This is a genomic window from Streptomyces sp. NPDC051104, from assembly GCF_040682835.1.
GTDB classification, from domain to species: domain Bacteria; phylum Actinomycetota; class Actinomycetes; order Streptomycetales; family Streptomycetaceae; genus Streptomyces; species Streptomyces cynarae.
In genome coordinates this window covers 1-114,048 of the sequence record NZ_JBFBBS010000012.1, presented here as the reverse complement: position 1 = coordinate 114,048, position 114,048 = coordinate 1, and the positions used below count along the sequence as shown (strand labels likewise).

The following is a 114,048-nucleotide window of genomic DNA, read 5'->3' as shown; positions in this document are numbered from 1 at the left end:
ATCCGGGCCAGCTCGTCACGGATGACGGCGAGGGTCAGCTTGCCCTGCGCCACCTCCGCCGGGTCCCCGGCGGCCCGGAAGCGGAGTCGTCCGGTGGCGAGGGCGGTGAAGTCCGGGGCGCTGGGGCCGGGGGTGTCCTCGTGGATGGGGCACAGCAGGGGCGAGACGACCAGCAGCGGTGTGGTGGGGTGGCCTTCGCGGATGGTGTCGAGGAAGCCGTGCACGGCGGGGGTGAAGGCACGCAGACGCATCAGGTCGGTGTTGACCAGATTGATGCCGATCTTGATGCTGATCAGGTCGGCGGGGGTGTCGCGCAGGGTGCGGGCGGTGAACGGGTCGAGCAGGGCGCTGCCGCCCAGGCCCAGGTTGATCAGTTCCACGCCGGCGAGGGCGGCGGCGAGCGCGGGCCAGGTGGTGGTGGGGCTCGCGGCGTCGGAGCCGTGGCTGATCGAACTGCCGTGGTGCAGCCACACCTTGCGGCCCCGGTCCGGTACGGGCTCCACGGGCGCGTCGGTGCGCAGGGCGACGAGCTCGGTGGTCTCGGTGTGCGGGAGCCAGATCTCCACGTCCTTGAGCCGGTCGGGCAGGTCGGTGAAGCGGAGGGTGACGGCCTGTCCGGGCCGGTGTTCGGCGGTCCCGGTGGCCATGTCGATGGTGAGGGTGTGGCCGCCCGGCACACTGGCCCGGCCCGCCAGGTGGCCGTCGACGAGCAGGTCGTAGACACCGTCCGGGCGGGGCGGGGCGCCCCCGTAGACTCGCTTGGTCGGCAGGGCGTCCAGTTCCACGGCGGTGGCCCGGGTGCGGAAGGCCAGGCGGACACCGGAGGGCTGGGACTCGGCCAGGGCGAGTTGCGGGTCGGCGCACTGGGCGCGGGCCCGGGCGGGCAGCCGGTGCGGCAGGACGCCGTGCGCGGTGCGCTCCAGGTCGAGGGCGCCGCGCAGGAGGTCCGCGGTGACGGGTGTGGTGATCCAGTGGGTGTTCATCGCTTCAACCTGTTGATCAAGATGCCCAAGTGTCCGCGTTCGTGGGCCAGTTGCGCAGCAGGGCGTCGAGGCGGTCCAGGATCCATGTCCAGGACTCCTGTGAGTCGGGAGCGCTGTGACTGAAGCCTCCGGCCGCCTCCAGGCTGACGTAGCCGTGGAAGACGCTGCCCAGCAGCCGGACCGCGTGCGTCTGGTCCGGTTCCGTCAGGTCGTACCCGCGCAGGATCGCGCGCGTCATCTGTACGTGCCTGCCCCCGGCGCTGGCGGCCGCCGTCTCCGGGTCGAGCCGGAACCGCGCCGCCGCGTAGCGGCCGGGGTGCTCGCGGGCGTAGTCACGGTAGGCGTTCGCGAAGGCCGTCAGGGCGTCCCTGCCGGCCCGCCCGGCCAGCGCCTCGGCGGCCCGGTCGGCGAGTTCCTCCAGGGCCAGCAGGGCGATCCGGGTCTTGAGGTCATGGGAGCTCTTCAGGTGCGAGTACAGACTCGCGACCTTGACATCGAACCGCCTGGCGAGCGCGGAGACGGTGACCTGGTCGAAGCCGACCTCGTCGGCCAGTTCCGCCCCTGCCCGGACCAGGCGTTCGGTGGTCAGCCCTGCGCGCGCCATCGCCTGCTCCTTCGTGAACCTGAAGTGATTATGCACTTGCCTAAACTCATTAGGCAAATGACATACGCGCATGGGCGGCGCTCGGCGCGTCAGTCGCGCACGGTGCAGGGCCGCTTGGCGTCGAACGTCCAGTCCTCGGCGAGGTACCGCATGCCGGCGGCGTCGTCGCGGTCCGACAGGGCCTTGCTCAGGTAGAGCTCGTGGGCGGCGAGGAGCCGGTCGCGGTCGAGCCGGACGCCGAGGCCGGGGGTGTCCGGTACGGCGACCTCCCCGCCGGTGATCCGCGGCGGCTCGACGGCCAGGCGCTCCAGTCCCTCCTGCCAGATCCAGTGGGTGTCCAGCGCGTTGTACTCGCCGGGTGCGGCGGCTCCGCAGTGGGCCATCATGGCCAGGGAGATGTCGAAGTGATTGTTGGAGTGGCAGCCCCAGGTCAGCCCCATGGCGTGGCACAACTGGGCGACACGGACCGACCCCTGCATGGTCCAGAAGTGCGGGTCGGCGAGCGGGATGGAGACGGACTGCAGCGCCAGCGCGTGGGTGAGCTGGCGCCAGTCGGTGGCGATCATGTTGGTCGCGGTGGGCAGCCCGGTGGCCCGGCGGAACTCGGCGAGGATCTCCCGCCCTGAGTAGCCGCCCTCGGGTCCGCAGGGGTCCTCGGCGTAGGCGAGGGTGCCGACGAGGGGCCGGCACAGTTCGACGGCTTCGCGCAGCGACCAGCAGCCGTTCGGGTCGAGCGTGATACGGGCGTCCGGGAAGCGCTCCTTCAGGGCGCGCACCGCCGCGACTTCCTCAGGGCCCGGCAGCACACCGCCCTTGAGCTTGAAGTCGCGGAAGCCGTAGAGCTCGTGCGTGGCCTCGGCCTGCCGGACGATCGCCTCGGGGGTGAGGGCCTCCTCGTGGCGGATGCGGTACCAGTCGGAGCCCGCGCCGCGTTCGCGGACGTAGTCCAGATCGGTCCGGTCGGGGTCGCCGACGTAGAAGAGGTAGCCGAGGAAGCGGACGGAGTCGCGCTGTTTGCCGTCGCCCAGCAGAGCGGCGACGGGCACCTCGAGATGCTGCCCGAGCAGGTCCAGGAGCGCCGATTCGACGGCGGTGACCGCGTGCACGGTGGTGCGGAGGTCGAAGGTCTGCTCGCCGCGTCCGCCCGCGTCCCGGTCCGCGAACCGGTCGCCCATCGCGCGCAGGACACGCTTGTAGTCGCCGACGCGTGCGCCGACCACGAGCGGCTCGGCCTCGCGCAGGGTCCGTGTGATTCGCTCCCCGCCTGGCACCTCACCGAGCCCGGTGCGCCCCTCGGAGTCCTCGATGACGACCACGTTGCGGGTGAAGTAGGGGCCGTGCGCGCCGGAGAGGTTGAGCGCCATGGAGTCCCGGCCGGCAACCGGGTACACGGAGTAGGAGGTGACGGTGGGCTGGCCCATGACAGGACTCCTCGGTCAGGTGCGGAGGTGGTGGGGCGAGAGGGGGACGCGGGTCACACGCCGATGGCGTCCAGGATCGACTCCATGGCCAGGACGCCGCCGAGGCCGAGCATCGCGAGGACCGTCGTGTACGTGGTGCGCGCCTTGATCGCGTCGAGGACGGAGAGGTTGAAGTACTCCTTGAACATCCAGAAACCCGGGTCGTTCACGTGGGAGAACGCGATCGAACCGCAGGAGACGGCGAGGACCATGATCTCCGGGTGCACGCCGCTGCCCGCCAGCAGCGGGAGGGCCACGCCCGACGCGGTGACGACGGCGACGGTCGCCGAGCCCAGGGCCACGCGGAGGATGGCCGCGATGAGCCAGGCGAGGATGAGCGGCGACAGGGACCAGCCGTCGGTGGCGTTCTTGATGTAGTCGGAGATCCCGCCGTCGACGAGGACCTGCTTGAACGCCCCGCCCGCGCCGATCACCAGCAGGATCATCGCCATCGCCTGGGCGGCCGACCGGCACGAGGCGCTGACCTCCTCCAGGCTGCGGCCGATCCGCGGTCCGAACGCCCAGATCGCGACGCACAGGGTGAGCAGCAGGGCGGTGGGCGCGGAGCCGATGAAGGCCACGAAGTGCAGGACGGGGCCGGAGGCGGAGGTGGCCAGGTCGGTCACCGCCGCGCCGGCGATCAGCACCACGGGCAGGAGGGCGACCGACAGCGACCAGCCCATGCCGGGCATCTCCTCCTCGGTGAAGACACGGTCGCTGACCAGGCCGGTGGGTATGGACGGGTTCATCCTCCGGACGAACGGAAGGCGTGGCCACACCAGGGCGGTCAGGGCACCGGCCGGAACGGCGATGAACAGGCCGTAGAACAGGGTCAGTCCGACCGAGGCGTGGAAGGTCGCGGCGACGGCGGTGGGGCCGGGGTGCGGCGGCAGGAAGCTGTGCATGGTGGACAGGGCGATCGACATCGGCAGGCCGACCCACAGCAGGTTGGCCCTCGTGACCCGTACCAGCGTGAACGCGATGGGCACGATGATGACGAACGCGACCTCGTAGAACATGGTGACGCCGATCAGCATGGCGGTCAGCACCATGGCGACCTGGACCCAGCGCGGGCCGCAGACGTCGAGCAGCTTTCCGGCGATCCGCTGGGCGGCGCCGGAGTCCCCCATCACCCGGCCGACCATGGCGCCGAGCCCGATGGTGAGCATGGTGTCGCCGATCTGCCCCCCGATGCCGTCGGAGAGGACGTCGGGGATCTTCTCCAGCGGGATGCCCCGGACGAGGGCGACGCCGACGGCCACCAGCAACAGGGCGGCGAAGCCGTTGAGTCTGAGCTTCGTCATCAAGAAGAGCAGGATCAGCACGCTGATCGCTACGACAACAAGTGGCATGGGTCAGTTCCCCTTTGAACCGCGCGGTCGCCTACTTGAACGACGTCTGTATATAAGGACGCCATCTACACATGAGGATGGAGGCTAGGGTTGTGGACGCCGCAGGTCAATGGGTAGGGGTGGATGGAATCTGATGAGGCGACGGAATCCGACTCAGCGTCCGCTCGCCTGGCGCCAGAGGGAGAAGGCCAGGCCGAGGCCCGCCAGGGCGATGGCGATCCGCAGCGGGGTCTCGGGCAGGCGCCGTACGATCACCGGGCCCACCCGGCTGCCGACGAGGCACCCGAGACCGAGCGCGGTCGCGGCCGTCCAGTCGACCGGGGCCAGGAAGGCGTAGGCGACGGCCGCGGTGACGTTGGCGGCGCCCGTGGCGATGTTCTTCACGGCATTGGTCACGGGCAGGGGCTCGCTCGCGGACAGCGACAGCACGGCCAGCATCAGCACGCCCGCCGCGGCGCCGAAGTAGCCGCCGTAGAGCCCCACCACCAGGACCGCGCAGGCCGGCGGCAGTTTGGCGCGGACGCCGTCGCCCCTCGACGGATGTTTCGCCACCAGCCGGCGCAACGGCTCGCGGGCCAGGATGAGTACGGACCCCAGGGCGATCAGCCACGGCACGACACGCTCGAACGCCGAGGACGGGGTGCCCAGAAGCAGGGCCGCACCGGCCGAGCCTCCCGCGGCCGCGAGCAGGGCGAGCCGCACGAGACGTCGGCGCTGGCCACGCAGTTCCTCGCGGGAGCCGACGGCGGTGCCCACCGTGTTGGAGAACAGCGCCACGGTGTTGGTCACATTGGCGGCCACCGGCGGAAGCCCGGCGGCCAGCAGCGCGGGGTAGCTGAACAGAGAGGCCAGACCGGCGATCGAACCGGCGAGCCCGGAGGCGACCCCCGCACCGGCGAGCAGCACAACGGCGCCGACGTCCACACGGCCTCCCTCTCGAAATCGACGCGGCCCATACTCCCTTCATCCCGTCCCATATCCAAGATGATGTCTACATAGGGAGACAGCTCTGGCATGACGGCAGCCAGGCGAAGCATGCTTCGGATACCGGCGCGCCTGGCCGTCGCCCTGCTCACGGGGGCGTTACCCGTGCCGGCCGGGCCGGGAGCGGCCCCCGCCACGACCACCGCGGAGATTCCCGCGTCCGCCGGCCGTTCTATGCCTGAGCCGGCGTCACCCGGATGCCGACCGTGCCCTTCTCGCCGCGCCGCAGCCGGCTGCCGAGAAGGGTGAGGCGGCCGACGAGGCCGTACTTGCGGGCGATCAGTTGCCGGTAGCGTGCGGTGGTGGCCGCGTCGCAGATCTCGGCGGTGGCGGGGATCTGCTCGCCGGTCGGGTTGCCGCGCAGGTCGCAGGGGCCGACGAGCACGTCGGAGCGGGCCCGGATCCGCTTCACCTTCCAGGAGTCCGCGGCGGTCCACACACCGAGCGCGTCACCGTCCCGCACCACCCAGACCGGGGTGGCCACCGGGGTGCCGTTCCGGCGGTAGCTGGTGACCAACAGGTACTTGCCCGTTCCGAGCTGATCCAGGAGCGCGTGCATGAGCGCAGTGTAGGTGCCTCACGTGAGAGGGCGCCGGTACGGCCGTACCGGCGCCCTCTCACGCGGAAAGGACCGTCAGGACAACGTGCCGTCGTAGTCGGGCAGCTTGAACGTGCGCTCGGCGTGGCCGCCGACCAGGTCGGAGTCGTTGTTGCCGACATTGGCGATGATCGTGTAGCCCTGCGCCTCGATCTCCGCGCGCTTGCTCGTCTTGTACGCGCTCACCTCGTCGAACAGGTCCGGCAGATCCCGCACGGAGAGGCCGTCGACCGGGTAGCCCACCGTCTTGAGGTTCCATTTGGTCTCGGCCTCGATGATGCCGGGGCGCGCGGTGACGAAGAAGACGGAGACTCCTCGGGACTTGGCGTACTTCGCGAGCTCCAGGGACGGCTGGACCGCCGGGGTGGGCACCTGGTACCAGGGGTGGAAGTACGTCTCGAGGGTGGTGTTGTCGATGTCGAAGACGATCGCGAGCTTCTGCCCGGTCGCGGTGCGCTGCCGGAGGTACGGCAGCGCCTGGTCGATGACCGCCTTCACATCCGCCTGCCAGGTGGCGTAGTCGACGCCGGCGGCCTGTGCCGCCGCCACGCTCACGGTGGTTGCCGCGGGAGCAGCGGAGGCGGTTCCCGCGGCGGTCACCGAGCCGCCGATGCCCAGCGCCACGACCGCCGATACCGCGCCGATGCGGCGCACCGCACCACGTCTTGTCATGCCCGTCCCTTCCCTCTCGTCCACATCGCGTCCGTGCGGCGACGGCGTCTCCGCCACGGCCGCGCCGGACATGTTCACGTCCAATGATGGACACCAGACCACGCGAGAGTTACTGACGCGTAGACAGTTACTTCCGAGTAGCCGGGGATTGGCGGGAGTCCACCGGCGGCGTGGGACGGTTCGCCGTGCACCGTGTGCGGGATGATCCTCATGCGGTACGAGGGCAGGGGGCGAGAGGGTGAGCCGGCATCGTGAGAGTACGGTCCGCGCGCGGACCGCGGGCCGACTGCTGGAGGTGGCCTGCGACGAGTCGGGATCGGACGGCGAGAACCTCACCAGCGGGAACACCGACGTGTTCGCGCACGCCAGTGTGCATCTGCCTCTCCCCTCGGCGACCGCGCACGTCCAGGAGATCCGGGACCGCATCCGCTCGCCCGCGGAGGAGTACAAGGCCACCCATCTGCTGCGTGAGAAGCACCGCGCGGTGCTGGAATGGTTTCTCGGCGCCTCGGGGCCGCTGCACGGGCACGCCCATGTCCTGCTCGTGGAGAAGTCGTTCTTCGTGGTCGATCGTGTGGTGGACCTGCTGCTCGGCGATCCGGCGCCCGCCCTCGCCCTCTTCCGCACCGGGCGTGAGCGCTTCGGAGACGAGCGGTGGCAGCGCTTCCTGGAGGCGTCCAACGACCTGATGCGGGCCAGGAGCAACGGGCAGCCGGAGGCTCCCGTCGACTCCTTCTTCCGCGTCGTCGAAGACCTGCTCCGGGCAGGTCCGCGGGGCGACGCGGGCGTCGAGACCCTCGCGCTGCTGGCCGGGGCGCGGGAGAGGGCGCGGGCGTACCGGGCGCGGATCGCCGACGGGCCGGCGGTCGTCCCGGCCCTCAACCCCCTGTTGCCGGCCCTTGTGCGCACCGCGGCGTACTGGGGAGCGGGCGGGCACCGGGTCGCGCTCGTGCACGACGAGCAGAACGTGCTCACCGCGCAGCGCATCGCCTGGCTGAAGGAGACCACCGGGCTCTTCGGGTTCCGGCTCGTCGACTCCCGGCTCGATCCGCGGGTGCAGCTCGCCGACTTCCTCGCGGGGATCGCCCGCAAGATCGCCTCCGACGAGCTGAACGGGCGCGGCGACACGGCGCTGACCGCGCTGCTGCGCCCGTACGTGAACGGGGACTCCTTGTGGGGGGACGAGCACAGCGGCGTCTCGCTGCGGCGCTCGTAGGTCCTTTCATCCACTCGCGCCTGACCGGCGACGCCCGGCCGACGGCGTGACTTCCGCGGCGCGTCGGTGAACACCCGGGCACGTGCGCACGTATGGAGTGAGGGCGCGCGACGACCGGAGTGCCCCGCGGTGGTGACGCCGTGCTGTTCGGGTTCGGGAGCCATGGATGAGGCATGCACGACGACGGATCGTCCGGCGGGGGGCTCGCATCGCGGCCGTCGGCGGACTGCTCCTGGGCGGTCTGATGGTCACCCAGGCCCTGGCGAGCGAACCGTCCGGCGCGCAGACCCCCTTCAGCACGGGCACGTCGGCCGTGACCGCCTCACAGACGGGCTCCCAACTGGTGTCCCGGCTCGGCACCTCCCGGACGGCGGGCAGCTGGCTCGCCTCCGACGGGAAGCCCGTGGTCGCCGTGACGGACAGGGCCGCGGCGGACGCTGTGACAGCGGCCGGGGCCCGGGCCAAGATGGTGCGGCACAGCATGGACCAGCTGAAGTCGGCCACGAAGACGTTGAGTTCCGCCCCCAGGGTGGCGGGCACCGCCTGGTCCGTGGACTACCGGACCAACCAGGTCGTGGTGCAGGCCGACCGCACGGTCTCCGCGTCCGACTGGTCCCGTATGACGGAACTCGCCCACGGCATCGGGGACTTCGTCCGGATGGGGCGCACCCAGGGACGGTTCACGACCCGCGCGGCCGGCGCCCAGCCGATCTTCTCGACCAGCGGCCGCTGTTCCGCGGGCTTCAACGTGACCAACGGGCAGGGCCAGTTCATCCTCACCGCCGGGCACTGCGGCCCGGGCGGCACGCTCTGGTTCTCCGACAACACGGGCCGGACGCAACTGGGCCGGACCGTCACCTCGGAGTTCCCCGGGGACGGCGACTTCTCCCTCATCCGGTACGAGAACGGGCAGGCGACGCCCGGGGAGAACGTCGTGGCCATCGGGGGCGGGCGCGGGGTGCGCATCACGGCGGCCGGGGACCCGGTGGTGGGTGAGAAGGTGTTCCGCAGCGGCAGCACCAGCGGTCTGCACGACGGCGAGGTCACCGCGCTGAACGCGACGGTGAACTACCCGGAGGGCTCGGTCACCGGTCTCATCCAGACCACGGTGTGCGCCGAACCGGGCGACAGTGGCGGCCCGTTGTTCTCCGAGGGCATCGCGCTCGGGGTGACCTCGGGCGGCAGTGGGGACTGCCAGGCGGGCGGTACGACGTTCTTCCAGCCGGTGACGAGGGCGATGGCCGCGCTCGGGGTCCAGCTGACGGAGCAGGGGCAGGCGCCGGGCGGTGCGAGCGCCGGGGCCTCCACCGCTCCCGCGCCGTCCGTCTCGGCGTCTCAGGGTGCGGCGATCGCGCCCGGGTCGGCGGCACCGGGCGCGGTCCAGGAGGTCGGTGCCACCGGAACGGCGGACGGACTCCTGTCGCGGCTCACCGACCCGCGGAACGTCGGGCCCGGTCTGCTGGTGATCGCCGGCAGCCTGGTCGCGCTGGTGGCCACGCGCTACATCCGGTCGGAGCAGGAACGGAACGCCTATCGCCGGGCGTACTCGGGGACCTGGGGCTGAGCGGCCGGGTCGCGGTCCTCTCGGGGGTGCCGCGGGTGCCGGAGGTAACCGGGCCTGCCGCGGGTATGCCGAGCCGGCCGCCGTCGGGTGGTCGCAACGCGGGAGGTGGCCGAGCGGGCGGTCAGGCCGCCTTCGTCCGACGCGGCGAGGAGGCCGCGGCCCATTCCAGGACGAGCCGCTGGTACTCCCGCCGCTCCTCGAGGCTCAGGATCCCGCCGCTGCGGAACCACAGTGCCCGGATCTCCTCGTTGACCTCGTCGGCGGACCGCTCCGCTACGGGTTCAGGAGTGGTGGACATGCCGTGAAGCATACGGGCCCCAGCGTGATGGCGATGTGAGCAATCAGGCACCTCCCGGCATTCCGGACCGTGAAGCTGATCACGTCATCTCCGGCCGGCCGGACACCTCATCCGTCCACGACACCCAGCACGAGCACCTGGATCGCCAGCACCGCCGCACCGCGCGCCCAGTCGTGGAAGTCGGAGACCTTGGTCTCCAGGCCGACCGGGACGGCCAGCGGGTGACGATGGGCGCGGATGGTCTCCTCCACCGTCTTCCCGGCCACGTCCATCAACCCCACCCCCTCCCCGGCCAGCAGGATCTTCTGCGGCATCGCGAAGTTGGAGATCTGGGCGACCAGCGTGCCCAGGGCCCGCGCGGCCTCGTCGACGACGCGGGAGCACATCGGCTCGCCGGCGGCGGCGAGCCCGAGGATCTCCTCGTACGTCTTGTCGCTGCCGGTGGCGGCCAGGATCTGGTAGCGGATGCTGGGGATGGTCAGCAGTGAGACCGCGCTGCCGCGCTCGCCGGACGGGGTGAGCGGCCCGTTGGCGTTGATGATCCAGTGCCGCCCGAAGCCGCCGTCCTCCTCGGCGCAGGGCACCCGCTTGCCGCCCAGGACGAGGCCGTAGCCGATGCCGGCGCCGATGGTGAGGACGACGAAGCGTTCCAGACCGCGGCCGGCCCCGAACCAGGTCTCGGCCTCGACGAGCGCGGCGACGTCGTTCTCGACGACCACCGGAAGCCCGGTGCGCTCCTCCACCAGCCGGGCCAGCGGTACCTCGCGCCAGTGCAGGAAGGCGGACTCGCCGACCACGGCGCGGTCCTGGACGAGTCCGCCGACGCCGATGCCGATGCCCGCCGCCGTCGGGAACTCGGCCGTGAGCGCGCCGGTCATCTCCGCCAGCAGCGCGGCCACATGGAAGGGATCGTGGCTGGTGAGCGGGCGGTCCAGGCGGGCGACGACGTCACTTCTGAGCGTGGTGACCACGCCGTAGACCATCTCTTCGGTGATCTTGAAGCCGAGGAACGTCCGGGACTCGGCGACGACGTCGAGGGGCTGCGAGGGTCGCCCCTGGCGGCCCTCGGCCGGACCGCCCCCGTCGGCGACCTCGATCAGCAGACCCGACTCGATCAGCGGCTTGGTGAGCCGGGTGAGGCTGCCGGCCGAGAGGTCGAGCCGTCGCGCGAGGTCGGCGCGCGAGAGCGGCCCGTGGACGAGCACCTCGATCGCCACGGCACGCTCGCCGGGACTCAGGGGCAGCCAGCTGGCGGCGCGTGCGGTCATGCGACCCGACTCCCACAAGATTTCTTTGCGGTGGAATTAATCACAGGCACCGCCAGCTATCCCCCACTGCTCTACCCGACCCACTCGGTGGGCGGTGTGCTCGGCGCCTGGCAGACGCACGCGGTGAGCGTGTCCGCGATCGGCGTGCGCGACGAACGCGGGGACGGGGTCTTCGACACGGAGATCAGCCAGTTCGACAACGACTTCTCCAACGCCACCGCGCTGTTCGAGGTGGCGGGCGGCGGCTCGTTCCGTACGAACGAGTTCCGTCGGGTCGGCTACCCGTCGCACATCCGGGAGTCGCGTTTCAGGTTCTTCGGCACCGAGGCGAGCATGGAGCAGCTCGCCACGGTGGCCCTGTGGCAGGACAAGAAGGGGGTCAAGGACATCACGGAGCTCCTTGAGCCCAAGCCGACCATGGCCCCCGACGACCCCTCGCTCCAGCACATCGCGCCGGAGCTGCGGGCCGCCTTCACCTCCGGGTCGGCACCGGTGCACGACCGCTCGCGGCTGCCGCGGGAGTTCGACAACCTGCACAACGGCCACGAGGGCAGCCACCACTTCCTGGTGGACGACTTCGTGACGGCCGTCAACTCCCGCACCCTGCCTTCCGTGAACGCCTGGGTCGCGGCCCGCTACACCCTGCCCGGGATCATCGCGCACCAGTCGGCGCTGAAGGGCGGTGTCCGCCTGGAGATCCCGGGCTTCGGGGACGCTCCGGCGGTGTGACGCTCCGCTGCGGCCGAGCCGGGTGCCTGTCTCACGTGCCCGGCTTGCGGCCGTAGACGAACACGTCGTCGCCGACCTTCAGCAGCGACCAGTACTTCTTGGCGTCGGCCGTGGTCATGTTGACGCAGCCGTGGGAGCCCGGCGGGTTCCACATGCTCAGGTTGACCGAGTGGAAGGCCTGCCCGCCGTCGAAGAACTGGCTGTAGGGCATGGGGACGTTGTAGATGGTCGAGACGTGGTGCAGGTCCCGCCAGTAGATCTTCTTCAGGCCGGTGCGGGTCGCATAGCCCTTGCGCCCCGTGCGCACCGGCACCGGTCCGTAGACGAGGCGGCTGCCGTCCTGGATCCAGCTGAGCTGGAGCGTCAGGTTGACGCAGGCGATGCGGCCCTTGTTGACCGGGCACTTGCCGTCCTTGTTGGGGTTCTTGCCGACGGCCTTCTGCTTGTTCATCAGGTCCATCACGCCCCAGGTGACGGGCCCGGCGTAGCCGATGGCGGGTGTGATGCCGTGCTTGTTCTGGAAGGCCTGGACGGCCTTGCAGTCGGCGGGCGACTGCCTGCCGTCGACCGGGCGGCCGAGGAACTTCTCCACCTGCTTCTGGTACGGACCGGTCTGCGTGGTGCAGCTCGCCGCCTCGGCGGGAGCGCTGGTGAGCGCGAGGGTGAGCGGCGCCACCAGCCCCGTGATCCCGAGCGCGACGGCCCCCCGTCTGCGTATGTCCCCCATGCCGGGCCTTCCTTTCCAAGTTTCTGCGGTCCTTTGCACGCTAGACCGGCATGGGGGCCGGTCGGTTGTGACGATGCTCACACTGTGACGAAACGGTGAAGTATCAGGAGCGCAGCGGCGGTACGGCGGGCACCTCGATGGCGTTCTCGATGTCCGCCTCGGTCATCCGGAACCGCTCGGGGTAGGCGTCACGGCTGGTGCGGCGTGCGGGTTCGGGACCTGGCTGACGTAGCCGAGGCCGTGCGGGGTGGTCATGGCGTCCGTACGCCCCGCTGCGCCCCGTCTTCCACCAGGTGATCGCGGTGGCGGACGGCCCCTGCGCCTGGCGGTGGACTTCGTCGACCACGATCTGGGCCCAAGCTCCTGGCTGTGGATCCGTCCCGGGCAGGTGCAGCGGTTCGGGCCCGGCCTGCCCGAGGCCGACGGGAGGCGGCTCCTCCAGCACAGCGGTCTGCCGGCGAGGGCGGTCGCCGGGCGGCCGGGCTTCGCGGATCCGAGCGACTTCACCAAGTTCTTCCGGCTGCGCACGGGCACCACGCCGGGTGTGTTCCGGGCGCGGGCCCTGGGCCGGGACACGGGCGCCTGAGGCCGGGGACCAGCCGACCGGTCAGGCGTCGGTCGCCGGGATGCGGACCACGATGCGGGCTCCGGGGTCGTTGTCCTCGATGCCGATGTGGCCGTGGTGGGCGACGACGAGGTCGCGGACGATCGCGAGGCCGAGGCCGCTTCCCCCGGTGTCCCGGGCGCGGGCCCCGTCCAGGCGGGTGAAGCGGTCGAAGACACGGCGGCGGTCGGCCACCGGGATGCCGGGACCGTCGTCGGCGACCACCAGGAGCGCGGCGCGGTCGCGGACGCCCAGGCTGACCTCGATCCGTCGGACGGCGTACCGGAGGGCGTTGTCGAGCAGATTGCGCACGACCCGGGCCAGGGCGTCCCCGTCGCCGTACACCCGGGCCGCGCTGACGGCGCGCTGGTCGATGACCACAGAGGTGTGCCGGCGGGCGTGGCGGACCTCGTGGAAGACGATCTCGTCCAGGTCCACGGGGCGCATGCGCAGCCGGGGCCGGGCGTCCAGGCGGGCCAGCCGTACCAGGTCGTCGACGAGCCGGGACAGCCGCTCGCTCTCCTCGACGAGGGCGGGTCCGCGGGCGGCCCAGTCGGCCGAGCCGGGGTGCCGGACGGCCACCTCCAGTTGGGTGTGCAGACTGCTCAGCGGGGAGCGCAGCTCGTGCGCGGCGTCCGCGATGAACTGCCGTTGCCGCCGGGTGGCGACGTCCAGCCGGGCCAGCAGGTCGTTGAGGGTCCGCGCGAGCCGGCCCAGGGCGTCGTCGGCCGGGGGCGGGTCGAGGCGGCGGCCCAGGTCGCAGGCGGTGATCTCGGCGGTCTGGGCGCGCAGGGCCTCCACGGGGCGCAGCGCCCGGCCGGTGAGCAGCCAGCAGACGCCGGTGAGCAGGGCGACGGCCGGCGGCACGGCGATGGCGAGGCCCACGGTGAGCTGGGCCAGGTTGTGGTCGATGGCCGCGGTGGGCACCGCGACGTACACGGTTACCGGGTCGTCCTTGTCCCCGGCGGCGAGAGCCACCGCACGCCAGGTTCCGTCTCCGCTCAGGGGCAGTCCGTGCACGCTGTGGGCCGTGCCCGAGACGGTCGGCGGGAAGCCGAACAGCGCGGGCCGGCCCTCCAGGTTCGCGGAGCTCGAGCGCACCACGTGCCGGGTGTCGACGACCTGGACGACGGTGTCGCCGCTGCCGGAGGCCGGCAGGACGCGGGCGAGGCTGTCGGTGTCGACGCTGGCGGCGATGACCTGGGCCCGCTGGAGCGCGGTCTGGTCGAGGCCGGTGATGAGGCTCATGCGCAGCCAGACGACCAGCAGACAGGCCGCCCCGACCAGGGCCGCCGCAATCATCAGGGCGGCCGCGGCGGTCAGCCTCAGGCGCAGGGAGCGCCGGGCCCACCACGCGGGGACGGGGAGGCGCACGGTCACCTCCCGGTGGCGTGCAGCCGGTAGCCGGCCCCGCGGACGGTCTCGATGGTCCGGCGGCCGAAGGGGGCGTCGATCTTGCGCCGCAGATAGCTGATGTAGACCTCGACGATGTTGGTGTCGCCGTCGAAGTTCTCGTCCCAGACGTGGTCGAGGATGTCCGTCTTGCTGATCACTTCGTCGGGGTGCCGGAGCAGGAACTCCAGCAGCGTGAACTCGCGTGCGGTCAGGGTGATCTCGCGCCCCGCGCGGCGGCAGTGGCGGCGCGCGGGGTCCAGGGCGAGGTCGCCGGCCGCCAGCACGGCCGGCCGGGCGGGCGCCCCGCGCCGCAGCAGGGCCCGCAGCCGGGCGACCAGCACGACGTACGAGAACGGCTTGCTCAGGTAGTCGTCGGCGCCGAGGTCGAGGGCGTCCGCCTCGTCGTACTCGCCGTCCTTCGCAGTCAGGACGAGGACGGGCGTCCACACCCTGGCGGCCCGCAGCCGCTTCAGCACCTCGTATCCGGAGATGCCGGGCAGCATGAGGTCGAGCAGGATCACGTCGTACGGCTCGTGGACGGCCCGCCACAGGCCCTCGAAGCCGTCGTGGACGACACGGGTGACGAAGCCCTCCTCGGCGAGCCCGTGAGCAATCGCCGCGGCGAGTCCCCGTACGTCCTCGATCACCAGCACTCGCATGGCCGACCTCTCCCTCTCACCCTACGGAGGCAGGGGCGCGACCGCGCGTCGAACTGCTCTCAGCCTCTTCTCAGGGGGCCCGCCGCAGGCTGGAACAAACTAGGACGAAAGAGGGCCTCCGTGCCTGTGAGCAAGGAGAGACGCGATGACGAACGTCCGACGCAGGGTCGCACTGGTCGCCGGCACGATGCTGCTGGCCGGTGCGGCAGGCAGCGGTGTCGCGATGGCGAGCACCCCGCCAGTGGTGCACCCCTCGGTCCAGACGAACTACTGCGACGACGACTGGGGCTGCGGCGACTGGGGTTACGGCCATGGAGACCACGGCGACCACGGCTACTGGGACTACGACAGCTACCACTTCGGTGGTGGCGGCGGTGACCACGGCGGCGGCCACGGCGGCGGCCACGGCAGGTACTGACGGCTTACCAACCCCCAACGACGACCACGTGCCGGTTCGCTCCTGGGCGGACCGGCACCGGCATACCTCCGGTTCAGCGCTCCAGGAAGTCGAAGAGCTCCTCCCACCGGCGGGTGATCACGTCCGGGGCGAAACGCCGGACGTTCTCCCGCGCCCTCGTCCCCAGAGTGTCGCGCAGCTTCTCGTCGGACATCAAACGCACGAGGTGGCGGGCCAGTTCGGAGGTGTTGCCGTGCCGGGCCAGCAGACCGTCCTCGCCGTCGCGGACGATCTCCCGCACGCCGGGTGAGCAGTCGAACGCCACGCACGGCACCCCGCACGCCATCGCCTCCAGCAGGACGAGCGGAAAGCCCTCCCTGCGGGAGGACTGCACGCACACCGAGGACCGTCGCAGCGCCTCGGTCACGTCGTCGGTCTGCCCCGCCCACTCCACCGAGTCGTCCAGGCCCAGCTCCGCGCACTGCCGCCGCAGCTCGGTCTCCTTCTCGCCGGCTCCGTGGATGCGCAGGATCCAGCCGGGCTGCCTGGGCGCGGCCTGATCCCACACGTCCAGCAGCAGGTCGACACCCTTGTCGTGGCTGAGCCGGCCGATGCAGGATACCGCCTTCTCCGTGCGCGGTGAGGGGGTGCCCGGTGTCAGCGGCAGCGGGTTCGGCATGAAGCCGACGTTGTTCAGGCCCTCGCCCACCCACAGGTCGGCGTCCTCCTGGGTGAGGACCAGCAGCCGGTCCACGTTCCGGTAGTACGTCAGCACCCGTTCGAAGCGCGAGGACGCGCGGGAGGCTTCGAAGGACTCGTGGCTCATGCCGATCACCGGGTGCCCGGCGGTGTCGGCGAGCGCCACCCACTCCATCGCCCAGACCTGGGTCACGACGATGACGGCGCCGGGGCGGGCGGCGCGGAAGACACGGGACAGCCGCTCGGCGGCGGCGCGCCCGTCCGCCTCCTGCCCCCGGACCGCCGGGTCGAACCGGCCCAGCAGCGGGCGCGGCCGGTGATGGGCCGGGGGACGCCGCTCGTACAGGGTGCGTGTCTCGAAGGGCGGGTTCTCGCCGAGGTTCATCGGCACCTCTGGCGGGGAGACACCGATGATCGTCACCCGGTGACCCCGCTCCGCGAGCAGCCGGGCCATCTGGGTCTGCCAACGGCCCACGCCCCCCAGTTCGTTGACCTCATTGGCGACGAAGAAAATCTGACGACCCGTCATCGGCCCTCTCCGGCCGGTGCGAAGAAGCGGTCCACGATGCGGGCCGCGGCGTCCCCGCGGTCGTACTCGCCGTACTTGTCCACGAACTCCTTGAGCCGTGCCTCGTACCGGGTGCTCAGGGCGCGCAGGTCCGACAGCGCCGAGAACAGCGCGTCCTCGGTGCGCACCACCGGGCCCGGGGCCTCCTCGAACAGGTCGAAGTAGGTGCCGCGTACGTCCTGGGAGTACTCCTCCCAGTCATGGGCGAGGAAGACGAGCGGCCGGTGGAGCAGCGCATAGTCGAACATCACCGACGAGTAGTCGGTGATCAGGGCGTCGGAAAGAAGCAGCAGCGGAGTGATGTCCGGCTCCCGCGCCACGTCGATCACCCGGCCGGCCACCGACGGCGGCAGGGTGACCCGGTTCAGATAGTGGGGGCGTACCAGGAGCGTGTACCGGTCCCCGAAGCGGTCGGCGAAGCGTTCCACGTCGAAGGGCGGTCGGAGGTCGCGTACGCCGCCGTCGGGGCGGGCGCGGAACGTGGGCGCGTACAGCACCACGCGACTGTCCGGACGGATGCCGAGGCGTTCGGCGGTCCGGCGTACCGCCGGGTCGGCCGTCTGCGGGTGCCGGGCCGCCCGGACGAGTGCGTCGTTGCGCGGGTAGCCGGTGCGCAGCAGTTTCCCTTCCGGGATGCGGTAGGCGCGGGCGAGGGTGCGCACGTCGTGCTCGCTGCGCACCAGGAAGTGGTCGAAGCGGTCCAGTGCCTGCTGGAAGGCGCGCTGTTCGTGCTCGGACATCACCCGGTAGGAGGGCTCGTCGAAGCCCATCCGCTTCAGGGCCGAGCCGTGCCAGGTCTGGATGTAGGTGGTCTCCGGGCGTTTGCGGAGCATGAGCGGGAAGCCCTGGTTGTCGATCCAGAACTCGGCCTGGGCGAGGGCCCTGATGTACCGCCAGGACCAGCGGCGGACGAGTTCGGCGTCCTCGGGGAACCCCTCGGGCCGCTCCCCCGCGTACGACCAGACGGCATTGACGGGCACCCGGCGGCGCCGCAGTTCCTCGTGGATGGCTCGCGGGCTGTCGCTGTACTGCTTGCCGAGGTGGCTCTCGAAGACGACGGTGCCCTTGCGGACCGGCAGGAGCCGGAGCATGTGGTGGTAGGCCTGCGCCTTGCGCGAGTGGGAGGACAGGTCCCTGCGCATGGCCCGCAGGGCGCGGTAGGTGCCCTTGACGGTCCGGGCCGCGGGGCCGTGCAGATTGCGGTCCACGAGCGCGCGGCCGCGCCGGGCGGCCGGACCGTGCTGGGTGAGCCGGAAGGCCAGATGCCCCTTGGCGGAGACCTGCGGTGCGAGCCGGTCGGCGACGAACCGGCCGAGCCGGGGGCGTACGGGCACGGACGCGGAGTTCTCCAGATCGACGTCGCCGGCGGTGATCCGGGTCGTGGTGCGCCTGCCGTCCGCGGTCAGGTGCAGCCGGACGTCCCACACCTCGTCGACCACGCCGACCGGCCGGAAGCGGCCGGTCAGCGGTACGGCGGCGCGCCAGGTGAGGGTGTCGCCGGCGTGACGCACCGTCGCCACCGGGAACCGGAAGGTCCGCAGACTGCGGCGGCGGGCCCGGAACTCCAGCTCGGCGGTGAGGCGGGCGTCCGGGGAGACGGTGTGCAGGGGGTTGACCACGGCGCCCTCGAGCAGCACCAGGTCACCGCGCACGGCGTATCCGGTGAGCACGTTGCGCAGGAACATCTCGTTCAGTTCTCTGCCGTGGTGGCCGAGGGCGGTGACGTCCATGACGTCGCGCGCCTCGGGGTCATCGAGGTACCGGTCGCACCAGTAGATACGGCCGTCCCGCTCGACGAGCGGCGTGGAGATCTTGGAACGGTTGATCAGCGTGTCGACGGCCGGCATCAGGTTCTCCCAGTCCTCCCGCATCAGCAGGTGGGCGCAGATGGCGTGCACCCGGTCCAGCTCGGCGTACGCCGCCTCGGGGAAGTCCTGGATGTAGCCGCGGGCCAGTTCGGCGAACCGGTGGCGGTAGCCGTCGTCGAGGAACGGCAGGTCGCGGAGGTAGAGCGCGAGGTCGTGCTTGAGGAACTTGGTGTCCTTGCGCAGTTTGAGCTCGTCCAGGCCGCGTCGCTTCAGCACCTCGTCGATGCGGCGGTGGATCTCGAGCCGGTCGGCGAAGTTGTTGATCTCGTGGCGCCGGTTGCTGATCGACTTGGCCGTGGTCTTCTGGACGACGTGCCAGAAGTAGACGGTGTGGGGGATCAGGGTGATGCGTCCGGCGGCGAGACAGGCCTGAGCGGAGAAGAGCAGGTCCTCGTAGTGGATGCCGCGCGGGAAGGCGAGCCCGTTGTCGAGGAGGAACTCACGCCGGTAGCACTTGTTCGTCGACAGGGTGTCGAAGACGAAGAGGTCCGGCAGCTCGGCGATGGACTCGACGGTGCGCGTGGACCGGTACAGCCAGGGGTACCAGGGGATCCGCTTGTCGTGTCTGCTGTCGGTGTGCACCCGGACGCACCGTCCCGAGACCAGGTCGGCGCCGGTGCGGTCCGCCGCTTCCAGCAGGTTGCGGCATGCGTTGGCCTCGAGGGTGTCGTCGCTGTCCAGGAACATCACATAGCGGCCGCGGGCCACGGCCAGGCCCTGGTTGCGCGGCTCGCCGCAGCCGCCGCTGTTCTCGGCCAGCCGGATCGCGCGCACACGGCCGGGGTGGGCGGCGGCGAGGGAGCACGCGACGTCGTACGAACCGTCGGTGGAACAGTCGTCCGCGATGACGACTTCCACGTTGCGCAGCGTCTGGTCGAGCACGGAACGCACGGCTGTCGTCAGACGCGGGGCGTCGTTGTAGACGATGACGACGACACTGATGTCCGGTTCCGGCCCGCCTGATCCGGGGGTATCCATCGGCACGGCACCTCTCGTCTCGGATCGACGACTCTCCGGACGGCGGCCCCGTCACCGCAGCGGTTCGGCGGTGTCCACGAAGGCGTCCCGTGGACGGGGGTGCCCGGGGTCCAGCCCCGCCGCAGTAGCCCTGCCGTCTGCAGGGCCACCGCTGCCGGGGCGGCACCTTGCCGCTCCTCCCCGTCACGGGGCGGGCCGGCAGGGCTCTGGTCCGTGATCTGCTCCGCGTCAGCGGGCCGGATAGTCCGGTATCCACTGGGTCTTCTCGACCGCCTGGCGCACCTCCGCCTCGGTCGCCTTGGGGGCCACCCCGTCCTCGACGGCGGCGAGCGCGGCGGCCACCGCGATCTCCCGGGCGGCCTCCCGCATGCCGCCGAGCGGCGGCAGCAGCGGGGCGGGGCCCGGAACTCCGGCGGCCGCCTCGGCGGCCCGCGTGGCGACGGCGCGTGCCGCGGCGACCAGCATCCGGTCGGTGACCCGGGTGGCCCCGCCGGCCGCCACCGCGAGCCCCATCGCGGGAAAGATGTACACGTTGTTGGCCTGCGCCACCGGAATCCGGTGACCGTCCACCTCCAGCGGCGGGAACGGCGACCCGGCGGCGATCAGCGCCCTGCCGTCCGTCCAGCGGGCGATGTCCGCGGGATCGGCCTCGGCGTGCGAGGTCGGGTTGGACAGCGGGAAGATCACCGGCCGTTCGCAGGTGGACGCCATCTGCCGCACGATCTCCTCGGTGAACGCGCCGTGCGCCGTCGACAGCCCGATCAGCGCGGTCGGTTCGATCCGGCGCACCACCTCGGCGAGCCCGGTGTCACCCCAGCCGGCCACCTCCTCGTCCGCGCGCGCGTACACCCGCTGCTCGTCGGTCAGATCGTCGCGCGAGTCCACCAGCAGTCCGTCGACGTCGACGAACCAGAAGCGGCCCGCCGCGTCCTTCTCGGAGAGTCCCTCGTCCACGAGGGCGGCACGGATCATGTCGGCGACACCAACGGCGGCGGAGCCCGCTCCCAGGACGACCAGCCGCTGCTCGGTCAGCGGCGTGCCGACCACCTGGCAGGCCGTGGACAGGGCGCCGAGCACCACCGCCGCGGTGCCCTGGATGTCGTCGTTGAAGGTGAGCAGCCGGTCGCGGTAACGGGTGAGGATCGGCCGGGCGTGGACGGTGGCGAAGTCCTCCCACTGCAACAGCGTGCCCGGCAGCTCCGCCTCCACCGCCGAGACGAACGCCTCGATCATCTCGTCGTACTGCGCCCCGGTGAGCCGGTGCTCCCGCCGGCCCAGATAGCGCGGATCGGACAGCAGCTGCTCGTTGTCGGTGCCGACGTCGAGCAGGATCGGCAGGGTGCGCGCCGGGTGGATGCCGCCGATCGCGGTGTAGAGGCTCAGCTTGCCGATCGGGATGCCCATGCCCCCGACGCCCTGGTCGCCGAGACCGAGAATGCGCTGGCCGTCGGTGACGACGATGACGTCGACGGCGCCCTTGTGGGGTCGATTGCGCAGGATCTCCCGGAAGCGGTCGCGGTCCTCCCAGGACAGGAACAGGCCGCGGGGCCGCCGGTAGATCTCACTGAAGCGGCGGCACGCCTCCCCGACGGTCGGGGTGTAGACGATCGGCAGCAGTTCCTCGAGGTGTTCGGTGATCAGGCGGTAGAACACCACCTCGTTGGTGTCCTGCAGCTGCCGCAGGTAGATGTGCCGGTTGAGCGGCTTGTCGTAGCCGAGGAACGCCTGGTGGGCGCGGCCGACCTGCTCCTCGAGGGTCTCCACGGCGGGCGGCAGCAGTCCGTCCAGGCCGAGTTCCGCGCGTTCCTCGCGGGTGAAGGCCGTGCCCTTGTTGAGCAACGGGTCGGCGAGCAGGGCGGTGCCGCGGGCGGTCGTCTGTCCGGTGAGGTGTGTCATCGTGCGGTCCAACCTGAAGGGATCGAACATTCTCTTCCCAATGCCCTGCTTCCGTACCGCCCCCCGGCCGACAGGACGTATTCCTTCACTCCTTCACCGCAGCATCGGCGGGAGGGATTGGATAGGTTCGCCGGCATGGCGATCATCCACAACACCACGATGACCCCCACCAAGCTGGAACTCCTCACCGTCTGGCTCCCCACCCGGCCCTGGTACGTCGGCACGGGCCGCGCGCCGGAGCTGTCCAGGACCGGCGGGTTCCGGCTGGACGACCCGGAGGGCGAGGTCGGGATCGAGTTCCTGGTGGCCACCGACGAGTCCGGACCGGCGCCGGTCTCGTACCACGTACCGCTGAGTTACCGCGGCGCGCCCCTCGAAGGAGCCGAACAGGCGCTCGTCGGCACCTCCGAGCACGGTGTGCTGGGACGGCGATGGATCTACGACGGTACGCACGACCCGGTGCTCGTCGCTCAGTTGCTGGCGCTGCTCCAGGGCCGCGCCGAACCCCAGGCGCAGAGCCGGTCCGACACCCCCGACCCGTCCGTCACCGTCCGGTTCACGGGTACGCCGGCGGCGACCGGGGGCGTCACGACGACCGTGACCGACGGATCCCACGACACCCTCGTCACCATGCACGCGACCGGCTCCGCGGCCCCCTCGTCGCTGAACCTCCGCGTGACGCGCGTCCTGGAACCCGGGGAAACGGCACCGGCCGACGCCACGGGCCATGTCACCGCGGGCTGGCGCTCGCCGGACGGCGGTGAGCACCGCGGGGTGTTCGCCGCCCTTCACCGCACCGGGTCCTGACCCTACCGCCGACTCCCCTTCGGTCCACGACGTCCGGCCCGTCCGCAGCCGTCGGGCGGGCCGGAGGCCTGTTACCCCTTCCGCAATGCTCCGGTCACCGGCGCGCCATCTCCGCGTCGGGCGCCCGTCCGAAAGGAGCGGGCTCTTACCGACATCCTGTACCTCTCATGCAACACGGCCACGGAATGCCTACTTCTTCATAGTCGGATCATCCGGTCGCACGTGCCGCTCAACGGGCCGACGCGACGGTGAGAAGACAGCGGCAGTCCGGGAAGGCCACCTATGCTCAGCGCTCATTCGGAGCAGACCGCAGCGCGCGACGCGACGCCGGCGAGGGGTACGGCGACCGCGACCGCCGGGGCCGGCACGCACGGCGGAGGGCTGCCTCCCCAAAGCCCACGGCCGCCACGGCCGCGCTACGAACTCCCGGTACTGGGGGCCATAGCGGCGCTCGCGGCGGTTCTCTGCATGTGGGGCATCGACCACAGCGTCTACCACACGTTCTACGCCGCCGCCGTGCGCAGCATGACCGACAACCCAGTGGCGTTCTTCTTCGGTTCGTTCGACCCGGGCAACTCCATCACCCTCGACAAGGAGCCCGGCTTCCTGTGGCCGCAGGCGCTGTCGGCCATGGTCTTCGGCTTCCACCCCTGGGCACTGGTGCTGCCCCAGGCGATCGAGGGCGTGGCCTGCGTCCTCCTCCTGCACCTGCTGGTGCGCCGCTGGGCCGGGGTCCCGGCGGGGCTGCTGGCCGCGGCGTTCCTGACGCTCACCCCGGTGGCCGTGGGGTTGGGCCGGTCGATCGTGGAGGACGCGCCGTTCGTCCTGCTGCTGCTCCTGGCCGCCGAGGCCACCTGGCGGGCCGTCGCGCGGGCCCGGCTGCGCCCCCTGCTGGCGGCCGGCGTCTGGGTCGGGGTGGCGTTCCAGTGCAAGATGCTGGAGGCCTGGGCGGTGCTGCCGGCCCTGGCCGTCACCTATCTGGTGGCCGCCCCCACCACCCTGCGGCGCAGGATCGGCCGTGTCGCGGTGACCGGCGCGGTCGCCGTGGCGGTGTCGGCCTCCTGGGTGGCCGTGGCGACCGCCGTCCCCGCTCAGTCGCGTCCCTACATAGACGGCACCACGAACAACTCGGCCGTGGGCATGGTCGTGGGCTACAACTTTCTGACCCGGTTCACCTCGCTGGGCGTGGACGCGGCGGACACGGGCAGTGTCGTCGCCGGCGAGACGGGCCCGGACCACGCGGCCACCGACAGCGGCTCGGGCAAGGGCAGTTCAGCCAGGGAGGCCGGAGGCACCGGCCACACCGCGGGGCGAGCCCACCACAGGGGTCCGGGCATGGGCAACAGCGTGCTGAAGATGTTCAGCCCGGGTCTCGCCACCCAGACGGGCTGGCTCTACCCACTGGCCGGGTGCGGCCTTGTGTGGGGTCTCGCCGCCGCGCGGCGCCGCCTTGTCCCCCGCACCGATCCGGTGCTCGCCGGGTATCTGCTGTGGGGGGTGTGGCTGGCCACCTTCTTCGCCGCGTTCAGCTTCGGCAGCGTCACCGGCCACACGTACTACATGGGCGTCGTCGCCGTGGCCCTCGCGGCCCTGAGCGGTGCCGGGCTGGTGCGGGCCTGGGGGGCGTACCGGGCCGGCGGCCGCCATGCCTGGGTCCTTCCGGCGGTGACCGCCGCGAACGTCCTGTGGGCCGCGGCCCTGACGCTGTACTACCGCCACTTCTTCGGGTGGCTGGCTCCCGCCGCCGTCGGCCTGTGCGTCCTGTCCCTGGTGCTCACCGGCGTAGGCCGTGCTCTGGCGGCCCGCCGGCCACGGACAGCCGTGGCCGGCCTGGCGGCCGGTCTCGCCGCGGTGCTGCTGATACCGGCCGCGTGGTCGGCCTCGGCGCTGTCCCCGCGCTACAACCAGCCCGGCGGCATGGGCAGGGTCGGACCCGCCGGCCTCTCGGGGGGCGGCGGACCGAACCGGCTCACGCCGCCGCGCACACGGCTCCTGGCCTACCTGACGGCACACCGGGACGGGGCGAAGTACCTCGCGGCCATGCCGGACTGGGCGGATGCCGCCCCCTACATCATCGCAGCCAACGCGTCCGTGCTGGCCATGGGCGGCTTCACCGGACAGGTCCCCTTCCCCTCCCCCGACGGACTCGGCCGGCTCGTCGACTCCGGTGAACTGCACTACGTCGCCGTCCGGGGCACACAAGCGGCGGGGCGGCAGCGGAAGGCCGATGAGCACGGAGGAAGTGACCGGTACGAAGCGACGGCGCAGCACACCGGCACCGCCGCGTCGCCCACCACGACCGCGATCACGCGCTGGGTCACCACGCACTGCACGGCGGTGCCGCCGACGGCGTACGGCGGCACGGGCTCCGTCCAGCTCCGGCTCTACCGGTGCGGACAACGCCGATGAGGGACCGCTCAGTTCGCGGTCGCCGTGGCTGACGCGGACGCGCCCAGGAACTCCGCCCAGCCGCCGAGCGGCGACTGTCCGGGGGCGAGGGTGCGCAGCTTCCTGAGGACGGCCGGGTCCTGGGCCTCCAGCCATGCCACCAGCTGGCGGAAGGACACGAACCGCACGTCGTCGTACTGGGCCATCCGTCCGATGGCCTCCTCGACGGCGTCCATGTAGATGCCGCCGTTCCAGCGTTCGAAGTGGTTGCCGATGAAGAGGGGCGCCCGATTGGTGTCATGGGCGCGCCGGAAGCCGGCCAGGTAGGTGTCCCGGGCCTGGGCGCGCCAGGCGCCGTACCGGGAGCGGTCGCCCAGGGGGTTTCCGCCGGACTGGTTGAACATCATGTTGTAGTCCATCGACAGGACCTGGAAGGAGTGGCCGGAGAACGGTATGGACTGCAGGGGGAAGTCCCAGATCCGGCCGCCCTGCACCTTGCCGGGCCAGATCTGCAGGCCCCCGGGCGAGCTGGCGTCGTACTTCCAGCCGAGCGCCGCCGCGGTGGGCAGCAGGCGTGCCTGTCCCTCCAGGCACGGCGTGCGGCCGCCGATGAGTTCCTTGCGGTAGTCGAAGGGCAGCGGGTCCAGGTCGGTGAAGCCGGTGTTGGTCTTCCACTCGGTGACGAAGCGGACGGCCTGGTCGATCTCGCTCCGCCACTCGGCCGGCGACCAGTCGCGCACCCCGCCGGCGCCGCAGAAGTGGCCGTTGAAGTGGGTGCCGATCTCGTGGCCCTCCAGCCAGGCCCCGCGCACCTGCTGGAGCGTGGCGTGGATGTGTCGGTCGCCGAGGTAGCCGATCGCGGAGGCGCCCACCGGGTGCTGTGGCGGACGGTAGAGGTGTTTCTTGGACTCCGGCAGCGTGTAGATGCCGCTGAGGAAGAAGGTCATCGACGCGCCGTGGTCGGCGGCGACCTTGCGGAAGCGGGAGAAGAGGTTGTTGCTCAGCTCTCCCGCGCCGTCCCAGGAGAAGACCACGAACTGCGGTGGCCGCTGACCGGGCTTCAGTCGCTCCGCCCTGGGCTGCTTCGGCTGGGTGCCGGTGTCCGCGGTGGAACCGTCGCCGATGAGCTTCAGGGGCCGGTTCTCAGGGGTCCCCCTGCCGTTCGAGGGGGCCTCGCCGGTCACGGACCAGCCGCCGGCCGAGCAGGCGGACAGTGCGCCCAGCGCGCCCGCCGTCGCCCCCGCGGTCAGCAGACGCCTGCGTGAGATGCCGTTCATGTTCGTCCCCGTCTCCTCGTCGTGCGGCTCCGGGCGGAGCCGTCGTGCCGTGTGGGTCGACGGGTTCGATGGGCGGGGGCGGCGGAAAAGATCGGGGCGCAGGGGAGGTGTTGCCGTCCTGTGACAACGGCAGCGGTTCCATGACGAACCCCGCTGCCCCGGAGCGGGCAGCGGGGTTAGGGGCAGGGCGGATCAGGCGCCGGTGCCGGGCTGGAAGGGCGTCAGGAAGACCGAGGAGGAGTTGCCCGACACGGGCACCGCGCCGCCCGGCCACGTCACCTTCAGGGAGGCCTTCTCGTCGGGCGGGGTGATCAGGAGGGCTGCGGGGGTGGCTGTGCGGGCGCCGCTGACCTCCGGGTTGGAGAAGGTCAGTCCGGCCCAGGCGCTCCTGCCCGGCGCCAGCGTGACCTTCGTGGGGCTGCCAGAGCTGCGCTTGGGGTCCGGGCCCAGTTGCTTGCCGGAGGCGTCCACGAAGGCGGCGCCCGGGTAGCCGTCGATGGTGCAGGTGCGCCCGGAGCGATTGGTCAGGACCAGGGGGAAGTTCTCCTGACCGGCTCCCGGGTTGTTCGCCCCGACGGACGCGCGCAGTGCGGACGTGTGACAACGGGTGCCGCTCGTGGTGCCGCCCCCGGTGGCCGCCGCGGAGGGCGTGGTGCGGGTGCCGCCCGACGCCGCGGGGTCGGCGGAGGTGCCGCCCCTGCTGGTCGCGGTGCCGTCGCCGGTCGACTGGTCGCCGGAGGCGGGCTGGGCCGTGCCGGGCAGCTTCTGCGGAGCACCGGCGGTGCCCTGGTCGTTTCCGCAGGCGGTGAGCAGGGTCAGGGCGGCGACCGCGCCCAGCGCGGACACCACGCGTCGCGCCGTCAGGAAGGGGTCCATGGCGTCCAGTGCCCCGGCAGGCAACGTTCGCCCGTCAAGGAGCGGCGTCCGGTGCGTGCTCTCTGGGGGTACCCCCTGCTCGAAGAGCTTGGGGGAGTGCCGGCCGGAGGCCCTCGTACTGGACGTACTTGGGCTTTCGGCCGGTGCGGCGAGAGTGGGGGTACCCCCTGCTCGAAGAGCTTGGGGGAGTGCCGGGCGTCGCGACGGGGCGAACGTTGCCTGTCGGGGCACCAGGTCGGGGCCCGCTGTGCCGCGCCGGAAGGTCACCATGTCCACTGCTCCTTGAAACTCGTGCCGCCCGCGCCGGGCGCGAGCGTTCTCGACGGTGCCGAGATGCTCCGTCTTTCTGTCCGATGCCCGCTCGGGCGGAAAAGTTCGCGACGTCCGGCTCTGGCGCGAGGCGTTTGGGGGTACGGGAGGGCCCGTTCCTCAGTGGTCCGGGCGGCGCGTCCCGCGGCGGGCGGGGCGGCTGCCAGTCGCACCGCGTCGGTGGTCAGCCGGTGACACGCACCGAGTCCAGGATCCGCTCGGTCCGGTCGCCGCCGCCGTCCTGGCGCAGCTGGACGTAGACCTGGGGTCCGTCGGCGCCGTCGGCCGGGGCGAGGGCGGCCTCGGTCACGGAGCCCTTGCCGCCGTCGCAGTCGTCCCAGGTGCGTATGCGGCCCTGCCAGACCGTGCCGCGGTAGTCGCGGCTGCTCTGGTAGTGGCAGCCGGTGTGGTCGAGTGCGCGCACCTTGGCGGAGAGGTCCCCGTGCTCGCTCAGCCCGATGAACGCCCCGTTCACAGAGGTGCTCAGGTCCTGCCAGCGTGAGAGGTCGTCGGCGACGGCGAGGGCGGGCTCCCGCCCGGCCGGCAGGCCCAGTTCCTCGGGGTTCCAGCCGGCGTCGCGCAGCTGGCGGCCCCAGGCCGCGGGCACGGCGGCGTGCAGGCGCCCGGTGGAGTCCTGCACGGTCACGTCCGCCGCAGCGGGGTGCCGCAGCAGCAGGGTGGTGGCGGCTCCGGCGGCACCTGCGACGGCCACCGCGGCCAGGGCGAGGACCGCGCCGCCGCGACGGCGGCGAGGGCGACGCGGGGCCGGCGCGGACGACGCTCCAGCGAGCCGGTCGAGCTCGTCGGCGAAGGCCTCCGCGGTCGGCCAGCGCCGGTCACGGTCGGGCTCCATGGCCCGCATCAGCGCCCGCTGGACCTCGGGCGGCAGGTCGGGACGGAGCCGGTCGGGGCGCTGGACCTTGCCGGGCGGGGCGGGGACCGTGCCGGTGAGGAGGTGGTAGCCGAGGGCGCCGAGGCTGTAGACGTCGGCGCGTGCGTCGATGCCGGAGCCGGGTTCGGTCTGTTCGGGTGGGGCGTATCCGGCGGAGCCCGCGGCCGTGGTGAGCCCGGACGCCTGTGCCAGGCTCTTGGCCAGGCCGAGGTCCGCCAGCAGCAGCCGGGTGCAGCCGTCGGGCCCGGTCCGCAGCAGCACGTTGGACGGTTTGATGTCCCGGTGCACGATGCCGGCCTCGTGCAGGGCGGCCGCGGCGCGGGCGGTGAGCGCGGTCAGGCGCAGGGCCTCGGCGACGGGGAGCGGACCGGTCGTGATCCGGTCGGCGAGGGTGCCCGAGTCGGCGTACTCCATGACGAAGTACGGCCTGCCGTCGGGCAGTTCGCCGATGTCGTAGACCTGGACGACCCGGCTGGAGCCGGCTCGGCGCAGCAGGCGGGCCTCGGACAGGAAGCGCTCCCGGATGTCCAGCCGGTCGGCCCAGTTCTCGCTGAGCACTTTGACCGCGACGGGCGCTTCGAGGACGTCGTCGTGGGCGAGCCAGACGACGCCGAAGGCGCCGCCGCCCAGGCGGCGTTCGAGGCGGTAGCGGCCGATCCGCTCCAGGGGCTGCATACGACTATCATGCCTGTTCGGAGATCGACTTCGAGGGGAGCTCCCTGTGGGGGATGCCGCCGACGCAGAGGAGCTCGCCCGGCGTGCGGCCGCGGGTGACGGTGCGGCTCTGGACGCGCTGCTCCAGCGGATCCAGCCGGAGGTGGTGCGGCGCTGCGGGCGGTTCCTGCCGTGCCGGGAGGATGCCGAGGAGGCGGCGCAGGACGTGCTGTTGCAGGTGGCCCGGCGGATCACCACGTTCCAGGGCCGCAGCCGCTTCAGCACCTGGCTGTACACGGTGGTCGCCAACTGCGCCCGGCAGAAGTACCGGGAGCTGAAGCGGCGGGCCGCCGAGCAGCCGGCGACCATCGACGCGGCACAGCACGTGGATCCGCGCACCACCAGCGTGATCGCCGGGTCCCGCGTGGACCTGCTGGACGCCCTGGAGCGGCTGGAGCGCGAACACCCGCACCTGGTGGCGCCGCTGGTGTACCGGGACATCTGCCAGCTGGAGTACGCGGAGGTCGCCGAACGCGTCGGTGTCCCCCTGGGCACGCTGAAGTCCCGTCTGCATGAGGCGCGCCGGCAAGTGAGGCCATGGCTGGCCGGCTCCGCGTAGAGCCCGCCCGAGAACAGGGGGCGGCACGCGCGCCGCGTACCGCCCCTTCCGTTCGGCCAGGCGTCAGTGGCCGCTGATCGCGTGGGGCGTGTACGGCTCCTGGAGTGCCTGGATCTCCTTGTCGCTGAGGTCCACGTCGACCGCCGCGACGGCGTCGTCGATGTGCTGGGGCTTGGTGACGCCGACGATGGGTGCGGCGACGGTGTCCTGGTGCAGCAGCCAGGCGAGGGCGACCTGGGCGCGCGGGATGCCCCGTTCGGAGGCGACCGAGGCCACCGCCTCGACGATCTCCCGGTCGCCCTCCTGGTAGAGCTTCTTGCCGAACTCGTCGGTGCGGCTGCGCTCGCTGGTCTCGTCCCAGCCACGGGCGAGGCGCCCGCGGGCCAGCGGGCTCCAGGGCAGGGTGCCGACGCCCTGGTCCGCGCACAGCGGCAGCATCTCGCGCTCCTCCTCGCGATAGAGGAGGTTGTAGTGGTTCTGCATGGAGACGAAGCGTGTCCAGCCGTTCAGCCGGGCCGTGTACTGCGCCTTGGAGAACTGCCAGGCGTACATCGAACTGGCACCGATGTAGCGGGCCTTGCCCGCCTTGACCACGTCGTGCAGGGCCTCCATCGTCTCCTCCACGGGGGTCGTGGGGTCGAAGCGGTGGATCTGGTAGAGGTCGACGTAGTCGGTGCCGAGGCGGCGCAGGCTGTGGTCGATCTCCGTCAGGATCGCCTTGCGGGACAGGCCGCCGCCATTGGGGCCGGGCCGCATCCGGCCGTGCACCTTGGTCGCCAGGACGATCTCGTCGCGGCGGGCGTACTCGGCGAGCGCCCGGCCGACGATCTCCTCGCTGGTGCCGTCCGAGTAGACGTTGGCGGTGTCGAAGAAGGTGATGCCGGCGTCGAGTGCCCGGCGGATCAGCGGCCGGGAGGCCTCCTCGTCGAGGGTCCAGGTATGGGTGCCGCGGTCGGGCAGGCCGAAGCTCATACAGCCCAGGCAGATCCGGGACACCTCGAGACCCGTCGAACCGAGCTTCACGTACTGCATGCGACTCCTGCTTTCGTCGGAGCGGGGCGGGGACGGGCGCCGCGGACCGATCGGAGCCGACCGTCGTCGCCTCCGGGGGTGGCGCCGTCGCCCAGGACGACGTGTTCCCTGCCCATCCTGGGCGCCCTTCAGCCCCGCCGCACGGCGGCTGCCGGGGTCAGCGGTACCCCGTCGCGTCCGCCGGCCTGCCCGCGTCCTGCACCTCGACGAGGTAGCGCCAGGCGTCGGGGCGGCTGCCGTCCCGGTCGGTGAAGCCGTAGACCTGGGCGAGCCGCCCGCTGGAGAGCGACGCGCCGTTCCAGCGGGAGACCTCCGGGTCGGCGGCCAGCGCGGCGACGGCCCGGCCGACGTAGTACGGGCTCTCGGAGATGCAGAAGTGGGGTTCGCGCTCGAGGGCGTCGCGCCAGTCGTCCTCCGTCACCCCGTACAGCTCGAGCATGAGCTCCGAGCGCAGCCAGCCGGGGGTCAGGGCGACCGCGGTGGCGCCGCGTGGCACGAGTTCGTGGCCGAGGGCGAACGCCATGCGCAGCACGGCCGCCTTGGCGATGTCGTAGAAGAAGGAGACCCGGTAGGTGTCGCGGTTGTACTCGGCGGTTCCGTCGGTCATCTCCACGACCAGGCCGCCGGGGGTGCGCAGCAGCAGGGGCAGCGCATGGTGGCTGGTGATGGCGTGGGTGTCGAGGGCGAGCCGCAGCAGGTGCAGTCCCTTGTCGAGATCGTGTTCCCATACGGGGGTGTCCCACTCGAACAGCTTCTCGGCGCCCCAGACGTCGTTCACGAGGATGTCGAGGCGCCCTTGTTCGCGGTCGATGCGGTCCACCAGGGCGCGCACCTGGGCGGGGACGAGGTGGTCGGTGGGTACGGCGATGCCGTACCCACCGGCCGCGGTCACCAGGTCGGCGGTGTCCTCGATGGTCTCGGGCCGGTCGTACTCGGAGCGCCGCTCGCGCGTGCTGCGCCCGGTGGCGTAGACCGTGGCCCCGGCCGCGCCGAGTTCCACGGCGATGCCCCGCCCCGCGCTCCGCGTCGCCCCGGCGACGAGTGCCACCTTGCCCTGAAGTGGTCCCGGCATGTCCGACCTCCGCGTTCGTTGGACCGTTGCGCGTCAACGGTCTCGCGGAAGCCGGACATCTTCTGTCGCCTTTTCGCGTGCGGTTGGTGCCGGGGTGTTGCCGGCTCAGTGGCCGCGGGCGATCCACTCCTCGAGGTGGGGCGCCTCGTCGCCGATGGTCGTCGTCTCGCCGTGTCCCGTGCGGACCACGGTGTCGGGCGGGAGGGTCAGCAGCCGGTCACGGATCGAGTCGATGATCGTCGGGAAGTGGGAGTAGGAGCGTCCGGTCGCCCCGGGGCCGCCCTGGAAGAGGGTGTCGCCGGTGAAGACGGTGCCGAGGCCCGCGTCGTAGAGGCAGACCGCGCCGGGCGCGTGGCCGGGGGTGTGCAGGACGGTCAGGTCGGTGCCGGCCGTCTCGATGACCTGGCCGTCGGCCAGCCAGTGGTCGGGGAGGCGGTCGGGGTGGGTGAGCTTCCACAGCGGCAGGTCGTCGGGGTGCAGCCAGATCTGCGCGCCGGTCCGCTCGGCGAGGGCGGGGGCGGCGTCGATGTGGTCGTTGTGGGCGTGGGTGCACACGATGGCGCGCAGCCGCCGGTCGCCGACGGCCTCGGCGATCGCGTCGGCGTCGTGGGCGGCGTCGATGACGACCGCCTCGTGGTCGTCGCCGACGATCCACACGTTGTTGTCGACGTCCCAGGTGCCGCCGTCCAGGGAGAAGGTGCCGGAGGTGACGAGGCGGTCGATGCGGGCGGTCATCACAGCATCACCACCGAGCGCAGCACGTCGCCGTGGTGCATCCGCTCGAAGGCCTTCTCGATCTCGTCGAGGGCGATGGTCTCGGTCACGAACTTCTCCAGCGGCAGCCGTCCCTGCAGGTGCAGGTCGATCAGCATCGGGAAGTCCCGGGTGGGCAGGCAGTCGCCGTACCAGGAGGACTTCAGGGCTCCGCCGCGTCCGAAGACGTCGAGCAGCGGCAGTTCGAGCTTCATCTCGGGGGTGGGGACGCCGACGAGGACGACGGTGCCGGCCAGGTCGCGGGCGTAGAAGGCCTGCTGGTACGTCTCCGGGCGGCCGACCGCCTCGATGACGACGTCCGCGCCGAAGCCGCCGGTCAGCTCGCGGATCGCCTCGACGGGGTCGGTCTCCCTGGAGTTGACGGTGTGGGTCGCGCCCAGTTCCCTCGCGGTGGTGAGCTTGCGGTCGTCGATGTCCACGGCGATGATCTTCGCGGCCCCCGCCAGGTACGATCCGGCGATCGCCGCGTCGCCGACTCCGCCGCAGCCGATGACCGCGACCGAGTCCCCGCGGCCGACGCCTCCGGTGTTGATGGCGGCGCCGATGCCGGCCATCACCCCGCAGCCGAGTAGGCCTGCCACGGCCGGGGAGACGGACGGGTCGACCTTGGTGCACTGTCCGGCCGCGACCAGCGTCTTGTCCGCGAAGGCGCCGATGCCGAGGGCCGGGGAGAGTTCCTGCCCGGTCGAGGCGAGGGTCATCTTCTGCTCGGCGTTGTGGGTGTCGAAGCAGTACCAGGGGCGGCCGCGCAGACACGCGCGGCACTTCCCGCACACCGCCCGCCAGTTCAGGACGACGAAGTCGCCGGGGGCGACCTCGGTGACGCCGTCGCCGACCGACTCGACGATCCCGGCGGCCTCGTGGCCGAGCAGGAACGGGAAGTCGTCGCTGATGCCGCCCTGCTTGTAGTGCAGGTCGGTGTGGCACACCCCGCACGCCTGGACCTTCACCACCGCCTCACCAGGGCCCGGGTCCGGTACGACGATCGTCTCGACCCGCACCGGCTCGTCCTTGCCAGGGGCGATCACGCCGCGTACTTCCTGCGCCATGGTGCTGCTGCCTTCCGTCGGTGGTGCGGGCGCCGTGCGCGCCCGGTGCGGGCCACTGCGGCCCACACACATGATCCTTGCGCGGGGAGCACGTCCTCCGCACGTATTCCGCGCGGCGGAAGTCAGATCGACCGGGCGGCGGACCCGGGGAACGGGTGACGTCCGCGGGACACGGCCCCCGTAGGCTGAACACCCCTACGCCACAAGGAAAGCCGTGAGCATCGCTGAGACGCAAGCTCCTGCCGAGCCGGTGCCGCCCGCGTGGCGGCTGCTCCTCGGATATGTACGACCGCACCGGTGGGCGCTGCTCGCGGGCGCGCTCCTCGAGCTGGTCACCGGGGCCACCGGGCTGCTGCTGCCGCTTGTGGCCCGTGGGCTGATCGGCGACCTGTCGCACGACCGGCCCATCACCAAGGCGCTGCTCGGCATGTCCGTGCTGGTGGTCGCCAACGCCGCGGTGGGCGCCCTGGGCTCCTACGTGCTGCGGCGCACCGCCGAGTCGGTGGTGCTCGGTGCGCGGCGCGCCCTCACGTCGTATCTGCTGCGGCTGCGGATATCCGCCGTGGACCGCACCGAGCCCGGCGACCTGATGGCCCGGATCACCTCCGACACCACCCTGCTGCGGGAGGTGACCACCGGCTCGCTTGTCGGCCTCGGCGCCGGGGGGCTGACGCTGGTCGCGACGGTGGTGATGATGGGCCTGGTCGATCCGGTGCTGCTGGGTGTCACGGTCGCGGTGATCGTGGGCGCGGGTGTGGTGCTGGGGGCGATCGTGCCGCGCATCAACCGGGCCGGCCGCCGGGCGCAGGACGCGGTCGGCGCGATGGGCGCATCCCTGGAACGGGTCCTCGGCGCGCTGCGCACGGTCAAGGCGTCCGGTGCCGAGCGCCGCGAGGAGGAGGCCGTGCACGCGGCGGCCGAGGAGTCCTGGCGGCAGAGCGTGCGGGCCGCCAAGTGGTCCGCTGCGGCGGGCAACACGGCGGGGCTCGCGATGCAGATCGCCTTCATCACGGTACTGGCGGTGGGCGGTGCCCGGGTCGCGACCGGGGCCATCGGCGTGGGCACGCTGGTCGCCTTCCTGCTCTACGTCTTCTATCTGATGTCGCCGATCCAGCAGGTGGTCGGGGCGATCACCCAGTACCAGACGGGCGCCGCGGCGCTCGCCCGCATCCAGGAGGCGCTGCGGCTGCCCGCCGAGCCTCCGGCCCGGCCGGTGTCGTTGCCCTCCCCCGGTGCGCGGCCGGCCGCGGTCGCCTTCGAGGAGGTGCGCTTCCGGTACGCCGACGACCTGCCGTATGTGCACCACGGTGTGTCGTTCGCGGTGCCGGCGCGGGGCATGACCGCGTTCGTGGGCCCGTCCGGTGCGGGCAAGACGACCGTGTTCTCGCTGATCGAGCGGTTCTACGACGCAGAGTCGGGCAGCGTCGGGCTCGACGGCCGGGACGTGAGGGAGTGGGAGCTGTCCGAGCTGCGGGCCGCGATCGGCTATGTGGAGCAGGACGCCCCGGTGCTGTCCGGGTCGCTGCGCGACAACCTGCTGCTCGGCAACCCGGAGGCCGACGACGCCGACCTGGAGCGGGTGCTGAAGACGACACGGCTCGAGGCCCTGGTGGAGCGGCTTCCGCGTGGTCCGGAGACCCTGGTCGGGCACCGCGGGACCAAGCTGTCCGGCGGCGAACGCCAGCGGGTGGCGATCGCCCGGGCACTGCTGCGCCGTCCGCGCCTGCTGCTGCTCGACGAGGCGACGTCGCAGCTCGACGCGGTGAACGAGGCGGCGCTGCGGGACACGGTCGCGGACGTGGCGCGGTCCACGACGGTGCTGGTGGTGGCGCACCGGTTGTCCACGGTGACGATGGCCGACCGGATCGTGGTCATGGACGCGGGCCGGGTCCGCGCGGTCGGCACGCACCGGGAACTGGTCGCGGCGGACCCGCTCTACGCCGAACTGGCCGCGACCCAGTTCCTCGCCACCGCCGGCTGACGTGCCGGGTCAGGAGGGCTAGGGGCGCGCGGTCTCGAGGATCTCCTGAAAGGCCTCGTCGTCGACAGCGGCGGCCAGGAAGTCGTCGACCATGCGGTGGAACAGCGTGGCCAGCTGCCTCAGGTCGTCGGGCGACCACGCGGCGAGGGCCGCTTGCATGCCGCGGACGCCCGCGGCGCGGATACGGTCGATGGCCTCCTGGCCCTGGGGCGTGAGCTCGATGCGCTGGGCGCGGCGGTCGTCGGGGTCGGGCACCCGCCTGACGTGGCCGGTCTTCTCCAGGTGCTGCACCTGCCGGGTCACATGGGAGGCCTCGACTCCGAGCCGGTTTGCCAGCTCCCCCGGGCGCAGCGGCTCGGAGTCGGCGATCTGCCGCAGCAGCGCGACTGCGGCGCGGTCGAGGGGCACACCGGCCAGGGCCATCAGACGGTCGTGCTGCCGGGCGCGCGTGCTCAGATAGGTGATGCGGTTGAGCGCGCGCTCGATCTCGACCACTTCCGGGGAGGCGGGGAGGGAGGGTGGCTGCGAAGGGGGCATACCCGCGAGCTTAGCCCATTGTTGCCTAACTCAAGTAACTTCCTGAGCCGAGCCAGCCGTGCTCCCGCAGCGGGCCGACGGTGAACCCCAGCTGCTCGCAGGTGTCGAGGATGCGGGGCAGGGCACCGAGCGCCGAGCGCCACGCTCCCGGCGCCGAGGTGCAGTCGGAGTCGTGGAGCAGGATCGTACCGCCGCCGTCCAGGTCGGCCGTGACCGTCGCGTACACGGACTGGGGTGTGGCGCGGGCGGTCCAGTCCTCGCCCCAGCAGGTCCACAGCACCGGGGTCAGGCCGAGGCGGCGGGCGGCCAGATGGGCGGCGGTCGACATGACACCGTACGGCGGCCGGAAGAGCCGGGGCCGGCGTCCGGTGAGGTCCGTGACGAGGTCGCGGGCGCGGGCGAGGTCGTCGTAGGTGGCACGCGGGCCACGTATCAGCAGCGGGCGGTGCAGCCTGCCGTGGACGCCGATCTCGTGGCCCGCCGCGGCGATCTCGCGGACCAGGCCGGGTGCGCGCTCCGCCTGGCCGCCGAGCAGGAAGAAGGTGGCGTGCAGCCCGCGGTCGGCCAGCAGCCGCAGGAAGCGCGGGGTGGAGGCGGGGTCGGGTCCGTCGTCGAAGGTGAGGGCGACGTGGTCGGGGCGGCCCCGGCCCGCCAGGCGGGGCATGACGCGGTTGCGCAGCGGCCCGAAGGTCGAGACGACGGGCGCGGCGTGCAGGGCGGCGAGGGCGGGCAGGGCAGCCAGAGCCGCGGTGCGGATCGGGCGCGCGGGGGTCACGAGTGGTGGCCTTCCGATCGGGGGCCGTGGCCCGGGGGGAGGTCGTCGAGGTCCAGGCCGTGGCCGATGGCGCGCATCAGCCCCGGGCCGTCGTACGTCGTCGCGATCCCGGTCCCCACGGCGCAGGCCCACACGGCGCACGCCACGGCGGCGGTCGCGGCGAGCCGACGCGGCCGTCGGGTGACGCGGAGCGGGGTGCGGTGCCGCACTCCGAAGCGGTGGACGCGTGCTATCTCGGCCGCGGGGCCTGCGTCGAGGGCCGTGGCGAACACGGCGAGGCCCGCCGCGCTCTGCCGCCGCCCCAGCGGGCCGTCGATCAGGTCGCACAGCACGGCCTTGAGGTCGGCCGGGTCGCGGATCCAGACGGCGACGCCGGCCTCGTCCAGGGCGGCGGCGTTGGCCGGCCCGTGGCCCGGTATGCAGCGGTAGCTGGCAACGGGCAGGCCCGCGGCGAACGCCTCCAGCGAGGTGAGACCGCCGGCGTTCTGCACCAGGACGTCGGCGGCGTGCATCAGGCCGGGCATGTCGTCGACCCAGCCGTAGGCGTGTTCGATGCCGTCCGCGTGCAACTGCCGGGCCAGGGCTTCGTTGCGGCCGCAGACCACGACCGGGACGGCCGCGCCGCAGTCGCGCAGTTCCCTGGCCACCTGGCGGACCGGGCCGACGCCCCAGGACCCGGCGACGAGCAGGGCCAGCGGGGCGTGCTCCGGAAGCCCGAAGCGCGCCCGGGCCCGGCTCCGCTCCCCCGTGCCGCAGGGGCGGAACCGCGGGTCGACCACCGGTCCGCACACGCGGACGTCCCGGGCCCCGGCGGCGCGCGCCTGGGCGGCGGGTACGGCGTGCGCGGCGAGGTGGATGTCGACGCCGTCCGCCACCCACAGCGGATGCACCGAGAAGTCGGTCAGATACGTCAGCACCGGGACGCTCAGCCGGCCGTCGAGGCGGAGGCCGCCCAGGACCCGGCTGGCCCCCGGGTAGGTGGAGACGACCGCGCCGGTGCCCGGGGGCAGGGCACGCAGCACCCGGTCCTCGGCGGCACGCAGCAGCGCCCGGGCCGCGGGGCCGCCGCCTCCGGCGCGCTCGGTGCTGGAGTAGATCCGCTGGTAGGCCCAGGGAGCCCGGACGAGCATCCGGTGGTAGCCCTCCTGAACGGCGCGGCCGAGCCGGGCGGGCAGCAGGTCCAGCAGGTCGAACCGGTCGACCAGGAGCCCGTGCGCCGTGAGCCGGCGGGAGAGTTCGGTGGCGGCACCGTCGTGACCGGCGCCGACGCTCGCGGAGACGATGGCGACCCGTCCCGAGGGCTCCGTCGCCGCTCTGGGGCGCGGGACGGCGGCCGCGAGCGCGGGCGCGGGGGCGGTACGTCCGGGGTGGGGCATGGGCTTTCCTCCGCACATGAGTGGAGCGGCGGAACTCTACAACAAGTAGTAGTTCACGTTCAGAAGCCCGGAGCATACTTCCGACAGCTAGTAGTAGCTCGCCGGGTAGTCTGTAGGCCGAACAGAAGGGGGAGGTGAACCACGGTGCACGACCGGAGGAACCCGGAGTCCGGCGGGGCATCCGGCAGGCGGGCGCGTGGAGAGCTGGAGAGCGGTGTGCTGGCGGCCCTCTGGGCGGCCGACGGTCCACTGACCGCACGTGAGACCCGCGACCGGCTGCCGGGCGACCTGGCGTACACGACCGTGCTGACGATCCTGTCCCGGTTGTACGACAAGGGCATGGTCGTGCGGCACCGAGAGGGGCGCGGCTATGCGTACGCGCCGGCCCGGGACGAGGCGTCCCACACCGCCGAACGCATGCACACGCTGCTGGAGGGCGGCACCGACCGCGAGGCGGTGCTGACCCGGTTCGTCTCCGAACTGTCCGAGGAGGACGAGCAGGTGCTGCAGCGGTTGCTCGCCGGACACGACGGACACCAGCCCGAGGGGCGCTGAGCCCGTGCTGATCAGTGTCTACGTTCCGTTCCTGGTCACCGCCGCGCTCACGGTGCTCGCACCGCGGCCGGCCCGCACCCTCGCGCCGCGCCCGGCCGCGTGGGCGCTGGCGTGCGCGGCGCTGGTGACGGCGGCGGGCTGGATGGGATCGCTGGCCCTGCTGGCGTTCACCGGCCTCGCCCAGATCCCCGAGGTCGCCGCGGAGGGCCGCTGGTCGGTGTCCGCGCTGCGCGCCGAGGACCCGGTGTCGCTGGCCGTCGCGGCGGTCAGCGCGCTCGCCCTGGCCGCGGGCGTCGTGTCGCTGGCCGTCGCCGCCGTACGGCAGGCCCGCCGGGTCGCGTGGGCCCGGCGGGAGTGCGCGCGGCTGCCCGGCGACACGGAGCTGGCCGTGCTCGACGACGCCGTGCCGCAGGCCTTCGCACTGCCGGGCACGCCCGGGCGGATCGTGGTGTCCCGGGGCATGCTGCGTTGCCTCGGCGACGGCGAACGGGAGGCCCTGCTGGCGCACGAGCGGGCCCATCTGCGCGGCAGGCACCATCTGTTCCAGACCGTGTGGCGGCTCGCCGCGGCCGTGAATCCGCTGCTGCGCCCACTGGCCGACGCGGGCGGCTTCGTGCTGGAGCGGTGGGCCGACGAGGAGGCCGCGGCGCGGATCGGCAGCCGTACGGTCGTCGCGCGTGCGGTGGGACGGGCGGCCCTGGCGTCCGCCGGCGCCTCGCGCCCGGCCGTGCTCTCCGCGACCGGGGGCGCGGTACCCCAGCGCGTACGGGCGTTGCTCGCGCCGCCTCCCCCACGACGGACCCTGCCGTTCGTCGCGGGCGCCCTGTTGCTGACGGTGTGCTGTGCGAGCCTGGCCAACGCCGCGTCGGACAGCCACAGGATGGTCGAGACGGCCCAGCGGGCAGAGTGCCTGGCGCAGGCCGGAGCGGCTGACGCCCCGCAGGACGACGGGCCGTCGCACGGCCCGGGCATCTGCTGCGAGCACCACCACGACGGGGAGCGCGAGGGCCACGGCTGACACGCTGTGCGAAGCCGTCCCGGCCCGACGGCCGGGCTCCTGGTGAGCCCGGCCCATGTACTCCGGACGGGCATTGGCTGCGGACACAGCGAGCGGCGGTGGCCACCGACGGCCCAAGACGGCGGTCGGCGGCCGGGCCGGGAATCACTCATGACGAAGCCCAGGCGTACTCGAGGCGGTGAGCGGACGTCGTCACCCGTCGCGGGTCACGGGAGCCAGCCAGAGGCCGACGATCGCGTCGATCAGGCCGGTGGCGGCGTCGTGCCAGGTGGCTCGCGAGGTGGGCATGCCGTCGGCGAGGGCGCGTTCCCGTTCGGCGGGCATGTGCAGGATCAACTCGCGGGTCATCTCGCCGCGTTCGGCCCGGATCTCCGGGGGGAGGTCGGGAAGGCAGCGGTCCAGGCCGTCGAGCACCTCGCGCAGCGACGGGGAGGTCAGGGACTCCTCGATCATGATGGCGCGCATGGCCGGGTCGGTCATCACCTGGGCGCAGAACCGCGCGAACCAGGTGAGGCTGCCCAGCGTGGCGAGGTGCTCGGCTACGGGGCGCACCAGGCAGGACACCCAGTCCTGTACGTCCGTGGAGCCGCGCGTCCCGTCCAGCAGCCGCAGGCGGATCTTCTCGATGGGGTCGGCGTGCCACCGTACGATCGCGCGCACCAGATCGGCCTTGGTGCCGAAGTGGTAGCCGACCGCGGCGTTGTTGCCCTGGCCGGCGGCCTCGCTGACCTGACGGTTGGACACAGCGTGGACCCCGCGCTCGGCGAACAGCCGCTCCGCCGCGGTCAGGATCAGCGTCCGGGTAGCGCTCACCTGCTCTGCCCGCACCGCCCTGCCGGCCATGATCACCACCGTACGGGGACTTCGCTCAGCCCTCCGACGACCAGTCCCTCGAGCGGGCGGAGGTCCTCGGCCGCAACGGCGAGGTCCAGACTGGGAAGCCTACGCAACAGCACGTCGAGCACGGTCTGCAGTTCGGTGCGGGCCAGGGCCTGACCCAGGCAGGAGTGCGCGCCGACACCGAAGGCCAGATGCGGGTTGGGGCTGCGGTCGAGTGCCATCTCATCGGCGTCCTCGAAGGCGGTCTCGTCCCGGTTGGCGGCGGCCATGCTGCACATCACGGTCGTGCCGCGCGGCAGGACGGTCCCAGCGACCTCGACCTCCTCTCCGATGTAGCGCGGCATGCCGATCCCGGCGTTGGCGTCGAACCGCAGCGCCTCCTCCACCGCGGAGCGCACCAGCGAGCGGTCCCCCAGCAGCCGCTCCCAGCGGCTCCGGTCGGACAGCAGCATGGCCACCATCTTCCCGATCATGTTGGCGGTGGTCTCGTGCCCGGCGACGAGCAGGCCCCTGCCGGTGGCGACCAGTTCCCGGTCGGACATCCGGTAGCCGTCGGGTCCGGTGGCGACGATCAGTTCGCCGAGCAGGTCGTCCCCGGGCGCGGCCCGCTTGGCGGCGAGGTGCTCGGTCATGTAGGCGTTGAACTCGGCCTCCTCCTCGTCGACCTCCTCCTGTGTGTAGCGGGTGAGGTTGAGCAGGGCATCGGACCAGTACGAGAACCGGTCCCGGTCCGAGTCGGGGACGCCGAGCAGGTCGCAGATCACCCACACCGGAAGCGGGAAGGCGAGGCTCGCCTTGAGGTCCGCGGGCTGCCCACGCTCGACCATGGCGTCGACGAGCCGGTCGGCCATCGCCTCGATGCCCGGCCGCAGTGCGGCCATGCGCTTGGCGGTGAACCACTTGGTCACCATCCGGCGCCAGCGCCGGTGCGCCTCGCCGCTCTGCGGGATCGCCAGTGCCATCTCGTTGCTGAACACGCCGCCCGACTCGGTGGCCGTGATGCGGGCCGCGTCGTCGGCGTCCAGCCGGCGGGTGAACCGCTCGTCGGACAGGACCTGTTTGACGTCCTCGTAGCGGGTCAGCAGCGACGCCTCGTCGCCGCTGGGCAGCGTCACCCGGGCGATGGGGCACTCACGCCGCAGTGCGGCCCATTCGGCGGGCGGCTCCAGCGGGCTGTCGCTCGACAGCGGATAGCTCAGCGGCTCCTGGGGAAAGGTCACGGCTTCTCCTCCGATGCGGTGGCCCCCGCGCCGTCAGGCAATCCCAGTCACACAGGTCAGTCAAACGACTGCCTTAAAAGCCGCGGAGATCAAGGCCGGGATTCAGCCGTTCGCCCGAGGACATGGGCCTGCCCCGGCACGCAGGGCAGCCCGGGGGCAGGAAGCAGCGACGGTGAACGAGGTCAGAAGGGGTAGTGGGCGTGCTGGGTGGCGATGGTGACCCAGCGGGTGTTGGAGAACGCCTCTATGCCCCAGCGTCCACCGAAGCGGCCGTAACCGGAGGCCTTCATGCCGCCGAAGGGCGCGTGCGGTTCGTCGGCCACCGACTGGTCGTTGATGTGCACGATGCCGGTGCGCACCCGGCGTGCGACGGACAGCCCGTGGGTGGCGTTCTCGGTGATGATGCCGCAGGTCAGCCCGTTCTCGGTGTCGTTGGCGAGGTCGGCCGCGGTGTCGTCGTCGGCGAACGTCTGCAGCACACACACCGGGCCGAACGACTCGGCGTGGTACAGCTCCGCATCCTTCGCCACACCGGTGAGGACGGTCGCCGGGTGCACCGCGCCCTCGGGCTCCCCTCCGACGAGGACCTTGGCCCCCTTGGCCACCGCGTCCCGCACCAGGCCGGCCACCCGCTGCGCGGCCGACGGACTGACCAGCGGCCCGACCACGGTCTGCGGATGCGCCGGATCACCTGCCCGCAGCGAGGCCACCTTGGTGGTGAACTTCTCCGTGAACTCCTCGGCGAGGGACTCGTGGACGAGGATCCGGTCGCCGGACATGCAGATCTGCCCGGCGTTCATGAACACGCTGAAGGTGACCGCGTCGACGGCGTAGTCCACGTCGGCGTCGTCCAGCACGATGACCGCGTTCTTGCCGCCCAGCTCCAGGACGGCCGGCTTGAGGTGACGCGCGGCCAGTTCACCGATGATCCGGCCCACGTCCGTGGAGCCGGTGAAGTTGACCGCCCGCACCCGCTCGTCGCCGATCAGCGCCTCGGCGATCTCGGCCGCGTCCTCGCGGGCGTTGGTGACCACGTTCAGCACGCCGTCCGGCAGCCCGGCCTCACGCAGCACGTCCGCGACCAGCAGCCCGCAGGCGATCGGCGCGTCCTCGCTGGGCTTGACGACCACCGTGTTGCCCGCGGCGAGCGGCGCCGCCACAGCCCGTACGCCGAGGATGACCGGCGCGTTCCACGGGGCGAACGCGGCCACCACGCCCAGCGCTTCGCGCACCGCGAGTCCGAGCGCGCCCGCCTCCTGGGCGCTGAGGACCTCACCCCGGGGGGCGGTGATCGCGGCTGCCGCCTCGCGCAGGATGTTCGCGGCGAGGGCCACGTTGAAGTAGGCCCAGGGCCGGGTGCCGCCCGCCTCGTGCGCCATGATCTCGGCCACCTGTTCGCCACGGGCGTCCAGCAGGTCGGCCGCCTTGAGGAAGATCGCGCGACGGGCGAAGGGGGCCAGGGCCGCCCAGGCGGGGAAGGCCGCGTCCGCCGCGTCCACCGCGCGCCGGACGTCCTCCGGCCCGGCCGCCGCCACCGTGGCGTACACATCACCGGTGTAGGGGTTGACGTCGACCGTGGTGCGGCCGGACGCGGCGGGCACGTCCTCGCCGCCGATGAGCAGTTCGCGGGAGACGGGCACGACGACTTCCCTTGTTCGCGTGGTGAAATCCTATTCACTGATCATCGCGATGCTCCGGCAGACCCCGGGGAATGTCAAGGCCCCGGCCGTCGACCGGGGGCCTCGCGTCGTCGCCGCGCTACTGGACGGCCGGGAGCAGCCCTGTGACCGGTGCGACCAGATCGGTGGCCTGGTGGAGCTGGTTGACGTCGTGCAGGTGGTTCAGGCCCCCCAGTTGGCCGGACAGCCGCGGGATCTCGTTCCGGTGCTCCGCGGGGACCCCGCTGCGGGCCAGTGAGTCGAGCACGGTGACCGGGTTGACCTTGCCGGCGTCCGGGGTGCCTGCGGTCGCCGCGGTGGCCGGCGGCGCGCCGAGAGCGGCCGCACCCATGGCGAGACCGACCGCGGCGACGATACGTCGTGTTGGGATCATGCCTTCAGCAACGGCACCCGGCGGCGCGCGGTCACGGGCCCCTGGCGCCGCTCACCCGAGAGGCGCACCGGCCCCGGCGCGTTTGCCGGTGCCGCGCGCTGGGGGGAGGCACGAAGCAGAGGCCCTCAAGCGGCTCGCCGCTCGCCGGGCCGCGGCCTTCCAAGGAGGTCGAAGGAGGTCACCATGGGCACCGCGGCAGGCGCCGGCTTCGACACGGAGGCTCTGCGCCGGGGCATCGAAGGAGAAGACACGACCGCTCTGCTGTCGCTGTACTGCACGACAGCGCGGCCCAGCCGGTCGATGACCGCTCCGGTCGGCCGCGGCCCCTTCGCGCCGGCGAGGACGCGCACCGGAGTCCGGCGGGTTCGGGAACGTCACGGCGGCGGCGTGACGCTCGTCGCGTTCCTCACGGGGCACGTTTCGAGGGAGCGGTGGGTTCAGGCGTCCGGCAGCCAGCCCGGCGGGCGCAGGATGGCCAGGAGTTGGCGGACCAGTTCGTCCACGATCTCGTCCAGGGTGGCGTCCACCCAGCCGGCCCGCCAGTCGTGGAGCAGGCCGTTGACGCTGCCGATGAACGCGGTGGCCGCGAGCCGGTAGTCGCGCGGCGCCGCCTCACCGCGCGCGGCGGCCCGGGCTGCCTCCGCACAGATGAGGTCCACCCAGCGGGAGCGGCGTTCGAGCCGCTGCTCCTCAAGGCGGGGGCTGACGCCGATGATCTCGACGAAGGCGATACGGATCCGGCGCGGATCGGAGGTGACGTTCGCCGCGTACGCCCGGAACACCGCGGCGGCGCGTTCGGCGAGCGGCAGGTCGCCCGCCTCGGCGAGGGCGGCGGCCGCGGCCTGTTCCGCCCAGTCGTTGACCTGGAGGTGCAGCGCGGCCAGCACGTCCTCCAAGGTGTGGAACTCCTCGTAGAACTGCCGTGTCGACAGCCCCGCCGCCTCGCTCAGCGCGGCCACCGTGGTGGACCGGTAGCCGGGGCCGGCGCCGAACAGCCGGAGTCCGGCCTCCAGGAACCGCCGGCGTCGCTCCGCCTGCCGCTCCTCGGCCGTCCTGCCGCCGTACCGGCCCGTCGGCTGCTTGAGCCTGCCCGCCACCCGCGCCCCCTCGCCGTTCGATGATCCGTTCGCCCGTCGCTCAATTTTGTCGTGCGCGGAGTCTTGTGAAGAGGGTCGCCCCTTCCTTACTTTCCAGTAAGTCACTGTGAACCCGAGCGTGTTCAGACTTCCACCCCAAGACAGGGACCCCACCATGCCTGTTCTCAGATCCCGGCACCTCTTCTCCCTCGCCGCCGCTCTCGCCCTGACCACGGGCGGCACCGCGACGGCCGCCGCCGCGCAGGACTCCTCCGCCGCCGCGCTGCGCGAGGTGATGTTCGTGGGCAACAACTGGGACGGCACCGCCGATGTCATCAAGTCCAGCGGCGACTTCGCGAGGATCGGCCGCGTCAACGTGATCCCCGACAAAGAGGCGCGCCTGAAGGAGATCAACGCCGATCCCATCAAGTGGATCTACTTCATGGCAGTCCGCAACAGCGTCGGCGAGGGCCACGACCAGTTCGTGGACGACATGTACTCCACGCCCGACGGCAGGTCGATGGTCGTGTCCCGGCCGAGCTTCGCGGACGTCGTCTCCATCGATCTCGCCACCGGGAAGATGAACTGGCGTTTCCCCGTGGCGGGTTACCGAGCCGACCACATGGCGGTCTCCCCCGACGGCACACGGGTCGCCGTCTCCGCCTCCACCGCCAACAAGGTGCAGGTGCTGGACATCAACACCGGTAGGGAACTGGGCGAGTTCGCCACCGGTGACAAGCCGCACGAGAACATCTTCACCAAGGACGGCAAGTACATCTGGAACATGGCGATCGGCGACGTCAACACCTCGCTCGACGACCCGTCCCTGGACTGGACGAAGGGCGACCGCCACATCACGGTCGTGGACGCCGCCACCTTCAAGCAGGTGAAGATCATCGACATGCGCGACCGGCTGGACGCGATCGGGCTCAAGGACTTCTCCGACGCGGTCCGGCCCGCCGTCTTCAGCCCCGACGAGTCGAAGCTGTACTTCCAGGTGTCGTTCTTCAACGGCTTCCTGGAGTACGACGTGGCCACCGACAAGATCACCCGGGTGAAGACCCTGCCGAAGAACCCGGCGACCAGCGAGGACAGTACGACGTGGGTCAACGACTCACGCCACCACGGCATTTCGATGAACCCGGCGGGCACCAAGCTGTGCGTCGCGGGCACGATGGACGACTACGCGACCGTGGTGGACCGCGCCACCCTCCAGGAGGGCCCGCTCGTCACCGCCTCCAAGCCCTACTGGGCCACGGTGAGCGGTGACGGCAAGGACTGCATCATCTCGGAGAGCGGCGCCGACCAGGTCACCGCGATCGACTTCGCGACGGGCCAGAAGGTGGTCTCGGTCCCGGTCGGCGACCACCCGCAGCGGGTGCGCCTCGCGCACGTCCCCGCCGACTGGACCGGCCCGTCCGCTAGCTGAACTCCTTCGCCGCCCACGCCGCGAGCTCCGTCCGCGCCGCGCTCAGCAGGGACGCGGACGGAGCCGTGGCCCCGTTCGTGACCAGTGCGTAGTGCACGGCGCCCGTGTCGGGGGCGGTCAGCAGGAGCCGTTTGCTGCCCGTGCCGCCCACCTCGTTCGCCATGGCGACCGGGGTGGACCCGGTGTAGGCGGGCAGCCCCGCCGTGGTGCCGAGGTCGCAGACCACGGTGGTGGACGCGGCCGGGAAGGAGGCCGGCAGGTGCAGTTCCGTGGGTGCCGCCGATCCGTTCGAGCGCCGTCCTGCGTTCGCCGTGTTCAGGACGGCACGCCCGCCCCGCGCCCCGGCACCCTCCGCATCACTCGCAGCAGGTACTCCTCCCGGTCGAGCGGGTTGTGGTCGGTGCGCGGGCGGCTCGGCACCGCACCACCGGCCACCGGGGCGTAGTGGTCGAACGCGGACTCCAGCTCGCCCTCGCCGCGGGTCAGCCCCGGCAGCGTCTGCTCCAACTCGTGCACCTGGGCGGCCGGCACCCGGCCCTCGAGAACACAGGTACGTCCGCGCAGTGAGGTGGTCCCCGGGACCGCGCGCAACCGGGTGAGAACCGGCAGCAGCGCGCCGAGCGTGTCCGCCGGGGCCTCGATCCGGAAGCGGTGCATCGGCTCGTACACCCGGGTGCCCGCCCTCCGGAGCGCGGTCACCACGACCAGCGGGGTCAGGCCCCGGAAGTCCGCTCCCGTACTCGACATGCTCTTGTCGAAGCCCTGGTGGGCGTGGCTCTGCCGCGGGGAGTAGCCCGAGTGCGTCATGGTGACCGTGCAGTCGGTCACCTGCCAGCCGTGCAGGCCCTGTGCCAGGGTCTCGTTCACCGTGTCCTCCACCGCCTTGAAGAAGGCGTACGGCATCGAACCGAGCTCCACCTCCAGCCGGAACGTGACGCCCGAGCCGACCGGGGCGGGGTCGATACGCAGACCCACGGTGGCCAGGAAGGGGTTGGGATCCTTCTTGTTGAACTCGACCGCCGCGCCCGTGCCGACGGGCCGCTCGACACACAGCGGCGTCGTCTCGCGGAAGGTGACGGCAAGTCCGTACTCCCCGGCCAGGGTCGCCTGGATGACCTCCTTCTGGACCTCGCCGTACAGCGAGACGGAGATCTCCTGGCGGAGCTCGTCCTGCCGCAGCGCGATGAGCGGGTCCTGCTCGGCGAGCTGGGTGAGCGCGAGGTGCAGCGCTCCCCTGTCGCGCGGGCGGGCGGGGACGACGACGGTCTCCAGGGTGGGCGGCGAGAAGTGGTGCGCCGGGGGCTCCGCGCGCGGCGCCTCCCCGAAGGTGTCGCCGATGCGGACGTCGGTCAGGCCCCACAGTTTGCCGATACGGCCCGCCGTCACCGATGCCACGCGGTCCGCTCCGCCCCGGTCGAAGACGCTGATCGCGGTGACCTTGCCCTCTCGTCCGTCCCGGAACACCAGCCGGTCGCGGGTCCGCAGGGTCCCGGAGAACACCCGCGCGTATGCGATCTTCTCCCCCGCCGGTCCCCGCTCGACCTTGAAGACGGTGCCGGAGGCAGGCCCCTCGGTATCGCCCTCGGCGGCCGGCAGCAGTTCCGTGAGACCGCCGATCAGCTCCCGGACACCCGCACCCGTGATCGCCGAGCCGAAGAACACGGGGTGCACCAGGGCGCGCCGGGTCTGCTCGACGAGGGCGCGGCGCAGCCGCTCGTAGGACACCGCGTCCTCGACGTACGCGGCCAGCAGTTTCTCGTCGTGCTCGGCGAGGACGTCGAGCAGCCGTGTGGTGAACGCGGTGTCGTACGGCACCACGTGCGCGTCGCGTGTGCCGAGTCCGTACGGCCGTCCCATCGGGACAACCGACGGAGTGAGGCGCTCGGCCAGAGCGGTGAGGGTCCGGCCGTCGTGCGCGCCGCCACGGTCGATCTTGTTGACGAAGACGAGGGTGGGGATCCGCAGCCGTCGCAGGGTGCGCATCAGGATGCGTGTCTGGGCCTGGACGCCCTCCACGGCGGAGACGACGAGCACCGCGCCGTCGAGCACGCCGAGCACCCGCTCGACCTCGGCGATGAAGTCGGGGTGGCCGGGGGTGTCGATCAGGTTGACGGTGACGTCGTCTAGCGTGAACGAGACGACGGCGGACTTGATGGTGATGCCGCGCTGTCTCTCCAGCGTGAGGGTGTCGGTCTGGGTGCTGCCGTCGTCGACACTGCCGATCTCGTCGATGACTCCGGCGGCGTGCAGCAGCCGTTCGGTGAGGCTTGTCTTACCCGCGTCTACGTGCGCGAGGATTCCCAGGTTCAGCGTGGGCACAGAGCGTCATGTCCTTCGGGAGGGTGCTGGTTCCTTGCTGGGCGGACATGAACGCAGTGCGCATGAGGGCTCCTCGGTTTCGACGACTCTGTCCCGTGCAGTCCAGCAGGACCGCGGCGGTGACAGCAACGGAATTTCAGGCGCGCTCACTCCTGTGGTCGGCGATGAGTTGCTCCAGACGGTGCAGGGCGGTGCGCACCCTGGCCGGGTCCTGCTGGAAGTAGGGGTCGTCCGGCACCGGCAGGGAGCCCGCGAGGGCCCAGCCCCGGCCACGGGCCCAGGTGGCGTCATCGACGTCGAGCGCCTCCCGGAAGTCGCCGCGCACCTCGTCCGGCAGGAACTTCCAGGCGGCGAGCAGGTCGACCGCCGGGTCACCGACGGCGAGGGTGCCGAAGTCGATGACCGCGCTCAGCCGGCCGTCCACGGCGAGGAGGTTGCCGACGGCGAGGTCGCCGTGGACCCAGACGGGCGGCCGGTGCCAGGCGGGTGCGGCGAGGGCCGCCTCCCAGACCTCCGTCACCGCGTCGGCGTCGATCAGACCGGACCGCTTGAGCGCCTCGATCTTGGGCCGTACCCGTGCCTCGGAGGCGAGCGAGTCCCGCTCGTCGCCCATCGGCACGCCCCGGAAGGCGTTGCTCTGCTCGGGAGCGGGACCGCCCGTCGGGTCGATCGCCTGGAGCGCGGTCAGGAACGCTGCCAGTTCGAGCGCGGTGCGGCGGGGGTCGGCGAGGCGTTCGGGGGCGGCCGTCTCGCCGTCCAGCCAGCGGTAGACGGACCACGGGTAGGGGTAGCCCTCGCCGGGTTCTCCCTTGGCGACGGGTTCGCTGACGGGCAGCGGCAGATGGGGCGCGAGCCGGGGCAGCCAGGTCTGCTCCCGCTCGACCTGACCGGCCCAGTACGGGTAGCGCGGGAGGCGTACGGACAGCTCCTGACCGAGGCGGAACGTCGCGTTGTCCAGGCCTGAGGCCGGGACCGGGGTGATCGGGAGGTGGGCCCACCGCGGGAACTGGGCCGCCAGCAGACGGCGTACGAGGTCGGTATCGATCAGCACCGGCCCATCTCACCCGAACGGGTTGTCAGGACTCCACTGGTGTTCCGGTGCGCGGGGGCAGCCGGTGCAGCTGGACGTCCGTCAGTTCGCCGCCGGTCACGGTGGCCGTCATGTACGTGCAGTGGGGCTGGCGGCGGCGGTCGGTCGGGGAGCCGGGGTTGAGCAGGCGCAGGCCGGTGTCCGTGGTGGTGTCCCAGGGGATGTGGCTGTGGCCGAACACCAGCACGTCGAGGTCGGGGAACCGGTCGGCGCAGCGGCGTTCCCGGCCCTGGGCGGGTCCCGTCTCGTGGACGACGCCGAGGCGCAGGCCGTCGAGGTCGGCGCGGGCCACTTCCTGGAGCCGGGCGCGCAGGGCGGGGCCGTCGTTGTTGCCGTACACACCGATCAGCCGGGCGGACCGGCTCTGCAGCAGGTCGAGCGTGGCGACGTCCACCCAGTCGCCGGCGTGGATCACGACATCGGCGCGCGGGAGTTCGGCGAGCAGCGGCGCGGGCAGTTCCTTCGCGCGCTTGGGGAGGTGGGTGTCGGACATCATGAGTAGACGCACGACACCAGGGTGTCATCCGGGTCACGTCTGCGCGTCGGCCGGCGGGTGCTCCAGGACGATGTCCGCCCACACCTGCTTGCCGCCGCTGACCGGGAGTGTCCCCCAGGTGTCGGACATGGCCTCGACGAGCAGGATGCCACGGCCGCCCGTCGCCTCCCAGCCGATGCTGGTCGGCTTGACGGGCGTGCGCGGAGAGGAGTCGGCGACCGCGACGCGCAGCCGGTGGTTGGACAGGGTGAGGTCGAGCCGGACCTGGCCGTCGGTGTGGACGAGGGCGTTGGTGACGAGTTCGGAGACGACGAGGAGCACCGTGTCGGTCTCCTCCGGCACGCCCCAGGACCGCAGGGTGCGCCGGGTGAAGCGGCGGGCGTGCCGGACCGCTTCGGGAACGCGCCACACCGTCCAGCTCTCACGCAGCGGGAGCATCGCCATGCCGTCGTAGCGCACGAGGAGCAGCGCCACGTCGTCGCTGCGGTTGGCATCGGCGAGCAGCGCGTCCGCGACGAGCCCGAGGTGCGCGGGGTCGGCCGCGGACAGCTCGCCGGCGATCCGCGCGAGGCCGTCCTCGATGTCGACGTCGGCCGACTCGACCAGGCCGTCCGTGGTGAGGGCGATGACCGTGCCGGGCTGCAGCCTGAGCGGGCTCATCGGGTAGTCGGCCTGGGTGACGACCCCGAGGGGCGGACCGCCCTCCGACTCGGTGATCTCGGTGCTGCCGTCCGGGTGGCGCAGCAGGGGCGGGAGGTGTCCTGCGCGGACGTACCAGGCGGTGCCCTGCTCCATGTCGACGTCGACGTAGCAGCAGGTCGCGAAGAGGTCGGACTCCATGTCGACGAGGAGCCGGTTGGCGTGCGAGACGACGACGTCCGGGGGGTGGCCCTCGGCCGCGTACGCGCGCAGCGCCGTCCGCATCTGGCCCATCAGGGTGGCCGCGCCGGCGCTGTGGCCCTGGACGTCGCCGATGACGAGGGCGACGTGGTTGTCGGGCAGCGGTATCACGTCGTACCAGTCGCCGCCGAGCTCCAGACCGGCGGTGGTGGGCAGGTAGCGGGCGACGGCGACGGCTCCGGGCAGCGCGGGCAGGCGGCGGGGCAGGAGGGCGCGCTGGAGCATGCCGATCAGCTCGTGCTCGGCGTCGAAGGCGTGGGCGCGCATGAGCGCCTGCCCGGCGAGACCGGCGACGGCGGTGAGCAGGGCGCGTTCGTCGGGGCCGAAGTCGTGCGGGCTGTCCCAGCCGACGAGGCAGGCGCCGGCCATGCGCCCGCCGGCGGGCAGCGGCAGCACGGCGAGACCGCCGGGGCCGACCCCGGCGAGCGCGGGCTCCAGTGAGGCGCCGGCGGGCCAGATGGTGGCGCGGCCTTCCCTGAGGGCCGTGGCGAGGGTCGGCATGGCGCGGACGGGCGCGTCCGGCCATTCCGAGCGCCACTCGGTGCGCCACAGCTCCGGCCAGGCCTCCTGTTCGGGCGGGTCCAGGACGGTGACGACGAGGCGGTCGGACTCCAGCTCGGCGAGGGCGATGCGGTCCGCCCGCAGAGGGCCCCGCAGGGCGGCGACCACGGCCCTGCTGACGTCGCGGACGGTGCCGGCGGTGGCGAGGGCGGCCGCGAGCCGCTGGATGCGGGTGACGTCGCTGACCCCGGGGCGCAGTTGGGACGCGTCGGTGACCGTGCCGACGAGCCGGACCGGGTGCCCCTCCCCGGCGGGCTGCAGGCGTCCGCGCAGCCGCAGCCACCTCGGCTCGCCGGAGGGCTGGAGGATGCGGAACTCCAGTTCGCGGTCGCCGATGGACATGTGGTCGGCCTCGACGACGGACATCACCGAGGGCAGGTCCTCCGGAACGGTCCGGGCGAGCAGGGTCTCGACACGGCCGTCGAACTCGCGGGTGTCGATGCCGAACAACCCCAGCATCTCGTCGTCGACCTGCACCCGGCCGCTGTCCATGTCGAGCGTGAAGGAGCTGCCGGGCAGCCCACCGGTGTCGGCCGCGGCCGGAGACGGGCAGGTGACGGCCTCGGCGAAGAGCTCCAGACACGCGCGGTCGTCGGTGTCGAAGCCGTCCGGGCCGTCGCTGACGGCGGCCAGGCATCCCCCGCCGCGCAGCGGCAGGACGGCCAGGGAGAAGTCTCCGGTGGGCATGCGGCGCGCGTCGGCGCAGCGGCCGATGTCCTCGGGGGTGAGCCACCGGGCCTGCCCGGAGCGGTGCACCTCGGCGGCGGGGCCGGTGCCGGAGAGGGAGTAGACGTCACGCAGCCAGTACAGCGCCCGCGGCACGCCGGCCGACTCGGTGAGGGTCAGCTGGTCGCCGCCCTCTTCCGGGCTGTAGACGACGGCGAGGGTGGCTCCGGTGAACACGAGGACTTGTTCGAGCACGCGTCGCAGACGCTCGCGCGGGTCGAGGTCCGCCGCGAGCGTCTTGAGGGCAAGTTCCGCGCGCAGCGTTCTCATTCTGCGTCCCGCAGTGCCCTCACTGCCCACCCTGCAATTAGAGCGCGTCCCGGACGCTCGCGCAGCCCCTGTGAGCGCACGGACCGACGGCTCGCGGGTGCGCGGCGGAGCGGGCACGAGGAACGGCGCGCCCGCTGCGGAGGGTGACGGGCCGCCCCACCGCGGGCCTTGACACGGAGTGGTCCGGCCCTCCCGCCGGAGGGCCGGACCGCTCCACCGACCGGGGGAACCGCTGGTGCTCCCCGGTCAGTGGCTCGACACCAGTCCGGAGCCGTCGCCCACGCCGCTGCCCGACTGGTCGCCGGCGTTTCCTGACTGGTCGGCGGCCCCACCCGACTGGCCACCGGGGCTCGCCGACTGCTGACCGGCACCGCTCTGGTCACCGGCACCGGCACCCGCACCGCTCTGGTCACCGGTACCAGCGCCCGCACCGCTCTGGTCACCAGCACCACTCTGGTCGCCGGCACCCTGCTGGCCACCCGGGCTCGCCGACTGGTCGCCCGCTCCGGCACCGCTCCGGTCGCCGGCGCCGCCCGCGCCGCCGGCGCCGAGCGTCGCGCCGGTCGCCTGCAGCGCCGTGGTCACCGGCTGGAAGAAGGTCTCGCCGCCGGTGGTGCAGTCGCCGCTGCCGCCCGAGGTCAGGCCGATAGCGCTGCCGTCCTGGGTGAACAGCGAGCCTCCGCTGTCACCGGCCTCGGCGCAGACGTTCGTCTGGATGAGCCCGGTGACGGTGTCGACGCCGCCGGGGTCGGTCTCGCTCTGGAAGTTGACGGTGGCGTCGAGCCCGGTGACGGTCCCGTCGTGCAGCCCGGTGGTGCTGCCCATCCGGAAGACCTGCTGGCCCACCACCGCGTCCGCGGCCTGAGTGATCTGGACCGTCTGTCCGTTGCCGACGTTGACCTCGCTAGGGGCCTGGGTGTTCGGGTCGTCGTACTTGACGAGGGAGAAGTCGCCGTTGCCCGGGAAGGTTGCCTGGTCGACGGTGGCGATCGGTTGGCCGTTCTGGGAGTCGGACCACTGCTTCGCCGCGACTCCGCAGTGACCGGCCGTCAGGAAGGCCGGGCTGCCGTCGCCGGCGGTGACGTTGAAGCCGAGGGAGCAGCGGACGCCGCCGCCGTTCGCCTGCGCGAAGATGGCGTCGCCGCCCGACACGAAGGTCTTGAAGGTGCCCGACGACTTCTTGAGGGTCGCCACGCCCGAGCCGAGGCTCTTGACCGTCGACTGAAGCGTGTTCCACTTGGAGCCGGTGACCGTGCTGTCGGCGCTGACCCGGATCTCGTTGGTCCTGGGGTCGACGGACCACGCGGTGCCGGGGATCGTCGCCTTGGTGCGCAGCGCCTTGGCGGCGGCCTGGAGCGTGGCGGTGCTGTTGTGGACCTGGTTGGGGACCGCGCCCGCCTTTCTGACGGTGTCGGCGACCTTGCTGTCGTCGCCGACCACATTGACGACGACCTGCTGCTTTTCGGCGTTGTAGTAGGAGCCCGCGAAGGCGTCACCCAACTGCGACGCGAGCTGCTTGGCGACGAGCGAGACATCGGCCGACTTGAACGTCTTCGGCGTGTCGCCCGATGCCGAGTCCGTCTGGGACGCGTTGGCGTTGGGCAGCAGAAGGGCCGCAGCTCCGAGCGCCGCCACGCTTCCAACCGCGATAGCGGCCTTGCGCTTGGGTATGCGTTTGTGACTCAACTCTCGACCTCCTGGGGACGGGGTCCGTTGCCGCCGTCCGGCAGCTGACTGGGGCGCCTGGATGCCAGTTGATACGCGCGTGTCCGGTGGGGTGTTCAACCGACTTTGCAACTGGCCGAGTTGGCGTATGCGAAAGCGTGAAATAGGTGGCAAAGACACCTGTCGGGCGCGGCCGGGGAGAAAAATCGACTCACCCGAGGCTGCGGACACAGTGAGCTACCAGTCAGTAACCCTGTGTTCGTCACACCGGGCCGAATCCTGGCTTCGGGGAATCTGCACATCGAATGCGCAAGCGGGTCACCGCGTACAACGGATCTGCACAGAAACACACCGGGCGCCACGCCATTGAACCCGGACTGTCCCATTCCTTGTCCGGGCGGCAAGAGGCCGTGCGCGACGATGCCGCGCAGCATGTGAAGAAGTCGGCACCGAGTCGTGCGCACGCCTGCACGGATCACCGCTTCGGAACGTCAATTGCCCAGGTGAGAGCGGTGGTTGATTGGAATCCCCGCGCCCCGCCGTGCTTTGATCCGTTGCACCGCGGGGGCCACCCCAGGGGTCCCGGCAACGGGGTGCCCGGCGCTCGCGGACCGCGGCCGACCGTCTGTCCCCAGAAGGGGCCGCTCCCCCTTGTGAATATCCATACGAAGGGAAGTTCCATCATGAACTCCACCCCCCAGGTTGAGACCGCCGAGATCTCGGACGCCGAGCTCGACGCCGTGTCCGGTGGCCTGCAGATCAACGCCGTGGGCACCGCGACCGGCCTGGTGGACGGCATCGCCCCGGTTTCCGGCCTGGTCGGCACGGTCGTCGGCACCGTCGAGGGTGTCACCGGCCTGAACACCGCCCCGGTCACCAACCTGGTCGCCGGTCTCTGATCGCACCCCTGTACCGCTGAGTCCCGGAACCGCTCCCCGGTTCCGGGACTCTCGGATGCCGTGAATCTTCTGGAGTAGGTGAGGGAAGTTCCGTGCAGTTCCGCCAGCAGGCCCTCGCCAAGCTGCAGTCGCCCGAGGAGCTCGATCTCCCGGTGCGCTTCGCCCGCCCCCAGGGCTGGCTGGTCCTGACCGTGACGGTGGTCGCCATGGCCGCCGCCTCGGTGTGGGCCGTCACCGGCTCGGTGGCCTCCACGGTCAGCGCTCCCGCCATCCTCACGCACGCGGAGGGCAGTTACCTCCTGCAGAGCCCGGTGGCCGGACAGGTCACCGCGATCCTCGCCGAGCAGGGCGAGCGGCTGCCCGCGAACGCGCCCGTGATCAAGGTCCGTACGGAGCAGGGCGAGTCGGTGGTCCGCACGGTCGCCGCGGGCCGTATCACCGAACTCGCCGCCACGATCGGCCAGATCATCCGCACCGGGGCCGACGTCGCCGCGGTGGAGAAGGTCGAGCACGCCTTTGACCCGCTGTACGCGACGGTGTACGTGCCCGCCGAGAACGCCGCGTCGATCCCCGCGAACGCGCCCGTCGACCTCACCGTTCAGTCGGTGCCGGCCCAGCAGTACGGCGTGCTGCGCGGCCATGTGAGGTCCGTCGACCGCACGGCCCAGTCGGTCCAGCAGATCGCCGCGTTCCTCGGGGACGACCAGTTGGGCGAGCAGTTCACCAAGAAGGGCCGCCCGGTGGCCGTGCTGGTACGGCTCGACACGTCGTCCGGCACGAAGAGCGGCTACAAGTGGTCGTCGGCGGACGGCCCGCCGTTCCCCCTCTCCTCCATGACCCTGGCCACGGGTTCGATCCGCATGGCCGATCAGCGTCCCGTCGATTGGCTCCTGCCGTGACCGCTCCCCAGGACACCCTGCCCCCGGTGCGGGGCAGGCGGCGCGCCGCGCCGCCGAAGCGCACCGTGCCCGAGTCCCGGCGGAAGACCGTCCGCACCCCGACCGTGCTGCAGATGGAGGCCGTCGAGTGCGGCGCCGCCTCCCTGGCGATGGTGCTCGGCCACTACGGCCGGCACGTCCCGTTGGAGGAGCTGCGCATCGCCTGCGGTGTCTCCCGGGACGGCTCACGCGCCAGCAACCTGCTGAAGGCGGCCCGCAGTTACGGTCTGACGGCCAAGGGCATGCAGATGGACACGGCCGCGCTCGCCGAGGTGAACGCGCCCGCGATCCTGTTCTGGGAGTTCAACCACTACGTCGTCTACGACGGCATGGGGCGCCGTTTCGGCCGCCGGCGCGTGTACGTCAACGATCCCGGCAAGGGCCGCCGTTTCGTGCCGATGGAGGACTTCGACACGAGCTTCACCGGCGTCGTCCTGGTGATGGAACCCGGCGAGGGCTTCACCCGGGGCGGCCGCAGGCCGGGCATCCTGGGCGCGATGCCGGCCCGGCTGCGCGGCACGGCGGGAACCCTGCCCGCCGCGGTCCTGGCGAGCCTGCTCCTGGTGGTGGTCGGTGCCGCGCTGCCCGCGCTGAGCCGCACGTACATCGACATGTTCCTGATCGGCGGGCAGACCTCGCTGCTGGGCGTGCTGTTCGCGTCGATGGCGGCCTGTGTGCTGCTGACGGTGGTGCTGACCTGGTTGCAGCAGGCGAACCTGCTGCGCGGCCGGATCATCTCCTCCACGCTCTCCAGCGCCCGCTTCCTGCGGCATCTGCTGCGGCTTCCGGTGACGTTCTTCGCCCAGCGCAGCCCCGCCGACCTGGTGCAGCGGCTGCAGTCCAACGACGCGGTCGCCGAGACCCTGGCCCGCGACCTCGCGGCGGCGGGCGTCGACGCGATCGTCGTGGTGCTGTACGCGCTGCTGCTGTACACCTACGACCCGCAGCTGACGTTCGTCGGCATCGGGGTGGCGCTGCTGAACGTGGTGGCGATGAGGGTCGTCGTACGGCTGCGGGCGACCCGTACGGCGAAGCTGCGCGCGGACACGGCACGGCTGACCAACACCGCCTACACCGGCCTGCAGTTGATCGAGACGATGAAGGCGACCGGCGGCGAGGACGGCTACTTCCGCAAGTGGGCGGGCCAGCACGCCACGACCCTGGAGGAGCAGCAGCGGCTCGGTGTGCCGAGCGCCTGGCTGGGTGTGGTCGCACCGACGCTCGCCACGCTCAACAGTGCGCTGATCCTGTGGATCGGCGGCCTGCGGGCGGTGGAGGGGCACATCTCGGTGGGTCTGCTGGTCGCCTTCCAGGCCCTGGTGACCCGGTTCACCGCGCCGCTGACGCGCCTGAACGGGGTCGCGGGCCGCATCCAGGACTTCGCCGCGGACGTGGCCCGCCTGAAGGACGTGGAGAGCTTCCAGGCCGACCCGCTCTACGGCCGCTCCGGCGGCGGCGCGTCGACGCGCCGGCTGCACGGCCATGTGGAGCTGGAGAACATCACCTTCGGCTACAGCCCGCTCGACAAGCCGCTGCTGAGCGGCTTCAGCCTGACGGTGGGCCCCGGTCAACAGGTGGCACTCGTCGGTGGCTCGGGCAGCGGCAAGTCCACGGTGTCCCGTCTGATCGCCGGCCTGTACGCGCCGTGGGAGGGCGAGATCCGTATCGACGGGCAGCGTCTGGAGGACATTCCGCGCGGCTCGCTCGCCGCCTCGGTCTCCTTCGTCGACCAGGAGATCTTCCTCTTCGAGGGCACGGTCCGCGACAACGTGGCCCTGTGGGATCCGTCGATCCCGGACGACGCGGTGGTCGCCGCCCTGCGGGACGCGGCCCTGTACGACGTGGTCATGCGCCGCCCGGGCGGTATCCACAGCCGGGTGGAGCAGGACGGGCGGAACTTCTCCGGCGGGCAGCGCCAACGCCTGGAGATCGCACGGGCGTTGGTGCGCGACCCCAGCATCCTGGTTCTCGACGAGGTGACCAGCGCGCTGGACGCGGAGACCGAGCAGACCGTGATCGACAACCTGCGCAAGCGCGGCTGCGCCTGTGTGGTGATCGCGCACCGGCTGAGCACGGTGCGCGACAGTGACGAGATCGTGGTGCTCCAGCACGGCACGATCGTGGAACGCGGGCGGCACGACGCCCTGGTGGCGGCCGGCGGGGCGTACGCCGAGCTGGTCAGGGAGCGGTGAGAGATGACGGCGGTGCACGAGGGCGACGTCGTCCTGAACGCTCTGGGCGCGATGGGCGCCCCCATCGACTGCTCGGGCCTGAGCCGGCTCGACCTGGAGGGGCCGCAGGTGCTGTGGCTGGTGGCGTCCGGCGCGCTGGACCTGTTCGCCGTCGACGCGGCGGTACAGGGCCACTGGCACCACCTGGGCCGTCTCGAGCCGGGCTCCCTGCTGCTCGGCCCGGTCGCGGGACCCCAGCACACCCTGGTCGCCCGGCCGGTCCGCGACTGCGTGGTGCGCCGTATCCAGCTGCGCGAGCTGTACCAGCAGGCCGACACCCAGACCTGGTCGTACGATGAGCACGGCAACCCGCAGTACGTGCCCCCGACGACGAGCCCCCTGGAGTACGCCCTCGCCCTCGGTGTCGGCCGGAGCCTGTCGATCCTGTTCCAGGCGCCGATGGCCACCGAACGGGCCGCCGACATCACCGACGACGACGTCTTCTGGATGCAGGTGCCGCCGGGCAGCGTCCAGTACGGCTCCCTGTACGGGGCGGAGGCCGCTGCCGACCTGCTGATGGATCCCGCCGTCTGGCAGGGCATGGTCGACCAGCAGTACCGCCTCCTCGCCACCCTGGACCGGTGGATCGAGCAGCTCGAGCGCACCCACGAGACCCGTACCGCGGCCGGTATCAGGGCGGGCGAGGCGGTCCGCGCCCAGGCCGACCGGACGTTGCTGGCGTCCATCGGGAAGTCCTCGGAGCGGCGCACCACCGCCGCCGACGCCGACGCCACCTACGCGGCGTGCAAACTCGTGGCCGGCGCGGCCGGCATCACCCTCGCCGAACCCACGCGGAGCGGCGCCGAGAGCGACCGCCTGGACCCGGTGGAGCGCATCGCCGTCGCCTCCCGTGTCCGCACCCGGGCGGTACGGCTCGACGGGCGCTGGTGGCACGAGAACGTCGGCCCGCTGGTGGGCCACCGGGCCCTGTCGGGCGCGCCGGTGGCGCTGCTGTGGCGGCGCGGCGGGTATGTCGCCGTGCACCCGTTGTCGGGGCGCGAGACACCGATCGAGAAGGCGAACGCGGCGGAGTTCGCGCCGCGGGCCGTGATGTTCTACCGCCCGCTGCCCGACCAGCGCCTCAGTCCGCTCAGACTGCTGCGGTTCAGCATGCGCGGCATGAGCGGGGATCTGGTCAACCTGCTGATCAGTGGGCTGGTGACCGTCGCGATCGGCGCGCTGGTGCCGATCGCCACCGGCAAGGTGCTCGGGGAGTACGTTCCGAAGGCTCAGGAGGGGCTGATCGTCCAGGTCTGCCTCGCCCTCATGGTGACCGGCGTGGTGGCGGCCGCCTTCATGCTGCTGGAGAACCTGACCATCCTGCGCCTCGAGGGGCGGATCGAGGCGACCCTCCAGTCGGCGGTCTGGGACCGGCTGCTGAGGCTGCCGACGAAGTTCTTCACCGAGCGGTCCACCGGTGAGCTGGCGAGCGCCGCGATGGGGGTCAGTGCCATCCGGCGGCTGCTCGCCGGAGTCGGTCCCACGGTGGCCCAGTCGGTGACGGTCGGCGCGATGAACCTGGGGCTGCTGCTGTGGTACAGCGTGCCCATGGCCATGGCCGCCATCGGCATGCTCGTCGTCATCGCCGCCGTCTTCCTCGGGTTGGGGCTGTGGCAGGTGCGCTGGCAGCGGCGGCTGGTGCAGCTCAGCAACAAGCTGAACAACCAAGCGTTCCAGACCCTGCGCGGCCTGCCCAAGCTGCGGGTGGCGGCGGCCGAGAACTACGCCTACGCCGCCTGGGCACGGGAGTTCGCACACAGCCGCGAACTCCAGCAGAAGGTGGGCCGGATCAAGAACCTCACCACGGTGCTGGGCGCGGTGTATCTGCCGCTGTGTTCCCTGCTGCTGTTCATGCTGCTGGCGGGGCCCGCGAAGGGTGCCTTGTCGGCCGCCGACTTCCTCACTTTCAACACCTCGATGACCATGCTGCTCACCTCGGTCACCCAGCTGACCGGCGCGTTCGTGTCGGCGGTGGCCGCGCTGCCACTGTTCGAGGAGATCAGGCCGGTGCTGGACGCGACCCCCGAGGTGCGCACGGCGAGCACCCGGCCGGGGGTCCTGTCCGGGGCGATCGAGGCGCGCAGGCTGTCGTTCCGGTACGCCGACGACGGTCCCTTGGTCCTCGACGACGTCTCCTTCGAGGTGAAACCGGGCGAGTTCGTGGCGATCGTGGGCCCGAGCGGCTGCGGCAAGTCGACGCTGCTGCGTCTGCTGATCGGCTTCGACAAGCCGGTGTCCGGCAGTGTGCTCTACGACGGCCAGGACCTCGCGGCGCTCGACCAGTCGGCGGTGCGCCGCCAGTGCGGGGTGGTGCTCCAGCACGCGCAGCCGATGAACGGGTCCATCCTGGACGTCATCTGCGGCACCGAGCCGTACACTCCCGAGGAGGCAATGGCGGCGGCCGAGATGGCGGGCCTCGCCGAGGACATCCAGCGGATGCCGATGGGGCTGCACACCATCGTCCAGGGCAGCGGCGCGATCTCGGGCGGACAGCGGCAGCGGCTCATGATCGCTCAGGCGCTGATCCGCCGACCGCGCATCCTGTTCTTCGACGAGGCGACGAGCGCGCTGGACAACGAGACGCAGCGCAAGGTCATCGAGTCGACGCGCGCCCTGAATGCCACCCGGATCGTGATCGCCCACCGCCTGTCCACGGTGCTGGACGCGGACCGGGTCATCGTGATGGAGGACGGCAGGATCATCCAGCAGGGGCCGCCCGGCCGGCTCCTCGCCGACACGACCGGCCGACTGCACGAGCTGGTGCGGCGGCAGATGTCGTGAGGGGTCAGGCGTCGGCGCCGGGGATGGGCGCGCCCGAGGGGACCCCGGCCTCGACGTAGGCCTCGTAGTACTCCTTCCAGGGCGCGGTGGGCCCGGCATGCGGCCCCTCGGAGCGCTCACCGCGGGACTTTGCGTCCAGGGCGGCCAGGCAGACCTCCCAGCCGGCGCCGTTGCGGGCGGCGGCGTGCCGCTCGCCCAGGACGTTCGTGAGCGTGAACCGGGTGCTCCCGTCGCCCGGTTCCTCCAGGTCGAAGCGCAGTTCGTCACCGCCCCACGCGAAGGAGAGGTGCCGGGGCGCGTCGACGGCGAGGACGGTGCCGCTGGACTCGGGCAGGTTCGGGTCCCCGCTGAACCGGACGGTCCCGCCGGGGCGCAGGTCGAACTCGGCACGGGAAGGGAACCATGCGGCGAGTTCGTCCGGATCGGTGACGAACCGCCAGAGCCGGCCGATCGGGTGGTCATAGACGCGGCTGAAGCGGACGGCCGGGCGGCCGTCGTCGAGGGTGAGGTACGTACCGGTGAGGTCGGCGGCCATGGCGAATCAGTCCTTCCGTTGTGGGCGCGCCGCAACGATCGCGGCGGCCGGCTCACCCCGTCACGGAGGGCCGGCCGTCGCCCCGCGGTGGCTACTCGCCCGCGTACGCCGTCTCCAGGGCGGCGATGTCCAGCTTGCCCATCGACAGCATCGCGCGCGTGGTGCGGGCCGCCTTCTCCTGGTCCGGGTCGCCGACCATGTCGAGGAGCCCGTCGGGGATGACCTGCCAGGACACGCCGTACTTGTCCTTGAGCCAGCCGCAGGGGCCCGGCTGCCCGCCGCCCTCGGTGAGCTTGCTCCAGTAGTAGTCGATCTCCTCCTGGTTCTCGCAGTAGATCTGGAAGGAGATCGCCTCGTTGAACGTGAACTGGGGTCCGCCGTTCAGCGCGACGAACTTGTGGCCGTTGGCCGTGAAGTCGACGGCGATCACGGAACCGGCGGGGCCGGGGCCTGCCTCCGTGTGGCGGCCGACCTGCCCGATGCTGGAGTTCTTGAAGATCGACACGTAGTAGTGCGCGGCGTCCTCGGCCTGGCCGTCGAACCAGAGACAGGTGGTGAATCCCTCGGTGGCCATGTGTACCTCCTGGAGTGTCGAAGCGGTCACCTGTGCAGACCGATCCTCGCCCCTGAACTCATCGGCCGAGCCCCGGATTAATCCGTGTGGCAGTCCAGGTGCCCGGAGCTAGGGCCGCGGCAGGCAACGTTTGCCCGTCAAGGAGCGGCGTCCGGTGCGTGCTCTGGGGGTACCCCCTGCTCGAAGAGCTTGGGGGAGTGCCGGCCGGAAGTCCTCGTACTGGACGTACTTGGGCTTCCGGCCGGTGCGGCGAGTGGGGGTCCCCCCTGCTCGAAGAGCTTGGGGGTGGGGGTCCCCCCCTGCTCGAGCGAAGCCGAGAGCTTGGGGGAGTGCCGGGCGTCGCGACGGGGCGAACGTTGCCCGTTGCGGCACTAGTTCGGCCGGTCAGCGGTTCGGCCGGTTGAGCAGGGGTCGGCCGCGTCACTGGGACCGGTTGGTTCAGCGGCCGACCGCGTACCCCTGCATGCCCCGCGGATTGGCCGCGGCTGACAGCACGCCCGTCTCCGGGTCCCGGGCGACCGCGCACAGCCGCCCCTCCGACCAGGCCTCGCCGACGGTGACGTCATGGCCGCGCCGGCGCAGCTCCGCGACGACATCCGGGTCCATGCGGGACTCGACGGTGACGCTGCCGGGGCGCATGCCGCGCGGGTAGAAGGAGCCGGGGAAGCTGTCGTTGTGCCAGTTCGGGGCGTCGATGGCACCTTGCAGGTCGAGGCTGCCGCGGATGTGCGGGCGCAGGGCGGCCGCCAGGAAGAAGTGGAGCTGCCACTGGTCCTGCTGGTCGCCGCCGGGCGTGCCGAACGCCAGAACCGGCGCCCCGTCGCGCAGGGCGATCGAGGGGGTGAGGGTGGTACGGGGGCGGCGCCCGGGCGTGAGGGAGTTCGGCAGGCCCTCGTCGAGCCAGGTCATCTGCAGCCGGGTGCCGAGCGGGAAGCCCAGCTCGGGCACGACCGGGTTGGACTGGAACCAGCCGCCGCTGGGCGTGGCCGCGATCATGTTGCCCCAGCGGTCGACGACGTCGAGGTGGCAGGTGTCGCCACGGGTGGCGCCGTCGGCGGTGACGTCCGGTTCACCGGGCACGGGCGACGTCGGGCTCTTCGCCACGGTCGGTTCGCCGACGCCCATGGGGTCGAAGCCCGGATCGTCGGGAACCACCACGCGCGCGTACTCGCTCAGGCGCGGCACGCGCCCTCCGGGCGCGCCGGGGCGCAGCTCGTACGACGCCTTGTAGCCGATCAGGGCGCGCCGCTCGGCGTTGTAGGCGTCCGACAGCAGGTCACCGAGCGGGACCTCGGCCGCGTCGCCGTACCAGGCCTCGCGGTCGGCCATGGCGAGCTTGCAGCCCTCGATCAGCAGGTGGACGTAGTCCGCGCAGCCGTACCGGGGCAGCTCGGGCGGGAGCAGGGCGAGCTGCTGGAGGAGGACGGGACCCTGGCTCCAGGGGCCGGCCTTGCACACGGTCCAGCCGTTCCAGTCGTAGGTCGCCGGGGTCTCGTAGGCGGCCGACCAGGAGGCCAGGTCGTCGGCCGTCAGGGTGCCGCGGTGGCGTTCACCGCTGGTGTCCATGGTGGGCCGCCCCGCCTGCCGCACCAGGGCCTCGGCGATGAAACCGGAGCGCCACACCCGGCGGGCCTCCTCGATCTGCCCCTCCCGGTCGCCGGCCCCCGCCACCTCGGCGAGCAGCCGCTTCCAGGTGGCGGCCAGCGCGGGGTTGCGCAGCGGCTCGCCGGGGCGCGGCGGCCTCCCGCCGGGCAGGTACACCTCGGCCGAGGAGGTCCACTCGGTCTCGAACAACTCGCGCACGGTCTCGACCGTCTGGCAGACGCGCTCCACGGGCGGGTGCCCGTGCTCGGCGTAGCCGATGGCGTACTTCAGGACGTCGGCGAGGGACCTCGTGCCGTGGTCGCGCAGCAGCAGCATCCAGGCGTCGAAGGCTCCCGGGACGGCGGCGGCGAGGGGCCCGGTGCCGGGGACGAGATCCAGACCGAGTGCCCTGTAGTGGGCGATGGTGGCCCCCGCGGGCGCGACGCCCTGCCCGCACAGCACCCGCACCTCGCCGCCCGCCGGGGCGAGCAGGATCGGGACCTCGCCGGCGGGGCCGTTGAGGTGCGGTTCCACGACGTGCAGCACGAACGCGCCCGCCACGGCCGCGTCGAACGCGTTGCCGCCGTCCTCCAGCACGGCCATCGCCGACTGGGAGGCCAGCCAGTGGGTGGAGGACACCATGCCGAAGGTGCCCTGGAGGGTGGGGCGGGTGGTGAACATACGGCCTCTCACCTCGTTGTTTCCGCGCCTCGACCACACCAGTCGGCGCTCAGAATCGGTCCTGGGGAGAATCTGGGGAGTCTGGGCTCGAGCCCTCCTCCATCCGCTCCCCCAGCAGGCTATCGATCGCCTCGCGCCCCTTATTCCCCGCCTCCGGCATGAAGTCGGCGCGGTGGCCGGGCCCGAGGGGTGGCGTCGGAGACGCTGATCAGCCCGCCGAATCCGCCAAGAAAGCACCGGCGAAGAAGCCATGGCCCTGCGGGATCTCTGGCGGCACGGTACGGGCGGGCCCTGCTGAACAGGGTTGTCAGTTGGCTGTCTTGCGGGCCAGCGCGTTGCTGTCGACGGAGTTGTGGACGCTGAAGCGCACGGCGTCCGAGCGGTAGCGGTCGTCCGACCACTCCACCGGACGTCCCTCGCGTGTGGTGGTGACCCGGCGGACGCGCAGCAGGGGGCTGGTGCGGCGGACGCCGAGCAGTTCGGCGTCCTGGGAGCCGGCCGCGACCGCGTCGATCACGTGCTCGCCGTAGGCGAAGACCAGACCCGTGTCGTCGTAGAGGCGCTGGGTGACGGACGAGCAGTCGGGCTCGATGGACTCGACGGCCGGGGAGATCCAGTCGGCGTAGACCGTCCGCTCCAGCAGCACTGGTTCGCCGTCCAGTCCGCGCACCCGCAGCACGTGCAACACCGGTGTTCCTGCGCACAGTTGGAGGCGCACCGCGTCCTCCGCGGTCGCCGGGCGGTATTCCTGCGCGGCCACACGTCCCGTCGCCTCCCGGCCTATCGCCCGCGCCCACTGGGCGAAGCTGCGCAACTCGGCGAAGCTCTGGCTGCGGCGGCTGGCCAACACCACGCGCCGGGCCCCCTGCCGGGAACCGATGAGCCCCTCGGCGGTCAGGGCGGCGACGGCCTGGCGGACCGTGCCGCGCGAGACGGCGTAGTGCGCGGCGAGCTCCGCCTCCGAGGGCAGCCGGCTGCCGACCGTGTACTCGTCGCGGTCGATCGCCCGCCGCAGTTCGTCGGCGATCTCCTCGTGTCGTGCCGCCATGCTCCCCCTCTGAGTCGGTCGCTGTGCACAGCGTGACCAGCCTAATCGAGATCCGTCGGCCCTCCGCTCGATGCAGGACTACACAGGAGATGTAGGGACAACATTTTGGTGGAGTTAACCGCAAGGACACCCGAGGTGGGCCTACTGAAGGCTCAACTTGTTCAGACAAGTCATGTGCATTATGCGTCTCTTCCGCAACCCTCGTGCGTCCCTTGGAGCAGCCGTGTCCGTGTCCCTGCCGAGAACAGCCGTGCTCAGCGGCTCGCTCGCCGTCGTCGCCGCGCTCGCCCTGAGCGCCTGTGGCGCCGCTCCCGACAACGCGTCAACCACCGCCGACGGCAAGAGCGCCGCGACCACCACCTCCGCCGCGGACTTCGGCGGCATGGACAAGCTGGTCGCCGCGGCGAAGAAGGAGGGCACACTGCACGCCATCGCGCTGCCCCGCGACTGGGCCAACTACGGCGCCCTCATCGACGGATTCCAGAAGAAGTACGGCATCAAGGTCGAGGTCGAGAACCCGGACGGCTCCAGCCAGGACGAGATCAACGCCGTCACCTCCCGCAAGGGCCAGGACCGCGCCCCCGACGTCCTCGACCTCGGCAACTCCTTCACGCTCAGCGCCGCCCAGCAGGGACTGCTCGCTCCCTACAAAGTGACCTCGTTCGCGGACATCCCCGCCGGGCAGAAGGACCCGCAGGCCCGCTGGTACAACGACTACGGCGGCTACATCTCCATCGGCTGCGACGCCAAGCGGGTCAAGACCTGCCCCACCACCTTCGCCGACCTGCTGAAGTCGCAGTACAAGGGCCAGGTCGCGCTCAACGGCAATCCCACCAAGTCCGGTTCGGCCTTCGGTGGTGTCTACGCGGCGGCCCTCGCGAACCGCGGCTCCTTCGACGACATCCAGCCCGGACTCGACTTCTTCGCCAAGCTGAAGAAGAACGGCAACTACACGCCCGTGGAATCGACGCCGGCCACCGTCGAGAAGGGCGAGACGCCGATCAGCATAGACTGGGACTACCTGAACGCCGGGTACGCCGACGAGTTCAAGTCCAAGGGCCTGGACTGGAAGGTCGCCATCCCCTCCGACGGCCAGTACGCCCAGTACTACTCGCAGGCCATCAACAAGGACGCCCCGCATCCGGCGGCCGCACGCCTGTGGGAGGAGTACCTCTACAGCGCCGAGGGCCAGAATCTGTGGCTCAAGGGCTACGCCCGCCCGGCCCTGATGGCCGCCATGGAGAAGGCCGGCACCCTCGACAAGACGGCCGCGGCCAAGCTGCCGCAGGTCTCCGGCACGCCCTCCTTCCCGACCGAGGCCCAGCAGAACAAGGCCAAGACGGTCATCGCGCAGGGCTGGGGGAAGGCCGTCTCCGGATGACCGCCACCGTGATGAAGGCGGACGTGGCGCCGCCCGTCGCTTCGGTGAAGCGGCGGCGCCACGCCCCCGGCTGGCTCGCGGTGGTCCCGTTGCTCGCCTTCACCGCGATCGCCTTCGGGCTGCCGGCCGTGGCCATGCTGGACGGCGCTTTCAGCGTCAAGGACCAGGTGACGGGCGCCGGTTCGTACGGCGCCGGGAACCTGACCACCTCGCTGCACGGCGCGTATCTCACGGCCCTGTTCGGCAGCATCAAGCTGTCCGCCGTCTCGGCCGCCCTCGGCGCGCTGCTCGGGCTGCCGCTCGCGCAGGTGGTGGTGACCTCCCGGTTCCGGGCGCTGCGCGAAGCCGTGCTCACCGCATCCGGGGTCCTCGCCAACTTCGGCGGTGTCCCGCTGGCGTTCGCGTTCGTGGCCACGCTCGGCAACGCCGGCGTGCTGACCCGGCACTTGGGCCTGGAGAAAAGGGGCTGGGACCTCTACAGCTTCTGGGGCCTCGTGATCGTCTACCTGTACTTCCTGATCCCGCTCATGGTCCTCACCATCACCCCGGCGCTGGAGGGGCTGCGCACGCAGTGGCGTGAGGCCGCGCAGAACAACGGCGCCACCACCGTGCAGTACTGGCTCCACGTCGCCCTGCCGGTCCTCGCGCCCACCCTGCTCGGCGGGTTCGTCCTGTTGTTCGGCAGCGCGTTCGCCGCGTACGCCACCGCCGCGGCCATGGTGGGCAGCTCCGTGCCGCTGGTCACCCTGCAGATCGCGGACGCCCTCTCCGGCAACGTGCTGGTCGGCCAGGAGAACGTGGCGCTCGCCCTCAGCCTCGACATGGTCCTCGTCGCGGGCCTGGTGATGGCCGTGTACCTGCCCCTGCAACGACGGAGCGCGCGATGGCTCGACGCCTGAGCCCCTGGCGGTGGGCCGTGCTCGGCCTCGCCGCGCTGTACTTCCTGGTGCCGCTGGCCGCGTCCGTGGTCTTCACGGTCGACGTGCCCGGGCAGGGCGTGACCTTCGACGCCTACGCCCAGATCTTCTCCACTGCCGGTTTCGGTTCCAGCCTGCTGCTCTCATTGGAGCTGGCCGCCGCCACCATCGCCGTCGTGCTGCTGCTGATGGTGCCCGCGACGGTCGCGCTGCGGCTCGGCGCCGCGCGGCTGCGGCCGGTCGTCGAGGTGGTGTGTTCGCTTCCACTGGTGGTGCCCCCGATCGCGTTCGTCGCGGGGATCGTCACGGTCCTGAAGTGGGGGCCCGATCACCTCTCCCGCACCCCGCTGTTCCAGACCTTCGTGGCGATCCAGAATCCGAGCTTTCCCGTCGTGCTGGTCCTGGCGTACGTCGTCATGGCGCTGCCGTTCGTCTACCGGGCACTGGACGCCGGGCTGCGCGCCATCGACGTCCGCACCCTCGTCGAGGCCGCCCGCAGCTGCGGGGCCGGCTGGCCACAGGCGCTGGTCCGCGCGGTGCTGCCGAACCTGCGCGGCGCGCTGCTCAACGCCTCCTTCCTGACTCTGGCGTTGGTGCTCGGCGAGTTCACGGTCGCCCAGTTGCTCGGCTTCCAGCCGTTCGCCGTGTGGATCGTGACCGTCAGCGGCTCCAACGCCCAGCTCTCCGTCGCCGTGTCCGTACTCAGCCTGCTCGTCACGTGGGTCCTGCTCCTGGCGCTCGCCGGTGTCGGCGGGCGCTCCCGAACCACCGCCTCCCGGGGATGAACCATGACCGCCACCACACTTGAGAAGGCAGGCGTCGCCGAAAAGGCCGCCACTGTCGAATTCCGGGGCCTGCGCCGTGAGTTCGGTGCGACCGTCGCCCTGGACGGGCTCGATCTGACCGTGCGGCCCGGGGAGTTCCTCGCCCTGCTCGGCCCGTCCGGCTGCGGCAAGACCACCGCGTTGCGCATGCTCGCCGGGTTCGAACACCCCGACGCCGGCGCGGTGCTGGTGGACGGCGTGGACGTCACCCACGTCCCGGCCCACCGCCGCGACGCCGGGATGGTCTTCCAGTCCTACAGCCTCTTCCCGCACCTGAACACCCTCGACAACGTCGCCTTCGGGCTGCGGATGCGCAAGGTGCGTGCGACCGAACGGCGGGCCCGCGCCGCCGAGCTGCTGGAACTGGTCGGGCTCGCCGACAAGGGCGAGCGGTTCCCACACCAGCTCTCCGGCGGACAGCAGCAGCGCATCGCCCTCGCCCGCGCTCTCGCCCTGCGACCGCGCGTCCTCCTCCTCGACGAACCGCTGTCCGCGCTCGACGCCAAGGTCCGGCTGACCCTGCGCGAGGAGATCCGCCGCCTGCAGCAGGAGCTCGGCATCACCACCCTGTTCGTGACGCACGACCAGGAAGAGGCCCTGTCGATCGCCGACCGGGTCGCCGTGATGCGGGCCGGGCGGCTCGAACAGTGCGCCGAGCCGGCGGAGTTGTACGGGCGGCCCGCGACCGCCTTCGTCGCCGAGTTCGTCGGCACGATGAGCCGGATCCCCGGCGTCCTCAAGGGCGGTGACGTAGAGGTGCTCGGGCAGCGGCTGCCGGTCGACGGCAGGACGCCGGATGCAACGGACGTGGACGTACTGGTGCGGCCCGAGGCGGTGCACGTGGCGGCGGACGAGACGGGCAACGCACGGGTCGTCGCCACCGCGTTCCTTGGCGCCGTCGTCCGCCTCACCGTCCGGCTCGCGGACGGCACCGAGGCGAAGGCCGACCTGTCCGCACACGAGGCCGGCCGCCTCGGCGCAGGAACCGCCGTCACCGTGTCACTCCCCGAGCGGCCGGCGCTGGTGGCGGAACGCACCGCCCACTCATGAAAGAGAGAAGCGTGACCCCCCACCCCCGGCTCCCGCTCCAGGCCGTCCTGTTCGACATGGACGGCACGCTCGTCGACACCGAGCGGCTGTGGTGGGAGGCGGTGGAGCACGTCGCCGGGAGATCCCTCACCCAGGCGGACCAACCGGAGGTGCTCGGGCGTCCGGTCGAACACACCGCCGCCTGGCTCGGCGCCGGCACGGGCCGACCGGCTGCGGACCTCGCCGCCGAACTGCACCGCGAGTTCGCCGGCCGGGTCCGCACCGGCATCGAGCCACGCCCCGGCGCGCTCGGCCTCCTCGACGCCCTGGCCCGCGACGGCATCCCCGCCGCCCTGGTCACCGCCTCCCCCAGAGCCGTCGCCGACACCGTGCTGGAAGCCCTCGGCGCCCACCGCTTCGCGGTCTCGGTCACGGCCGACGACACCGAGCACACCAAGCCCGCTCCCGACCCCTACCTCACCGCCTGCCGCGCTCTCGGCGTCGACCCCACGGCCTGCGTGGCGGTCGAGGACACCGAGACCGGCGTCCGCTCGGCGGAGGCGGCCGGCTGCTCGGTACTCGCGGTGCCCTCACTCGCCCCGATCGACGCGGCACCCGGCCGAGCGGTACGCGCGAGCCTGCTGGGGATGACCCCGCAGCAGCTCGCCGCCCTGCTCCCGTACCGCCTCCGCGTCATGAGCTGGAACCTGTGGCACGGCGGTACGAAGGTCGACGACCACCGGGCCAAACAGGTCAAGGCGATCCTGGAGACGGGTGCGGACGTGGTCGGCCTGCAGGAGACCGGCGGCACCGCGGCCCGGGAACTCGCCGAGGCCCTCAGCTGGCACCACCACGCCGCCGGCGAGAACCTCGGCATCATCAGCCGCCACCCCATCACCGCCGGCCTCGGCGACCCCGACGTCGGCTTCTACGGAACCGTCGGCGTCCGGATCGCGCTCGGGAACCGGGAGATCGACATCTGGACGGCCCATCTCGACTACACCCCGTACGGGCCCTACGAGGCCACCTTCGACGGGCTCCCCGCCGCCGAGCTGATCGCCCACGAGGACGTGCGGCTCGCGCAGATGCGGGACGCCCTGCGCAGGATCACCGAGGCTGGAGACGACACCGTGCCCGTCGTCCTGGTGGGCGACTTCAACTGCCCCTCCCACCTGGACTGGCCGGACGTGGAATGGCCGGTGACCAAGGCGGCCGAGGAGGCGGGCCTGCGCGACTCCTACCGCGAGGCCCACCCGGACCCGGCCGCCGACCCCGGCCACACCTGGTCCCCGATCCACCCCGTGCACGAGGACGGCAGCGGACGCCCCGAACCTCAGGACCGCATCGACTACATCCTCCACCGCGGCCTGACCGTGCTCGACTCCCGAACGGTCGTCACCGGCACCCCACACCCCCGGCCCGATGTCGCAGGCAACGACTGGCCGTCGGACCACGCCGCCGTCGTGACCACGTTTGCCGTGGGGCTCGAGGACGGACCCGACGGGACGGCGACAAGCGGGGCCAGAGCCGCCGGAGCCCATACCCGCGCCGAGACCGCACCTGATCGGTCAACACACGGTCAAGACTGGGGCCGGCTCCCCTGACCCGGTGTTCATCCACGCAAACGTCGCTCCACCGGGGCGCCCCGGCCCGAAGAGCCATGCCGTTCAGGCGCCCGTCCTGGCGGCACATTGCTCGCCCGGCCCACGGACGGGATCCACGGTGCATTGTCACGTGGTTGGTCGCGGGTGCCGCCGCCGGCAGGATGGCGCATCGACCAGGACACGCAGGGACGCGACCAAGCTGCCGGCGGCTCCCTCACTTGCCTACCGGCAAGTCCGTCGTGGCCGTCGGGGTCTGCCGCGGCCCCACGGGCTCCGCCTGGGTCCACTCCCCCGCACCCCAAAGCCGCAGGCGAGCGGCATTCCGCTGGACCCTTCCCAGCCGCTCTCCCTGGGGAGCAGCTGGGGAGTTTCTCGTCGTTCGGGGAGGTCCTGGGGAGTTCGAGCGGCATGAGCCGGTACCCTCCGAAAGACACTGACAGACACGTTTCCGCAGGTCACAGACTCAACGGGTGTCAAAGGCCCAGGCCAGCGCCCCGCCCACGGGGCCTCTCCATGCCGAAGGTGCCCTGGAGGGGTGGGGCGTGTGGTGAACATATGGCCTCTCAGCTCGCTGCCCGGACGCGCCGGTCGATTGAAACAGCCGCGGTCATCCGTTGTCTCCTCGGCGGGCCGGGGGTGACGCGGTGATCCCTGCCCCCCTGTCGCAGCGCTCCCACCGCGTTTCCCGGTCTGACCGCCGGGGACTCGGTCGGCATGGTGTCCCTCGCGGCGGAGCAGCGCGTCCACCTGCCGGCCTTGGAGGGAGGATGGCTGACGCAGACCTTCGTGCACTGGCCCTTCCGCCCCGACGAGGTGCAGCGCCTGCTGCCGGAGGGCCTGGCCGTGGACGAGTACGAGGGCGCGGCCTGGGTCAGCTTCACGCCGTTCCTGATGGCCGACGTACGGCCTGCGGTCCTGCCCGGCGCGACGCCCGGCCTCCCCACGTTTCCGGAGACCAACCTGCGCACCTACGTCCGGGGCCCCGACGGGCGCGACGGGCTGTGGTTCCTGTCCATCGAGGTGGGCAACCCCCTCATGCTGGCGGCCCGCGCCGTGGGCGCACCGTACAACCCGGGCCGGCTGAGTCTGTCCCGCGACGGAGACGTGGTGCGCTACGCGGGTGCACGCTGGGGCGGCTCACCCTCGTACGAGGTGGTCGTCCGGCCCGGCCGACCGCTGACGCCGACGCAGCGGGACATCTGGCTGACCTCACGGTGGCGCGCGTACACACGACGGCTGGGGATGCTCTGGGCAACGCCCGTCGAGCACGAGCCCTGGCCCCTGCGCGCCGCGACCCTCGAGCGCTTCGAGGAGACCGTGACCCGGGCCGCGGGACTTCCCCCGCCCGAAGCCGAGCCAATGGTGCACTTCTCCGACGGGGTCCGGCAGGTGCGCATGGGCGCCTCCCGCCCGCTGTCGCCCTCACGCCCAGCCCACTGACCTCACGTCCAGCCCCCTGGCACCGGCCGGCTCGGCCCGCGCAGGGCAGCGGGCGCCCCGTTCGTCCCCTTGGTCCCGCGTGACGCCCGGTCGGGCGGGTACTCGGCGGCCATGAACCAGATGAACCGGGACACCGGAACAGGGGGGACGTGGAACCGTCAGTACGGTTCTTCCGACCCCGAGCCGTCGCAGACCCCGGGGGTGGAGCCGGGCGGGGTGCCTCCGGGAGAGACTCCGCCGGGCGAGAGCAGCACTTCGGAGGCCACTCACCGGGACGACTACGACCGGACGCGGGGCTGGGCGAAGGGACCGCTGATCGCCATCATCGCGCTGGTGGTGCTGGTGGCCGGGTTCTTCCTCGCGTACGCGATATCGCTGATGCGGTGAGCGCGCCCCGGGCGGCTGGGCGGCCGTTCGGAAGCGGGGACGGTGGCAGCCCGAGCCGCCCCGGGGTCCCGTCTCGAGAGGACGTCCGTCGGAAGCCGGGCCGACTCCGCCCCGGCCCCCCGCACGGGCACGGGTCCGGCACGGGTTCGGTTCGGGCATAAGGGGACACACAGTCCTGTGGGCGGTCGGCCTGCGTCATCGCGTGGGTACAGAGCGAGTTGGCCCCTTCCGCCTCACAGGCAGTCATGTGAAACTGTCGTCCCGTCCGCAGTGTGGACCACCCTCCGCACCGTCCGTCCCCCACGAGAAGTGCGCCCGTGCGTGATCTTCCCCTGCCGCTCGCCCTCACCGCGCGGCTGAGCCCGGTCCTCGTGCTCGCCTGTGCGGGCTGGGCGCTGACCTCCGGTCCGGCCGCCTCCTCGGCCACCGAGCACAAGTCGGCCCAGCGGAGCCAGGACGCCCAGAGCCCCCAGGACGCGGGGACCGCCTCCGCTCCCGGCCCGTCGGCCGCGGCGAAGACGTACACCACCGCACCCGCACCGTGCGCGGCTCTGGCCGGGAAGACGATCACGTCCCTGGTCCCGGGCGCCAAGACGGCCGGCAAGGAGATCCCCTCCACGGACCGGTCGGTCCGCCGCACGTGCTCCTGGAACGCGCTCAAGGGCTACGACTACCGCTGGCTCGACGTCACCTTCGAGATCATGGACTCGCAGGCGCAGGCGCAGAAGTCGTACACCGAGCGGACCACGGACAAGAGCGGCGGCGGCGCGGTCCCCGGTCTCGGAGACGCCGCCTACTCGGTCGTGAACCTCACCACCGAGGACAAGCAGCAGACCCGTGAGGGCCTGGTGCTGGTACGTGTGTCCAACGCGCTGGTCTCCGTCGACTACAACGGCAGCGACTTCGCGACGAAGAAGGCACCCGGTACGGACGAGATCAACAAGGGTGCCATCAAGGCCGCCAGGGAGGCGGTGGCCGCGCTGGAGGACGGCCGGCAGAAGGGCTGACCGCCCTCTGCCGACCGTCCTCCGGGCCCCGGCGGAGGTCAGGACGTGGCGTCGTCCCGGCCTCGCGCGAGCATCAGCAGCAGGTACAGCACCATCGACGTGCCGAGGCCGACCGCCCAGCCGTAGTCGGCGAGCGGCTTCAGGGCCGGGACGGGGCGGCCGTCGATCAGCGGATGGAAGTCCGCGCCGCCGATCGCCAGCACCCCGCCGACGACGAAGGCCAGCACGGCCCGCCAGTTCCAGCCGCCCCCGTACCAGTAGCGGCCACCGGAGCGGTACAGGTCGGTGAGGTCGAGACGGGTGCGGCGCAGGATCCAGTAGTCGGCGATGAGGATGCCGGCCACCGTGCCGAGCAGGCCGCCGACCAGGCCGAGCCAGGTGAAGATGTAGCCCTGCGGGTCGGAGTAGAGCTTCCACGGGAAGATCAGCACCGCGAGGACCGAGGTGATCAGGGCGCCGGTGCGGAAACTCACCTTCCTCGGCGCGACGTTGGAGAAGTCGAACGCCGGGGAGACCAGGTTGGCCGCGATGTTCACCGACAGGGTCGCCACCAGCACGGTCACCAGGGCGTAGAGCAGCCCGACCACGTTGTCCGTCTTCGCCGCCAGCTGCACCGGGTCCCAGACCGGCTTGCCGTACACAGCCTGCGAACCCGAGGTCACCAGCACGGACAGGAACGCGAACAGCGTCATGGTGGTCGGCAGGCCGAGCGCCTGGCCCCACGTCTGGGCCTTCTGGCTGCGGCCGTACCGGGTGAAGTCCGGGATGTTCAGCGACAGCGTGGACCAGAAGCCGATCATGCCCATGAGGGAGGGCGCGAACAGCTTCCAGAAGTCCGCTCCCCAGCCCAGCTTGGAGGGCTGGTCGAACAGTGGGCCGAAGCCGCCCGCCTTGCCGCTCATCCACCACAGCATCACCAGGGCGCCGACGATCACGAAGGGCGCCGCCCAGTTCTCGAAGCGGCGGATGGTCTCCATGCCCCGGTAGATGATGGCGACCTGGAGCACCCAGAAGATCGCGAACGACAGCCACATGGTCCACGCGTAGCCGCCGACGTGGGAGGCGTCGGACCAACTGTCGCCGATGAGCTTCCCGGCGAGGAAGTAGATCGCCTCGCCGCCGATCCAGGTCTGGATGCCGAACCAGCCGCACGCCACCAACGCCCGTACGACCGCGGGGAGGTTGGCGCCGCGCACGCCGAAGGAGGCCCGGGCGAAGACCGGGAAGGGGATGCCGTACTTGGGTCCCGCGTGCCCGGTGAGCAGCATCGGGACCAGCACGATCACATTGGCCAGGGCGATGGTGAACACCGCCTGCTTCCAGTCCATGCCGACCGCGATCAGGCCGGAGGCCAGGGTCCAGGACGCCGTGTTGTGGGCCATGCCGACCCACAGCGCGGAGAAGTTGTACGTGGTCCAGGTGCGCTTGGCGACGGGGACCGGCAGCAGGTCCTCGTTGGCGTACGCACCGCTCGGCTGCGGGGAGCCCGGGGCGATCTCCACGCGCCCGTCGGGGAGGGTGACTTGGGCGGACGGCGGTATGGCCGTGGGAGCGGTGTCGGTCATGGGGCAGGCCAATCAGGAGGTGGGACGGGAGAGGCCGTGCGGGTGCGGCGCCGATGGGGGGTGCGCCCGGTGGACGGATCGACCGGAGGCGTCCTGGGCCCCCTTCCCGGGAGAGCGGGAAGGGGACGAGCGGGGAGAGGAAGGGTCCGGGGACCCGGTGGGAATCAGCCGTTGACGGCCGGGATGACCTGGCTCCCGTACGCGTCGATGACGGCTTCCTGTGCGTCGTGCATGTCGTAGACGGCGAACTGGTCGACGCCCAGCTCGCGCAGTGCCTTCAGCTTCTCGATCTGCTTCTCGACCGGGCCGATGAGGCAGAACCGGTCGACGATCTCGTCGGGTACGAACTGGGTGTCCGGGTTTCCGCTGCGCCCGTGGTGGGCGTAGTCGTAGCTCTGGCGGGCCTTGATGTAGTCGGTGAGCTCCTCGGGGACGGCGGAGGAGTGCTCGCCGTACTTGGCGACGAGGTCGGCGACGTGGTTGCCGACCATGCCGCCGAACCAGCGGCACTGCTCACGGGCGTGCGCCAGCGCCTGGGGCGAGTCGTCCTCGGTGACGTAGGCCGGGGCGGCGACGCAGATCTTCACCTCGGACGGGTCGCGCCCGGCGGCCGCGGCCGCGTCCTTCACCGCCTTGACCATGTACTCGGTCAGATACAGGTCGGCGAGCTGGAGAATGAACCCGTCGGCCTCCTCTCCGGTCATCTTGAGCGCCTTGGGGCCGTACGCCGCCATCCACACCGGAAGCCTGGCGCCCGGTTTGATCCAGGGGAACTTGACGACCGCGCCGCCGCCGAGGTCGGCCTCCTGGCCGCTGCCCAGCGCCCGGATGACCTTCATGGCCTCGCTGATGCGGGCCAGGGTGTTGGGCTTTCGGCCGGCGACGCGCATCGCGGAGTCGCCGCGGCCGATGCCGCAGATCGTGCGGTTGCCGAACATGTCGTTGAGGGTGGCGAACGTGGAGGCCGTGACCTCCCACGTGCGGGTGCCCGGGTTCGTCACCATGGGGCCGACCGTCAGCTTCTGGGTGTTGGCCAGGATCTGGCTGTAGATGACGAACGGTTCCTGCCACAGCACGGCGGAGTCGAAGGTCCAGCCGTAGCGGAAGCCGTTGCGCTCGGCTCTCTTCATCAGGCTGACGACCCGCGAGGCCGGCGGGTCGGTCTGCAGGACGAGTCCGAAGTCCATGGGCACCACTCCTAGTTGAGGTACTGACAGGTGGAGCGGGGGGTGTAGACGCCGTGTCCCGCGCGTCCGGTGAACTCCCGTTCGGTGATGACGGGTTCGCCGCGCGAGAGGACGGTCTCGACCCGGCCGGTGGTGCGCTTGCCCTCGTACGCCGAGTAGTCGACGCTCATGTGGTGGGTCTCGGCGGACATGACCTGCTCGGCGTGCGGGTCGTAGATGACGACGTCGGCGTCGGCGCCGGGGGCGATGGTGCCCTTCTTCGGGTAGAGCCCGAACATCCGGGCGGGGGTGGCGCAGGCGATCTCGATCCAGCGGCGGCGTGAGATGTGCCCGTCGACGACGGCCTGGTGCAGCAGGTCCATACGGTTCTCGACGCCCGGGAGGCCGTTGGGGATCTTCGAGAAGTCGCCCCGGCCCAGCTCCTTCTGACCCACGAAGCAGAAGGGGCAGTGGTCGGTGGAGACCACCTGGAGGTCGTTGGTGCGCAGGCCCTTCCACAGGGCCGCCTGGTGCTCCTTGGGCCGCAGCGGGGTCGAGCACACGTACTTCGCACCCTCGAAGTCGGGCTCGGCGAGGTTGTCGGTGGACAGGAACAGGTACTGCGGGCAGGTCTCGCCGAAGACGTTCAGCCCCTCGTCACGGGCGCGGGCCAGCTCGGCGACCGCCTCCTGCGCCGAGACGTGCACCACGTACAGCGGGGCCCCGGCGACCTGGGCGAGCTTGATGGCGCGGTGGGTGGCCTCCGCCTCCAGCAGGGCCTTGCGGACCTCGCCGTGATACCTCGGATCCGTCTCGCCGCGGGCCAGCGCCTGCTCCACCAGCACGTCGATCGCGATGCCGTTCTCGGCGTGCATCATGATCAGCCCGCCGTTCTCGGCGGAGCGCTGCATGGCGCGCAGGATCTGGCCGTCGTCCGAGTAGAACACTCCTGGATAGGCCATGAACTGCTTGAACGAGGTCACGCCTTCCTCGACCAGGAGATCCATCTCCTTGAGCGTCTCCTGGTTCACATCGGAGACGATCATGTGGAAGCCGTAGTCGACGGCGCAGTTGCCCTCGGCCTTGGCGTGCCAGGCGTCCAGGCCCTCGCGCAGCGAGTGGCCCACGCTCTGCACCGCGAAGTCGATGATCGTGGTCGTTCCGCCCCAGGCGGCGGCCCGGGTGCCGGTCTCGAAGGTGTCGGAGGCGAAGGTGCCGCCGAACGGCAGCTCCATGTGGGTGTGGGCGTCGACACCGCCCGGGATCACGTACTTGCCGGTGGCGTCGATGGTCCTCCCCCACCCTTCGGGCGGGGGCGCCCCCATCTCGCTGCGCTCGGCCGTGAAGGCCTCGGCGGCCGGGGTGCCGGACGCGGCGAGGGCGGCGATGCGGCCGTCCTCGATCAGGACGTCGGCGTGGATCTCGTCGGACGCGGTGATGACGAGGCCACCGCGGATGACGGTACGGCTGCTCATGCTCCCTCTTCTCCGTAAGTGCCCCGCTGGGTGCGATCGGACGGTGCGGGATGTGTGTGGCTGGTCGCTCCCCCAAGTTCCCGGCTGCGCTCGAACAGGGGGGACCCCCGTCGCGGCGGTAGCCGCATGTCGAGCACAGCCCCGCGCCCCTTGAGGGGCGCGGGTACTTCCCGTGCCTTACGGAGCCGTCAGCGGGCCGTACGCCTCTGGACGGCGGTCCCGGTAGAACTGCCAGCGGTCGCGCACCTCGCGCAGCTTGGCCAGGTCCAGGTCGCGGACGACCAGTTCGGTCTCCTTGTCGCCGGCCACCTCGCCGACGAACTGCGCCTCCGGGTCCACGAAGTACGAGGTCCCGTAGAAGTCGTTGTCGCCGAGCTCCTCGGTACCGACCCGGTTGATCGCGCCGACGAAGTACTCGTTGGCGACGGCCGCCGCCGGCTGCTCCAGTTGCCACAGGTAGGCGGACAGACCGCGCGAGGTGGCCGACGGGTTGAAGACGATCTCTGCGCCCGCGAGGCCGAGGGCCCGCCAGCCCTCCGGGAAATGGCGGTCGTAGCAGATGTAGACGCCGATCCTGCCGACGGCGGTCTCGAAGACCGGCCAGCCGACGTTCCCGGGACGGAAGTAGAACTTCTCCCAAAAGCCCTTGACCTGCGGGATGTGGTGCTTGCGGTACTTGCCGAGGTACGAGCCGTCCGCGTCGATCACCGCGGCGGTGTTGTACAGGACTCCGGGCTGTTCCTCCTCGTACATGGGCAGGACGAGGACGATGCCCAGCTCCTCGGCGAGGGCCTGGAAGCGCTTGACGATCGGGCCGTCCGGGATCCGCTCGGCGTACTCGTAGAACGCGGGGTCCTGGACCTGGCAGAAGTACGGCCCGTAGAACAGCTCCTGGAAGCACAGGACCTGGGCACCTTGCGCGGCCGAGTCGCGGGCCGCCTGCTCGTGGACCTGGATCATCGATTCCTTGTCGCCCGTCCAGGCGGTCTGGAAGACGGCGGCACGGATCACTCTGCTCATCGGGACCTCCGGTCGCTCGGTGTGCCGAGAGCGTAGAAAGCCGGCGGGCCGTGTTTGAGTTGCACCGTGTCACGTCTGCGGGCGTCCGGCGTTGCACGGTGTCATACCGGCGCGTCCACACCTGTTCCCAGTGGTTTTCCACAACGTTTCACTCCTGCTTACGCTGACCGAAGCTCGGCTCGCAGCGCTCCGGAGCCCCGCCCGCACTGTTCTTCCGGCCGGGGGTCCGGGCGGTGTCCCCCGGATTGACACAGCACCCTTGTTGGGCGTCGTGCGCGAGCAGCGCGATGTGTACCGAGGCGGCTTGTTCGAAGTCGTCGAGGTCGACGCCGAGGCGGGCTTGTATGGCCTCCAGCCTGCGGTAGAGGGCCGGTCGGCTGACGTGGTGGAGCTGGGCTGTGCGGGACTTGTTGCGGCCGGTGGCGAGGTAGGTGCGCAGCACCGGCACCAGCTCCTGCTCGGCGTCGCGCCCGCACAGCAGCCCGTCCAGCTCCCGCTCGGCGAAGGCCTGCACGTGCGGATCGTCGCGCAGCAGCCGGATCAGGCCGCGCAGATGGACGTCCCTGAGGCGTACGACGGCCGGGAGGTCCTGCGCGGCGGAGTGGCCGGCCACGGCGTCCGCGACGTGCTGGGCCTCGCGCAGCCCGGCGGGCACGTCCTCCCAGGCGGTGCGCGGGTCGGCGGCGGCGATGGCCGTCCCGCGCACCGCCGGGGACTCCGTGCGCAGCCGGGTGGCGAAGTGTGCGGTCAGCGCTTCCGCGTCCTGGTCGCGGGCGAGGCTGAGCAGTACGGCGGTGGCCCCGTCGGCCAGCTCGGCGGCGAGCCCGGGCAGGCCCAGCAGCCGCAGGACGCGATCGAGCTGGGCGGGATCGCCGTCGCGTACGACCAGGGGGACGAAGGTGCGGCGGTTGACGGGCAGCCCGGCCGCCCGCGCCCGGGGCAGCAGCCGGCCGGCCGGGACGGTCCCGGAGACCAGGTCGGTCAGCAGGCTCTGCGCGGACTGCTCCTCCCAGGTGTGCACCGAGCCGTGGAGCATCCGGTGCAGGACCAGGGCCTCGGCGGCGCGCTCGGCGAGCAGGCGCCCGATGGGGCTGTCGCCGCGGTAGCCGCACAGCACGATCCGGCCCCAGCGCTCCCCGCGCCCGCCCAGCTCGGCGCGGACCCAGCCGTCGCCCTCGCTGCCGCCCGCCTGCCGGGCGATGCGCTCCCAGTCGCGCAGCACGTCGTCGACCGCGGGCCGCTCCCCCGCCGTGGCGAGCACGCGGTGGGCGAGGTTGGTGAGGACGACGGGGCAGCCCGCGTGCACGGCGATCTCGTCGAGCAGCCGCTGCAGCGGGGCCCCCGCGGTGATGAGCCCGGTCAGGGCCGTGCGGACGGACTCCGACAGGCTCACCGCCGCGAACTTGCGCCGCACGAGGCGGGACTGGACCTCCTCGGTCAGTTCGGCGAACGGGAAGGGCCGGTGCAGGACCACCATGGGCAGCCCGCAGCGCTCGGCGGCCCGGCGCATCACGTCCGGGGGCGCCGGGAAGGCGCGGCCGAGTCCGAGGACGACGGCCGCGGCCTCCGCGCGGTGCAGGGACCGGATGTACTCGGCCTGCTTCTCCACGTCGCCGGCGAGCAGCACCCCGGTGGTGAGGACCATCTCGCCACCGCTGAGCATCACCCCGACGTCGGGGGCCTCCGCGACGTGCACCCAGCGCACCGGCCGGTCCAGGTGCCCGGCGCCGGCCACCACCTCGGGCTCTCCGGCGAGCACCCGGTCCAGGGTGAGGACCTGGCGTACCGACAGGGCGGGTTCCAAGGCGGTGGGCATGGCTGTACTTCCCTTGCTGTGGTCCTACCGAAGACACCTCGGGACGGCGCTGTCGAGGGGGTGGATCGTCACTGGACGCTCCTGAGGGCCTGCTCGAGGATCGCGGCGCCCTCCTCGGCCTCCGCGACGGTGAGCGAGAGCGGCGGGGCGATGCGCAGCACGCTGGTGTTGTGCCCGCCCCCCTTGCCGATCAGCAGTCCCCCGTCGCGGGCCGCCTCGAGCACGGCGGCCGCCGCGTCCGGGTCGGCCTCGTCGGTGCCGGGCCGCACCAGCTCGACGCCGATCATCAGCCCGCGCCCGCGCACCTCCCGTACGCCCGGGAGCTGGGCGCCGACCGCCCGCAGCCGCTCCATGAGCAGTCCGCCGACGCGCCGGGCGTTGCCCTGGAGGTCGTGCTCCAGCAGGTACGTCAGGTTGGCGAGCCCGGCCGCCATCGTGATCTGCGTGCCGCCGAAGGTCGAGATGCTGTTGGCGTCCAGGCAGTTCATGATCTCGGCGCGGGCGACGACGCCGCCGATGGACATGCCGTTGCCGATGCCCTTGGCGAAGGTGAGGATGTCCGGCGGGCCGCTTCGGCCGTGCGCCTGCCAGCCCCAGAAGTTGTCGCCGGTGCGGCCCCAGCCGGTCTGCACCTCGTCCGCGATCCACAGGATGCCGTGCTCCTGGAGCACGTCCCGGAAGGCCGCGTAGAGCCCGTCGGGCGGCGAGGTGAAGCCGCCGACGCCCTGGATCGGCTCGGCGATCAGCGCGGCGGGCGGGCGGGTGTGGCCGAGGAGGTCCCTCAGGTCCTCGACGCAGGCCGCGATGAAGTCGGAGTCGCTCAGGTGGGCGAACGGGCCTCGGGTGCGGACCCCGCCGTGGACGTACAGCGTCTGCAGCGGGGACAGGGAGGTCGGGGACCAGCCGCGGTTGCCGGTGATGCCGATCGCACTGAACGAGCGTCCGTGGTAGCTGTTGCGCATCGCGAGGATCTGGTTGCTGCGCCGGTATGTCGTCGCGAGCAGCAGCGCGGTGTCGTTGGCCTCGGTGCCGGACGTGGTGAAGAAGACGCGGGCGTCCGGGATGCCGCTCAGCTGGGCGATGCGCTCGGCGAGTTCGACCATCGGCCGGTTGAGGTAGAGCGTGGACGAGTGGATGATCCGCCCGGCCTGCTCGCCGACCGCCTTGGCCACCTCGGGCAGCGCGTGCGCGGTCATCGTGGTCAGGATGCCGCCGAAGAAGTCCAGGTACTTCTTCCCGTCGGCGTCCCAGACGTGCCGGCCCTCGCCATGGGTGATCTCCAGGGGGTCCTTGTAGTAGAGGGCCAGCCAGTCGGGCAGGACGGCCTTGTGGCGGTCGTAGAGGTCACTCACGGCTTCACCAGTCCTTCGTACGCGTCGGGGCGGCGGTCGCGGTAGAACGCCCACTGCTGCCGCACTTCTTCGATGAGGTCGAAGTCGAGGTCCCGCACGACGAGCTCCTCCTCCTTGTCGCTCGCGACCTCGCCCACAAACTGCCCACGGGGGTCGACGAAGTAGCTCGTTCCGTAGAAGTCGTTGTCGCCGTACTCCTCGCGGCCCACGCGGTTGATCGCGGCGACGAAGTACTCGTTGGCGACGGCCGCCGCGGGCTGTTCGAGCTGCCAGAGGTAGGAGGACAGGCCGCGGTGGGTGGCGGAGGGGTTGTAGACGAGCTGGGCGCCGTTCAGGCCGAGCTGCCGCCAGCCCTCCGGGAAGTGGCGGTCGTAGCAGATGTACACGCCGACCTTGCCGACCGCGGTGTCGAAGACGGGCCAGCCGAGGTTGCCGGGTTTGAAGTAGTACTTCTCCCAGAAGCCCTTGACCTGGGGGATGTGGTGCTTGCGGTACTTGCCGAGGTAGGTGCCATCGGCGTCGATCACGGCGGCGGTGTTGTAGTAGAAGCCGGACTGTTCGACCTCGAAGACGGGGACGACGATCACCATGCCGGTCTCGCGGGCGAGGTCCCGCATACGGCGCACCGTCGGCCCGTCGGGCACCGGCTCGGCCCAGCGGTAGTGCTCGGGCTCCTGGACCTGGCAGAAGTAGGGGGCGTTGAACACTTCCTGGAAGCCGATGACCTTCGCGCCCTGCCGGGCCGCCTCACGGGCGTGCTCCACATGCTTGGCGATCATGGATTCGGTGTCACCGGTCCAGGTCGCCTGGACCAGTGCGGCGCGTACGACGTGGGCCATGGTGCCGCTCCTTTGCCTGAGGGTCCGCGAGGGACGTCAGAGAGCCTCTACGCCCGTAGAGCCGGGCTGTAGAGGGTCGAACGTAAGCCTCCGCGGAGGCCTTGCCAAGACCATCGTCGTCAACCCGCTGAGTCGATCACGTTTCGCACTCCTGCGGGTGAGCGGTCGCACGGAAGCCGGGCCGGTCAGGCGGTGAATCCGGCGACCCTCAGAGCGTGGACGAGGTCCCAGTGACGCTCGGCGGAGACACCCCGGGCGGCCTCCAGGAGCAACGGTACGAGCAGCTGCGGGTCGGCGGCGACACTGCGGGCGGCCTCCTGAGGCGTACGTACGCGTACGTACGCGTCGAGGAGGGCGCCGACCTCGCGGTGCCGGCCGTCGGCGTGGAGCCCGAGGACGGCCTCGCCGATCTCCTTCGCGGGCCGTGCGACGCCCTGCCGCAGCATCTCCTCGCCGTCCGTGCCGCGGCCTGCCGAGGTGAGGGCGTCCGCGGCGGCGACGAGGCGGTCGGCGGTCAGCGAGGCGGCCTCCCACAGCAGGGTGGCCCAGTCGGCGCCGAGGCCCGCGCGGTGCAGTTCGGCGGCCAGCAGGGGGTAGCGGTCGGCGGGCCAGTGGGCGGCCTCGACGAGCAGCGCGTGCGCCTCGCCGCTGCGGCCCTCGGCGCGCAGCCGGACGAGCGCGGCGACGGTGTCGGCGGTGAGCTGCCGGCCGGCCTCGTCCTGTGGCTCGGTACGCGGCTGGGGGACCTCGGGTGTCTCGGCCCCGGCGGCCCCGGCGAACCGGGCGCCACGGGGGCCCTGACGCCCCGGCGCGGGTGCGGCCACGGGCGGAACGGCACCCGTGGACGGCTCCTGCACGTCCATCACCCCGGCGAAACGGGCACTGCCGCGCGGGCGGCGCTTGGAACGCTGTTTGGCGGGGGCGTCCACGGCGGCGAGGGCGGGGCCGGACTCGCGGCTCACGGATTCCCGGGACGGGCCGGCCGGCCCCTCGGATCCGGGTCCGGGGGCGTCTCCGGCCCGGGCACGGTGCCAGACGGAAGCGTCGTCGGCCGGTCCCGTGTCCGGGGTCTCCGAGCCGCCGTGCGGCCGTTCGGAGGGCGCGTCCGGGCGGCCACCGTGCGGCCGTTCGGAGGGCGCGTCCGGGCCCTGCGGCCACTCCTCACGGCGCGCCCGGGCCACCTCCGCCGACCGGCCCTCCGCGTGGCCGCCCGACGGCACCGATGTTCCCCTGCCGGCCGTCTCCCCGGGGGCGCGGGCCTCCGTCGCCGCTTCCAGGCGGAACACGTCCCCCGCCGGGCCCGCCCCGGAAGACCGCGCGCCCTGTGCGGGCAGGGCGCGGTGATCGAGGGCCTCCATCCGGCGACGCAGCTCCGCACAGCGGGCCGTGGCGCGGTCGTGGTCGTCCCGGGCCCAGGCCAGGTCGAGCCGGAGCGACGCGGCCTCCTCCCGGGTGGCGGCCGACTCCAGCCTGCGCGTGAGCTCCGCCCTGCGCTCCGCCGCGAAGCGCTTCTCGCGCAGCATCACGTCGAGCCGGTCCCCGAGCGCCTCCCGCGCCCCCGGCCGGTCGTCGTACGCGGCGAGTGAGGCACCGTGCAGCGCCCGCGCCCGCTCGGCCTCCGGCGCGGCGAGCGCGGGCCCGTATGCGGCGGCGAGGTCCTGCAGCAGCGCCTCCACCACGTCCCAGGGCGGCACCTCCCGGCCCTCCAGGCAGGCCCGCATGCCGTCGGGGTCGCGCTGCCAGAAGACTCCGCACCAGCCGCCGCCCTGGTCGAGCCGCGCCAGCAGCCCGTTCAGGTAGCTCGCGAACTCCCGCACCCCTCCCGGGAGTTGATCCACCGCCATCGCTCAGCTCCCGCCCGAGTGGAGTACTCCGGTCCGGTAGAAAACACCAGTCGTGTTACGGACGGGCTACAGGCGGTTTTCAGAGCGGACGCAGTGCGCTCCGCGGGGACATTCACACCCTGTGCGCGCCCCGCCGCGCCGGCGCCGCACTCGAGGGCCGGCCACTCGGCCGCCCGAGGCGTCCGTCCCGTTGAACATGCCCCTGAACAACGATCGTGCGATGGTGTTCTAAGCGTCAGGGCACGCACCGCACGTGCGCACACGCACGCACCGCAGGCGAAAGCGCGCACAGCGCAGGTGCGCGCACGCACCACGGGTGCAAACGCACGCACCGCAGGTGTAACTCGGACAACCCCGGGCACCCGCGACGGACCGGTATGTACATCAGCGGAACGGAAGGCCATGACCAGCGGATTCACGGGTCCGCAGGGCTACGGCCCGGACCCCTTCGCAGAGTTCTTCGCACGTATCTTCGGTGGGCAGCGTCCCGGTCCCCGGCAGATCGACCTGGGGCGGCTCCTGAGCGAGCCGGCCCGGCAACTGGTCGCCGGCGCCGCACGCTACGCCGCCGAGCACGGCAGTCGCGACCTGGACACCCAGCATCTGCTGCGCGCCGCGCTCGCCACCGAACCGACCCGGAGTCTGCTCAGCCGCGCCGGGGCGGACCCCGACTCGCTGGCCTCGGAGATCGACGCACGCTCCGGCCCGGTCCAGCAGAGTTCGGGTGACGCGTCGCCGCCCACCTCGCTCTCCCTGACGCCCGCCGTCAAGCGCGCCCTGCTGGACGCGCACGAACTGGCCCGGGCCAGCGGCACCGGCTACATCGGCCCCGAGCACGTGCTCAGCGCGCTCGCCGCGAACCCCGACTCGGCCGCCGGGCACATCCTCCACTCCCACCGCTTCACCCCCTCTCCCCTGCCCCCGGAGGCAGGGGACCACGTGGCGCAGCGCCCCGAACGGCCGCGCCCCACGTCGACGCCGACCCTGGACAAGTACGGTCGCGATCTCACCGACCTCGCGCGGCAGGGCCGTATCGACCCGGTGATCGGGCGGGAGGAGGAGATCGAGCAGACCATCGAGGTGCTCTCCCGCCGCGGCAAGAACAACCCGGTGCTCATCGGTGACGCGGGCGTCGGCAAGACCGCCATCGTCGAGGGGCTCGCGCAGCGCATCGCCGACGGCGACGTGCCCGACGTCCTGCTCAGCCGTCGGGTCGTCTCCCTGGACCTGACCGGCGTGGTGGCCGGCACCCGCTACCGGGGCGACTTCGAGGAGCGGCTGAACAACATCGTCGGCGAGATCCGCGCGCACTCGGACGAGCTGATCGTCTTCATCGACGAGCTGCACACCGTGGTCGGCGCGGGTGGCGGCGGCGCGGAGGGCGGCTCCATGGACGCGGGCAACATCCTCAAGCCCGCCCTGGCCCGCGGCGAACTGCACGTGGTGGGCGCCACCACGCTGGAGGAGTACCGCCGGATCGAGAAGGACGCGGCGCTGGCGCGCCGGTTCCAGCCGATCCTGGTGCCCGAGCCGTCCGTCCAGGACGCCATCGAGATCCTGCGCGGGCTGCGCGACCGCTACGAGGCCCACCACCAGGTCCGCTACACCGACGAGGCGCTGGTGGCCGCCGTGGAGCTGTCCGACCGCTACCTCACCGACCGGCACCTGCCGGACAAGGCGATCGACCTGATCGACCAGGCGGGCGCCCGGGTGCGGCTGCGCGCCAAGACCAAAGGCACGGACGTAAGGGCCCTGGAGCGGGAGGTCGAGCGGCTGACCCGGGACAAGGACCAGGCGGTGTCCGACGAACAGTACGAGCAGGCCACGCGGCTGCGCGACCGCATCGTCGAGCTGAAGCAGCGGATCGAGGAGGCGAGCGGCGAGCCCGAGGCCGACGAGGGGCAGCACCTGGAGGTCACCACGGAGGCCATCGCCGAGGTGGTGTCCCGGCAGACCGGCATCCCGGTGAGCCGGCTCACCGAGGAGGAGAAGGAACGGCTGCTCGGCCTCGAGGAGCATCTGCACCAGCGAGTCGTCGGGCAGGACGAGGCGGTCGCCGTGGTCGCCGACGCGGTGCTGCGCTCGCGGGCCGGGCTGTCCAGTCCCGACCGGCCGATCGGCAGCTTCCTGTTCCTCGGCCCGACCGGTGTCGGCAAGACGGAGCTGGCGCGCGCGCTCGCGGAGGCGCTGTTCGGCAGCGAGGAGCGCATGGTCCGGCTCGACATGAGCGAGTACCAGGAGCGGCACACCGTCAGCCGGCTGGTGGGCGCCCCGCCCGGGTACGTGGGCCACGAGGAGGCCGGGCAGCTCACCGAGGTCGTACGGCGGCACCCGTACTCGCTGCTGCTGCTCGACGAGGTGGAGAAGGCGCACCCGGACGTCTTCAACATCCTTCTGCAGGTCCTCGACGACGGGCGGCTGACCGACTCCCAGGGCCGGACCGTGGACTTCACCAACACGGTCATCGTGATGACGAGCAACCTGGGCTCGGAGGCGATCACCCGGCGCGGCGCGGGCATCGGGTTCGGCGCGGGCGGCACCGAGGCGGACGAGCAGGCGCGGCGCGAGCAGATCCTGCGTCCGCTGCGCGAGCACTTTCGGCCGGAGTTCCTCAACCGTATCGACGAGATCGTCGTCTTCCGCCAGCTGACGGCCGACCAACTGCGGCAGATCACCGACCTGCTGCTGGACAAGACGCGGCGCCAACTGCGCGCCCAGGACATCGACGTGGTGTTCAGCGAGCGGGCGATTCAGTGGCTGGCGCAGCGCGGCTACCAGCCGGAGTACGGCGCACGCCCGCTGCGCCGCACGATCCAGCGGGAGCTGGACAACCGGCTCTCCCGCCTGCTCCTGGACGGCCGGATCGAACGCGGCAGCCGGGTCGAGGTCGACGTGGAGGACGACCGACTCGCGTTCCACCCGCGGCCGCGGGCCTCGGCGCGGGCTTCCGCCGACGGGGATCCGGGCGGCGGTGCGGCCCGCGCCCCGGAAGGCGGGACCGCACGCTGGTGAGGGTGAACCGGCTGGCGGCCGTCACGGCTGCCGTTACGGCGCCGGGGTCACCACCATCGCCGAGCCGCCGCCGCGTCGCACCTTCTCGGCGGCGGCCAGCCACTTGCCGCCCGGCAGGCGCTGCACGCCCGTCGCCGCGCCGATCTCCGGATTCAGCGTGAAGGAGTGTCCGATGGCCTCCAACTGGGCGCGCAGGGAGCTGTTGTAGAGGGCGGGTTCGAGTTCCGTCTTCGCCGCGTTGCGCTGGCTGGCGCGCGGCGCGGCGATCGCGTCGACCAGCGGCAGGTGCCGGTCCAGGAACTCGGTGAGGGTCTGCAACACGGTCGTGATGATGGTCGCGCCGCCGGGCGAACCGAGCGCGACGAGGGGGCGGCCCTGCTTGTCGAGGACGATGGTCGGAGAGATCGAGGAGCGCGGACGCTTGCCCGGGCCCGGCAGGTTCGGGTCGTGCACGGCCGGGTTGGCGGGCGTGAAGGAGAAGTCCGTGAGCTCGTTGTTGAGCAGGAAGCCGCGGTGCGGGACGGTGATGCCGCTGCCGCCGGTCTGCTCGATGGTGAGGGTGTAGGAGACGACGTTGCCCCACTTGTCGGCGACCGTGAGGTGCGTGGTGTTCTCGCCCTCGTACGTCGTCGGGGCCGCCGTACCGCCGGTCGTGCAGGGCGCCGGGTGGCGCGGGTCTCCCGGCGCGACCGGGCTGGTGAGCACCGCGTCGTCCTTGATCAGGCACGCGCGTGAGTCGGCGTACTTCTGCGACAGCAGGTCCTTGGTCGGCACGTCCTCGAAGGCGGGGTCGCCGACCCAGCGACCGCGGTCCGCGAACGCGATACGGCTGGCCTCGATGAAGTGGTGCAGGTACTGCACCTCGCTCGCCTTCGAGAGGTCCGTCTTCCCCAGGATGTTGAGCGCCTCGCCGACGGTCGTGCCGCCGGAGGACGAGGGCGCGATGGAGTAGACGTCGAGGCCGCGGTAGGACGTCTTCGTGGGCGCCTGGAGCTTGGCGCCGTAGGCCGCGAGGTCCTTCTCGGACAGCTTGCCCGGGCGGGCGTTCCAGCCCGAGGCCGGGTCCACCGGGGGCTTGTCGACCGTGGCGACGATGTCCTTGCCGAGGTCGCCGTGGTAGATCGCGCCTATGCCCTCGCGGCCCAGCTCCTCGTAGGTGCGGGCGAGGTCGGGGTTCTTGAAGGTGGAGCCGACGACGGGGAGTCGGCCACCCGGCAGGAACAGCTCGGCGGTGTCCGGGAAGTACCGGAAGCGGGTCTCGTTGGAGGCGGTCTGGGAGCGGAACGTGTCGTCGACGGTGAAGCCGTCGCGGGCGATCCGCTCGGCCGGCTTCAGCACCGTGCCGAGCCGCTTGGTGCCCCACTCGTCCAGCGCCTTCTGCCAGGTGGCGGGCGTGCCGGGGGTGCCGACGCTCAAGCCGCTGCTGACGGCGTCGGCGAAGGCGAGCGGCTTGCCGTTCTCCACGAACAGGTTCGAGTCGGCGGTCAGCGGTGCCGTCTCGCGGCCGTCGATGGTGTGCACCGTACGGGACTTGGCGTCGTAGTAGACGAAGTAGCCGCCTCCGCCGACGCCCGCGGAGTACGGCTCGGTGACGCCGAGCGCGGCGGCGGTGGCGACGGCCGCGTCCACCGCGTTGCCGCCCTTCTTGAGGACCTCGATGCCGGCGGCGGACGCGTCGGAGTCGACGCTGGCCACGGCCCCGCCGTAGCCCACGGCCACGGGCACTTTCGCCGGAGTCGATTTCTCCGGCGCCGAGGCGGCGTGCGGCGGCGCCGCCGCTCCCACCGACACCAGGGCGGCCGAGACCGCCGAAACCGCCAGTTTCCGCGCGACAGGGCGACGCATTCGTACCTCCAGTGGCGTGCGTCCACGCAGGGTAACCACATTGCCATGGCCCCGTCAGTACCGCCTCGACCAGCGGTCCGAATGGGGGACTAGCATGCGCGGCCATGAACGACGACGTGCGCAACATCGTCCTCGGGGTGGTAGCCGCCGGTATCAGTGCCGCGCTCGGCTGGCTCGCCCGTACGTATCTGTGGAGGCGCAAGCTGCGGCGCAAGCAGGCGTTCTTCGGGCTGCCGGACCACTCGGAGTCGCTGCTGGTGGTCAACCGCGCGGCAGGCGGACCGGAGCTGTCGGTGAAGCGCTACGACGTGTTCGCCCTGCTCGAACTCTCCGCTCTGATCAAGGACTGCCACGCGCGCGCCCAGGTCGTGGCGCACGACGCCACCCAGCAGGGCTTCGGCGAGAGGACGGAGTTCTGCGTCGGCGGCCCCTACTCCAACCGCCGGATGGCGGCCCACCTGTCCTCACTGCTGCCGGGTGTGCGGGTCAACACGGACCCCGAACCGGTGTCGGAGCGGGGCACGTTCAGGATCGGCGGGGAGCACTACCGCATGGAGCGCGGCCTGAGCGAGTACGTCCTGCTCGCCCGGCTCACCGCGGACGGGCAGGAAGACTCCCGCCCGGTGTTCCTCTTCTGCGGTCAGCGGGCCGTCGACAACCAGGCCGCCACCCGCTATCTCGCCCGTCACCACGAGCGGCTGCACCGCAAGTACGGCACCGGATCCTTCGTGCTGCTGCTCAAGGTGGCCAATTCGCAGGCGTACGGCCCGGATGTGGTCGAGCTGGTCGCGGACGTGACGCGGGCGGCGCGGACGCCGCTGCCCGAGCCGGTCTCGGCCGACACGGCCGCTTAGCGGTTCAACAAACTTTACTGGTACGTAACTTACCGACGGGTTACTTACGGTAAGGGCGCACGGTTACCGTCGGGTCACTTTGCACTGACACGAGTGAAGGAGTGACCCATGGGACACGGTGGCACCCGTCTGCGCACCGCCGCCGTAGGAGCCGTGTCGGCGGCGCTGGTCGCCGGTACCGTCGTCGGCCTCGCGCCCGCCGCCCAGGCCGGCAGCATCCGCTTCGTCGACATCTCCGGCGACGCCGGCACCGTACTGAAGGCGAACGTCGTCACGCCTGCCGGCGCCGACGGCTCGCGTCGCTACCCGCTCATCGTGCTGCCCACGAGCTGGGGCCTGCCGCAGGTGGAGTACCTGACGCAGGCCCAGAAGCTCGCTGACACCGGCTATGTGGTGCTCACCTACAACGTGCGCGGTTTCTGGCAGTCCGGCGGACAGATAGAAGTGGCCGGTCCGCCGGACATAGCGGACGCCTCCAAGGTCATCGACTGGGCCCTCGCGCACACTCCGGCCGATCCGGCGCACGTCGGCATGGCGGGGGTGTCGTACGGCGCCGGGATCAGCCTGCTGGCCGCCGCGCACGACAAGCGCGTCAAGGCGGTGGCGGCCCTCAGCGGCTGGGCGGATCTCATCGACTCGATCTACTCGGGCCGCACCCAGCATGTGCAGGCGGCGGCCGTCCTGGACGGCGCGGCCACCCTCACCGGCCGGGAGAGCCCGGAACTGCGCGAGATCTTCGACAACCTGTACTCCTCGAACCTGTCGAAGGAGCAGCAGATGATCGACTGGGGGCGGAAACGTTCCCCCGCGACCTATCTCGACCAGCTGAACAAGAACGGCGCCGCCGTCATGCTCGCCAACGCCTGGGGCGACACGGTCTTCCCGGCCAACCAGTACGCCGACTTCTACGAGAAGCTGACCGTGCCCAAGCGGCTCGAACTGCGCCCCGGCGACCACGCGACCGCCGAACTGACCGGCCTGTTCGGGCTGCCCAACGACGTCTGGACGGACACCGAACGCTGGTTGGACCACTATCTCAAGGGCGTCGACAACGGCATCGACCGTGAGCGGCCGGTCCAGTTGGAGTCCCGTAGCGCGGGGGGATACGAGGGCTACCCGGACTGGAAGTCGATCGCCGCGACCCGTCGGAAGATCGCACTCGCCGGCTCCACCACCATCCACGCCAACGTCGACTCCGGCGCCGACGGCGGGATCGTCTTCCTCTCCAGCATCCTCGACCAGGTGGGCCGGCTCCCGCCGGTCGCGTCGATCCCGCTGCTTCCGCGCCGCTGGGCCGCCGTGTGGCAGTCGGAGAAGTACGAAAGCGCCCAGCACGTGCGCGGCACGGCGAAGCTGCACACCACGCTCACGCCCACCAAGGAGAGCGGAACCCTCGTCGCGTATCTGTACGACGTGGGTCCGCTCGGCCTCGGCAAGCTGGTCAGCAACGCGCCGTACACCTGGCACGGGCGAACGCCCGGCACGCCGTTCGGCGTCGACCTGGAGCTGTTCTCCACGGCCTACGACGTCCCGGCCGGGCACCGCCTCGCGCTGGTCGTCGACACGGTCGACCCGCTGTACATCGAGCACAACCCGTCCGGCGCACAGCTGACCTTCTCCTCGCCCGCGAACGACCCGTCCTACGTGTCGATTCCGCTGCGCGAGCAGTGATCTTCGGCTGCCGCCTTCCGGGCCCGGCCCTCTGAGCTGCTGCTCCCCTTCCCCTCGCGGTCGACGGACCGCGGGGGGATCCCCACGGCCGCCAACACCACCGGGATGAACGGCACATCGTAGTCGAGACCCGGGCCGGCGCGTCCGGCAAGCACCACAGTGGCACCCGGTGCCGGGTCCCACACCGTCACCGGTGTCGAACAGTCGGTCACCCCCATGAGGTACGCCCTCGCCGTGTTTGGCGCCCAGAGGGCCGGGAACTCCGGAATTAGGATTTATCGGGCGTAACTCAAAGGGTCACGTCCCGACAGCAGCCAGCGTCGGGAGGCGTCATGGTCATCCTGGGGATCATTCTCCTCATCATCGGGTTCCTCGCGCACATCGCCATCCTCTGGACGATCGGGATCATCCTCGTCGTCATCGGAGCCGTGCTGTGGCTGCTCGGCTCTCTCGGGCACGCGGTCTTCGGACGACGGCACTATTGGTAGCGCCGGTGTGTTGTCGGGGCGCCGCCACCACCGGTGGCATCCGGCAGGCCCCGCCGTCCGCACGGACGGCGGGGCCGCGCCGTCAGGGAACGGCCCTGGTACCGGACTGGGTCGGGCCGCCCTGCCGGGGAACCCTCGGCCGGGGTGCGACGGGCCGTGTGGGGTCGACCGTCTCCCGCAGGACCTCCGAACGGCTGCGCGCCCAGGCCAGCAGCCCCGGATCCTCCAGCGTGTCCACCCACAGGTCGGCCAGGGCCACGGCCTCCCCGCCGGGCCTCCGCCCCACTCCGACGGCCCGCAGGCCCGCCGCGCCGGCGGCCTTCAGCCCGTTGACCGAGTCCTCGACGGCCAGGGCTCTGCCGCACTCCACGCCCAGGCGCCGCGCGGCCTCGGCGTAGGTGTCGGGGTGGGGTTTGGGGCGCACTCCCGCGCCCGGCACGACGATGTGCCGGAAGTGGTGCCGCAGTCCCACGGACTCCAGGGAGAACTCCACCACGTCTGCCGGGCAGTTGCTGGCCACGGCCAGCGGCACCGCCCGGCTCAGGGCCGTCACCAGGGCCCGCGCCCCGGGCATCGGCACGGGATCCCCGGCGACGAGAGCGCGGAACGCCGCCAGGAGTTGCCGGGTCATCTCCTCGGCTCTGTCGGGTCTGCCGACGAGGCGGGCCATGAGGGCGCCGCACTCGGTGTAGTGCAGGCCCTTGCTACGGTGCGTGAACTCCGCGTCGGGTACGACGCCGTGACCGCGCAGGACCGTGTCGCGCGCTTGCTGCCAGTGCCGTTCGGAGTCCACCAGTGTGCCGTCGCAATCGAAGACGACGGCCGCTGGAGTCCAGTCGAAAATACGATGGGTCGTCATGTGTGTGCCGTTCTTGGCGCAGGACGGAACGGCCGGAAGGCGGCACGATCCGCCGGTGGGGATGCCGGTTCATGCCTGCTGCGCTTTCTTCACTTCGGGAAAGCGTCGGGAAAGCGTGACATCGCAGGCCGAGATGACTGGTTCACGCATGCATGGGCCACACATCGCGGTCTGCGGTGGTCCTGACCGCATCCGGAACCAGAAACATAATGAACGCTACGCTCTTTTGGAGCAGTCGTGAAGATTTGCCACCGCAATACCCACGTGTGGGTGACGCCTCATCGATAACGCAGCACACCCTCGGCCGTACGCTCGCCGCCCTGCCGAATGCAGAAGAAGCCTGTGCGGCCGTACGGGAAGCAGTGAATGACCGCGGGCGGTGCGTGTTCGGTGAACTTCAGAGCCGTCATACGGCCGGAAACCGGCCGGAGCAGAAGTCCTCCGCTGCGCAGGGCGATGGCCTGTCGCGCCGCCTCCAGCAGGGCCATCCCGGGCACATGGTCGGTGCCGTGGTCGAAGTAGTAGGGGTGGCGTGGATCGGCCGGGTCCACCAGGATGTCGTCCTCCTGACGCGAGATGAGGACGTCGGCCCTCGACTCGAGCCCCAGGACCGCCGGTTGCGGTCGGGGGCGCCGGCTCGGCGTCGGGGCCGCCGCAGCGGACTCGGAGCGGATTTCCGCGTACCGCCGGGCGCCGAGAATCCGTGCCCCGCCCACCGCGTGTGCGAACGAGCGGCCTCCGGCGAGGTATTCGGCCCGCATCCGCAGCGCGGTCACCCCTCTCCCGCTCCGGCCGGTGCGGAGGTCACCGACCGACACCCGGCAGGTGACCTCGCTGGCGCCGTGCGGTGCCGTGGGTTCCGCGCTCGTGTCGAGCCGGAAGGAGACGTCATCGATCAGGAAGCGCGCCGTGGCCGCCACGCCGAAGTGGCGCAGCGGAACGCAGATGCCGAGCTGGCGCAGGGTCTCGACGAGCATCCAGGGGCTGTGCCGGTCGTCACGACCGCGGGGGAACGTGGGATGCGAGCGTGTCCACGCGGCGGCGGCGCAGAAGGTGAGCGGCCCGCAGGAGCGGAGGTCCGTCAGCAGCACCTCGGCCACCGAGATCCGGTGCACCGCCTCGCGTTCGACGGTCCTGGACCAGCTCAAGGACGAACAACAGAAGCGGGAATCCATGAAAAAAGCTAATAAGACTATTGCTGCTTTCGCATGCGCGACCCTCCTGGCTTTCCGGCGGGACGGCTACATTCCTCCTCGCGACCCATCGACGGACAGGGGGCAACGGCGTGCAGGATCGGGCGGAAGAAACCCGCAAAGCCGTATTACTGGCTGCGGCTCACCTGTTCTTCGAACGTGGGTACGTGGCAACCAGCATCAATGACATCAGCGAACGGTCCGGCCGCACCAGCGGAGCCGTCTACTTCCACTACACCAACAAGGAACAGCTCGCCCTCGCCGTGGTGAAGGCACATTTCGCGACCTGGCCGGCCATGATCGCGCGCCATGAGGCCGTCGCGGAACCGGCCCTGGAGAAGCTCGTCGGCCTCAGCTTCGCGGTCGCCCGGGCATTCCGTGACGACGTCCTCGTCCGCGCGGGCGCCCGGCTGTGGGCCGAGCGGAAGTCCATCGACGTCGAGATGCCTGCGCCCTTCGTGGACTGGATCGCCACGGTCGAGCGGATGCTCACCCAGGCACGCGCCGACGGGGATCTCGCGCCCGGGGCGGATCCCAGCCGCGACGCCCCCACGCTGGTCGCCGCGTTCTTCGGGCTGCACACGCTCTCCGACGCCCTCGACGACCGCCTGCTGATCGAGGATCGCCTGACCGACCTGTGGCTGCTGCTCCTTCCGGGCCTCCAGGCCGATCCCGCGCCACGGGAGCTGCTGGCCACGGTGGGCGCACAGGTGGCCGCCGACGTCTCCGGCTAGTCTAGAGTTCCGCCGCCTCGGCATACACCTGGGACAGCTCGGGGGCGCCCGTGGAGGCCCAGGTGTGGCCGTCGGTGACCACGTCGATCTCGCGGCCGGAGGCCAGCCGGACCACGGGGTGGCCGTTCGGCCAGATCTCCCACGCGGCGCCGGGGACCGTGCGCACGATGACCGTGCCCAGGTAGAGGCCCGCGTCGTTCCCGAGCCAGGGCAGGACCTCCTCGTCGTCGCGCCAGCGCGGCAGGAGCTGGTCGAGCGCCTCCAACGAGGCGGTGGAGTCGTCGAGTTCGACGCCCGCCTGCTCGGCGTGGGAACGCAGCAGCTCGCATTCGGACAGGAGTCCGGTGACAGCGTCCGCGTCGGCGTCACCGTCGGAGAACACCGCGACGCCCAAGGCGGGACCGCGTTTCTTGCGCCAGTTGCCCAGGAAGGAGATGTTCATACGCCCAGCGTGACACCGGCGCGCTGCGAGACACCACAGGCGCGCAGAGGCCGCCGTCACGCCACCTCCCGGCGAGGGCTGCTACGGTTCCAGGTCCACCACCACCGGCGCATGGTCCGAGGCGCCCTTGCCCTTGCGCTCCTCGCGGTCCACATAGGCGTCCTTGACCGCCTTCGCGAACGGCTTGTTGCCGTACACCAGATCGATGCGCATACCGCGGTTCTTGGGGAAGCAGAGCTGGCGGTAGTCCCAGTACGTGAACGGGTGCTCGTACTTCAGCGGGCGCGGCACCACGTCCTCCAGGCCCGCCTCGCGCAGGGAGGCAAGGGCGGCGCGCTCGGCCGGGGTGACATGGGTCGAGCCCTCGAAGGCCGTGATGTCGTAGACGTCGTCGTCCGTCGGCGCCACGTTGTAGTCGCCCAGCACCGCGAACGGGCGGCTGCCCGCGGCGTCGCCCGCGACGGCCGCTTTCAGCGCCTCGAACCACTGCAGCTTGTACGCGTAGTGCGGGTGGTCCACCTCGCGGCCGTTCGGCACGTACACCGACCAGACGCGGACCGGGCCGCAGGTCGCGGAGATGGCGCGGGGCTCCTCCACGCCGTCGTAGCCGGGGTCGCCGGGCAGGCCCTTGACCACGTCCTCCAGGCCGACGCGGGAGAGCACCGCGACGCCGTTCCACCGGCCGTCCGCGTGGACCGCCGCCTCGTAGCCCAGCTCTCGCAGCTGGTCGTACGGGAACTGGTCCGCGGCGATCTTGGCCTCCTGGAGGCAGAGCACGTCCGTGCCGCTGCTCTCCAGCCAGGCCAGGAGCCTCGGGAGGCGGGCGGTGATCGAGTTCACGTTCCAGGTCGCGATGCGCATGCCTCACAACCTACCCGGCGGGTACGACAACCGGCCCCCGCCCTGTCTCCCGAGGCTTCCGCCCGCCTCAGACCTCCGCCGACCCGCCCGGCGCCAGCCGCAGGTGCTCGGCTCCGCCCAGGGCGCCGATCTGGTTGTCGTAGATCGGGCGGGCCAGGTCGGTCAGGAGGGCGTCGTGGATGTCGTACGCGCGCTGCGGCTTGACCTCACGGACGTACTCGATCACCTCGGCGATCTTGTTCCAGGGCGCCATCACCGGGAGCATCAGCGTCTCGACCGGGCGGTCGGGGACGGTGAGGGCATCGCCGGGGTGGAAGACCTTGCCGCCGTCGATCAGATAGCCGACGTTCGTGATGCGCGGGATGTCCGGGTGGATCACGGCGTGCAGTTCGCCGTGCACCTGGACGTCGAAGCCCGCGGCGGTGAAGGTGTCACCGTGGCCGACGGTGTGCACGCGGCCCGGGAAGGCCGCCGAGATCTGCTCGGCGACCGACTTCAGGGTCCAGATCTCGGCGCCCGGGTTGGCCTCCATGCCGGCCCGCAGCCGGTCCTCGTTGAAGTGGTCGAGGTGCTCGTGCGTGACGAGGATGGCGTCCGCGCCGACCGCGGCGTCCTCCTCGCTGAACGTGCCGGGGTCGATGACGAGCGTCCGCCCGTCCTTCTCGAGCCGGATGCAGGCGTGCGACTTCTTCGTGAGCTTCATGGGTCCATCCTGCCCTCGCCCCGAGGGCGTGGGTCTGTGCAGCATGGTGTTCCTGGTACCCGGCTGGTGATCACTGCTGCGGGGTCGTCTCCTCCCGGATGACCCGCTGCGCCACCTTGAACGCACTGTTCGCGGCCGGTGCGCCGCAGTAGACCGCGGCCTGGAGCAGCACTTCCCCGATCTCGGCGGGGGTCAGGCCGTTGCGCAGGGCCGCCCGGGTGTGCGCGGCGAGCTCGTCCAGGTGGCCGCCCGCGACCAGCGCGGTGAGGGTGACACAGCTGCGGGTGCGCCGGTCGAGGCCGGGCCGGTTCCAGATCTCGCCCCACGCGTAGCGGGTGAGGAACTCCTGGAAGTCGCCGGAGAAGTCGTCCGCGGAGGCCAGGGCCCGGTCGACGTGCGCGTCGCCGAGCACCTCGCGGCGGATCTTGATCCCGGTGTCGTACGGATCGGGCCGGGCCGAGGGCTGGGCCGGGGCCGCGGCCGGGGCGATCTCGGCCACCGGGGCCACAGGGGGCGGCGCGACCGGCACCGGCTTCGCGGGGGGCGCCGCGATCGCCGCCATCTGACCGGTGGTCGCGTCGAAGGCGGGCTGCCACGCGGTCGCGAAGTGGTGGACGAGCAGGTCGGTCACCGCCGCGGGCTGTTCCACGGGAACCAGGTGGGAGGCGCCGGGAACGACCGCGAGCCGGGCGTCCGGGATCCCGGCGACCAGAGTGCGTGCCTCGGCGGGTCCGGTGACCTGGTCGTCGGAACCGACGAGGACCAGGGTGGGCACGCCGATACGGCCCAGCTCCGCCCGTACGTCGAAGGCGGCGAGCGCCTCGCAGGCCGCGATGTAGCAGCCGGGGTCGGTGGTGCGGACCATCTGCACGGCCCACTCGGTGATCGCGGGCTGCGCTGCGGCGAACCCTGAGGTGAACCAGCGCTCCGGGGACGTGCGGGCGATCGGGTCCAGTCCGTTCGTCCGGACGATCACACCGCGCTGGCGGAACTCGTCCGCCGTGCCGAAGCGGGGCGAGGCGGCGATCAGCGCGAGTGAGGCGAGGCGCTCGGGGTGGCGCAGGGCCAGTTCGATGCCCACGGCGCCGCCGAGGGCGCAGCCCGCGTAGCCGAAGCGCTGCACACCCAGCGCGTCGAGGGTGGCGAGCAGGCGGGTGGTGAGGTCGGCGACGGAACCCGCCGGGTGGGCGGGTGCGCCGCCGTGACCGGGCAGGTCGAAGCGGAAGACGCGCCACTGCTGGGCGAGCTCCGGAACCTGCCGGTCCCACATGTGCCATGTGGTACCCAGTGAGGGACCCAAGATCAGGACCGGAGCGTCTTCTGGCCCGTCAAAGCGGTATTGCAGGGTGTTCGGTGGTGTCTCACTCACGCCCCAGACCCTCTCACGTATCACGAAATCTCACACGGCCGGGGGAACCCGACGGCCCTTGACCCTCTCGGCGCGGCACGTCCGGCACCGCCGGAACTCTCGGGGATCCAGATACGAGTTCTCCGGCGTGCGCGTGGCCGTGACATCTCTCAACTCGCTGCCCGGCACGACGAGATCACGCGGCTCCGGGAACAAACGGCTGCCCTCGGCAACGTCCGCCGCCTCGCACCCCGCCGGTAGCGTGAAGCCAAGTAACCCGACTCCACCCGACTCGGGACACTTCGGGGTGCCGCGGCCGGGATGGTTGGAGGCGTCGGGATGGGCATCTGGGACGGGCAAGTCGAGCGAAGCCTCGCCGATCACGCGAGGAGGCGCGCGAGTTCTGTGAGGTCTTCCACAGCGAGGGCGGGAACGCTCAGCGTGGCCGGGTAGGCCGTGACACCGCGCCGGAGCCAGGAGCCGGCCAGCCCCGCCCGCTGGGCGCCGTCAACATCCCAAGGGTGGACGGCCACCAGCATGGCCTGGTCGGGGCGGACACCGGCGCGTTCGACGACGTAGTGGTAGGCGCGCGGATGCGGCTTCCACCGGCGGGGGCCGGTCACGTCCCACAGCGCCTCGAAACAGTCGCGTACACCCGCCTTCTCCAGGAGCCGGTCGGTGAGGGCGGCGCTGCCGTTGGTCATCGTCACCAATCGGTATCCGGCAGCGCGCAGCGCGCGCACTCCTGTCGGCACGTCGGGGTGGACGTCCAGCTCGGAGAACCCCGACACGACGTGCCCGACCGCGCCTTCCAGATCGTCCGGGTGGTATGGCGCCCCGGTCAGCAGCCCGCGCAGGCTGTCGCGGGCCAGGTCGGCGAAGTCCGCATAGCCGCCGGCCGCGGCGAGTGCGAACCCGTCGCGGAGGATCCCGGCGAACCACAGCGGCATCAGGTCGCCGGGGGCGCCGATCTCCTCGAATCGGCCACGCAGCGGGGTCAGGTCGCTGAGGGTCTCGTTCACATCGAAGACCAGCACCGATGGCCGGTTCGCGGGCATGGCCGTCCTCCTCGAGATGGGTCGTACGGGGACGTGGGGGGCTGGGTCAAGTCTGCCCGGCGCCCACTCGGAACATCGGATCAGTCGGCCCAGGTGCGGCGGGCGAACACCTTGTCGACGGGGGTGTGGAACAGGTGGTTGGTGTAGTTGCTGATCGTCTTCACGGAGGCGGCGAGCAGCACCTGCAGGATGTCGGTCTCGGTGAACCCGGCGGCGAGGAACGCCTCGACCTGGGCCGCGGTGGGCAGGCCACGGCTGACCGCGACGAGATCGCCGCGATGATCGCCGGGGCGAAAGCGGGAGCTTCGACCACCTGGCATGACCATCAGGCCGCCCCGGCGGCCTGATGAGGCACAGAAGGCGGCGGCCGGGCCTCAAGCGTAGTGAGGCCGACCGCCTCCGTAATCTTCCCAGACCGCTCCTTCGCAAAGCGTGCCGATCACGGACAGGGCTGGAGTGTCAGTGCCCCACGGGACGATGCCGCCATGACTACGGATCCGACCAGCCCCGCCGACCGACAGATCCCCGCATGGATCCCCACCGTCGGAACTGGCTGGGCGGCCTTGCTCATCCAGCTGCAAGAAGAGCTGTGCGCGCTCGACCCCGACTACCGCATCGAGCGCTTCGACACGAACCTCGGAGGCTTGCGTGTTACCGTCGCCGATCGCTTCCAAGAAGGCGAGTTCGATGGCGAGTTCGCCGACCGCGCGACCGCCCTCACCGACGCCGCTGAGACCTCCTCCGAACGCACCTGCGAAACCTGCGGCGAACCCGGCCGTATCCGCCTCCGCGGCGACGGGCCGCACACCTGGATGCAGAGCAGCTGCGACACCTGCCGCACCCTCCCTATACAAAAGGCCGAGCCGGCGGACAGCACCGAGATCAACCGCCTGGGCACCTCCCGCCCGTAGAGTCCTCCTCGGCCGCCGAGTTCGGCGAGACGTGATGTCCGCCACAGGCAGCAGTGGGAAAGAAACACGATGGTCCGTCGTATCGCGACACGCGCCAGAGGCTCGGCCCTGGTAGAAAGCAACACGACCTGCGGGGGACACGATCTCTGCTGACACAAAACGCACAGAGTACGCGCTCGCGGTCCGCGACCTGGTGCGCCTCAGCGACCAGTGGCACAGTCGCCCCGACCTGGAGGAAGCATTCCTGGACGGGTACGGCCGCACCCTCACCGCGGGCGAGGTGGAGCTGTGGAAATGCGAGACCGGACTCGATGCGCTCTCCGGCATCCAGTTCGGCATGACCCACCACGATCCCGAACTCGTCGAGCGCGGCCATCGCACCCTGGCCCGTCTCCACCAGCTCGCCCGTTCCTGACCCTCCCACCGCCAACTCGCCTGAGATATCCCGTTGGCCTACACCGAACAGAAGCAATGGGACGAGCACTACGCCGGAGGGCAGGGCTTCCGGCAGCTGGGGGACAGTGAGCGAGCTGCGCTGGCCGAGCATGGGGCCGCCCCTGCCGAGGACGGCCGTGCCTTGGAAATCGGCTGCGGGCTTGGGGACTCGGCCGTCCACCTGGCGTCGATGGGCTACTTGGTCGACGCGGTGGACTGGTCGCAGAGCGCCCTCGCCCGCGGCGACCACGAGTCGTGGGTGCGGTGGCTGTGCCTGGACATCGAACAAGGCGACCTTCAGCGGCTGCACGAGGACGGCTACGACCTGATCACCCTCCGGCTGATGTACGCGTTCCTGAGCGACCGCACCCGCGTCATACATGAACTCGGCCGGCGGCTACGCGAGGTGTGGGGTCTCAAATTCCGTGTCGGAATCTCACGGCTGGTGCCGGATGGAAGCCGGATCCGATGTGGCGCTGAGACATGCAGTGTCCTGTTGCATGGAAGCTGTCGGATTCCCAATCCTTCTTGTTCGCGGTGGCGGATTCTCATCGCGTCGCGTGCTGAGCGGCGGGGCTTCGTCCGGAAGCCAGCCGTGCGGCATGTCCTGTCGCGCTGAAGTTGTCGGATTCCCACTCGTCGTCGTTCGTGCTGTCGGATTCTCTTTCGTGGCACTCTTAGCGGCTGTCCGCTCTCACTCCAGTGGCTGGTCGGGGCTCCGGCGGATCAAAATCAAGGTGCCATGAGCTGGTTCGCACTCGTATACTCGTGCGAGCTCATGGAGGGGGACGGAGACAGTGAAGCTTGCTGAGGCACTGGCAGAACGTGCTGAGGCGACGCGCCGTGTAGAACAGCTGCGAGCGCGCATCGTCAGCAGTGCGCGGTACCAGGAAGGGGAGACACCCGCCGAGGATGCAGCTCAGCTGTTGGCTGAGGCCGGAGATGTGCTCAACGCTCTAGAAACGTTGATCCAACGGATCAACCGGACCAATGCCACTGTGGAGACAGGTCCGGACGGCACGCTCACCGATGCCCTCGCACGCCGGGATGTCCTGCGGTTGCGTCACTCTGTGGTCACCGCGGCGGCGGGTAAGGGCGAGCGGGGATACGGTCGGCAGCTTCGGTCCGAGCTGACGATGCTTTCCGCGCTTCCGGTTGCGGAACTGCGTGGCCAGGCGGATGCACTCGCCCGGGAGATCCGCGAGGTCGATGTGCGGATCCAGCGTACGAATTGGGAGGTCGAGCTGCTGGACTGAGTAGTCCAGCAAGCTGGGACGATGTGGAGCAGGTAGCAGCTTCGGAGGCGTGCACACACCGAGGGCTGGCGGTTTCCCAGCCCACTCCTGGCGCGTCAAGAGCAACGCGGGGGTTCGACTCCCCAATTAACAGTGCAGCTCAGCACCGCGTACAGGTAACGGCGCACATCGCACAGCACATCACCACGTGCAGATCCGGGGCAGCGAGGGCGGATTCGGGGCTTTCTGCATCGCAGCACCATGGAGAACGGCGATCTCCAGCGGATACTGTTGGCCATTTTGGCGGCGGTCCTGCATTTATCACGGACGAGACTTCCGCAAAAGCCAGGTCGTTTGAGAACGCTGGCCACCGGCGGTCGCCTGGAAGGCCAAGCGGCCGCGCCGGGAACAGTAGGCCGGCCGGCACGGTTGCATCGACCGAGGGACCGGCGCCGCACGGGCGGGGAGCACGGAGACCAAGGCCGTCCGCCCTCCAGGAGCCAGGCCCCAGGATCGCGGTACGCCCGCCGCGCACTCGGACCAAGACGTATGTCTGCAGGAGGACTGTTTCATGACTGACCGGCCCTTGACGCTCATGGCAGTACACGCCCACCCCGACGACGAGGCCACCGGAACCGGAGGGGTCCTCGCGCGGTACGCGGCGGAAGGCATTCGCACGGTTCTCGTGACGTGTACCGACGGCGGTTGCGGTGACGGACCGGGGGGTGTCAAGCCGGGCGATCCCGGGCACGATCCGGCGGCGGTCGCCTTGATGCGCCGTCAGGAACTTGTGGCGAGCTGTGAGGTCCTGAAGGTCAGCGATCTGGAGATGCTGGGCTATGCCGACTCCGGGATGATGGGCTGGCCGAGCAACGGCGCCCCCGGATCCTTTTGGCAGACCCCCGTGGAGGAAGGCGCGGCCCGACTGGCGGAACTCATGGGGCACTACCGACCTGATGTGGTCGTCACCTACGACGAGAACGGCTTCTACGGCCACCCCGACCACATCCAGGCCCACCGCATCACGATGGCGGCGTTGGAGATGACCACGCTGGCACCGAAGGTGTACTGGACGACGATGCCCCGCTCGATGATGCAGCGGTTCGGCGAAATCATGCGTGAGTTCGGTGAGGACATGCCGGAGCCGGATCCTGCCGAGGCCGCCGCGATGGCCGAGATCGGCCTCCCCGACGATGAGATCACCACGTGGGTGGACACCACCGCGTTCAGCGGTCAGAAGTTCGACGCGTTGGCCGCGCACGCCAGTCAGGGCGAGAACATCTTCTTCCTCAGGATGGGCAAGGAGAGGTTCGGCGAGTTGATGGGCATGGAGACCTTCGTACGTGTCCAGGACACCACCGGCGCGGCCGTACCCGAGAACGATCTCTTCGCCGGACTGCGCTGATCCGCCCGTCCTACCGGCCGGTAAAGCGCATCGATCGCACGGCGCGATCAGGCGGTTCACTGGGGACCATCACCCTGATCGCCTACAGCGGACCGACCTCTGTCGGCGAAAGCCCCGCCCGCTACCCGGCCGCAGCTGCCGGACACATCGTCGAACTGACCGACCACTACCAGGCTGAGAACGGGCGCTGGAAGATCACGAAGCGTTCCGTTGACATGATCCTCGCCCCGGCCACCACCTGACCACTCCTCACCACGCCGCCGGCGGGGGACGCCTATCGCGTCCCCCGCCGACGACACACTTCAGCATCTGCTCGTCGAGAATCCCCGACGCCTGCGAGCCCGGCTCACGTCGCTGTAGCCACGGCCGGGACCGCAGCGGCGCCTGAAGAGAGGTATACCCGCAGCAGGACGGCTGTTGCCGTCAGCTGCTGGGGAGCGGCTCGGTGGAGGAATCGGCGTCCTGGGAGGCAGCCCAGGAGGCGAGCAGCCGCAGGCACTCCTCAGCGGGTGAGCCAGGTTCGGCGGTGTAGATGGGCAGGGTGAGGCCGGGCTCCGCGCTAGCAGCTCCGGGATCACCTTCCTTTCTAACGACGAAGCCGCACCGGAGCACTCCGGTGCGGCTTCGTCGTCTCCCGGCTCCGCGAAGAGGTAGCGTCAGGATGGTTCCTCGAAGGGGCCTCGCCGTATCACCAGCTATCACAGACGCCCCTATAACGGGGGGACGCTGGGTACCGTCCTGACCAGGCTGAAGACCTCTCGGGCGGCATATCGTTTGAGGCATCGGATGATCTCGCGTCGGGTCTGGCGATACCCCCGCCAGGGCAGAGGCGACGGCACACACGGAGCGCGCGGCTCCAGCGGCTCGAGCATGCAGGCGAAGCCGGTACCCCGCGAACCGGCACACCGCGTCATTCCGAAGGAATGCGAAACTCGAATTCGGGACGGTCCCACGGCATGGCGGGCGGGTTCGCGAGCGCGGTCCCGATCCGCACTGCACCGACGCGGTGGTAGAAGTCCTCGGCGGGAAGATGCGACACGACCTTGACACGGTCGAGCCCGGCGGCACGGGCCTCGGACTGCATGTGCGCGACGAGCAGTCGTCCAATTCCCCGTCCTTGCGCTTCGTCGGCGACGAACAGCAGGTCGAGCTCTGGTGGAGCGAGGACGAGCGAGTAGAACCCGAGGACCCGGCCTCCATGCTCATCGGCGCGGACGGCTACGAAAGCGCGGTGGGCCTCGATGTAATCAGGACCGACCCGGTAGCCCGCGACTGCGGCTGCGTACTTACCCTCGTAGGCGCCTGAGCCACGCACGAGCCGCGTGAGCCGTTTGGCATCCCGCGCGACGGCCCTCCGTATCGTGATCGGCTGGCTGATCGGGGAAGTGCGTGAACTCATCGGGAGAGTATTTCGCACCGGGGAGTGCCTTCGTGCGGCGGGTCGGCTGCTCGGGCAGGCATTCCAACGTATCGAACGGCTCCCCGGTGGTCCCCGAGATGCCCGGGACGGGCAAGCGCCGCACCCTGGAACGGAGCCGACGAGCCGGGACGGACCGCCGATTGCGGAGTCCTCATACGCGTGCTCTCGCGCCAGGGCACACGCCTGCACCAGGGGCAACGGAGCGCGGGACGGACCCCGGCCGCGTGGACCCACCGCGTGGGAAGGAGCACCGCAGTGTCAGTGAACTCCCACTTTCCCTAAGCGCCCGATAGCACAGCCGAGCCGTCCTGACCCCTGACCACCTGGCCGGGTTCCCCTCGCACACAGGCACCCAGCACACAGGAGCAACCCCAAGCCATGAACGCATACAAACCAGTCCATCGCCTAGCGATCGTCGGTACCGGCACCATCGGAGCGAGCTGGACGACGCATTATCTCGCTCGGGGCTTCGACGTCACAGCCACCGACCCTGCCCCGGCTGCGGAGAAGGCCCTCAGGTCGTACGTGGACGCAGCTTGGGAGTCGGCAGCCACGCTCGGGGCCGAGCCCGGAGCCTCACCCGATCGCCTGAGGTTCACCGCCGATATGCGACAGGCCCTCGCGGACGCCGATTTCGTGCAGGAGAACGCGCCGGAGCGTCCGGAGCTGAAGGTCAAGCTGTTCGCCGACATCGACGAGGCGACACCGCCGGACTCGATCATCGCGTCGAGTTCGTCGGGCATCACGATGAGTGTCATCCAGGCCGAGTGCCGGCGTCCGGAGCGCACCCTCATCGGGCACCCCTTCAACCCGCCGCACATCATCCCTCTGGTCGAAGTCGTCGGCGGAACGAAGACCGCCCCGGAGACGATCCGGGAGGCGATGTCCTTCTATGCCGCGATCGGCAAGAAGCCGATTCACCTCAAGAAGGAGCTCCCCGGGCACGTCGCCAACCGTCTCCAGGCCGCGCTGTATCGCGAGGTCGTCCACATGATCGAGCAGGGAGTGCTCGACGTCGCGGACTCCGACGACGCCCTCTCTGTCAAAGTAGATCGAGTCAGGCATACTGGATGATTCATTGAGTCGAGGGCGGAGAAGGAGTAGTGCCCGGGTGGCCAGCACGAATGACCACGGGACCCCTGATCCGCAGGTAGAAGCCCGTTCGACCGGTCCGCGCCGGTATACAGGTTCCGGAATGGACAGCGGAGCCTTCGTGCAGACAAGCGGTGCATGCTTGGGATTCGATCGGCGATCGCTCAAGAGTCCGACGGCCCGGGCGCACATCCCGGGCGAGGTGTTGGCTCCGCGCCCAGGCGTCAGGGAAACCACACGCTGCTGAGGACCCAACGTCGCCATTGAGAAGGCCGCAGAGCGCAAGCCGCAACCAATGAGGTGATCTCGACGGCGATCACTTCCAGGTCCCGCTGCGCATGAGGGCGGCGCGGGCGATCTCGTTGCTGCTGTCGAGGCTACGCAGCCGACGAAGGCGAACATGCCGAAGGGTGGCTCTGCCATGAACCTCGCGTCGCACGTCGTACGAAGCGCCAGCACCTACCCGGACCGCGCCGCGCTGCGTCTGGGGGATGACATCCTCTCGTATCGCGCGCTTGACCAGGTCAGCGCCCGCATGGCGGGACTGCTCCGCGACCGTGGCGTCAAACCTGGCGACCAAGTTGGGATCATGCTCCCCAACAGCCCGGAATTCGCCATCGCCTACCTCGGCGTGCTCCGGGCCGGCGGCATCGTCGTTCCGATGAACCCCCTGCTCAAGGCCCGGGAGGTCGCCTACTACCTCGGCGACTCAGGTGCCCGGCTACTGTTCGCCCGGCCCGCCTTCGCCGACGAGGTACGCACCGGCGCACAGCAGGCCGAGGCCGATGCGGTGGTCGTCGATCCCGGCGGATTCGACGCGCTCGTCTCGTCCGCCCCACTCGCCGAGGACCTGATCGAGCGGCACGAGGACGACACCGCGGTGATCCTCTACACCTCGGGAACGACCGGTGAGCCGAAGGGTGCCGAACTGACCCACGCCAACCTCACCCGCAACTGCGACATCGTGGCGTCCGAGTTGCTTCATCTCACCTCGGAGGACGTGATCTTCGGTGCGCTCCCCCTGTTCCACGCGTTCGGGCGGAGCTGCACGCTCAACGCCGCCGCCGCCTCCGGTGCGTGTCTGACGCTGCTGCCGCGCTTCGACGCCGAGCAGGCGCTGCAGATGCTGGCCGAGCACGGGGTGACGGTCTTCGCCGGGGTACCGACGATCTTCAGCAGACTGTTGCAGCCGCCGGACCGGGAGACCTACGACGTCTCCGCGCTCCGGCTGGCCGTCTCCGGTGGCGCGGCGATTCCCCGTCCAGGTGCTGCGCGACTTCGAGGCCGCGTTCGGGTGTGTCGTGCTCGAAGGCTACGGACTGTCGGAGACCTCACCGGTCGCCTCTTTCAGCCGCCTGGACGCCCCACGCAAGCCCGGCTCGATCGGCACCCCGATCCGCGGCGTCCGGATGCGGGTGGTCGACGACGGCGGCAACGAAGTACCGCAGGGCGAAACCGGCGAGATCCTGATCCGAGGACACAACGTGATGAAGGGGTACTGGCAGCGTCCCGAGGCCACGGCCACCGCGATCCGCAACGGCTGGTTGCACACCGGCGACCTCGGCCGGGTCGACCAGGACGGATACTTCTGGATCGTCGGCCGGGAGAAGGACATGATCAATCGAGGCGGGTACAAGGTCTTCCCACGCGAGGTCGAGGACGTGCTGTATGAGCATCCGGCGGTGGCCGATGCCGCGGTCATCGGCCTGCCCAATCCTGATCTCGGCGAGGAGATCGGCGCCGCCGTCGTACTCACGCCAGGCGCCGCTACCACGGCCGAAGAACTGCGCGACTACGTCAAGCGCCAGGTCGCCGCGTACAAATATCCGCGGAAGGTATGGATCGTGGACGCGCTGCCGAAAGGGCCCACCGGCAAGATCCTCAAGCGGGAGATCGTCCCGCCGCCCGAACCGGGCAAGCGATGAACTGACTCCGCCCGACTCCGCCGGGAGAGGACGTGAGCACCTCTTCGGCCGGTTCACCAGGGCCGCGAGACCGGCGGATCGCCGACGAGTGCGCTCAGGAGGGGCTCGTTCGCAGGAATGATGAGCCGAGGTACTGAACGGCGAGCAGCGCCAACTCCAGGTCGCGGCGCCGTTCCTGCAGTGGCCGCCCCAGGGTCTCCTCGGCTTCCGAATGCGGTATTGCACGGTGTTCTTGTGCAGAATCTGATGGCTGGCGGCGAGCAGGGCCCGGACGCGCACGTGCCCGGCTTCGACGTCACGGCATACTGGGCACGCAGCGGTCTGATGGACTGCACTCGCCAGCGTGACGCGGCCCCGGCCATCAACGCGTTCGGCTCCGGCGACCACCCCACCGCGATCACCCTGTTCGCCGGGATCATGACCGCCCTGTACCGACGCGAGAAGACCGGCCGGGGCGCACGCGTCACCGCGTCCCTGATCGCGGAAGGCGCCTGGGCTGCGGGGATGTGGCTGCAGGCTGCCCTGCTCGGCGGGAAACCCCCCGCCCCGTCGACCGCTCCGACCCACCCAACGCCCTGGCCAACGTGTACCGCACCGCGGACGACCGCTGGATCCTGCTGGCCTTTGCCAACGAAGACAAGCAAGTCCCCCTGTTCCTCGAGGCCATCGGCCACCCTGAGGCCGCCGAGGACCCCCGGTTCCACGACACCCCCAGCCGCCGCGCCCACGCCGCCGACATCGTCACTCTGCTGGACAAGCGGTTCGCCACCCGCCCCCTGGCCGAATGGCGCGAGGTACTCGACACCGCCGGCCTCACCTACGGGGTCGTCCAGACACTCGAGGAGTACGCCCACGACCCCCAACTCCTGGCCAACCAGATCGTGGTGCCGATCGAGGACGGGAGCAGCGAGCCACACCTGACCCTCAACAGCCCCGTGCACCTGGACCAGGAACAGAAGGTCCCCGCACGCCCGGCTCCCGATCTGGGTGAGCACACCGAACAGGTGCTCACAGAACTCGGGTTCAGTGCCGACGACATCGAGTCCCTGCGCAGCGACGGAGCGATCCCGCGCTAGCAGGGGTCCGAACCCCACAGCACCCGGCCCAGGCGACGAGCACCCGGAGGAGCGCTCCACCGTCAGTGGTCGAGCACCCACACCGGCGGGAAAGACAAGGAATCGCCACCATGACCACCGAACCCGACACCGGCGCCCCCACCGTGCACACCGAAGAACACGACGGCGTCCTCGTGATCACCATTGACCGGCCGAAGGTACGCAACGCCGTCGACGGCGCCACCGCGCGGGCGCTGGCCGATGCCTTCGACCAACTCGACAGCCACGACGACCTGATGGTCGGTGTGCTCACCGGTGCCGGGGGCACCTTCAGCGCGGGGATGGACCTCAAGGCGTTCGCGAAGGGAGACACCCCGGTCCTCCCTGGGCGAGGCTTCGCGGGCCTCACCCGAACCCGTCTCCACACCCCGCTCATCGCTGCCGTCGAGGGCTGGGCGCTGGGCGGTGGCACCGAGATGGCACTCGCCTGCGATCTGATCGTGGCCGCCGAGAACGCCACCTTCGGCCTCACCGAGGTGACGTTCGGCCTGGTTCCCCCCGAAGGAGGAATCGTGCGGCTGCCCGAGCGCATCCCCCGCAACATCGCCGTGGAGATCCTCCTCACCGGCGAGCCCCTCCCCGCCGAACGGGCTCATCAGCTCGGCCTCGTCAACCACCTCACCCCACCCGGCGAGACGCTCACCAAGGCCGTGGAACTGGCCCACCGCATCGCGCGCAACGCCCCACTGTCCATCTCAGCCGTCAGACGGTCAACGAGCGGACGGCGTACGGCGACCAGGACGCATTCCGCCAGCAGGACCAACTCGTCGCACCGGTCCTCGCTCCCACGACGCGCAGGAAGGAGCCCATGCCTTCGCCGAAAAGCGCCCACCCCACTGGGAAGGCCGCTGACCCCGGCCCCGCGAGGCCCACGTGGCGCGCCACCGCAGCCCGTCGGACCGGCTGGGCGCCAGGGCACCACCCGCACCCCTCGGGGATGACCTCAGCGAGGCATCGGTCATCCCGAACCACGAAACCCGTGGAGGACGCCGACATCACCCGCCGAAGGAACTGGTCGGCCTGCTCCCGCCGACCTTCGAATCCAGGGCTAGGAGAACCAGGGATCGGACCAGCTCCGCGGTTTTCTCGACCGGCTGTTCACCACCGCCCACGCCGGCAAGCCCCTGATGCACGAGCACTACGGGGACTACTTCGTCATGTACTGGGACCTTCAGCTGGGGGTCACGGGCGAGGCCATCCCGGCCGAGGTCCGGCGGATCGGGTCCGACTTCCTTCAGTCCGCTGCCGTTGTCGGTGCCGGTGCCGGGGCCTTGGCGTTGCTGGATGACGTGGGTGAGTTCGTGGGTGACCAACCGTGACATCGCCCCCCGGCTCCATCTGTGGCCCCGAACCGCCGGCTATCACCTGCACAAGATCTTCCCCAAGCTCGGCATCCCGTGCAGGGGTCAGCTCCGGGGACGCCCTCTCCCCCGACGCGGGGCGACCCCGCTGAACGCCTGCTGCGGCAGGGGCGCCCGGTCGGTTCCCGCCCACGCGGCCGCGCGAGTCCCCGACAAGTCGTCACGCGGACTGCCTCGCGCGAACCGATGTCGGCACTCGCCGCTGGGCAGCGGGCGTCAGCCCTCGCGGGTGTCATCGCGCCCGACGCGTTCGTCGGACGGCGCATCGAGCCCTGTCCCCCGGCTGCCCCGAGCACCAGGGTCGGCTGGTCAAGCCCGCGTTCCGCGTAATTCGGAGCCTCTGGAGCAACGGCATGCCCACTGGCCTGCGGTTTCGCCTTGTCGGGCGCCGCAGGCCGTTTCTCTAGTGCTCGACGTTTCCGCAGGTCGGGAGGGGTTCTGCGAGTGACCCTGAAGGCGCTGGGAGGGGGCCTCGGGTGAGCCAAGCCTGGTGCCACGATAGGGGCGCAGGGCCATGCCCGGCACGAGAGACGTCAACTTGCCTGGAAATGCTCGGGTTTGGCCAGCAACTCTTCGCCGCATTGTCGGCGAAGAGACGCACATGGGCATCTCGCTGGCCTGCACGTTTCTCTATGCCTAGAGAAACGCCTCAGCAGCGCCACCAGAGGCATATCTGCAGGTCACGTGCCATGTCTGCGCTCTAGGCGTAGCGAATTACGCGGAACGCAGGTCAAGGCTCATGATGAAAAGTCCTTCCGGATCGAATCCGCAGGACCTCGCCGCCACCCGTGACACCGGGCAACTGCATCAGTGTGCTTGCGATGCCGGAACACCGACTGCTCGTGGAGCGTGCGAGCGACCCGTCCGGTGACCGGTGCGGCGCGCCGGGTTGCCTGGTGCATTGACTGAGGGGACCGTGGTCAGTATGTGTCACATTGTCCCGGAAGGAGTTCGTTGTGGCCGGGACTTTCGACCAGATGTCACGGACGATGTGGCCGCAGCTGCGGGTCGCCGACTGGACCGAGACCAGGGACACCCTGCACATGTGGACCCAGATCGTGGGCAAGATCCGGCTGGCCCACGCGCCCCTGGTCAATCACTGGTGGCAGGTCACCTTGTATGTCAGCCCGCGTGGCCTGACGACATCGGCGATTCCCCACCACTCAGGAGTATTCGACATCGAGTTCGACTTCGTCGACCATCTACTGCGTATGCGCAGCAGCAACGGCACAGACCGCGCCGTGGCTCTGGAGCCCAGACCGGTGGCCGACTTCTACCGCGAGACGATGCACGCCCTGGGCGAGCTGGGAATCGAGACAAGGATCCAGGCACATCCGAACGAGGTGGACCCGGCGATCCCCTTCGATGAGGACCACCAGCACGCTTCCTACGACCCGAACGCCGCACAGCTGTTCTGGCGGCAGTTGCTGCAGGCCAACCGGGTGCTCGGAGAGTTCCGCTCGTACTACGTCGGCAAGGTCAGCCCAGTGCACTTCTTCTGGGGCGCCATGGACCTGGCCTGCACGAGGTTCTCGGGACGAACGGCCCCGCCGCATCCGGGCGGCGCCCCGCACTGTGGTGACTGGGTGATGGTGGAGGGCTACTCCCGCGAGTTGAGCAGCTGCGGGTTCTGGCCCGGCGGCGGGGAAGAAGGGGCCTTTTACTCGTACGCCTACCCCGAGCCGGATGGCTTCGCCGGCCATCCGATCAGCCCGGCCGACGCCTTCTACAGCCCCGACCACGGCCAGTTCCTCCTGCCCTACGAGGCAGTGCGCACCGCGGCCGCCCCGGACAGGGCGGTGGCCGACTTCCTGCACACGACCTACGAGGCTGCCGCGGAACACGGCGGCTGGGACCGAGCGGCCCTGGAAGAGGACCCGAACCGGTGGCAGGAACACAGGTAGACCCTCATCCGCCATGAGGGCACCCGGCGCGCGCACGCTGCACGGGCCAGGGCCCAGGCCAGCCCTCGCGAGGTCAGAAGCAATGGACACGGGTGCGTCGCGCCCGTCGCATCCAGGCCGCGGTGATCCGAGGCCGTCGCCTTGCGGCATGTCCTTACCGGGCGCGGTCAAGGGTCGGGCGGTAGTGCTCACCCAGGGGCGGGGAACCCCACTCGGCCGCCGGCCCACCTCCGTCACAGGCGGAAGCTCTCCCTTAGCCGGTCACTCGACGGGCGTGCCGGGGCCGGCCTGCCGTAGCCAGCGTTCCAGGCGTCGCAGATACCCGTCGAAAGACTCCTCCGTGCATATCGACCCGCGCGACGGACAGGTCACCGGCGCCGGCCATGTGCCGGTGCTGTGCGCGCGCAAGGACGGCAGCCACAGCATCCGAGAGCTGCCGGGCGGTCCTGTCCTGGCAGTCGTGCCGGACACCGAGTACCGCGAAGAGTCCTTCACCCTGGACGAGGGCAGCGCGCTGATCATGGTCACCGACGGTGTGGTCGAAGGACCGGGCCTCACGTTGGATGCCGGACTGGAGCGAGCCGGAACACTGGCCGGCGCGGCCCTCCAAGACGGACTGGACGCCGAGGAGACCGCCGACCGCATCCTCGACGCAGCGGCCGCGGTGAACCACCTCGACGACGTGGCCGTGCTGGTCATCCGACGCACATGAGGCGCCCACCGGGGTGGGTCCACGTCGAGCGTGCGGTCGAGGTGCAGCAGATGATCCATGGTCTCACACGAGTCAGACCCCGGCGCGGGACAGCACCCGCCGATTCTCCCCGCCCAGCCGCCCCAACGACGGCGCGCTTCCGAAAGTCCCACCCCCAGGGGACCTCACGTGCCAGGTGCTGTCGTCCACCTCTCCGGTAGCGTCGAGGTATGAGTCATCCACATCCAGAGCTGAAAGCCGCCCCGCCGCTGCCCGAGGGAGGGCTGAGGGTCGTCGCGCTGGGCGGTCTGGGTGAGATCGGCCGGAACATGACCGTCTTCGAGCACGCGGGCAAGCTGCTCATCGTCGACTGCGGTGTGCTGTTCCCCGAGGAG

The 114,048-nt window shown here is 71.2% G+C and carries 96 protein-coding genes and 7 pseudogenes (1 of these 103 only partly in view); 42 read left to right on the top strand and 61 right to left on the bottom strand.

What is annotated here, in order from left to right:
- The 7 genes from AB0N14_RS19510 to AB0N14_RS19480 form a co-directional block, all read right to left on the bottom strand.
- Positions 1-983: the 5' portion of a GDSL-type esterase/lipase family protein gene (locus tag AB0N14_RS19510; RefSeq protein WP_366026923.1), read on the bottom strand. It extends 187 nt beyond the left edge of the window; the window shows 983 of its 1,170 coding nt (coding positions 1-983); the start codon lies at positions 981-983; its stop codon lies beyond the left edge, outside the window.
- A gap of 16 nt (positions 984-999) precedes the next feature.
- Entirely contained in the window at positions 1,000-1,587 is a 588-nt protein-coding gene (locus AB0N14_RS19505) for a TetR/AcrR family transcriptional regulator (RefSeq protein WP_366026922.1), read from the bottom strand.
- Positions 1,588-1,676: 89 nt separating this feature from the next.
- On the bottom strand, positions 1,677-3,008 hold the full coding sequence (locus tag AB0N14_RS19500) for an enolase C-terminal domain-like protein (protein ID WP_366026921.1): 1,332 nt from the start codon (positions 3,006-3,008) through the stop codon (positions 1,677-1,679).
- A gap of 53 nt (positions 3,009-3,061) precedes the next feature.
- Positions 3,062-4,399 (bottom strand): gluconate:H+ symporter, encoded by a 1,338-nt coding sequence (locus AB0N14_RS19495; RefSeq protein ID WP_366026920.1) that lies wholly within the window; start codon positions 4,397-4,399, stop codon positions 3,062-3,064.
- 153 nt (positions 4,400-4,552) lie between these two features.
- The gene (locus AB0N14_RS19490) at positions 4,553-5,323 is read right to left on the bottom strand and encodes a sulfite exporter TauE/SafE family protein (protein WP_366026919.1); all 771 of its coding nucleotides are present in this window, start codon (positions 5,321-5,323) and stop codon (positions 4,553-4,555) included.
- 232 nt (positions 5,324-5,555) lie between these two features.
- Positions 5,556-5,942, bottom strand: a complete 387-nt coding sequence (locus AB0N14_RS19485; RefSeq protein ID WP_366026918.1) for a PPOX class F420-dependent oxidoreductase — start codon at positions 5,940-5,942, stop codon at positions 5,556-5,558.
- Between the two features lie 75 nt (positions 5,943-6,017).
- Positions 6,018-6,653, bottom strand: coding sequence for an HAD family acid phosphatase (locus AB0N14_RS19480; protein WP_366026917.1), 636 nt, complete (start codon positions 6,651-6,653; stop codon positions 6,018-6,020).
- A gap of 238 nt (positions 6,654-6,891) precedes the next feature.
- Between AB0N14_RS19480 and AB0N14_RS19475 the strand changes: the two genes are divergently transcribed.
- A complete protein-coding gene (locus AB0N14_RS19475; protein WP_366026916.1) occupies positions 6,892-7,869 on the top strand; it encodes a DUF3800 domain-containing protein in 978 nt (325 codons plus the stop codon).
- A gap of 166 nt (positions 7,870-8,035) precedes the next feature.
- Entirely contained in the window at positions 8,036-9,433 is a 1,398-nt protein-coding gene (locus tag AB0N14_RS19470; RefSeq protein WP_366026915.1) for a S1 family peptidase, read from the top strand.
- A gap of 121 nt (positions 9,434-9,554) precedes the next feature.
- Here the strand turns inward: AB0N14_RS19470 and AB0N14_RS19465 are convergent, their stop codons facing one another.
- Positions 9,555-9,743, bottom strand: coding sequence for a hypothetical protein (locus AB0N14_RS19465; protein WP_366026914.1), 189 nt, complete (start codon positions 9,741-9,743; stop codon positions 9,555-9,557).
- A 95-nt stretch (positions 9,744-9,838) separates the two neighbouring features.
- Entirely contained in the window at positions 9,839-10,999 is a 1,161-nt protein-coding gene (locus AB0N14_RS19460) for an ROK family transcriptional regulator (RefSeq protein WP_366026912.1), read from the bottom strand.
- A 48-nt stretch (positions 11,000-11,047) separates the two neighbouring features.
- On the opposite strand from AB0N14_RS19460, the pseudogene AB0N14_RS19455 reads away from it, so the two are divergent.
- A pseudogene (locus AB0N14_RS19455) lies at positions 11,048-11,728 on the top strand (gfo/Idh/MocA family oxidoreductase); the annotation flags it as partial.
- Positions 11,729-11,759: 31 nt separating this feature from the next.
- On the opposite strand, the gene AB0N14_RS19450 reads toward AB0N14_RS19455, so the two are convergent.
- A complete protein-coding gene (locus AB0N14_RS19450; RefSeq protein WP_366026911.1) occupies positions 11,760-12,455 on the bottom strand; it encodes a L,D-transpeptidase family protein in 696 nt (231 codons plus the stop codon).
- Positions 12,456-12,558: 103 nt separating this feature from the next.
- Positions 12,559-12,801: a non-oxidative hydroxyarylic acid decarboxylases subunit D gene (locus tag AB0N14_RS19445; RefSeq protein WP_366026910.1), complete on the bottom strand. Its 243-nt coding sequence runs from the start codon at positions 12,799-12,801 to the stop codon at positions 12,559-12,561.
- On the opposite strand from AB0N14_RS19445, the gene AB0N14_RS19440 reads away from it, so the two are divergent.
- The gene (locus AB0N14_RS19440) at positions 12,784-13,041 is read left to right on the top strand and encodes a helix-turn-helix domain-containing protein (RefSeq protein WP_366026909.1); all 258 of its coding nucleotides are present in this window, start codon (positions 12,784-12,786) and stop codon (positions 13,039-13,041) included. The two genes, AB0N14_RS19445 and AB0N14_RS19440, sit on opposite strands and share 18 nt — an antisense overlap.
- A gap of 21 nt (positions 13,042-13,062) precedes the next feature.
- Here AB0N14_RS19440 and AB0N14_RS19435 read toward each other — a convergent pair whose 3' ends face one another.
- Both AB0N14_RS19435 and AB0N14_RS19430 read right to left on the bottom strand, forming a co-directional pair.
- Positions 13,063-14,433, bottom strand: a complete 1,371-nt coding sequence (locus AB0N14_RS19435) for an ATP-binding protein (RefSeq protein ID WP_366026908.1) — start codon at positions 14,431-14,433, stop codon at positions 13,063-13,065.
- 2 nt (positions 14,434-14,435) lie between these two features.
- Positions 14,436-15,113 (bottom strand): response regulator transcription factor, encoded by a 678-nt coding sequence (locus AB0N14_RS19430; protein ID WP_366026907.1) that lies wholly within the window; start codon positions 15,111-15,113, stop codon positions 14,436-14,438.
- A 145-nt stretch (positions 15,114-15,258) separates the two neighbouring features.
- On the opposite strand from AB0N14_RS19430, the gene AB0N14_RS19425 reads away from it, so the two are divergent.
- Positions 15,259-15,531 carry a hypothetical protein gene (locus AB0N14_RS19425; protein ID WP_366026906.1) on the top strand — a complete coding sequence of 91 codons (273 nt, stop codon included), beginning with the start codon at positions 15,259-15,261 and terminating at the stop codon, positions 15,529-15,531.
- Between the two features lie 73 nt (positions 15,532-15,604).
- On the opposite strand, the gene AB0N14_RS19420 is transcribed toward AB0N14_RS19425, so the two are convergent.
- From AB0N14_RS19420 to AB0N14_RS19410, 3 genes are all read right to left on the bottom strand, one after another.
- Positions 15,605-16,738 (bottom strand): glycosyltransferase family 4 protein, encoded by a 1,134-nt coding sequence (locus AB0N14_RS19420; protein ID WP_366026905.1) that lies wholly within the window; start codon positions 16,736-16,738, stop codon positions 15,605-15,607.
- Positions 16,735-19,623, bottom strand: coding sequence for a bifunctional glycosyltransferase family 2 protein/CDP-glycerol:glycerophosphate glycerophosphotransferase (locus AB0N14_RS19415; RefSeq protein WP_366026904.1), 2,889 nt, complete (start codon positions 19,621-19,623; stop codon positions 16,735-16,737). Before AB0N14_RS19415 ends, AB0N14_RS19420 begins: the two co-directional genes overlap by 4 nt.
- A gap of 228 nt (positions 19,624-19,851) precedes the next feature.
- Positions 19,852-21,519: an NAD-dependent malic enzyme gene (locus AB0N14_RS19410; RefSeq protein ID WP_366026903.1), complete on the bottom strand. Its 1,668-nt coding sequence runs from the start codon at positions 21,517-21,519 to the stop codon at positions 19,852-19,854.
- A gap of 135 nt (positions 21,520-21,654) precedes the next feature.
- Between AB0N14_RS19410 and AB0N14_RS19405 the strand changes: the two genes are divergently transcribed.
- Both AB0N14_RS19405 and AB0N14_RS19400 read left to right on the top strand, forming a co-directional pair.
- Positions 21,655-22,326, top strand: a complete 672-nt coding sequence (locus AB0N14_RS19405; protein ID WP_366026902.1) for a 1,4-alpha-glucan branching protein — start codon at positions 21,655-21,657, stop codon at positions 22,324-22,326.
- Between the two features lie 282 nt (positions 22,327-22,608).
- Entirely contained in the window at positions 22,609-24,735 is a 2,127-nt protein-coding gene (locus AB0N14_RS19400) for a glycosyltransferase family 39 protein (RefSeq protein ID WP_366026901.1), read from the top strand.
- Positions 24,736-24,743: 8 nt separating this feature from the next.
- On the opposite strand, the gene AB0N14_RS19395 is transcribed toward AB0N14_RS19400, so the two are convergent.
- From AB0N14_RS19395 to AB0N14_RS19385, 3 genes are all read right to left on the bottom strand, one after another.
- On the bottom strand, positions 24,744-25,991 hold the full coding sequence (locus tag AB0N14_RS19395) for a hypothetical protein (protein ID WP_366026900.1): 1,248 nt from the start codon (positions 25,989-25,991) through the stop codon (positions 24,744-24,746).
- A gap of 192 nt (positions 25,992-26,183) precedes the next feature.
- Positions 26,184-26,867, bottom strand: coding sequence for a DUF4232 domain-containing protein (locus AB0N14_RS19390; protein ID WP_366026899.1), 684 nt, complete (start codon positions 26,865-26,867; stop codon positions 26,184-26,186).
- Positions 26,868-27,360: 493 nt separating this feature from the next.
- Positions 27,361-28,743, bottom strand: a complete 1,383-nt coding sequence (locus AB0N14_RS19385; RefSeq protein WP_366026898.1) for a serine/threonine-protein kinase — start codon at positions 28,741-28,743, stop codon at positions 27,361-27,363.
- Positions 28,744-28,789: 46 nt separating this feature from the next.
- Between AB0N14_RS19385 and AB0N14_RS19380 the strand changes: the two genes are divergently transcribed.
- A complete protein-coding gene (locus tag AB0N14_RS19380; RefSeq protein ID WP_366026897.1) occupies positions 28,790-29,341 on the top strand; it encodes an RNA polymerase sigma factor in 552 nt (183 codons plus the stop codon).
- Positions 29,342-29,404: 63 nt separating this feature from the next.
- Here AB0N14_RS19380 and AB0N14_RS19375 read toward each other — a convergent pair whose 3' ends face one another.
- From AB0N14_RS19375 to AB0N14_RS19360, 4 genes are all read right to left on the bottom strand, one after another.
- Positions 29,405-30,373 carry an aldo/keto reductase gene (locus AB0N14_RS19375; RefSeq protein WP_366026896.1) on the bottom strand — a complete coding sequence of 323 codons (969 nt, stop codon included), beginning with the start codon at positions 30,371-30,373 and terminating at the stop codon, positions 29,405-29,407.
- A gap of 157 nt (positions 30,374-30,530) precedes the next feature.
- Positions 30,531-31,445 carry an SDR family oxidoreductase gene (locus AB0N14_RS19370; RefSeq protein WP_366026895.1) on the bottom strand — a complete coding sequence of 305 codons (915 nt, stop codon included), beginning with the start codon at positions 31,443-31,445 and terminating at the stop codon, positions 30,531-30,533.
- Between the two features lie 105 nt (positions 31,446-31,550).
- Positions 31,551-32,180 (bottom strand): MBL fold metallo-hydrolase, encoded by a 630-nt coding sequence (locus AB0N14_RS19365; protein ID WP_366026894.1) that lies wholly within the window; start codon positions 32,178-32,180, stop codon positions 31,551-31,553.
- Positions 32,180-33,268 (bottom strand): S-(hydroxymethyl)mycothiol dehydrogenase, encoded by a 1,089-nt coding sequence (locus AB0N14_RS19360; protein ID WP_366026974.1) that lies wholly within the window; start codon positions 33,266-33,268, stop codon positions 32,180-32,182. Before AB0N14_RS19360 ends, AB0N14_RS19365 begins: the two co-directional genes overlap by 1 nt.
- A 214-nt stretch (positions 33,269-33,482) precedes the next feature.
- Here AB0N14_RS19360 and AB0N14_RS19355 point away from each other — a divergent pair, with 214 nt between their 5' ends.
- Entirely contained in the window at positions 33,483-35,249 is a 1,767-nt protein-coding gene (locus AB0N14_RS19355) for an ABC transporter ATP-binding protein (protein WP_366026893.1), read from the top strand.
- Positions 35,250-35,267: 18 nt separating this feature from the next.
- Here AB0N14_RS19355 and AB0N14_RS19350 read toward each other — a convergent pair whose 3' ends face one another.
- Genes AB0N14_RS19350 through AB0N14_RS19340 form a run of 3 tightly spaced genes read right to left on the bottom strand, consistent with a single transcriptional unit; the run spans position 35,268 to position 37,937 of the window.
- On the bottom strand, positions 35,268-35,786 hold the full coding sequence (locus AB0N14_RS19350; protein WP_366026892.1) for a MarR family transcriptional regulator: 519 nt from the start codon (positions 35,784-35,786) through the stop codon (positions 35,268-35,270).
- A 25-nt stretch (positions 35,787-35,811) separates the two neighbouring features.
- Positions 35,812-36,561, bottom strand: a complete 750-nt coding sequence (locus tag AB0N14_RS19345) for a polysaccharide deacetylase family protein (protein ID WP_366026891.1) — start codon at positions 36,559-36,561, stop codon at positions 35,812-35,814.
- On the bottom strand, positions 36,558-37,937 hold the full coding sequence (locus tag AB0N14_RS19340) for a glycosyltransferase (protein ID WP_366026890.1): 1,380 nt from the start codon (positions 37,935-37,937) through the stop codon (positions 36,558-36,560). Before AB0N14_RS19340 ends, AB0N14_RS19345 begins: the two co-directional genes overlap by 4 nt.
- Before the next feature lie 144 nt (positions 37,938-38,081).
- Here AB0N14_RS19340 and AB0N14_RS19335 point away from each other — a divergent pair, with 144 nt between their 5' ends.
- Together AB0N14_RS19335 and AB0N14_RS19330 are read left to right on the top strand one after the other, a co-directional pair.
- Complete coding sequence (locus AB0N14_RS19335; RefSeq protein ID WP_366026889.1) at positions 38,082-38,492, top strand: BlaI/MecI/CopY family transcriptional regulator; 411 nt, start codon at positions 38,082-38,084, stop codon at positions 38,490-38,492.
- A gap of 4 nt (positions 38,493-38,496) precedes the next feature.
- Entirely contained in the window at positions 38,497-39,510 is a 1,014-nt protein-coding gene (locus AB0N14_RS19330; RefSeq protein WP_366026888.1) for a M56 family metallopeptidase, read from the top strand.
- A 192-nt stretch (positions 39,511-39,702) separates the two neighbouring features.
- Here the strand turns inward: AB0N14_RS19330 and AB0N14_RS19325 are convergent, their stop codons facing one another.
- The 4 genes from AB0N14_RS19325 to AB0N14_RS19310 all read right to left on the bottom strand — a co-directional run bounded on the left by AB0N14_RS19325 (position 39,703) and on the right by AB0N14_RS19310 (position 43,622).
- Positions 39,703-40,353 carry a TetR family transcriptional regulator gene (locus tag AB0N14_RS19325; RefSeq protein WP_366026887.1) on the bottom strand — a complete coding sequence of 217 codons (651 nt, stop codon included), beginning with the start codon at positions 40,351-40,353 and terminating at the stop codon, positions 39,703-39,705.
- A gap of 2 nt (positions 40,354-40,355) precedes the next feature.
- On the bottom strand, positions 40,356-41,570 hold the full coding sequence (locus AB0N14_RS19320) for a cytochrome P450 (RefSeq protein WP_366026886.1): 1,215 nt from the start codon (positions 41,568-41,570) through the stop codon (positions 40,356-40,358).
- 182 nt (positions 41,571-41,752) lie between these two features.
- The gene (locus tag AB0N14_RS19315; RefSeq protein WP_366026885.1) at positions 41,753-43,210 is read right to left on the bottom strand and encodes an aldehyde dehydrogenase family protein; all 1,458 of its coding nucleotides are present in this window, start codon (positions 43,208-43,210) and stop codon (positions 41,753-41,755) included.
- 118 nt (positions 43,211-43,328) lie between these two features.
- Positions 43,329-43,622 (bottom strand): hypothetical protein, encoded by a 294-nt coding sequence (locus AB0N14_RS19310; protein ID WP_366026884.1) that lies wholly within the window; start codon positions 43,620-43,622, stop codon positions 43,329-43,331.
- A gap of 183 nt (positions 43,623-43,805) precedes the next feature.
- Between AB0N14_RS19310 and AB0N14_RS19305 the strand changes: the two are divergent.
- Positions 43,806-43,895, top strand: a pseudogene (locus AB0N14_RS19305) (nuclear transport factor 2 family protein); the annotation flags it as partial.
- A gap of 164 nt (positions 43,896-44,059) precedes the next feature.
- Here the strand turns inward: AB0N14_RS19305 and AB0N14_RS19300 are convergent.
- Positions 44,060-44,719 (bottom strand): TetR/AcrR family transcriptional regulator, encoded by a 660-nt coding sequence (locus AB0N14_RS19300; protein ID WP_366026883.1) that lies wholly within the window; start codon positions 44,717-44,719, stop codon positions 44,060-44,062.
- 154 nt (positions 44,720-44,873) lie between these two features.
- On the opposite strand from AB0N14_RS19300, the gene AB0N14_RS19295 reads away from it, so the two are divergent.
- Positions 44,874-46,127: a YncE family protein gene (locus tag AB0N14_RS19295; protein WP_366026882.1), complete on the top strand. Its 1,254-nt coding sequence runs from the start codon at positions 44,874-44,876 to the stop codon at positions 46,125-46,127.
- On the opposite strand, the pseudogene AB0N14_RS19290 reads toward AB0N14_RS19295, so the two are convergent.
- The 6 genes and pseudogenes from AB0N14_RS19290 to AB0N14_RS19265 all read right to left on the bottom strand — a co-directional run.
- Positions 46,120-46,422: pseudogene (locus AB0N14_RS19290) on the bottom strand (endoglycosylceramidase); the annotation flags it as partial. The gene AB0N14_RS19295 and the pseudogene AB0N14_RS19290 overlap by 8 nt on opposite strands.
- A gap of 20 nt (positions 46,423-46,442) precedes the next feature.
- Positions 46,443-48,446, bottom strand: a complete 2,004-nt coding sequence (locus tag AB0N14_RS19285) for a translation factor GTPase family protein (protein WP_366026881.1) — start codon at positions 48,444-48,446, stop codon at positions 46,443-46,445.
- Positions 48,447-48,582: 136 nt separating this feature from the next.
- A complete protein-coding gene (locus AB0N14_RS19280) occupies positions 48,583-49,497 on the bottom strand; it encodes an aminoglycoside phosphotransferase family protein (RefSeq protein WP_366026880.1) in 915 nt (304 codons plus the stop codon).
- Between the two features lie 25 nt (positions 49,498-49,522).
- Complete coding sequence (locus tag AB0N14_RS19275; protein ID WP_366026879.1) at positions 49,523-50,044, bottom strand: metallophosphoesterase; 522 nt, start codon at positions 50,042-50,044, stop codon at positions 49,523-49,525.
- 21 nt (positions 50,045-50,065) lie between these two features.
- Positions 50,066-52,489, bottom strand: coding sequence for a SpoIIE family protein phosphatase (locus AB0N14_RS19270; RefSeq protein WP_366026878.1), 2,424 nt, complete (start codon positions 52,487-52,489; stop codon positions 50,066-50,068).
- A gap of 246 nt (positions 52,490-52,735) precedes the next feature.
- Complete coding sequence (locus AB0N14_RS19265; protein ID WP_366026877.1) at positions 52,736-54,175, bottom strand: S1 family peptidase; 1,440 nt, start codon at positions 54,173-54,175, stop codon at positions 52,736-52,738.
- Positions 54,176-54,837: 662 nt separating this feature from the next.
- Here AB0N14_RS19265 and AB0N14_RS19260 point away from each other — a divergent pair.
- From AB0N14_RS19260 to AB0N14_RS19245, 4 genes are all read left to right on the top strand, one after another.
- Positions 54,838-55,053 carry a type A2 lantipeptide gene (locus tag AB0N14_RS19260; protein WP_366026875.1) on the top strand — a complete coding sequence of 72 codons (216 nt, stop codon included), beginning with the start codon at positions 54,838-54,840 and terminating at the stop codon, positions 55,051-55,053.
- Between the two features lie 92 nt (positions 55,054-55,145).
- Positions 55,146-55,952 carry an HlyD family efflux transporter periplasmic adaptor subunit gene (locus AB0N14_RS19255; RefSeq protein ID WP_366026874.1) on the top strand — a complete coding sequence of 269 codons (807 nt, stop codon included), beginning with the start codon at positions 55,146-55,148 and terminating at the stop codon, positions 55,950-55,952.
- A gap of 26 nt (positions 55,953-55,978) precedes the next feature.
- Positions 55,979-58,183, top strand: coding sequence for an NHLP family bacteriocin export ABC transporter peptidase/permease/ATPase subunit (locus tag AB0N14_RS19250; protein WP_366026973.1), 2,205 nt, complete (start codon positions 55,979-55,981; stop codon positions 58,181-58,183).
- Between the two features lie 3 nt (positions 58,184-58,186).
- Positions 58,187-61,003, top strand: coding sequence for an NHLP bacteriocin export ABC transporter permease/ATPase subunit (locus tag AB0N14_RS19245; RefSeq protein ID WP_366026873.1), 2,817 nt, complete (start codon positions 58,187-58,189; stop codon positions 61,001-61,003).
- Positions 61,004-61,007: 4 nt separating this feature from the next.
- On the opposite strand, the gene AB0N14_RS19240 is transcribed toward AB0N14_RS19245, so the two are convergent.
- The 4 genes from AB0N14_RS19240 to AB0N14_RS19225 all read right to left on the bottom strand — a co-directional run bounded on the left by AB0N14_RS19240 (position 61,008) and on the right by AB0N14_RS19225 (position 65,425).
- A complete protein-coding gene (locus AB0N14_RS19240) occupies positions 61,008-61,538 on the bottom strand; it encodes an SRPBCC family protein (RefSeq protein WP_366026872.1) in 531 nt (176 codons plus the stop codon).
- A gap of 91 nt (positions 61,539-61,629) precedes the next feature.
- Complete coding sequence (locus AB0N14_RS19235) at positions 61,630-62,112, bottom strand: VOC family protein (RefSeq protein WP_366026871.1); 483 nt, start codon at positions 62,110-62,112, stop codon at positions 61,630-61,632.
- Positions 62,113-62,550: 438 nt separating this feature from the next.
- Positions 62,551-64,377: a gamma-glutamyltransferase gene (locus AB0N14_RS19230; RefSeq protein WP_366026870.1), complete on the bottom strand. Its 1,827-nt coding sequence runs from the start codon at positions 64,375-64,377 to the stop codon at positions 62,551-62,553.
- Between the two features lie 307 nt (positions 64,378-64,684).
- Entirely contained in the window at positions 64,685-65,425 is a 741-nt protein-coding gene (locus AB0N14_RS19225) for a GntR family transcriptional regulator (protein ID WP_366026869.1), read from the bottom strand.
- A 223-nt stretch (positions 65,426-65,648) separates the two neighbouring features.
- On the opposite strand from AB0N14_RS19225, the gene AB0N14_RS19220 reads away from it, so the two are divergent.
- The 8 genes from AB0N14_RS19220 to AB0N14_RS19185 all read left to right on the top strand — a co-directional run bounded on the left by AB0N14_RS19220 (position 65,649) and on the right by AB0N14_RS19185 (position 74,014).
- Complete coding sequence (locus AB0N14_RS19220; RefSeq protein WP_366026868.1) at positions 65,649-66,806, top strand: extracellular solute-binding protein; 1,158 nt, start codon at positions 65,649-65,651, stop codon at positions 66,804-66,806.
- Positions 66,803-67,705 carry an ABC transporter permease subunit gene (locus AB0N14_RS19215; RefSeq protein ID WP_366026867.1) on the top strand — a complete coding sequence of 301 codons (903 nt, stop codon included), beginning with the start codon at positions 66,803-66,805 and terminating at the stop codon, positions 67,703-67,705. The genes AB0N14_RS19220 and AB0N14_RS19215 overlap by 4 nt, the downstream gene beginning before the upstream one ends.
- Entirely contained in the window at positions 67,690-68,508 is an 819-nt protein-coding gene (locus AB0N14_RS19210; RefSeq protein WP_366026866.1) for an ABC transporter permease subunit, read from the top strand. The genes AB0N14_RS19215 and AB0N14_RS19210 overlap by 16 nt, the downstream gene beginning before the upstream one ends.
- A gap of 3 nt (positions 68,509-68,511) precedes the next feature.
- Positions 68,512-69,597 carry an ABC transporter ATP-binding protein gene (locus AB0N14_RS19205; RefSeq protein WP_366026865.1) on the top strand — a complete coding sequence of 362 codons (1,086 nt, stop codon included), beginning with the start codon at positions 68,512-68,514 and terminating at the stop codon, positions 69,595-69,597.
- Entirely contained in the window at positions 69,594-71,180 is a 1,587-nt protein-coding gene (locus AB0N14_RS19200) for an HAD-IA family hydrolase (RefSeq protein ID WP_366026864.1), read from the top strand. The genes AB0N14_RS19205 and AB0N14_RS19200 overlap by 4 nt, the downstream gene beginning before the upstream one ends.
- Before the next feature lie 714 nt (positions 71,181-71,894).
- On the top strand, positions 71,895-72,620 hold the full coding sequence (locus AB0N14_RS19195) for a DUF2071 domain-containing protein (RefSeq protein WP_366026863.1): 726 nt from the start codon (positions 71,895-71,897) through the stop codon (positions 72,618-72,620).
- Between the two features lie 111 nt (positions 72,621-72,731).
- Positions 72,732-73,007: a DUF6480 family protein gene (locus AB0N14_RS19190; protein WP_366026862.1), complete on the top strand. Its 276-nt coding sequence runs from the start codon at positions 72,732-72,734 to the stop codon at positions 73,005-73,007.
- Positions 73,008-73,324: 317 nt separating this feature from the next.
- Entirely contained in the window at positions 73,325-74,014 is a 690-nt protein-coding gene (locus AB0N14_RS19185; RefSeq protein ID WP_366026860.1) for a hypothetical protein, read from the top strand.
- Between the two features lie 38 nt (positions 74,015-74,052).
- Here the strand turns inward: AB0N14_RS19185 and AB0N14_RS19180 are convergent, their stop codons facing one another.
- The 8 genes from AB0N14_RS19180 to AB0N14_RS19145 form a co-directional block, all read right to left on the bottom strand.
- Positions 74,053-75,579 carry an NCS1 family nucleobase:cation symporter-1 gene (locus AB0N14_RS19180; RefSeq protein WP_366026859.1) on the bottom strand — a complete coding sequence of 509 codons (1,527 nt, stop codon included), beginning with the start codon at positions 75,577-75,579 and terminating at the stop codon, positions 74,053-74,055.
- A gap of 164 nt (positions 75,580-75,743) precedes the next feature.
- Positions 75,744-76,766 carry a TIGR03842 family LLM class F420-dependent oxidoreductase gene (locus tag AB0N14_RS19175; protein WP_366026858.1) on the bottom strand — a complete coding sequence of 341 codons (1,023 nt, stop codon included), beginning with the start codon at positions 76,764-76,766 and terminating at the stop codon, positions 75,744-75,746.
- Between the two features lie 11 nt (positions 76,767-76,777).
- Positions 76,778-78,220, bottom strand: a complete 1,443-nt coding sequence (gene hydA / locus AB0N14_RS19170; RefSeq protein ID WP_366026857.1) for a dihydropyrimidinase — start codon at positions 78,218-78,220, stop codon at positions 76,778-76,780.
- A gap of 177 nt (positions 78,221-78,397) precedes the next feature.
- Positions 78,398-79,240 carry a nitrilase-related carbon-nitrogen hydrolase gene (locus tag AB0N14_RS19165; protein WP_366026856.1) on the bottom strand — a complete coding sequence of 281 codons (843 nt, stop codon included), beginning with the start codon at positions 79,238-79,240 and terminating at the stop codon, positions 78,398-78,400.
- A 148-nt stretch (positions 79,241-79,388) separates the two neighbouring features.
- Entirely contained in the window at positions 79,389-81,056 is a 1,668-nt protein-coding gene (locus AB0N14_RS19160) for a PucR family transcriptional regulator (RefSeq protein WP_366026855.1), read from the bottom strand.
- Positions 81,057-81,124: 68 nt separating this feature from the next.
- On the bottom strand, positions 81,125-82,408 hold the full coding sequence (locus AB0N14_RS19155; RefSeq protein WP_366026854.1) for an aspartate aminotransferase family protein: 1,284 nt from the start codon (positions 82,406-82,408) through the stop codon (positions 81,125-81,127).
- Positions 82,405-83,247, bottom strand: coding sequence for a nitrilase-related carbon-nitrogen hydrolase (locus AB0N14_RS19150; protein WP_366026853.1), 843 nt, complete (start codon positions 83,245-83,247; stop codon positions 82,405-82,407). Before AB0N14_RS19150 ends, AB0N14_RS19155 begins: the two co-directional genes overlap by 4 nt.
- 185 nt (positions 83,248-83,432) lie before the next feature.
- Positions 83,433-85,091 carry a hypothetical protein gene (locus tag AB0N14_RS19145; RefSeq protein ID WP_366026852.1) on the bottom strand — a complete coding sequence of 553 codons (1,659 nt, stop codon included), beginning with the start codon at positions 85,089-85,091 and terminating at the stop codon, positions 83,433-83,435.
- A 402-nt stretch (positions 85,092-85,493) separates the two neighbouring features.
- On the opposite strand from AB0N14_RS19145, the gene AB0N14_RS19140 reads away from it, so the two are divergent.
- Positions 85,494-88,103, top strand: a complete 2,610-nt coding sequence (locus AB0N14_RS19140; RefSeq protein WP_366026851.1) for an ATP-dependent Clp protease ATP-binding subunit — start codon at positions 85,494-85,496, stop codon at positions 88,101-88,103.
- Between the two features lie 33 nt (positions 88,104-88,136).
- Here AB0N14_RS19140 and ggt read toward each other — a convergent pair whose 3' ends face one another.
- Positions 88,137-89,948 (bottom strand): gamma-glutamyltransferase, encoded by a 1,812-nt coding sequence (gene ggt, locus AB0N14_RS19135; RefSeq protein WP_366026850.1) that lies wholly within the window; start codon positions 89,946-89,948, stop codon positions 88,137-88,139.
- Positions 89,949-90,052: 104 nt separating this feature from the next.
- Here ggt and AB0N14_RS19130 point away from each other — a divergent pair, with 104 nt between their 5' ends.
- The 3 genes from AB0N14_RS19130 (at position 90,053) to AB0N14_RS19120 (ending at position 92,961) form a co-directional block, all read left to right on the top strand.
- Positions 90,053-90,802: a hypothetical protein gene (locus tag AB0N14_RS19130; RefSeq protein ID WP_366026849.1), complete on the top strand. Its 750-nt coding sequence runs from the start codon at positions 90,053-90,055 to the stop codon at positions 90,800-90,802.
- Positions 90,803-90,910: 108 nt separating this feature from the next.
- Complete coding sequence (locus AB0N14_RS19125; RefSeq protein ID WP_366026848.1) at positions 90,911-92,473, top strand: CocE/NonD family hydrolase; 1,563 nt, start codon at positions 90,911-90,913, stop codon at positions 92,471-92,473.
- Between the two features lie 332 nt (positions 92,474-92,805).
- On the top strand, positions 92,806-92,961 hold the full coding sequence (locus AB0N14_RS19120; protein WP_366026847.1) for a DUF6131 family protein: 156 nt from the start codon (positions 92,806-92,808) through the stop codon (positions 92,959-92,961).
- Between the two features lie 82 nt (positions 92,962-93,043).
- On the opposite strand, the gene AB0N14_RS19115 is transcribed toward AB0N14_RS19120, so the two are convergent.
- Both AB0N14_RS19115 and AB0N14_RS19110 read right to left on the bottom strand, forming a co-directional pair.
- A complete protein-coding gene (locus tag AB0N14_RS19115) occupies positions 93,044-93,820 on the bottom strand; it encodes an HAD family phosphatase (protein WP_366026846.1) in 777 nt (258 codons plus the stop codon).
- 278 nt (positions 93,821-94,098) lie between these two features.
- Positions 94,099-94,968 carry a ScbA/BarX family gamma-butyrolactone biosynthesis protein gene (locus tag AB0N14_RS19110; protein ID WP_366026845.1) on the bottom strand — a complete coding sequence of 290 codons (870 nt, stop codon included), beginning with the start codon at positions 94,966-94,968 and terminating at the stop codon, positions 94,099-94,101.
- Between the two features lie 137 nt (positions 94,969-95,105).
- Here AB0N14_RS19110 and AB0N14_RS19105 point away from each other — a divergent pair, with 137 nt between their 5' ends.
- The gene (locus AB0N14_RS19105; protein WP_366026843.1) at positions 95,106-95,747 is read left to right on the top strand and encodes a ScbR family autoregulator-binding transcription factor; all 642 of its coding nucleotides are present in this window, start codon (positions 95,106-95,108) and stop codon (positions 95,745-95,747) included.
- Between the two features lies 1 nt (position 95,748).
- Here AB0N14_RS19105 and AB0N14_RS19100 read toward each other — a convergent pair whose 3' ends face one another.
- The 6 genes from AB0N14_RS19100 to AB0N14_RS19075 form a co-directional block, all read right to left on the bottom strand.
- Entirely contained in the window at positions 95,749-96,189 is a 441-nt protein-coding gene (locus AB0N14_RS19100) for a DUF6278 family protein (protein WP_366026842.1), read from the bottom strand.
- Between the two features lie 81 nt (positions 96,190-96,270).
- Positions 96,271-97,050 carry an exodeoxyribonuclease III gene (locus AB0N14_RS19095; RefSeq protein ID WP_366026841.1) on the bottom strand — a complete coding sequence of 260 codons (780 nt, stop codon included), beginning with the start codon at positions 97,048-97,050 and terminating at the stop codon, positions 96,271-96,273.
- Positions 97,051-97,117: 67 nt separating this feature from the next.
- Positions 97,118-97,753: an MBL fold metallo-hydrolase gene (locus tag AB0N14_RS19090; RefSeq protein ID WP_366026840.1), complete on the bottom strand. Its 636-nt coding sequence runs from the start codon at positions 97,751-97,753 to the stop codon at positions 97,118-97,120.
- A 70-nt stretch (positions 97,754-97,823) separates the two neighbouring features.
- Positions 97,824-99,122, bottom strand: a complete 1,299-nt coding sequence (gene pcaC, locus AB0N14_RS19085; RefSeq protein ID WP_366026839.1) for a 4-carboxymuconolactone decarboxylase — start codon at positions 99,120-99,122, stop codon at positions 97,824-97,826.
- A 359-nt stretch (positions 99,123-99,481) separates the two neighbouring features.
- The gene (locus AB0N14_RS19080; RefSeq protein WP_366026838.1) at positions 99,482-100,159 is read right to left on the bottom strand and encodes a haloacid dehalogenase type II; all 678 of its coding nucleotides are present in this window, start codon (positions 100,157-100,159) and stop codon (positions 99,482-99,484) included.
- 80 nt (positions 100,160-100,239) lie between these two features.
- A complete protein-coding gene (locus tag AB0N14_RS19075; RefSeq protein WP_366026837.1) occupies positions 100,240-100,479 on the bottom strand; it encodes a hypothetical protein in 240 nt (79 codons plus the stop codon).
- A 165-nt stretch (positions 100,480-100,644) separates the two neighbouring features.
- Here AB0N14_RS19075 and AB0N14_RS19070 point away from each other — a divergent pair, with 165 nt between their 5' ends.
- The 5 genes from AB0N14_RS19070 to AB0N14_RS19050 all read left to right on the top strand — a co-directional run bounded on the left by AB0N14_RS19070 (position 100,645) and on the right by AB0N14_RS19050 (position 104,145).
- Positions 100,645-101,070, top strand: coding sequence for a hypothetical protein (locus AB0N14_RS19070; protein WP_366026836.1), 426 nt, complete (start codon positions 100,645-100,647; stop codon positions 101,068-101,070).
- Between the two features lie 193 nt (positions 101,071-101,263).
- Positions 101,264-101,485: a hypothetical protein gene (locus AB0N14_RS19065; RefSeq protein ID WP_366026835.1), complete on the top strand. Its 222-nt coding sequence runs from the start codon at positions 101,264-101,266 to the stop codon at positions 101,483-101,485.
- A 33-nt stretch (positions 101,486-101,518) separates the two neighbouring features.
- Positions 101,519-102,124, top strand: a complete 606-nt coding sequence (locus AB0N14_RS19060; RefSeq protein WP_366026834.1) for a class I SAM-dependent methyltransferase — start codon at positions 101,519-101,521, stop codon at positions 102,122-102,124.
- Positions 102,125-102,302: 178 nt separating this feature from the next.
- Positions 102,303-102,761, top strand: coding sequence for a DIP1984 family protein (locus tag AB0N14_RS19055; protein WP_366026833.1), 459 nt, complete (start codon positions 102,303-102,305; stop codon positions 102,759-102,761).
- A gap of 550 nt (positions 102,762-103,311) precedes the next feature.
- Positions 103,312-104,145: a PIG-L family deacetylase gene (locus AB0N14_RS19050; protein ID WP_366026832.1), complete on the top strand. Its 834-nt coding sequence runs from the start codon at positions 103,312-103,314 to the stop codon at positions 104,143-104,145.
- 423 nt (positions 104,146-104,568) lie between these two features.
- On the opposite strand, the pseudogene AB0N14_RS19045 reads toward AB0N14_RS19050, so the two are convergent.
- A pseudogene (locus tag AB0N14_RS19045) lies at positions 104,569-104,703 on the bottom strand (transcriptional regulator); the annotation flags it as partial.
- Positions 104,704-105,055: 352 nt separating this feature from the next.
- The gene (locus AB0N14_RS19040) at positions 105,056-105,544 is read right to left on the bottom strand and encodes a GNAT family N-acetyltransferase (protein WP_366026831.1); all 489 of its coding nucleotides are present in this window, start codon (positions 105,542-105,544) and stop codon (positions 105,056-105,058) included.
- 399 nt (positions 105,545-105,943) lie between these two features.
- On the opposite strand from AB0N14_RS19040, the gene AB0N14_RS19035 reads away from it, so the two are divergent.
- The 5 genes and pseudogenes from AB0N14_RS19035 (at position 105,944) to AB0N14_RS19015 (ending at position 110,638) form a co-directional block, all read left to right on the top strand.
- Positions 105,944-106,639 (top strand): 3-hydroxyacyl-CoA dehydrogenase NAD-binding domain-containing protein, encoded by a 696-nt coding sequence (locus tag AB0N14_RS19035; protein ID WP_366026830.1) that lies wholly within the window; start codon positions 105,944-105,946, stop codon positions 106,637-106,639.
- A gap of 418 nt (positions 106,640-107,057) precedes the next feature.
- A pseudogene (locus tag AB0N14_RS19030) lies at positions 107,058-107,891 on the top strand (AMP-binding protein); the annotation flags it as partial.
- 7 nt (positions 107,892-107,898) lie between these two features.
- The gene (locus tag AB0N14_RS19025; protein ID WP_366026829.1) at positions 107,899-108,582 is read left to right on the top strand and encodes an AMP-binding protein; all 684 of its coding nucleotides are present in this window, start codon (positions 107,899-107,901) and stop codon (positions 108,580-108,582) included.
- A gap of 117 nt (positions 108,583-108,699) precedes the next feature.
- Positions 108,700-109,658: pseudogene (locus tag AB0N14_RS19020) on the top strand (CoA transferase).
- A gap of 110 nt (positions 109,659-109,768) precedes the next feature.
- Positions 109,769-110,638 (top strand): crotonase/enoyl-CoA hydratase family protein, encoded by an 870-nt coding sequence (locus AB0N14_RS19015; RefSeq protein WP_366026828.1) that lies wholly within the window; start codon positions 109,769-109,771, stop codon positions 110,636-110,638.
- A 291-nt stretch (positions 110,639-110,929) separates the two neighbouring features.
- On the opposite strand, the pseudogene AB0N14_RS19010 reads toward AB0N14_RS19015, so the two are convergent.
- Positions 110,930-111,007: pseudogene (locus AB0N14_RS19010) on the bottom strand (DUF4157 domain-containing protein); the annotation flags it as partial.
- Positions 111,008-112,035: 1,028 nt separating this feature from the next.
- On the opposite strand from AB0N14_RS19010, the gene AB0N14_RS19005 reads away from it, so the two are divergent.
- Positions 112,036-112,962: a DUF5996 family protein gene (locus AB0N14_RS19005; protein ID WP_366026972.1), complete on the top strand. Its 927-nt coding sequence runs from the start codon at positions 112,036-112,038 to the stop codon at positions 112,960-112,962.
- A 340-nt stretch (positions 112,963-113,302) separates the two neighbouring features.
- The gene (locus tag AB0N14_RS19000) at positions 113,303-113,674 is read left to right on the top strand and encodes a PP2C family protein-serine/threonine phosphatase (RefSeq protein ID WP_366026827.1); all 372 of its coding nucleotides are present in this window, start codon (positions 113,303-113,305) and stop codon (positions 113,672-113,674) included.
- Positions 113,675-114,048: the final 374 nt, after the last annotated feature.

Excerpts from the sequence above, each read along its gene's own strand:
- AB0N14_RS19130 (WP_366026849.1), top strand. The coding sequence starts at position 90,053 with ATGAACGACGACGTGCGCAACATCGTCCTCGGGGTGGTAGCCGCCGGT.
- AB0N14_RS19400 (WP_366026901.1), top strand. The coding sequence starts at position 22,609 with ATGCTCAGCGCTCATTCGGAGCAGACCGCAGCGCGCGACGCGACGCCG.
- AB0N14_RS19035 (WP_366026830.1), top strand. The coding sequence starts at position 105,944 with ATGAACGCATACAAACCAGTCCATCGCCTAGCGATCGTCGGTACCGGC.
- AB0N14_RS19230 (WP_366026870.1), bottom strand. The coding sequence starts at position 64,377 with ATGTTCACCACCCGCCCCACCCTCCAGGGCACCTTCGGCATGGTGTCC.
- AB0N14_RS19180 (WP_366026859.1), bottom strand. The coding sequence starts at position 75,579 with ATGACCGACACCGCTCCCACGGCCATACCGCCGTCCGCCCAAGTCACC.
- AB0N14_RS19505 (WP_366026922.1), bottom strand. The coding sequence starts at position 1,587 with ATGGCGCGCGCAGGGCTGACCACCGAACGCCTGGTCCGGGCAGGGGCG.
- AB0N14_RS19125 (WP_366026848.1), top strand. The coding sequence starts at position 90,911 with ATGGGACACGGTGGCACCCGTCTGCGCACCGCCGCCGTAGGAGCCGTG.
- AB0N14_RS19450 (WP_366026911.1), bottom strand. The coding sequence starts at position 12,455 with ATGGGGGACATACGCAGACGGGGGGCCGTCGCGCTCGGGATCACGGGG.
- AB0N14_RS19460 (WP_366026912.1), bottom strand. The coding sequence starts at position 10,999 with ATGACCGCACGCGCCGCCAGCTGGCTGCCCCTGAGTCCCGGCGAGCGT.
- AB0N14_RS19245 (WP_366026873.1), top strand. The coding sequence starts at position 58,187 with ATGACGGCGGTGCACGAGGGCGACGTCGTCCTGAACGCTCTGGGCGCG.
- AB0N14_RS19365 (WP_366026894.1), bottom strand. The coding sequence starts at position 32,180 with ATGACCGCCCGCATCGACCGCCTCGTCACCTCCGGCACCTTCTCCCTG.
- AB0N14_RS19495 (WP_366026920.1), bottom strand. The coding sequence starts at position 4,399 with ATGCCACTTGTTGTCGTAGCGATCAGCGTGCTGATCCTGCTCTTCTTG.
- AB0N14_RS19350 (WP_366026892.1), bottom strand. The coding sequence starts at position 35,786 with ATGCCCCCTTCGCAGCCACCCTCCCTCCCCGCCTCCCCGGAAGTGGTC.
- AB0N14_RS19360 (WP_366026974.1), bottom strand. The coding sequence starts at position 33,268 with ATGGCGCAGGAAGTACGCGGCGTGATCGCCCCTGGCAAGGACGAGCCG.
- AB0N14_RS19205 (WP_366026865.1), top strand. The coding sequence starts at position 68,512 with ATGACCGCCACCACACTTGAGAAGGCAGGCGTCGCCGAAAAGGCCGCC.
- hydA (WP_366026857.1), bottom strand. The coding sequence starts at position 78,220 with ATGAGCAGCCGTACCGTCATCCGCGGTGGCCTCGTCATCACCGCGTCC.
- AB0N14_RS19325 (WP_366026887.1), bottom strand. The coding sequence starts at position 40,353 with ATGGCCGGCAGGGCGGTGCGGGCAGAGCAGGTGAGCGCTACCCGGACG.
- AB0N14_RS19470 (WP_366026915.1), top strand. The coding sequence starts at position 8,036 with ATGAGGCATGCACGACGACGGATCGTCCGGCGGGGGGCTCGCATCGCG.
- AB0N14_RS19405 (WP_366026902.1), top strand. The coding sequence starts at position 21,655 with ATGGCGATCATCCACAACACCACGATGACCCCCACCAAGCTGGAACTC.
- AB0N14_RS19375 (WP_366026896.1), bottom strand. The coding sequence starts at position 30,373 with ATGCAGTACGTGAAGCTCGGTTCGACGGGTCTCGAGGTGTCCCGGATC.
- AB0N14_RS19040 (WP_366026831.1), bottom strand. The coding sequence starts at position 105,544 with ATGAGTTCACGCACTTCCCCGATCAGCCAGCCGATCACGATACGGAGG.
- AB0N14_RS19430 (WP_366026907.1), bottom strand. The coding sequence starts at position 15,113 with ATGCGAGTGCTGGTGATCGAGGACGTACGGGGACTCGCCGCGGCGATT.
- AB0N14_RS19415 (WP_366026904.1), bottom strand. The coding sequence starts at position 19,623 with ATGGATACCCCCGGATCAGGCGGGCCGGAACCGGACATCAGTGTCGTC.
- AB0N14_RS19215 (WP_366026867.1), top strand. The coding sequence starts at position 66,803 with ATGACCGCCACCGTGATGAAGGCGGACGTGGCGCCGCCCGTCGCTTCG.
- AB0N14_RS19165 (WP_366026856.1), bottom strand. The coding sequence starts at position 79,240 with ATGAGCAGAGTGATCCGTGCCGCCGTCTTCCAGACCGCCTGGACGGGC.
- ggt (WP_366026850.1), bottom strand. The coding sequence starts at position 89,948 with ATGCGTCGCCCTGTCGCGCGGAAACTGGCGGTTTCGGCGGTCTCGGCC.
- AB0N14_RS19310 (WP_366026884.1), bottom strand. The coding sequence starts at position 43,622 with ATGATCCCAACACGACGTATCGTCGCCGCGGTCGGTCTCGCCATGGGT.
- AB0N14_RS19015 (WP_366026828.1), top strand. The coding sequence starts at position 109,769 with ATGACCACCGAACCCGACACCGGCGCCCCCACCGTGCACACCGAAGAA.
- AB0N14_RS19145 (WP_366026852.1), bottom strand. The coding sequence starts at position 85,091 with ATGGCGGTGGATCAACTCCCGGGAGGGGTGCGGGAGTTCGCGAGCTAC.
- AB0N14_RS19075 (WP_366026837.1), bottom strand. The coding sequence starts at position 100,479 with ATGCCAGGTGGTCGAAGCTCCCGCTTTCGCCCCGGCGATCATCGCGGC.
- AB0N14_RS19240 (WP_366026872.1), bottom strand. The coding sequence starts at position 61,538 with ATGGCCGCCGACCTCACCGGTACGTACCTCACCCTCGACGACGGCCGC.
- AB0N14_RS19225 (WP_366026869.1), bottom strand. The coding sequence starts at position 65,425 with ATGGCGGCACGACACGAGGAGATCGCCGACGAACTGCGGCGGGCGATC.
- AB0N14_RS19410 (WP_366026903.1), bottom strand. The coding sequence starts at position 21,519 with ATGACACACCTCACCGGACAGACGACCGCCCGCGGCACCGCCCTGCTC.
- AB0N14_RS19200 (WP_366026864.1), top strand. The coding sequence starts at position 69,594 with ATGAAAGAGAGAAGCGTGACCCCCCACCCCCGGCTCCCGCTCCAGGCC.
- AB0N14_RS19190 (WP_366026862.1), top strand. The coding sequence starts at position 72,732 with ATGAACCAGATGAACCGGGACACCGGAACAGGGGGGACGTGGAACCGT.
- AB0N14_RS19195 (WP_366026863.1), top strand. The coding sequence starts at position 71,895 with ATGGTGTCCCTCGCGGCGGAGCAGCGCGTCCACCTGCCGGCCTTGGAG.
- AB0N14_RS19090 (WP_366026840.1), bottom strand. The coding sequence starts at position 97,753 with ATGAAGCTCACGAAGAAGTCGCACGCCTGCATCCGGCTCGAGAAGGAC.
- AB0N14_RS19270 (WP_366026878.1), bottom strand. The coding sequence starts at position 52,489 with ATGAGAACGCTGCGCGCGGAACTTGCCCTCAAGACGCTCGCGGCGGAC.
- AB0N14_RS19385 (WP_366026898.1), bottom strand. The coding sequence starts at position 28,743 with ATGCAGCCCCTGGAGCGGATCGGCCGCTACCGCCTCGAACGCCGCCTG.
- AB0N14_RS19160 (WP_366026855.1), bottom strand. The coding sequence starts at position 81,056 with ATGCCCACCGCCTTGGAACCCGCCCTGTCGGTACGCCAGGTCCTCACC.
- AB0N14_RS19395 (WP_366026900.1), bottom strand. The coding sequence starts at position 25,991 with ATGAACGGCATCTCACGCAGGCGTCTGCTGACCGCGGGGGCGACGGCG.
- AB0N14_RS19095 (WP_366026841.1), bottom strand. The coding sequence starts at position 97,050 with ATGCGCATCGCGACCTGGAACGTGAACTCGATCACCGCCCGCCTCCCG.
- AB0N14_RS19140 (WP_366026851.1), top strand. The coding sequence starts at position 85,494 with ATGACCAGCGGATTCACGGGTCCGCAGGGCTACGGCCCGGACCCCTTC.
- AB0N14_RS19390 (WP_366026899.1), bottom strand. The coding sequence starts at position 26,867 with ATGGACCCCTTCCTGACGGCGCGACGCGTGGTGTCCGCGCTGGGCGCG.
- AB0N14_RS19120 (WP_366026847.1), top strand. The coding sequence starts at position 92,806 with ATGGTCATCCTGGGGATCATTCTCCTCATCATCGGGTTCCTCGCGCAC.
- AB0N14_RS19500 (WP_366026921.1), bottom strand. The coding sequence starts at position 3,008 with ATGGGCCAGCCCACCGTCACCTCCTACTCCGTGTACCCGGTTGCCGGC.
- AB0N14_RS19210 (WP_366026866.1), top strand. The coding sequence starts at position 67,690 with ATGGCTCGACGCCTGAGCCCCTGGCGGTGGGCCGTGCTCGGCCTCGCC.
- AB0N14_RS19340 (WP_366026890.1), bottom strand. The coding sequence starts at position 37,937 with ATGCCCCACCCCGGACGTACCGCCCCCGCGCCCGCGCTCGCGGCCGCC.
- AB0N14_RS19070 (WP_366026836.1), top strand. The coding sequence starts at position 100,645 with ATGACTACGGATCCGACCAGCCCCGCCGACCGACAGATCCCCGCATGG.
- AB0N14_RS19150 (WP_366026853.1), bottom strand. The coding sequence starts at position 83,247 with ATGGCCCACGTCGTACGCGCCGCACTGGTCCAGGCGACCTGGACCGGT.
- AB0N14_RS19370 (WP_366026895.1), bottom strand. The coding sequence starts at position 31,445 with ATGCCGGGACCACTTCAGGGCAAGGTGGCACTCGTCGCCGGGGCGACG.
- AB0N14_RS19420 (WP_366026905.1), bottom strand. The coding sequence starts at position 16,738 with ATGACGGGTCGTCAGATTTTCTTCGTCGCCAATGAGGTCAACGAACTG.
- AB0N14_RS19480 (WP_366026917.1), bottom strand. The coding sequence starts at position 6,653 with ATGACAAGACGTGGTGCGGTGCGCCGCATCGGCGCGGTATCGGCGGTC.
- AB0N14_RS19175 (WP_366026858.1), bottom strand. The coding sequence starts at position 76,766 with ATGGACTTCGGACTCGTCCTGCAGACCGACCCGCCGGCCTCGCGGGTC.
- AB0N14_RS19050 (WP_366026832.1), top strand. The coding sequence starts at position 103,312 with ATGACTGACCGGCCCTTGACGCTCATGGCAGTACACGCCCACCCCGAC.
- AB0N14_RS19465 (WP_366026914.1), bottom strand. The coding sequence starts at position 9,743 with ATGCTTCACGGCATGTCCACCACTCCTGAACCCGTAGCGGAGCGGTCC.
- AB0N14_RS19485 (WP_366026918.1), bottom strand. The coding sequence starts at position 5,942 with ATGCACGCGCTCCTGGATCAGCTCGGAACGGGCAAGTACCTGTTGGTC.
- AB0N14_RS19425 (WP_366026906.1), top strand. The coding sequence starts at position 15,259 with ATGACGAACGTCCGACGCAGGGTCGCACTGGTCGCCGGCACGATGCTG.
- AB0N14_RS19080 (WP_366026838.1), bottom strand. The coding sequence starts at position 100,159 with ATGCCCGCGAACCGGCCATCGGTGCTGGTCTTCGATGTGAACGAGACC.
- AB0N14_RS19115 (WP_366026846.1), bottom strand. The coding sequence starts at position 93,820 with ATGACGACCCATCGTATTTTCGACTGGACTCCAGCGGCCGTCGTCTTC.
- AB0N14_RS19005 (WP_366026972.1), top strand. The coding sequence starts at position 112,036 with ATGTCACGGACGATGTGGCCGCAGCTGCGGGTCGCCGACTGGACCGAG.
- AB0N14_RS19260 (WP_366026875.1), top strand. The coding sequence starts at position 54,838 with ATGAACTCCACCCCCCAGGTTGAGACCGCCGAGATCTCGGACGCCGAG.
- AB0N14_RS19100 (WP_366026842.1), bottom strand. The coding sequence starts at position 96,189 with ATGAACATCTCCTTCCTGGGCAACTGGCGCAAGAAACGCGGTCCCGCC.
- AB0N14_RS19235 (WP_366026871.1), bottom strand. The coding sequence starts at position 62,112 with ATGGCCACCGAGGGATTCACCACCTGTCTCTGGTTCGACGGCCAGGCC.
- AB0N14_RS19295 (WP_366026882.1), top strand. The coding sequence starts at position 44,874 with ATGCCTGTTCTCAGATCCCGGCACCTCTTCTCCCTCGCCGCCGCTCTC.